This window comes from Pantoea sp. SGAir0183 (genome assembly GCF_043545505.1).
Map to the genome: position 1 here is coordinate 4,016,104 of NZ_CP028053.1, position 115,343 is coordinate 4,131,446.

General features: G+C 55.4%; 97 protein-coding genes and 1 pseudogene (2 of these 98 only partly in view). 45 read left to right on the forward strand and 53 right to left on the reverse strand.

Annotated elements, in window-relative coordinates:
• The 4 genes from dnaB-PI to C1N59_RS18775 all read right to left on the reverse strand — a co-directional run.
• Window positions 1-294, reverse strand: partial view of an SPI-7-type island replicative DNA helicase gene (gene dnaB-PI, locus C1N59_RS18760; RefSeq protein WP_394550068.1) — the 5' portion only. The gene continues 1,071 nt to the left of window position 1, outside the view; the window shows 294 of its 1,365 coding nt (coding positions 1-294); the start codon lies at window positions 292-294; its stop codon lies beyond the left edge, outside the window.
• Window positions 287-1,174: a ParA family protein gene (locus C1N59_RS18765; RefSeq protein ID WP_394550069.1), complete on the reverse strand. Its 888-nt coding sequence runs from the start codon at window positions 1,172-1,174 to the stop codon at window positions 287-289. Before C1N59_RS18765 ends, dnaB-PI begins: the two co-directional genes overlap by 8 nt.
• A 293-nt stretch (window positions 1,175-1,467) precedes the next feature.
• Entirely contained in the window at window positions 1,468-2,460 is a 993-nt protein-coding gene (locus C1N59_RS18770; protein WP_367143453.1) for an OmpA family protein, read from the reverse strand.
• A 525-nt stretch (window positions 2,461-2,985) separates the two neighbouring features.
• A complete protein-coding gene (locus C1N59_RS18775; RefSeq protein WP_054634609.1) occupies window positions 2,986-3,405 on the reverse strand; it encodes a putative periplasmic lipoprotein in 420 nt (139 codons plus the stop codon).
• A gap of 808 nt (window positions 3,406-4,213) precedes the next feature.
• Here C1N59_RS18775 and C1N59_RS18780 point away from each other — a divergent pair.
• Entirely contained in the window at window positions 4,214-4,921 is a 708-nt protein-coding gene (locus C1N59_RS18780) for a DJ-1/PfpI family protein (RefSeq protein WP_054634610.1), read from the forward strand.
• Window positions 4,922-5,758: 837 nt separating this feature from the next.
• Here the strand turns inward: C1N59_RS18780 and C1N59_RS18785 are convergent.
• The 5 genes from C1N59_RS18785 to C1N59_RS18805 form a co-directional block, all read right to left on the reverse strand.
• A complete protein-coding gene (locus C1N59_RS18785) occupies window positions 5,759-6,694 on the reverse strand; it encodes a glycosyltransferase (protein ID WP_394550070.1) in 936 nt (311 codons plus the stop codon).
• Between the two features lie 431 nt (window positions 6,695-7,125).
• Window positions 7,126-8,430 (reverse strand): oligosaccharide flippase family protein, encoded by a 1,305-nt coding sequence (locus C1N59_RS18790; protein WP_039338998.1) that lies wholly within the window; start codon window positions 8,428-8,430, stop codon window positions 7,126-7,128.
• Window positions 8,427-9,425, reverse strand: coding sequence for a glycosyltransferase family 2 protein (locus C1N59_RS18795; protein ID WP_054634613.1), 999 nt, complete (start codon window positions 9,423-9,425; stop codon window positions 8,427-8,429). The genes C1N59_RS18790 and C1N59_RS18795 overlap by 4 nt, the downstream gene beginning before the upstream one ends.
• Window positions 9,426-10,198: 773 nt before the next feature.
• The gene (gene feoB / locus C1N59_RS18800) at window positions 10,199-12,532 is read right to left on the reverse strand and encodes a Fe(2+) transporter permease subunit FeoB (RefSeq protein ID WP_394550071.1); all 2,334 of its coding nucleotides are present in this window, start codon (window positions 12,530-12,532) and stop codon (window positions 10,199-10,201) included.
• Complete coding sequence (locus C1N59_RS18805) at window positions 12,532-12,756, reverse strand: FeoA domain-containing protein (RefSeq protein ID WP_162286133.1); 225 nt, start codon at window positions 12,754-12,756, stop codon at window positions 12,532-12,534. Before C1N59_RS18805 ends, feoB begins: the two co-directional genes overlap by 1 nt.
• A gap of 606 nt (window positions 12,757-13,362) precedes the next feature.
• On the opposite strand from C1N59_RS18805, the gene C1N59_RS18810 reads away from it, so the two are divergent.
• Window positions 13,363-15,024, forward strand: a complete 1,662-nt coding sequence (locus tag C1N59_RS18810; protein WP_033739125.1) for a methyl-accepting chemotaxis protein — start codon at window positions 13,363-13,365, stop codon at window positions 15,022-15,024.
• A gap of 43 nt (window positions 15,025-15,067) precedes the next feature.
• Here C1N59_RS18810 and C1N59_RS18815 read toward each other — a convergent pair whose 3' ends face one another.
• Genes C1N59_RS18815 through C1N59_RS18825 form a run of 3 tightly spaced genes read right to left on the reverse strand, consistent with a single transcriptional unit; the run spans window position 15,068 to window position 16,838 of the window.
• Complete coding sequence (locus tag C1N59_RS18815; protein WP_394550072.1) at window positions 15,068-15,394, reverse strand: YciI family protein; 327 nt, start codon at window positions 15,392-15,394, stop codon at window positions 15,068-15,070.
• A 16-nt stretch (window positions 15,395-15,410) separates the two neighbouring features.
• Window positions 15,411-16,037 carry an FMN-dependent NADH-azoreductase gene (locus C1N59_RS18820; protein ID WP_033739123.1) on the reverse strand — a complete coding sequence of 209 codons (627 nt, stop codon included), beginning with the start codon at window positions 16,035-16,037 and terminating at the stop codon, window positions 15,411-15,413.
• A gap of 24 nt (window positions 16,038-16,061) precedes the next feature.
• A complete protein-coding gene (locus tag C1N59_RS18825) occupies window positions 16,062-16,838 on the reverse strand; it encodes an alpha/beta fold hydrolase (RefSeq protein ID WP_394550920.1) in 777 nt (258 codons plus the stop codon).
• Window positions 16,839-16,954: 116 nt separating this feature from the next.
• Here C1N59_RS18825 and C1N59_RS18830 point away from each other — a divergent pair, with 116 nt between their 5' ends.
• Complete coding sequence (locus C1N59_RS18830) at window positions 16,955-17,959, forward strand: GlxA family transcriptional regulator (RefSeq protein WP_394550073.1); 1,005 nt, start codon at window positions 16,955-16,957, stop codon at window positions 17,957-17,959.
• Here the strand turns inward: C1N59_RS18830 and C1N59_RS18835 are convergent, their stop codons facing one another.
• Window positions 17,960-19,066, reverse strand: coding sequence for an endo-1,4-beta-xylanase (locus C1N59_RS18835; RefSeq protein WP_394550074.1), 1,107 nt, complete (start codon window positions 19,064-19,066; stop codon window positions 17,960-17,962). It lies immediately after the preceding gene.
• Between the two features lie 347 nt (window positions 19,067-19,413).
• Here C1N59_RS18835 and C1N59_RS18840 point away from each other — a divergent pair, with 347 nt between their 5' ends.
• The 5 genes from C1N59_RS18840 to C1N59_RS18860 all read left to right on the forward strand — a co-directional run bounded on the left by C1N59_RS18840 (window position 19,414) and on the right by C1N59_RS18860 (window position 23,660).
• Window positions 19,414-20,376 (forward strand): aldo/keto reductase, encoded by a 963-nt coding sequence (locus C1N59_RS18840; RefSeq protein WP_324020612.1) that lies wholly within the window; start codon window positions 19,414-19,416, stop codon window positions 20,374-20,376.
• A 211-nt stretch (window positions 20,377-20,587) separates the two neighbouring features.
• Entirely contained in the window at window positions 20,588-21,922 is a 1,335-nt protein-coding gene (locus C1N59_RS18845) for a carbohydrate porin (RefSeq protein WP_394550075.1), read from the forward strand.
• A 175-nt stretch (window positions 21,923-22,097) separates the two neighbouring features.
• Entirely contained in the window at window positions 22,098-22,409 is a 312-nt protein-coding gene (locus C1N59_RS18850; protein ID WP_394550076.1) for a cupin domain-containing protein, read from the forward strand.
• A gap of 87 nt (window positions 22,410-22,496) precedes the next feature.
• The gene (locus tag C1N59_RS18855; RefSeq protein ID WP_033739110.1) at window positions 22,497-23,075 is read left to right on the forward strand and encodes a P-loop NTPase family protein; all 579 of its coding nucleotides are present in this window, start codon (window positions 22,497-22,499) and stop codon (window positions 23,073-23,075) included.
• 60 nt (window positions 23,076-23,135) lie between these two features.
• Window positions 23,136-23,660, forward strand: a complete 525-nt coding sequence (locus C1N59_RS18860) for a GNAT family N-acetyltransferase (protein WP_033739108.1) — start codon at window positions 23,136-23,138, stop codon at window positions 23,658-23,660.
• 36 nt (window positions 23,661-23,696) lie between these two features.
• Here the strand turns inward: C1N59_RS18860 and C1N59_RS18865 are convergent, their stop codons facing one another.
• Window positions 23,697-24,509 carry an IclR family transcriptional regulator gene (locus C1N59_RS18865; RefSeq protein WP_006121620.1) on the reverse strand — a complete coding sequence of 271 codons (813 nt, stop codon included), beginning with the start codon at window positions 24,507-24,509 and terminating at the stop codon, window positions 23,697-23,699.
• 319 nt (window positions 24,510-24,828) lie between these two features.
• On the opposite strand from C1N59_RS18865, the gene C1N59_RS18870 reads away from it, so the two are divergent.
• The 13 genes from C1N59_RS18870 (at window position 24,829) to C1N59_RS18930 (ending at window position 38,026) form a co-directional block, all read left to right on the forward strand.
• Window positions 24,829-26,355 carry a sugar ABC transporter ATP-binding protein gene (locus C1N59_RS18870; protein WP_006121621.1) on the forward strand — a complete coding sequence of 509 codons (1,527 nt, stop codon included), beginning with the start codon at window positions 24,829-24,831 and terminating at the stop codon, window positions 26,353-26,355.
• Window positions 26,356-26,377: 22 nt separating this feature from the next.
• A complete protein-coding gene (locus C1N59_RS18875) occupies window positions 26,378-27,478 on the forward strand; it encodes an ABC transporter permease (RefSeq protein WP_394550077.1) in 1,101 nt (366 codons plus the stop codon).
• Window positions 27,475-28,575 (forward strand): ABC transporter substrate-binding protein, encoded by a 1,101-nt coding sequence (locus C1N59_RS18880; protein WP_058702365.1) that lies wholly within the window; start codon window positions 27,475-27,477, stop codon window positions 28,573-28,575. The genes C1N59_RS18875 and C1N59_RS18880 overlap by 4 nt, the downstream gene beginning before the upstream one ends.
• A gap of 14 nt (window positions 28,576-28,589) precedes the next feature.
• Complete coding sequence (locus C1N59_RS18885) at window positions 28,590-29,420, forward strand: SMP-30/gluconolactonase/LRE family protein (protein WP_006121624.1); 831 nt, start codon at window positions 28,590-28,592, stop codon at window positions 29,418-29,420.
• 246 nt (window positions 29,421-29,666) lie between these two features.
• Window positions 29,667-30,680, forward strand: a complete 1,014-nt coding sequence (yiaK, locus tag C1N59_RS18890; protein WP_033739101.1) for a 3-dehydro-L-gulonate 2-dehydrogenase — start codon at window positions 29,667-29,669, stop codon at window positions 30,678-30,680.
• Window positions 30,677-31,144, forward strand: a complete 468-nt coding sequence (locus C1N59_RS18895; RefSeq protein WP_054634626.1) for a YhcH/YjgK/YiaL family protein — start codon at window positions 30,677-30,679, stop codon at window positions 31,142-31,144. Before yiaK ends, C1N59_RS18895 begins: the two co-directional genes overlap by 4 nt.
• A 14-nt stretch (window positions 31,145-31,158) precedes the next feature.
• Complete coding sequence (locus tag C1N59_RS18900; protein WP_006121627.1) at window positions 31,159-32,454, forward strand: MFS transporter; 1,296 nt, start codon at window positions 31,159-31,161, stop codon at window positions 32,452-32,454.
• The gene (locus tag C1N59_RS18905) at window positions 32,451-33,932 is read left to right on the forward strand and encodes an FGGY-family carbohydrate kinase (protein WP_058702362.1); all 1,482 of its coding nucleotides are present in this window, start codon (window positions 32,451-32,453) and stop codon (window positions 33,930-33,932) included. Before C1N59_RS18900 ends, C1N59_RS18905 begins: the two co-directional genes overlap by 4 nt.
• Window positions 33,929-34,585: a 3-keto-L-gulonate-6-phosphate decarboxylase UlaD gene (gene ulaD / locus C1N59_RS18910; protein WP_394550078.1), complete on the forward strand. Its 657-nt coding sequence runs from the start codon at window positions 33,929-33,931 to the stop codon at window positions 34,583-34,585. The genes C1N59_RS18905 and ulaD overlap by 4 nt, the downstream gene beginning before the upstream one ends.
• Window positions 34,582-35,442 (forward strand): L-ribulose-5-phosphate 3-epimerase, encoded by an 861-nt coding sequence (locus C1N59_RS18915; protein ID WP_058702360.1) that lies wholly within the window; start codon window positions 34,582-34,584, stop codon window positions 35,440-35,442. The genes ulaD and C1N59_RS18915 overlap by 4 nt, the downstream gene beginning before the upstream one ends.
• Entirely contained in the window at window positions 35,439-36,137 is a 699-nt protein-coding gene (gene araD, locus C1N59_RS18920; protein ID WP_058702359.1) for an L-ribulose-5-phosphate 4-epimerase, read from the forward strand. The genes C1N59_RS18915 and araD overlap by 4 nt, the downstream gene beginning before the upstream one ends.
• A gap of 34 nt (window positions 36,138-36,171) precedes the next feature.
• Window positions 36,172-36,690 (forward strand): YagU family protein, encoded by a 519-nt coding sequence (locus C1N59_RS18925; protein WP_033739091.1) that lies wholly within the window; start codon window positions 36,172-36,174, stop codon window positions 36,688-36,690.
• A 262-nt stretch (window positions 36,691-36,952) separates the two neighbouring features.
• On the forward strand, window positions 36,953-38,026 hold the full coding sequence (locus C1N59_RS18930) for an acyltransferase family protein (RefSeq protein ID WP_033739089.1): 1,074 nt from the start codon (window positions 36,953-36,955) through the stop codon (window positions 38,024-38,026).
• Window positions 38,027-38,143: 117 nt separating this feature from the next.
• Here C1N59_RS18930 and iutA read toward each other — a convergent pair whose 3' ends face one another.
• The 5 genes from iutA to iucA are packed head-to-tail and all read right to left on the reverse strand — an operon-like array spanning window position 38,144 to window position 46,110.
• The gene (gene iutA / locus C1N59_RS18935) at window positions 38,144-40,339 is read right to left on the reverse strand and encodes a ferric aerobactin receptor IutA (protein ID WP_039339017.1); all 2,196 of its coding nucleotides are present in this window, start codon (window positions 40,337-40,339) and stop codon (window positions 38,144-38,146) included.
• 27 nt (window positions 40,340-40,366) lie between these two features.
• Complete coding sequence (iucD, locus tag C1N59_RS18940; protein ID WP_058702358.1) at window positions 40,367-41,701, reverse strand: NADPH-dependent L-lysine N(6)-monooxygenase; 1,335 nt, start codon at window positions 41,699-41,701, stop codon at window positions 40,367-40,369.
• Window positions 41,702-41,704: 3 nt separating this feature from the next.
• Window positions 41,705-43,438 carry an aerobactin synthase IucC gene (iucC, locus tag C1N59_RS18945; RefSeq protein ID WP_394550079.1) on the reverse strand — a complete coding sequence of 578 codons (1,734 nt, stop codon included), beginning with the start codon at window positions 43,436-43,438 and terminating at the stop codon, window positions 41,705-41,707.
• Complete coding sequence (gene iucB / locus C1N59_RS18950) at window positions 43,438-44,385, reverse strand: GNAT family N-acetyltransferase (RefSeq protein WP_205952503.1); 948 nt, start codon at window positions 44,383-44,385, stop codon at window positions 43,438-43,440. Before iucB ends, iucC begins: the two co-directional genes overlap by 1 nt.
• Window positions 44,386-46,110, reverse strand: coding sequence for an aerobactin synthase IucA (gene iucA / locus C1N59_RS18955; RefSeq protein ID WP_394550080.1), 1,725 nt, complete (start codon window positions 46,108-46,110; stop codon window positions 44,386-44,388).
• A gap of 132 nt (window positions 46,111-46,242) precedes the next feature.
• On the opposite strand from iucA, the gene C1N59_RS18960 reads away from it, so the two are divergent.
• Genes C1N59_RS18960 through C1N59_RS18970 form a run of 3 tightly spaced genes read left to right on the forward strand, consistent with a single transcriptional unit; the run spans window position 46,243 to window position 48,823 of the window.
• Window positions 46,243-47,448, forward strand: coding sequence for an MFS transporter (locus tag C1N59_RS18960; RefSeq protein WP_110268063.1), 1,206 nt, complete (start codon window positions 46,243-46,245; stop codon window positions 47,446-47,448).
• A gap of 15 nt (window positions 47,449-47,463) precedes the next feature.
• Window positions 47,464-48,354, forward strand: a complete 891-nt coding sequence (locus C1N59_RS18965; RefSeq protein ID WP_033739076.1) for a siderophore-interacting protein — start codon at window positions 47,464-47,466, stop codon at window positions 48,352-48,354.
• Between the two features lie 37 nt (window positions 48,355-48,391).
• Window positions 48,392-48,823, forward strand: a complete 432-nt coding sequence (locus C1N59_RS18970) for a GFA family protein (protein ID WP_039339024.1) — start codon at window positions 48,392-48,394, stop codon at window positions 48,821-48,823.
• Window positions 48,824-48,895: 72 nt separating this feature from the next.
• Here the strand turns inward: C1N59_RS18970 and C1N59_RS18975 are convergent, their stop codons facing one another.
• Window positions 48,896-49,774 carry a LysR family transcriptional regulator gene (locus C1N59_RS18975; RefSeq protein ID WP_394550922.1) on the reverse strand — a complete coding sequence of 293 codons (879 nt, stop codon included), beginning with the start codon at window positions 49,772-49,774 and terminating at the stop codon, window positions 48,896-48,898.
• Window positions 49,775-49,872: 98 nt separating this feature from the next.
• Between C1N59_RS18975 and C1N59_RS18980 the strand changes: the two genes are divergently transcribed.
• The 3 genes from C1N59_RS18980 to C1N59_RS18990 all read left to right on the forward strand — a co-directional run bounded on the left by C1N59_RS18980 (window position 49,873) and on the right by C1N59_RS18990 (window position 51,752).
• Window positions 49,873-50,379: a phenolic acid decarboxylase gene (locus C1N59_RS18980; RefSeq protein ID WP_033739073.1), complete on the forward strand. Its 507-nt coding sequence runs from the start codon at window positions 49,873-49,875 to the stop codon at window positions 50,377-50,379.
• 503 nt (window positions 50,380-50,882) lie between these two features.
• The gene (locus tag C1N59_RS18985; protein WP_033739072.1) at window positions 50,883-51,308 is read left to right on the forward strand and encodes a YeeE/YedE family protein; all 426 of its coding nucleotides are present in this window, start codon (window positions 50,883-50,885) and stop codon (window positions 51,306-51,308) included.
• A 15-nt stretch (window positions 51,309-51,323) separates the two neighbouring features.
• On the forward strand, window positions 51,324-51,752 hold the full coding sequence (locus C1N59_RS18990) for a DUF6691 family protein (RefSeq protein ID WP_394550081.1): 429 nt from the start codon (window positions 51,324-51,326) through the stop codon (window positions 51,750-51,752).
• 170 nt (window positions 51,753-51,922) lie between these two features.
• On the opposite strand, the gene C1N59_RS18995 is transcribed toward C1N59_RS18990, so the two are convergent.
• The 7 genes from C1N59_RS18995 to C1N59_RS19025 form a co-directional block, all read right to left on the reverse strand.
• Entirely contained in the window at window positions 51,923-52,939 is a 1,017-nt protein-coding gene (locus tag C1N59_RS18995) for a substrate-binding domain-containing protein (RefSeq protein WP_394550082.1), read from the reverse strand.
• A gap of 29 nt (window positions 52,940-52,968) precedes the next feature.
• Window positions 52,969-54,378: a sucrose-6-phosphate hydrolase gene (locus tag C1N59_RS19000; protein ID WP_185200091.1), complete on the reverse strand. Its 1,410-nt coding sequence runs from the start codon at window positions 54,376-54,378 to the stop codon at window positions 52,969-52,971.
• A complete protein-coding gene (locus C1N59_RS19005; protein ID WP_058707840.1) occupies window positions 54,378-55,748 on the reverse strand; it encodes a sucrose-specific PTS transporter subunit IIBC in 1,371 nt (456 codons plus the stop codon). Before C1N59_RS19005 ends, C1N59_RS19000 begins: the two co-directional genes overlap by 1 nt.
• Before the next feature lie 66 nt (window positions 55,749-55,814).
• A complete protein-coding gene (locus C1N59_RS19010; protein ID WP_394550083.1) occupies window positions 55,815-57,353 on the reverse strand; it encodes a carbohydrate porin in 1,539 nt (512 codons plus the stop codon).
• 238 nt (window positions 57,354-57,591) lie between these two features.
• Window positions 57,592-58,836, reverse strand: a complete 1,245-nt coding sequence (locus C1N59_RS19015; RefSeq protein ID WP_394550084.1) for an MFS transporter — start codon at window positions 58,834-58,836, stop codon at window positions 57,592-57,594.
• Between the two features lie 50 nt (window positions 58,837-58,886).
• Window positions 58,887-61,973 (reverse strand): beta-galactosidase, encoded by a 3,087-nt coding sequence (locus C1N59_RS19020; RefSeq protein WP_394550085.1) that lies wholly within the window; start codon window positions 61,971-61,973, stop codon window positions 58,887-58,889.
• Window positions 61,974-62,373: 400 nt separating this feature from the next.
• Window positions 62,374-63,291 (reverse strand): aminoimidazole riboside kinase, encoded by a 918-nt coding sequence (locus tag C1N59_RS19025; protein ID WP_033739058.1) that lies wholly within the window; start codon window positions 63,289-63,291, stop codon window positions 62,374-62,376.
• Between the two features lie 227 nt (window positions 63,292-63,518).
• On the opposite strand from C1N59_RS19025, the gene yghU reads away from it, so the two are divergent.
• Both yghU and C1N59_RS19035 read left to right on the forward strand, forming a co-directional pair.
• Entirely contained in the window at window positions 63,519-64,382 is an 864-nt protein-coding gene (yghU, locus tag C1N59_RS19030) for a glutathione-dependent disulfide-bond oxidoreductase (protein WP_394550086.1), read from the forward strand.
• 11 nt (window positions 64,383-64,393) lie between these two features.
• On the forward strand, window positions 64,394-64,687 hold the full coding sequence (locus tag C1N59_RS19035) for a DUF1330 domain-containing protein (protein WP_006121667.1): 294 nt from the start codon (window positions 64,394-64,396) through the stop codon (window positions 64,685-64,687).
• 136 nt (window positions 64,688-64,823) lie between these two features.
• Here C1N59_RS19035 and C1N59_RS19040 read toward each other — a convergent pair whose 3' ends face one another.
• Window positions 64,824-66,260: a methyl-accepting chemotaxis protein gene (locus C1N59_RS19040; protein ID WP_058707838.1), complete on the reverse strand. Its 1,437-nt coding sequence runs from the start codon at window positions 66,258-66,260 to the stop codon at window positions 64,824-64,826.
• A gap of 156 nt (window positions 66,261-66,416) precedes the next feature.
• The gene (locus C1N59_RS19045) at window positions 66,417-67,349 is read right to left on the reverse strand and encodes a LysR family transcriptional regulator (RefSeq protein WP_058707837.1); all 933 of its coding nucleotides are present in this window, start codon (window positions 67,347-67,349) and stop codon (window positions 66,417-66,419) included.
• Window positions 67,350-67,485: 136 nt separating this feature from the next.
• Between C1N59_RS19045 and C1N59_RS19050 the strand changes: the two genes are divergently transcribed.
• Window positions 67,486-68,556, forward strand: a complete 1,071-nt coding sequence (locus C1N59_RS19050) for a tartrate dehydrogenase (protein ID WP_394550087.1) — start codon at window positions 67,486-67,488, stop codon at window positions 68,554-68,556.
• A gap of 1 nt (window position 68,557) precedes the next feature.
• On the opposite strand, the gene C1N59_RS19055 is transcribed toward C1N59_RS19050, so the two are convergent.
• From C1N59_RS19055 to C1N59_RS19075, 5 genes are all read right to left on the reverse strand, one after another.
• Window positions 68,558-69,889, reverse strand: a complete 1,332-nt coding sequence (locus tag C1N59_RS19055; RefSeq protein WP_394550088.1) for a glycoside hydrolase family 28 protein — start codon at window positions 69,887-69,889, stop codon at window positions 68,558-68,560.
• Between the two features lie 36 nt (window positions 69,890-69,925).
• Window positions 69,926-70,741, reverse strand: coding sequence for a carbohydrate ABC transporter permease (locus tag C1N59_RS19060; RefSeq protein ID WP_054634647.1), 816 nt, complete (start codon window positions 70,739-70,741; stop codon window positions 69,926-69,928).
• Window positions 70,741-71,613, reverse strand: coding sequence for a carbohydrate ABC transporter permease (locus C1N59_RS19065; RefSeq protein ID WP_054688400.1), 873 nt, complete (start codon window positions 71,611-71,613; stop codon window positions 70,741-70,743). Before C1N59_RS19065 ends, C1N59_RS19060 begins: the two co-directional genes overlap by 1 nt.
• A gap of 63 nt (window positions 71,614-71,676) precedes the next feature.
• Complete coding sequence (locus C1N59_RS19070) at window positions 71,677-73,008, reverse strand: ABC transporter substrate-binding protein (RefSeq protein WP_394550924.1); 1,332 nt, start codon at window positions 73,006-73,008, stop codon at window positions 71,677-71,679.
• A gap of 96 nt (window positions 73,009-73,104) precedes the next feature.
• The gene (locus C1N59_RS19075) at window positions 73,105-73,332 is read right to left on the reverse strand and encodes a hypothetical protein (protein ID WP_394550089.1); all 228 of its coding nucleotides are present in this window, start codon (window positions 73,330-73,332) and stop codon (window positions 73,105-73,107) included.
• A 202-nt stretch (window positions 73,333-73,534) separates the two neighbouring features.
• Between C1N59_RS19075 and C1N59_RS19080 the strand changes: the two genes are divergently transcribed.
• Window positions 73,535-74,134, forward strand: a complete 600-nt coding sequence (locus tag C1N59_RS19080) for a GNAT family N-acetyltransferase (protein WP_394550090.1) — start codon at window positions 73,535-73,537, stop codon at window positions 74,132-74,134.
• A gap of 13 nt (window positions 74,135-74,147) precedes the next feature.
• Window positions 74,148-75,239 (forward strand): ABC transporter ATP-binding protein, encoded by a 1,092-nt coding sequence (locus C1N59_RS19085; RefSeq protein WP_033739035.1) that lies wholly within the window; start codon window positions 74,148-74,150, stop codon window positions 75,237-75,239.
• Window positions 75,240-75,328: 89 nt separating this feature from the next.
• Here C1N59_RS19085 and C1N59_RS19090 read toward each other — a convergent pair whose 3' ends face one another.
• Together C1N59_RS19090 and C1N59_RS19095 are read right to left on the reverse strand one after the other, a co-directional pair.
• Window positions 75,329-76,447 (reverse strand): ROK family transcriptional regulator, encoded by a 1,119-nt coding sequence (locus C1N59_RS19090; protein WP_033739033.1) that lies wholly within the window; start codon window positions 76,445-76,447, stop codon window positions 75,329-75,331.
• Window positions 76,444-77,319, reverse strand: coding sequence for a BadF/BadG/BcrA/BcrD ATPase family protein (locus C1N59_RS19095; protein ID WP_394550091.1), 876 nt, complete (start codon window positions 77,317-77,319; stop codon window positions 76,444-76,446). Before C1N59_RS19095 ends, C1N59_RS19090 begins: the two co-directional genes overlap by 4 nt.
• Before the next feature lie 273 nt (window positions 77,320-77,592).
• Between C1N59_RS19095 and C1N59_RS19100 the strand changes: the two genes are divergently transcribed.
• From C1N59_RS19100 to C1N59_RS19110, 3 genes are all read left to right on the forward strand, one after another.
• Entirely contained in the window at window positions 77,593-78,753 is a 1,161-nt protein-coding gene (locus C1N59_RS19100) for a Gfo/Idh/MocA family protein (RefSeq protein WP_006121682.1), read from the forward strand.
• An 824-nt stretch (window positions 78,754-79,577) separates the two neighbouring features.
• Window positions 79,578-80,183, forward strand: coding sequence for a hypothetical protein (locus C1N59_RS19105; RefSeq protein ID WP_033739027.1), 606 nt, complete (start codon window positions 79,578-79,580; stop codon window positions 80,181-80,183).
• Window positions 80,184-80,449: 266 nt separating this feature from the next.
• Window positions 80,450-82,840 (forward strand): glucose/quinate/shikimate family membrane-bound PQQ-dependent dehydrogenase, encoded by a 2,391-nt coding sequence (locus C1N59_RS19110; RefSeq protein WP_394550092.1) that lies wholly within the window; start codon window positions 80,450-80,452, stop codon window positions 82,838-82,840.
• Between the two features lie 41 nt (window positions 82,841-82,881).
• Here the strand turns inward: C1N59_RS19110 and C1N59_RS19115 are convergent, their stop codons facing one another.
• From C1N59_RS19115 to C1N59_RS19125, 3 genes are all read right to left on the reverse strand, one after another.
• The gene (locus C1N59_RS19115; RefSeq protein WP_394550093.1) at window positions 82,882-84,102 is read right to left on the reverse strand and encodes an MFS transporter; all 1,221 of its coding nucleotides are present in this window, start codon (window positions 84,100-84,102) and stop codon (window positions 82,882-82,884) included.
• Between the two features lie 109 nt (window positions 84,103-84,211).
• A complete protein-coding gene (locus C1N59_RS19120) occupies window positions 84,212-85,108 on the reverse strand; it encodes a LysR family transcriptional regulator (RefSeq protein ID WP_054634654.1) in 897 nt (298 codons plus the stop codon).
• A 189-nt stretch (window positions 85,109-85,297) separates the two neighbouring features.
• Entirely contained in the window at window positions 85,298-85,666 is a 369-nt protein-coding gene (locus tag C1N59_RS19125; RefSeq protein ID WP_006121688.1) for a helix-turn-helix domain-containing protein, read from the reverse strand.
• A 233-nt stretch (window positions 85,667-85,899) separates the two neighbouring features.
• Here C1N59_RS19125 and C1N59_RS19130 point away from each other — a divergent pair, with 233 nt between their 5' ends.
• The 3 genes from C1N59_RS19130 (at window position 85,900) to C1N59_RS19140 (ending at window position 89,046) form a co-directional block, all read left to right on the forward strand.
• The gene (locus C1N59_RS19130) at window positions 85,900-86,559 is read left to right on the forward strand and encodes a response regulator (RefSeq protein WP_033739018.1); all 660 of its coding nucleotides are present in this window, start codon (window positions 85,900-85,902) and stop codon (window positions 86,557-86,559) included.
• Window positions 86,556-87,905, forward strand: coding sequence for a sensor histidine kinase (locus tag C1N59_RS19135; protein ID WP_054688410.1), 1,350 nt, complete (start codon window positions 86,556-86,558; stop codon window positions 87,903-87,905). Before C1N59_RS19130 ends, C1N59_RS19135 begins: the two co-directional genes overlap by 4 nt.
• Window positions 87,906-88,179: 274 nt before the next feature.
• Window positions 88,180-89,046, forward strand: coding sequence for a nucleoside-specific channel-forming protein Tsx (locus C1N59_RS19140; protein ID WP_006121691.1), 867 nt, complete (start codon window positions 88,180-88,182; stop codon window positions 89,044-89,046).
• A gap of 104 nt (window positions 89,047-89,150) precedes the next feature.
• Here C1N59_RS19140 and yjdN read toward each other — a convergent pair whose 3' ends face one another.
• Window positions 89,151-89,588, reverse strand: a complete 438-nt coding sequence (gene yjdN / locus C1N59_RS19145) for a VOC family metalloprotein YjdN (RefSeq protein WP_039339045.1) — start codon at window positions 89,586-89,588, stop codon at window positions 89,151-89,153.
• 572 nt (window positions 89,589-90,160) lie between these two features.
• On the opposite strand from yjdN, the gene C1N59_RS19150 reads away from it, so the two are divergent.
• A complete protein-coding gene (locus C1N59_RS19150; RefSeq protein WP_033739011.1) occupies window positions 90,161-91,705 on the forward strand; it encodes a methyl-accepting chemotaxis protein in 1,545 nt (514 codons plus the stop codon).
• A gap of 307 nt (window positions 91,706-92,012) precedes the next feature.
• The gene (locus C1N59_RS19155; protein WP_394550094.1) at window positions 92,013-93,425 is read left to right on the forward strand and encodes an MFS transporter; all 1,413 of its coding nucleotides are present in this window, start codon (window positions 92,013-92,015) and stop codon (window positions 93,423-93,425) included.
• Window positions 93,426-93,467: 42 nt separating this feature from the next.
• Here the strand turns inward: C1N59_RS19155 and C1N59_RS19160 are convergent, their stop codons facing one another.
• Genes C1N59_RS19160 through C1N59_RS19170 form a run of 3 tightly spaced genes read right to left on the reverse strand, consistent with a single transcriptional unit; the run spans window position 93,468 to window position 97,308 of the window.
• The gene (locus C1N59_RS19160) at window positions 93,468-94,778 is read right to left on the reverse strand and encodes a c-type cytochrome (protein ID WP_058702402.1); all 1,311 of its coding nucleotides are present in this window, start codon (window positions 94,776-94,778) and stop codon (window positions 93,468-93,470) included.
• Window positions 94,779-94,789: 11 nt separating this feature from the next.
• On the reverse strand, window positions 94,790-96,574 hold the full coding sequence (locus tag C1N59_RS19165) for a GMC family oxidoreductase (RefSeq protein WP_006121596.1): 1,785 nt from the start codon (window positions 96,572-96,574) through the stop codon (window positions 94,790-94,792).
• 2 nt (window positions 96,575-96,576) lie between these two features.
• Window positions 96,577-97,308: a gluconate 2-dehydrogenase subunit 3 family protein gene (locus C1N59_RS19170; RefSeq protein ID WP_054634656.1), complete on the reverse strand. Its 732-nt coding sequence runs from the start codon at window positions 97,306-97,308 to the stop codon at window positions 96,577-96,579.
• Between the two features lie 275 nt (window positions 97,309-97,583).
• On the opposite strand from C1N59_RS19170, the gene sbmA reads away from it, so the two are divergent.
• Complete coding sequence (gene sbmA, locus C1N59_RS19175) at window positions 97,584-98,831, forward strand: peptide antibiotic transporter SbmA (protein WP_033739005.1); 1,248 nt, start codon at window positions 97,584-97,586, stop codon at window positions 98,829-98,831.
• A 368-nt stretch (window positions 98,832-99,199) separates the two neighbouring features.
• Here the strand turns inward: sbmA and C1N59_RS19180 are convergent, their stop codons facing one another.
• The 5 genes and pseudogenes from C1N59_RS19180 to gltP form a co-directional block, all read right to left on the reverse strand.
• A complete protein-coding gene (locus C1N59_RS19180; RefSeq protein ID WP_006121592.1) occupies window positions 99,200-99,409 on the reverse strand; it encodes a YdgH/BhsA/McbA family protein in 210 nt (69 codons plus the stop codon).
• Between the two features lie 476 nt (window positions 99,410-99,885).
• Entirely contained in the window at window positions 99,886-101,430 is a 1,545-nt protein-coding gene (locus C1N59_RS19185; protein ID WP_054688415.1) for a methyl-accepting chemotaxis protein, read from the reverse strand.
• A 324-nt stretch (window positions 101,431-101,754) separates the two neighbouring features.
• A pseudogene (murP, locus tag C1N59_RS19190) lies at window positions 101,755-103,178 on the reverse strand (PTS N-acetylmuramic acid transporter subunit IIBC).
• Complete coding sequence (gene murQ, locus C1N59_RS19195) at window positions 103,178-104,089, reverse strand: N-acetylmuramic acid 6-phosphate etherase (RefSeq protein ID WP_282498367.1); 912 nt, start codon at window positions 104,087-104,089, stop codon at window positions 103,178-103,180. The pseudogene murP and the gene murQ overlap by 1 nt, the downstream one beginning before the upstream one ends.
• A 160-nt stretch (window positions 104,090-104,249) precedes the next feature.
• Window positions 104,250-105,551: a glutamate/aspartate:proton symporter GltP gene (gltP, locus tag C1N59_RS19200; RefSeq protein WP_006121589.1), complete on the reverse strand. Its 1,302-nt coding sequence runs from the start codon at window positions 105,549-105,551 to the stop codon at window positions 104,250-104,252.
• 583 nt (window positions 105,552-106,134) lie between these two features.
• Here gltP and acs point away from each other — a divergent pair.
• The 3 genes from acs to C1N59_RS19215 all read left to right on the forward strand — a co-directional run bounded on the left by acs (window position 106,135) and on the right by C1N59_RS19215 (window position 110,205).
• On the forward strand, window positions 106,135-108,090 hold the full coding sequence (gene acs / locus C1N59_RS19205; RefSeq protein WP_394550095.1) for an acetate--CoA ligase: 1,956 nt from the start codon (window positions 106,135-106,137) through the stop codon (window positions 108,088-108,090).
• A 133-nt stretch (window positions 108,091-108,223) separates the two neighbouring features.
• Entirely contained in the window at window positions 108,224-108,553 is a 330-nt protein-coding gene (locus C1N59_RS19210; RefSeq protein WP_006121586.1) for a DUF485 domain-containing protein, read from the forward strand.
• A complete protein-coding gene (locus C1N59_RS19215; protein WP_394550096.1) occupies window positions 108,550-110,205 on the forward strand; it encodes a cation acetate symporter in 1,656 nt (551 codons plus the stop codon). The genes C1N59_RS19210 and C1N59_RS19215 overlap by 4 nt, the downstream gene beginning before the upstream one ends.
• Window positions 110,206-110,272: 67 nt before the next feature.
• On the opposite strand, the gene C1N59_RS19220 is transcribed toward C1N59_RS19215, so the two are convergent.
• The 3 genes from C1N59_RS19220 to C1N59_RS19230 all read right to left on the reverse strand — a co-directional run bounded on the left by C1N59_RS19220 (window position 110,273) and on the right by C1N59_RS19230 (window position 112,096).
• Complete coding sequence (locus C1N59_RS19220; protein WP_006121584.1) at window positions 110,273-110,818, reverse strand: YfaZ family outer membrane protein; 546 nt, start codon at window positions 110,816-110,818, stop codon at window positions 110,273-110,275.
• Window positions 110,819-110,982: 164 nt separating this feature from the next.
• Window positions 110,983-111,678, reverse strand: a complete 696-nt coding sequence (locus C1N59_RS19225; protein WP_033738999.1) for an LrgB family protein — start codon at window positions 111,676-111,678, stop codon at window positions 110,983-110,985.
• Window positions 111,671-112,096: a CidA/LrgA family protein gene (locus C1N59_RS19230; protein WP_058707826.1), complete on the reverse strand. Its 426-nt coding sequence runs from the start codon at window positions 112,094-112,096 to the stop codon at window positions 111,671-111,673. Before C1N59_RS19230 ends, C1N59_RS19225 begins: the two co-directional genes overlap by 8 nt.
• Window positions 112,097-112,197: 101 nt before the next feature.
• Here C1N59_RS19230 and C1N59_RS19235 point away from each other — a divergent pair, with 101 nt between their 5' ends.
• Window positions 112,198-113,100 carry a LysR family transcriptional regulator gene (locus C1N59_RS19235; protein WP_039339057.1) on the forward strand — a complete coding sequence of 301 codons (903 nt, stop codon included), beginning with the start codon at window positions 112,198-112,200 and terminating at the stop codon, window positions 113,098-113,100.
• Between the two features lie 58 nt (window positions 113,101-113,158).
• On the opposite strand, the gene C1N59_RS19240 is transcribed toward C1N59_RS19235, so the two are convergent.
• Together C1N59_RS19240 and C1N59_RS19245 are read right to left on the reverse strand one after the other, a co-directional pair.
• Window positions 113,159-114,811 carry a Na+/H+ antiporter gene (locus C1N59_RS19240; RefSeq protein ID WP_394550097.1) on the reverse strand — a complete coding sequence of 551 codons (1,653 nt, stop codon included), beginning with the start codon at window positions 114,809-114,811 and terminating at the stop codon, window positions 113,159-113,161.
• A gap of 144 nt (window positions 114,812-114,955) precedes the next feature.
• Window positions 114,956-115,343, reverse strand: the final stretch of a protein-coding gene (locus tag C1N59_RS19245; protein WP_033738992.1) for an NCS2 family permease. It continues 962 nt past the right edge of the window; the window shows 388 of its 1,350 coding nt (coding positions 963-1,350); its start codon lies off the right edge, out of view — the gene reads right to left on this strand; it ends in the stop codon at window positions 114,956-114,958.

Sequence of the window (115,343 nt, forward strand, 5' to 3'; positions counted from 1 at the left end):
TGTGTTTTTGGCTAGCTCAGCCAGATAGGCAAAACCGCCAAGTTGCTCAAGCAGGTTCTTGCCCCGGCTTTCAATGCTCTCGGTAAGCGTTAGCAGGTCAATCGGACTGCCTGCCGCCACAAGATGCGACATGGCATTGAATATTTCCCGGTGAGCCTTATGAAAGAAATCATCAGGCCCAAGACGCATGACAACCTCATCCCAGCAGTCGTTGTCCAGCATCAGGCCGCCAATGACGCTCTGTTCCGCGTCCAGTGCATAGAGGCCCGGAATATTTCGGCGGTTATCAGACATGACACCCTCCGCTGACAGCAAAGGAGTCAAAACGCTCTTTGAACTCGGGGAACAGTTCACTCGCAAGCTTGTGCATAGAGTCAAATGCTGAATCGCTGACGCGGGACGTTTTGCTCTCAAGCCGGTGAACAGGGAGTCCGCTGGCATGGCCCTGCTCATAGACGGTGAGATCGTAAATACGCGTCTGCAGCATGGATATAGCTATTTCATCAGCATGAGCGCTGTACTCTCTGCTGTTAATGATGGCTTCGGCCTGCTCAAAGGTTGTTTTTGCAAGAGCTGTATATTTCATGCAGTTAACTAGCATGCGCACAGCCGGCAGTCTGATCCCGAATGCAGAGTAGGAACGCAGGTCCTCCATCAGCGCGACCGTTCCGCGTAGAAACTCCCTAACATCTGGCAGCACAGGCTTGACCATGCCAATCAATTCACCCGTCGAAGCCAGTATAATAAGCTCCAGCATTACGGATTTGGCACCCTGTGAATCAATCAGGATCACGTCATAGCTTTTAAACAAAGGAGCTGAGAGCGCATTGCGCAGACGTACACGACCATCGGGCACATTAAGCATGTGGGTCGGGAGAAGATTACGAGGATCGTTCGATGCAATGAGATGAAGGTTATCGATGGCGGTGCGGGAGATGATGTTATCAGCCACTGACAGGTCTGCATTCTGCATAAGCAGTTCATACAATCCGCAGGGGGCTTCATAAGTCAAAGGAAATATACTGCTGGCCGTTGGCTGGGCGTGATCGCCATCAATGATGAGAACCTTCAGGCCGGCATCAGCCAGAAATCCACCAAGATTAGCGGTTTGAGTTGATTTACCCTCTCCACCTTTGGTAGAAACAACGGGTATGACTTTAGTTTTTGAATGCATTTAATCACCTGATAACTATGCGTTATTCAAGTGCAAGCAAATGCGTACTTCACTGCGTTTCAGAAACACGGGGATTGAAAATCCCCGTGTCCCTGGTTCGATTCCGGGTTCGGGCACCACAAATTTGAAACCCTCGCTTCGGCGGGGGTTTTTGCGTTTAAGGGTTTCAGTAAGCATCCAACCAGATGCACATCACACGGCAGCGATGAGGCAACGAGGTGATGTTGCGACCAGTTGCACGTTGTCACTTATACTGCCGTAGGGGCGTTTCAAATACAGTAAAAGGTTTGGATTTAAGGTTGTTTAACCAGTTCAACTCGTCGATTCTGAGCCCTGCCCTGCTCATTCGCATTATCGGCCACCGGATCGGCTGCTCCAAAACCCGCGAACGATAACCTGCCCGCGTCAATGCCCTTCTCGGTCAAGGCCTTAACCACAGCGTTGGCACGCCCTTCAGACAGGGTTTGATTATGGGCTGGGTTACCGGTGTTATCCGTGTATCCCCTCACCTTTAGTTTCAAAGCCGGGTCGGTATGGAGTAGCGCAACTACCTGCTCAATCTGAGGCTGAGAATCAGGCAAAATTGTCGTTTTATCAGTAGCGAAATTAACATGTAACGCCACTTTCCCCACCTTCTTAATCTGTTCTGCCATCTCGTTCGCAGGCAATACGCGCGCGGTAATATCAAGAGGTTTCGTTTCGGCAATCAATAAACCGCCCCCAAACTCGTAGGTGCAAAGGTGAATCCAGATATTTCTGTCTGCCCGGTGAATAACGAACACCGTCACATCATTATTCCAGATATCCCCCAGGCCACTGTTGTACTTGGTCGTGAAATCACGTGGCCATGCTTCAATCTTTTTTAATGCTTCGGGTGGGATTCTTCCGTTAAAAACACTCTCCCCCCCTAACGACGTCACTACAGATTCAATATTACGACTCAACTCCAGCTGTGAAAATGTTTTGTTCTGAACGGCACTAATATGGGCCGACCAAACCTTGCCTTCCACAGGTTCAAGATGATCGCCAGTCCAGAACGGGATTTGATCGAATTCGGTGATATCAGGTTGGGTAGACGTTTCATAACCCGCAGGAAGGGCTATATAGGGAAATGCCCCTGGTGGCGCGGAAGAGACAGGCATCGCTGAAGGGTCAAACGTCTTGCTGGCTGTCTGTTTAATGCTTGAGGAATTTACGCTATCCTCCGCCATGGCTCGCGAAATACTTACATTAGTCGCGAATGCCAGAAGCATTAAAATGAAGGAAATGATCGCTGTTTTCCACACAGAAATACCCCTTTATCAAAATTAATATGTCTTACGCAGAATCTATAGCATTATTCTGAATGATGGGATGTCTTGACAGCGCTTTACCTCTCATCTTGAGAAAGTTTTTAACACGACACATGATTAAGACTTATCAATACGATAAAAAATGACTCATCACAATAAATTGATACCGTGTTATCGCATGCATAGCCTGTTACTCAGTGAGTGTTACCCATGAACGTTACCGTCATCTCTGGCAAAACTTACCCACCATCAAATTGAAAAAACGTGACGAGTGTAGTTGTGATAAAAGAATGAAAGGGCACAACCATTCAGAGTTCAAACCAGTTCAGAGCATTCTTTATAAATTATTGTGGATGACACGCCGAACTGTGTTCTTTCTAAAAAGCCTGACCTGACAACGTCAACCCCTTGAAATAAATAACGATAGTTCAAAGTTAGAAATTAAAAATGCGCCATACCTTTCACTATAAAATAATCAGGAGTGACTGTTTGCTTCCCCACTCCTGATTGTAGAGAAAATCACATAAACCAACTACTTACTGTTTTATTTTTATTAAACCTGATGAACAAATGTGATGCACGGTAATTCGTATCACCGCTCATTTTTCCAGATGCTTTTGCCATTGAATCTGACGCACTACTGGCGCTTGATGCCATTCCCAATGCGCTCGAAATAGCACTTGCACCCGGCACATAACCCATAACGCTGGATGCCGTATCCAAATTACCACTCTTATCATAAATCCATTCGTAATCACCGTCGGAACTTACGTTCTGGTCGTCTGGCGTTCCGTATAACGCCTGAACCTCGGCCTGCGTGGTTTTATCAGGAATAATATGTGAGGTCACGTAGCTCCTACTAAATTTATCTTCGCCTCCCACAGAACTACATCCGGCAAGCAACAACATCATTGTTACAGCAATCAAAATAGTTTTCATCCTGCATCTCCATGACGTTCATTTAAACCCAGAGATAGTTATTAACATGGAGTCAAAATTAAGTAAACAATATTAGTTTACATAAATCTTACATTAACTTAACACTCAAACCACTCATGTCGGACAGTAAAAAGCAAAAAATCAACAATAAGAACTATAAAAAAAATCCAATCCAGACTTTAAATCCGGAAAAAACAGAAAAACCGAAACTTTATTTTACATAAGAAATGAGGAACTCATGGTGACATGTTTTGACGCTGAAAATCCTGCGCATCGCTACAGAGTCGTCGAGGACGCTGACGATCGTTAAAGGTAACGCCAGTTAAAACTCAGTGACACCACACTTTCACTATGGATAAATTTATATTAGGCTTTAATCCGAAGAAATTTAACCACGTGCAGTAAAAAAATGAATATGAGCCGAGTCAATAAAATGCATCGGTGAAGAAAATAGCGTTCTTACACTAGTATTTTATTATCATAATTGCTATGTTCTTGTGGCATAACGCTATGTTCAAAAAAGACTTTTCATCAATTTTATCATCAGTATTTACTGAGTAAGTGAAAATCGATGATTGATTAGCGGGCTTGACTGAGGTGTTTCAGTTTATAAGCAATAAATAACCACTTTAAGGTAGGAATTTTACCTATCAGCGTTCTGTTAGTAGGCACGCCAGTAATCTGCTTTGCGTTGACAGCTTAATGTGGCGTTTGACGCTTTCTGAATGGCAGCGTATTGAGTCTTCATTAAGAACGTTGTCATTCAAAAAGCATCAATTGAAGATTTTTAGCCTTCAGGAACCCTCTCATGAATGACATCGCATCCATTAACATCGGCCTTCTGCTCTTCCCCGCGCTGACACAACTTGATCTCACCGGTCCTTATGAGGTGTTTGTCCGTGCGCCTCATGCGCGGGTACATCTGATCTGGAAAAATTTACAGCCCGTGATATCAGACCGTGGCATGGCGATCTTACCTACCACTACCTTTGCAACGACGCCGCCGCTGGACATCATTTGTGTGCCCGGCGGCCCCGGGCAAATCGAACTGATGGCGGATGAGGATGTGCTTACGTTTGTCCGACGCCAGAGTGAGCAGGCCAGACTGATCACCTCGGTCTGCACGGGGTCGTTGGTGCTGGGTGCTGCCGGGCTGTTACAAGGCTATCAGGCGACGACGCACTGGGCATCCTTGGATCAACTGGTGCTTCTGGGTGCCGAGCCTGTAAACCAGCGTGTTGTGCGCGATCGAAATCGTATCACCGGCGCAGGTGTCACCTCTGGTATCGACTTCGCGCTTACTGTTGTCGCCGAGCTTTACGGCCCTGAGATTGCTCAAAATATTCAGTTGCATATGGAGTACGATCCCGCGCCGCCCTTTACCAGTGGCTCGCCGCGGACCGCGCCGGCTGAGCAGTTGCAAAAAGCGCAGGACCAGATAGCTCCCTTTATTGAAAAAAGACGCCTGGCGACGCAAAAAGCGGCGGCCAGGCTGGGTGATAACCGATTGGCGTAAGCGATGACTTTCAACTGTGCGACAACAAACGCTGTCACTGCCGCAACCAGAAAGCCACCTGTCACCTGATCCGCATGTCGTTGATTTCCCCTCTGCTCTCCGCTTCGTGACGCACGGGCATCGGTAAGAATGAAAAGGACATTCCCATGTTACTTAAACCCAGAGAAGCCCGTCAGAATAACATCGTGCTGCTCAGCACGTTGGAGGCGCGTCTCTACGTCGAGCATTTCGAATCCCTCTGGCAATCCAGAACTGAACTAAATGCGTTTCTTCATGAGGAGCATGCAAAGACACCTGGGCGTGATCTTCAGGATGCTGGCGTTATCTGCTACGTGGCAGAAACGGAGCGGCCGACGAGACGGATAAGCGTTATGGACAGCAGATATTTTCCGAGGTCGTCAGCACGGCTCGGGCGCGTGGTCATAACTTCCTCTCAGACGTGCTGAGAAGTCACACCCGGGCCTGCCAGTTCTGTGACGCGTCGAAAATAGTGCACATTAAAGGAAGCGCTTTCACAACAGCGACTCAGCAGGTTGCGCCGGCTATTCCGGGCCTGAAGGTCAATGCATAACGCCATCTCCAGCCTCGCCTTGCGTTTGCGCGCGGTCATCTTCGTTATGACGTTCACGATCAGGCTGCGGAATGAATGCAATGCCTGCCCTGCATCGGGGACCGGCGCGACAGTGAAAACGCGGCCCCTTTTCAGCATTGCGACATTTGACCCAACGTGGAATAGCAAAATACTGGCGCGATGACAGAGCCCCCTACGGAAATTCACCTCGCCAAAACATGCGCCATTTCCGTCGAGGGCCCGACACTGAATGACAACGCCGGAAGTTAAAAAAACCGTAATCTGAACAGCATATACAACACCAGATAAGCCACTCTGGCATTCACATTCATGACGTGGTACTTCACTTTCTCGCTTCTGTTTAATAATGCCAGTACGTTTGCCGGATAGCGTTTCTCTTTGATGCGTTTGATACTTTTCCGGATTTCATTAATGTTAAGCGTGGTGTAATACATGGCGGTAACGATTTGCATATCGAGGGTGAGCTTACGTTTGGTGACACCGGTAGAGAAAAGCGACAAATCCTCGTTTTTATATTTAACAAATAACCTTTCATACAGATCAGTCAGGTAACGCTTACGATCCAGCAATTCTTCATACGGGACGCGTCTTTTCGACAGCGAGTTTTCCACATCATCATAGTGATAAGATGCACTGTCAAAAATAAACAGGTTATCGACATAGTAAAGACAGTTGAGATTAAACAGCAGGTCTTCACTCATCGATATCCCTTTAGTGAAGCGGAGCTGGTGATCCTCAAGCAACTTTCTTCTGTAGCACTTGTTATGGAGATAGCCAATGTTATCACTTAACTCAAGCTCATCCAGCACAGCAGGAATAGACTGATGGCCGAAATGGCCATAGGTGGAAAGGCTACCCACGCGCGAGTACCTGAGGTTCCCCACCAGTAAATCAACAGGTTGTGAAACGCTCGGAGAAAGGTGCTGATGAAACATAGCCAGAAAGTCATCATCCACCCAGTCATCGGCATCAACAAAAATAACGTATTCTCCCGTAGCCACTTCCAGGCCTGCATTTCGCGCTGCGCTGACGCCGGCATTACTCTGCGAGATAACATTAAAATTTTTATAGTGTTTAAATTCATCAAGAACAGAGGCGCAGTTATCTTTGCTGCCATCATTCACCAGGATAACTTCATAATCTTTGCATGTCTGAAGGAGAAGACTTTGCAGGGTACGCATAATCGTCTTTTCAGCATTATAAACAGGTATTATTATACTGAATAAATATTTATCATTCATTTCAAAACCTCGTAACCAGCCCTAATGCCTGCCGCCCTTAAAAAGGCGAAAAGATCATGAAAATAAAAGCCTTTCCTTTTCCTGATAACCGAAAAGAAAATAAGCATCTAATTATTTATTAACCCACTCTGAGATTATAAAAGCGCGAAATTAAACTGACCGTAAACGGGCATTATTCGGATCATGAAGATACGCTTTCATTTTTATTAAGCGATAATTAAAAAAAACGAACAGGCAGGGTACATCCTCCCGCCACATGGCAGGATATTAACGTTACTCACGCGCAGATAAAAAACGCGTTATATTAAAGATACCGTTCAAGACGTTTTATTTAAACGTCTTACAATGCATATCTTTAAGAAATATCTGCATCACCGCCCAGAAAAGAGCGAGCGATTAATAAGAAACCACAGTTTTCCGGGTTGAATGAATATTTTGTGAATCTTCATCATCGGCTGCCCACGGAAAAAATAGTTTAACAGCGTAAAGGCCATAAACTCAGTAATCACCACACTTATGGCGCCGCCAGTAATGCCGAAGGCTGGCACCAGTGTCACCGTCGTGATCAGACATACCGCCAGCACACAGAACGTTTTTTTGATCAGGTAGCGATAGCCATTGTATTTAATAATGAAGCGATCCATGACGCTGCTTAGTACACCAAACATGGCGCCGATGCTTAATAACACCATCGGAGCAATCGCTTCGGTGTAAGCTGCGCCGTAGAAATGCCGGATAAACCAGGGGCCGATCAGGGCAATACCGCCGATAACGGCCCCCGACACGGCAATGACCATTAGCTGTAGCTTCTGCGCGCGGACAATCGCCACATCAGGATCACGTTCGGCAAACAACGCGGGATAAAACGAGGCAAGTAAAGCGTTGGGTAAAAAGACCCAGGCCACCGACAGCGTCATCGCGACAGAAAAGATGCCCGCCTCTTTTAACCCTAAGAACCATGAAACGCTGAGCTGGTTAAGGCGGGTATAAATCGTAATCGCAATCACCGACAGCACCAGGGATCGTCCGGCCTGCAAAATATACCCGCTGTAACGTCGGATATGAGTGAGTCGGGGAAGCGGCGGCTTCTCATGCGTACGTCGTTGGTGCCAGCTAAACACGCAGAGTTTGATCAGAAAAGGAATGAAGGTAGCCAGCACAATGGGAATGGCCAGCAATTCCGGTTTGAGCTGGAACCAGGAAATCCCATAACGGATAGCCAGACTGATCAGGAGACCGGTAAGGTTAGCCATCACGTTCAGCTTCGCATTCAACACCGCTTCATTGTAGATATTAACCAGATCGATAGCCGAGAACAGACAAGCCAGTGCCGCCGCGCAGATAAAGACAAACGCTTGCGAGTTCATCTCTTCCCGCATCACCACAATGCCAATGGTAGAGAGCACACAGTAAAGGCTAAACACCAAAATGACAGCCGGCACCATAAGGCGGATGCCAGAACGGTGATTCTGGGCAATGCGCTTGAGCAGGATGACGTCGCAGCCCATCATCGCCACAGACTGGATAAACTGAAATATCAGCATGGAAATGGCGATCACACCAAACGTGACAGGCCCGACGTACTTAGCGACGAAGGACGTTACAAACATCAGGCCAAATACCGCAACCAGCTTCTCAATGATCATCCATAACGAGTTTTGCAGCTTTTGTTTCACGAACGCGCCCTCAACAGAGTCTGTACGGCATGACGCAGCCCGGACACCAGGCGTGGAGACAGGTAGAAAAGCGTAAAATAAAGGCTCCAGGCATCTGGGAGCATGCCCGCGGCAATATAGGCACGATAGTTTTGCCGGTAAAGTTCAATATACTGCCTGACGAATGCCGCGCTGAACGTCCCACTATACAGGGCTTTATAGATGTGCGAGGCCGTAACCTTCAGAAATAAGAAGTAGTAATAGCGTTCCTGCGGCCGTAGCAAGACGCGTTTAATCCCTGTAAAAGCCCGGACGTAAGTGAAGTGTTTTTCTTTGAGCGCCGAGCGCGTTGCCGAATCGTGTGACTCAACATAGTGGTAGACGACCCGAGGGCTGAACACGACCTGTCCCTGCGGGGCACCGGACAGGTAGCTGATCACAAACAGCAGATCTTCAAAGTTGAAGATATCTTCCCGAAAGCGTAACTGCTGCTGTTGCACGATCGTCCGGCGGAAAAACTTGTCACAGATACCGTGTTTCGGCGTGTGGTAGAGCAGTTCACCGATCGCCTTATCAGCGCGCAGACTGCGCAGTGCGGTCTCTTCAGGCTCCCCGGACAGCGGCTCGCCGTCATGAGAAAAGGTGCGGGATTCGCCTACGGCCAGAATGACGTCTTCATTCATCAGCCCCAGCCAGGTATCCAGCACACCTGAAGGCAGAAAGTCGTCGGCATCGATGAAAGAGAGGAATGTGCCACGCGCAGCATCCAGACCGCAGTTACGTGCCGATGAAACGCCGCCATTGGGCTTATCTATAATCTCTACGCCAGGATAATTCTGGTATTTTCTCATTAGCTCAAGTGAATTATCACTTGAACCATCATTGACTAAAATAAGCTGGCAATGCTCAGCATGAGGTTGCTGAAGAATACTCTCGACGCAACGTTCAATAAACATCGCGCCGTTATAAACAGGCACGATAAATGACACTAAAGGGGCGTGTTGATCATTAAACATATAACCTCTGGTGTGACATATTTATTAAAGTGTAGCGCAGGGAATGTGTCGGTTAGTTCCAGCTATTTTTATTCGTAAAAATTTTTCGCTACTCTAAATCAGTCATCTGTATGCACATCGCCAATTTTTGTATCAAAATATGTATAGCATGAAACCAGAAAATAAAAGACAGCATAAACATGAAGATGACATCAAAACTAAGAGTATTCTGTAATTTAAAATGGCGTTACTGAACCCTGCGGAAATACAGAGATCCTGTCTGTGATACTCTACTCAGGCGCGGACCGTTTCCGCAATAAGCCACCTTCGCAATGTAAAGCGTAAAGAGAACATTCAGACAATAGCCAGTGAAGTGAAAAATGGAAGACACTTTTCCCGGCAAAAATTAATAAGAACTTCCTTATAAAAATCGACATATTTCAGATGACACATTAATAAAAAACAACGCGTGTCCAGCAAAAATAAATAAATATACCAGAAGAAACAGAAGTGTTTAATTAACGTTTAACTTTTTGGGGCATATAAAAAATCTCAGCGCCTGAAAATATGCGTGGACTGGCACACCCCGGGGCTGCATGGACTGGCTTTCTGCGGTGAGATTGATTCCGCCCGGGTCGCGGAGAGAATCGCTAAATATGCTTCCGGCATTGCCTCTTCGTTCAACGGCGACCGAGGAAGCCGTGCGATCAGACTGCTAACCTTATCGTCATTGCTTTCCGGCGGCTCCGTCTGCCCACGGTTATCATGGGCAGCCGCACGCATCCCCGTCGTCCTCAGTCGCTGGCGTGCCGGTGCTCAGCACATCCTGCACAGCCGCCACATCCTGTCTTACGCGATGAGGTGAGCGGTGCGGAAACCGGCTTCGTGCGCACACGTCCACCTGCGTGGCGCAGCAGGCTAATGACCAGACCGTTAAGCACGACCACACTCATCAGGCACAGCGCGCTAAACCCCGGATGCAGGCGAAAACTGACACTCTGATAAAACAGCGTAGCAACGGAGTACGCAACGTTCAGGCCCCAGAAAAAGGAAAACAGCATCCAGTTTTTCCCGGCTTCCCGGGTTATTGCGCCCATCACCGATACGCAGGGAACGTAGAGCAACACAAACAGCAAATAGCTGTACGCTGCGAAGCCGTTGCCGAATTTCGCACTCATCACGCCCATTTGCGTCGCATTGATTGTACTGTCACCTTTACTCGCTTCAATAGGGTTGGCCAGCGCACGCAGGCTGAATGCGCTCTTCAGGCTGTCACCGGTTTCTTTCAGCGCGTCACCTAACTCACCCGACAGCGAAAAGTCCTGCGGGCGAAACGCGCCGCTTTGAACATCTTCGCCGACATAAAGACTGTTCAGCGTACCGACCACGACTTCTTTCGCCATGATGCCTGTCACCAGCCCGACCGTGGCCTGCCAGTTGTCTGATGTCACGCCGACAGGTCGCAGGGCTGGCGTGACGACTTTACTCACAGTAGCCAGCGCAGAATCATTGATATGGTCTACGGTTGCCCCACTAAACGAAAAGTTGCTGAGTAATCCGATCACCATGCTGACCACAATAATGACGCGACCTGCGCGCACGATAAACATCTTTAAACGTTGCCAGGTCTGGATCAGCAGGCTTTTCACATGGGGGCGATGGTAGACCGGCAGCTCCATAAGAAAAGGTGACGCTTCGCCGCGCAGCAGCGTATTTTTCAGGATAAGCCCAGTGACGATGGCCACGATAATGCCCAGCACGTACAGAGAGAAAACCAGGCTGGCGCGCCAGGCGCCAAAAAAGGTGGCGGCGAAAACCGCAAAAATCGCCAGCCGCGCACCGCAGGACATAAAGGGCGCAATTAGCACGGTAAGTAAGCGCTCACGGGGTGTATCCAGCGTACGCGTGCCCATTACTGAAGGCACGTTGCAGCCAAACCCGACGATAAGCGGTACAAAGGATTTTCCCGGCAAGCCCAGCGACTGCATCAGGCGATCAATTACAAACGCTGCACGCGCCATATACCCCGAGTCTTCAAGAAAAGACAGAAACAGGTACATCAGGCCGATCTGGGGCAGAATCGGCAACACCGTGTTAATCCCGGCCCCTATGCCCTGCGCAAGGAAGACCGTTACCCAGTCGGGAAAGTGGCAGGTATAGCCCAGCCACTGCGCGCCATGAATAAACAGCGCCACCGATCCGCTGTCGAACAAAGGCTGGAAGGCTGCACCGATGTTAATTGACAGCACAAACATCAGATACATCACGCCCAGAAAAACCGGTATTCCCAGGAACCGGTTCAGCACAAGGCTGTCCAGCCACTCAGTCAGCGCAGCGGGTGCGGCTTTATTGAGGTTACAGACCGCGGCGCAGAGCGCGTTGATAGCCTGATAACGACAGTTCACCACATGCATTGCCGGATCGCCGCCCGCCGCCTGCCTGATCGCCGGCAGTTGGGGGACGACTGTGGGACAGATGCGCTGACTGTTAATGTCACCCGCCAGCAGCTGTAGCGCCAGCCAGCGCTGCTTTTGCCTGGCGATGTCCGCAGGCATCATCGTTTGCAGGCGCGCGATGGCCGTCTCAATTTCACGAGAATAAACCAGAGGTTGTGGCGGTCTTTCTCCCTGCCAGTCGTCAATGGCGCGTTTAAGCGAGGCGATGCCTTCGCCACGTGTTGACGTCAGCGCCACGACCGGGCACCCCAGCCGGGCTGACAGCGCTGCCCTGTCGATGATGATATTCTGGCTGAGCGCGATATCCTGCATGTTTAACGCCACGATACAGGGCATGCCCAGCTCCAGTAGCTGAAAAGTCAGGAAAAGATGACTCTCCAGGTTTGAGCTGTCTACCACATTAATCACCAGGTCGGCGTGATTCTCAAACAGATACCCACAGGCGATACTTTCATCGATGGCGCTGTCCGCCGAAAGCGTTGTAAGCGAGCGCGTGCCTGGCAGATCAACCAGCCGTACATCCGTTTCAGCCGTAAAGAACTGCCCTTCCTTGCGTTCTACCGTCACGCCCGCCCAGTTCCCTACGCGCTGGCGGGCCCCGGTAAGCTGATTAAATAACGTGGTTTTACCGGTATTCGGGTTGCCGATCAGACCCAGGGTTAATGTTCTCATCAGCGGACTTCTTCCAGCAGAACCGAAGCCAGATCGCGTTGCCGCACCGCCAGACTGAGGCGACGCGTACGGATATGAACGGGATCGCCCAGTGGTGCAGTACGGATAATGTCAATCAGCGTGCCGGGCAGCACGCCCATGGTTAGTAATTTTTGCCGCCAGGCGGGATCAACAGAAGGCTGGTAGCCTCTGACACGATAGGTGGTGTGTGTTTTGATTTTCACAGATATATCCCAACCGTTAACAACTAAGGCAGGAATTATACAAATGATAACTATTCTTGTTTCTTGATCTGGATGGGGATGATGCACAGGATAGCGACAAAATACGCTGATATGCTATTTCACCCTGACGGCCCGCTCGGGTTAATGGCCATCCGGAAAGAAGCATTGCGGAAGATTGTCAGAAACGTCCCTCAGCGGCAAACAGGCTGAGCGGCCTCAGCAGTGGGAAAATAACAGATGGTGTTGCCATACCTATTTTCAGCCCCCTGTCTGTGAAGCACGGCTTATACAGCGAAGACGGACACAACGTCAGATTGCGGTCACGTATGAGGGCAGCGAAAAATATTAACGCGCAAATGTCTCACCCAGGCCTTCATCTTATTATTGCGCGAAAAAACGTAACTCCCGGTACATTTCTGCATAAACGGCCCCTTGATCACCCCGTTTTTGTGACTATGCCAACCCCTTAAAAAAACACGCTTTTCCTGAAAGCGTCATTTTATTTTTAAACTAATCGTCATAGATCACATTATTTATGGCGTCACTATTAAGGTAATCCGTTAAATACCGATATACCTGTATCCACGTTTATCAGGTATCGCCGCCATGTTTAAAAACCTTAAAATTACAACGGGCATTATTGCCGTATTGTTTTTGTTCAGTGCGCTGTTAATGCTTACCGGGTCGCTTTTTTATTCGTCTGTCAGCCAGGCGGGACGCAACTTTTCTCACACTGAACAACTGACGCTACAACAACAGCAACTGAGCGATAGTGTGCAGACGCTGATAAAGACGCGTGTCACCGTCAGCCGGGTGGCTATTCGTTTTCTGAAAAACCAGAAGGATCCGGCATCTCTGGCCTCGATTGCCACACTGCTGGACACAGCGAAACAATCTGCTGAAAAAGCCGATGAGTATTTTTCAGCCTACAAAGCCGCCCCGCCCTTACCCGGACAGCATGCGGAACTGACCCAAAACGTGCAGACGGCTTACAGCAAAATGCACGATACCATGCTCGCGTCGGTCGAGTTCCTGCGAAATAACAACTATCAGGCTTACGGCAATCTTGATGCACAGGAAGCGCAGGATCAGCTGGATAAGGCTTATCAGGCCTGGCGGAGCGCTAACTATCAGCTGATGAAGGAAATCGCCGCAGAAAACGATCACAACTACACCAATATGCTGTGGACCTTGCTGATTATCGCAGTTATTGCTCTGGTGACCGTTGCCAGCGTATGGGCTGGCCTGCGGACACTGCTGCTGAAACCTCTGACTCTGGCAACCGACTACATGCGCGCGATCTCTGCCGGGGATCTGACGCGTGAGATCGCCAGCGACAGTCACAATGAAACCGGACGGCTCCTCAGCCAACTGGAAGAGATGCGCAGCGCGCTGGTGGTGACGATTCGTTCTGTCGATGATGCAACGCAGTCCATTTTCACCGGCGCAGCAGAAGTATCGGCCGGCAGCATCGACCTCTCTGCCCGCACCGAGCAACAGGCGGCCGCACTGGAAGAGACGGCAGCCAGCATGGAGCAACTGACCTCGACAGTAAAACTGAACGCGGAAAATGCACAGCAGGCCACCGCGATGGCGAACGATGCCGCGGTGATGGCGTCGCAGGGCGGCCAGATTGTGGCGAAGGTGATTTCCAATATTGAGCAGATCAGTGAAAGTTCCAAACAGATTGCCAGCATCATCGGCATTATCGACAGCATTGCGTTCCAGACGAATATCCTGGCGCTTAACGCTGCGGTCGAAGCCGCGCGCGCAGGCGAACAGGGGCGCGGTTTTGCTGTAGTCGCCGGTGAGGTGCGTTCACTGGCGGGACGCAGTGCAAGCGCGGCGCAGGAGATCCGCACGCTGATTGAACAATCGACGCAGCGTGTCAACAGCGGTTCGACTCATGCCTCCGAAGCGGGTGATGTCATGGGAAGCATTGTGCATTCCGTTAACAGCGTGACCCAGTTGATGGCTGAGATTGCCTCGGCCTCGGCCGAGCAGACACGCGGTATTGAACAGGTGACGAAAGCGGTATCGGAAATGGACGGCGTCACGCAACAAAACGCGGCGCTGGTAGAGGAATCGGCCAGTGCGGCAGCCTCACTGGAAGATCAGGCTACGCAGTTACGTCAGTCGGTCTCCGTGTTTAACACGGGCAGAAAGCCGACCACAGGTCTGGCGACGTCCCGCAGCACAGCTTTGAAAAAACCCGTTATGACGCCTGTGTCTACCGCACCGTCAGCGGATAACTGGCAGTCATTCTGATCGACCTGCCGCGGAGCGATGCCCTGCTCCGCGGCAAACGGCTTCAGGCGTGGTGGGCCATATCAACGACCTTCGTTTCACTGCCCCAGTCGGCGTCAAATACAGAAGAAACCAGGGCTGGATAAACGCCCGTAACAGCTACATCAACCAGTCCCAACGCCACAAAGGGATCCTCGGTCAACCTGTCGCGAACAGCCTGCTCATCAGAGGCGAGAAACAGCACAACGCCGCCCTGCTGATTTTCCAGCGGTCCGGCCAAAACCACCTCGCCCGTCTTGATGTGCTCCACCAGCCAGCTTTTATGACCCGCGCTGTGTTTTTCACGTTCGGCGGCGGCACCACGATAACTCAGCGTAACAATGTAAAGCATAAGGTTCTCCTGTGGATTACAACGCAAGTGACTGGATGAGCGTGCTGGCGGCATTAAACGCGTTGCCGATTTCACGCTGTTGAATGGCTTCCCCTTTTGAAGCCCCTTCTGCACGGATAACATGAATATGCTCAACGCCTAAAAACCGAAAAAAAGCGGCCAGATACCGTTCCTGAAAATCCCACTCTTCAAGGGAACCGCCGTGGTAAAAGCCGCCCCGCGCCGAGGCCACGATCACGGTTCGCCCACCTGACAATCCCACCGGGCCTTGTGCCGTATAACTGAATGTTTTGCCTGCCTGCGCGATCCGGTCCAGCCAGGATTTTAGTTGGGCAGGCACCGAAAAGTTGTACATCGGCGCACCGATGACTATCACATCACTGGCAAGAAACTCCGCCACCAGCAGGTCAGATAAGCGATGCTGTTCTGCTATGTACTCACTGACGTTGTCGTCGTTTCCCGCCCTGAAACCTGCCGCGATGGCCGCGTTAAGAGGACGGATTTCCTCGGCCACGACATCACGGTAAGTCGCCTGAGCAGCGGGGTACTTTGCCAACAGTTTTCTGACGATGTCCGCGGTAAGCTGCCGGGTAACCGACGGCGTCTGGAAAATACTGGCGTCAATATGAAGTAATCTGTTCATGGGATTCCCCTGAGAGTGATGGTGCTATGACGATGGAAGGGTTCTGGCCGCGCGATCGATAAACGCAGCCACCTGTTCAGGATGTGAAACCAGCGATAAATGACCAGATGCGAGACGCTGAACGCGTGCGCCAATATGCGCAGCAATGTCAGACTGGACACGGGGCGGCAGCGCCCGGTCTTGCGTGGTCAACAAATACCAGGTGGGTTTGATTTTCCATGCGGCTCGCATCACCTTGTCAGTGAAAGCGCTCGCCGCAACAGGTTGTTGTACCGCAGCCAGTTCGCGCACCCGCGCATCAGGCACGTCGCCGGCCAGCATTTCACCAAACTGTTGGGCATTATCCAGCCAGATCATCCCGTGTTTATCCGGCCTCATTTCCGTCATCGGGGCATGAAGTCGTTGCAACAGCCCGGCAGCAGATTCATTACTGTCGGGCACCAGCGCAGAGAGAAAAACCATGCCCCTTACGCGCGAATCGTTGCCAGCATCAGCCACCACCACACCGCCCCAGGAATGCCCAACCAGCAGCACCGGGCCTTGCTGACGCGCAATGACCGCCTCCGTCGCCTTTACGTCATCCTGCAATGAGGTCAATGGATTCTGAACGGCGGTGACGTGATAACCTTTGTGCTGAAGGCGTGAAATCACCGCCCGCCAGCCTGAGCCGTCAGTAAACGCCCCGTGGACTAAGACGATGTTTTTCACCGTCGCCTGCGCAGCGAGCGGCACATTCAATAACGTCAGCCCCAGCAGCACCGCATGCTTTAATCTTTTCGCCTTACTGCTCTTTCGCCGCATCTCGCCTGTTCCTGTGGTCGTTTTCATGCTGACCATGGTAGATCGGGCGAAAAGAGCGTGTAAGATGGCGAATAAGACAACTAACAGGCAAAACTCGCCATAAGGAGTGACTGGCTATGCGCATAGCGATTGTGGCGCTGGAAGGCAGCCTGCCTTCTGCCGTCAACGGCTTTTGTGACACCTTATGGATTGCGCGCCAGGTGATTGCGTCTCGCCCCGATATTGCGGCGCAACCGACCCGCGCGCCGCTGGAGGTCCAAATCGTAAGTGCTGATGGCCAGCCCGTGCGCGATGCGCAGGGACGATGGCTACATGTCGATGCTGATTTCAGCCAGGCAGAGGCGTCAGATATCGTCCTGGTCGGGGGAATGGCCTTGGGCCGCGATCGGTTTCCGCACCATCCGGAGGCGGTCATACAGGCGGGGAACTGGATAAAAAAAATGTACCATCAGGGTGCCATCGTCGGTGCCGCCTGCGCGGGCTGTCTGGTGCTGGGCGAAGCGGGGCTGCTCAGTCGTCGGCGTTGTACCACCACCTGGTGGCTGTTTCCAACCCTGCGGGAGCGCTATCCGGATGCGCGTCCGGTATGGGGAAAAACGCTCGAACAACAGGAAAATATCATTACTACGGGTGGCCCACTCTCGTGGAGCGCGCTCACGTTGCATTTGCTGCACAGGATACTGGGAGCGGACGTGTCCAGACAGGTTGCTGATATGGCCGTTGCCGATGCCCAGCCCGTGTCGCAACGTTTGTATGCGCCGCCCGGGTTTATTAACACTCAGCACCCGTTGCTGATGCGGGCGGAAGAGATTATTCGCTATCAACAGCCAGGCATCACGGCAGAACGGCTGGCCTCTGCGTTACATACCAGCGAACGTACGTTGCACCGTAAAATGAAAATGCTGACCGGCGAAAGTCCTAAGGCGTTTATTACCCGGGTCCGCATTGAAGGTGCCTGTCTTCTCCTGGAGAACCCCACCGTAAGCATCCGTAAGGTGGCCGCCGATTGTGGCTATTCTGACGAAAGCAGCTTTCGCAAAGCGTTTAATCAGGTGATGGCGATGACACCCGCGCGTTATCGACAGTGGATTGCCGCCAGAGCGGCGCCCGCAACACGTTAATCAGCGTAGCGCATGCAGCGCTGCCCAACTGGCGTCTTTGATTTGGCCGTCTTTAGCAAACAGCAACGGTCCGGTGGCCAGCCCATCGCTTGCCTTCGGCGTCGCCGCCGTCCGGTGGGGCGTGTCCCAGACACCCCACGTGAGCACTGCGTCGACACCGGCTTCCAGCACAAGCGAAAGATAGCGCTTATAGGTGCTGGCGACCGCCATGGCGCGGCGCGCCATCGGCAGGCGGCTGTCATCAACATCCAGTTCGGTGATATACACGGCCAGGCCCAGCGCTTTCACTTCACGAATAAATGTCGCCAGTCCCGGACCAGACGCGTACTCCGGACCGGCCTTGAGATGAGACTGAATGCCCAGCGCACCAATGGGGATCTGTCTGTCCTGCAAATTGCGCAGCAGCGCCAGCACAGCGTCGCGTTTTCGTTGCGCGTTGTCATGGTCGCTTTCCAGCCCGTAATCGTTATAGCAAATGACGGCGTGAGGATCGGTCTGATGCAGCGCGTCACAGGCGATATCCAGATAACGCGTTCCCAGACGTTGATACCAGAAACTGTTGCGCCATCCGCCAGGCAAACCGTCAGACAGGTTGATAATCTCGTTCGCCACGTCCCAGCTCTGTATCTGTCCCCGATAGCGCCCCGCGACGGTATGAATATGGTCTCTCAACACTTTTTCCAGCAGCGTGGCATCGCGAATCGCCAGCAGCCAGTCCGGCACCGCGCGGTGCCAGCAAAAGGTATGCCCGCGTAGCAGCAGGCCCTGCGCTCTGGCAAAGGCGGCAAGCGTATCCGGGCCAGAAAAATCGTAGCGATTCTGCTCAGGCTGAACGACCACCCACTTCAGCGCGTTTTCCGGAACAATAATATTGGCCTGGCTGGCCACAAACTGCCGGTAATGCGCATCGGACCGCAAACGCTCGGGCCGGACCGCGAACCCAAACAGAAGATGACGCTGCGCGGCTATGCGCTTTAAGGGGGGGAAAGCCGGTTCGGCCGCGAAGGCCGGTATCGGCAATGCGGAACCCAGCAACAGCGCCGCGCTGCGTTTTAAGAACCGACGTCGCGGCGTGGATGTGAAGCCAGACAGATTATGAGGTTTCATCAGTGCCACGTCTCCTGTGACGTTTTGCCCGATCATCGTGAAGGTCGCATCACACCAGCCCGGTATTCTTATAACCCCAAGCCCTAAGGCCCGTCAGCAACGATTTTGTCCACGTCGGTAAAGCCAGATTTCTGAATGTAAAATCCCTCGCTTTACGGTATCGGGTTTTCTGGCATTCGCGGGGCTGTGTGCCTGCATGTTTCAGGACGGGCGCTGCCGTGCCAGCGGTAAAAGTGACCTTTGCTACCTTGTTATGCCGCACAGGCTGACAAACCGAATGAAAGGCTGTCGAATTACCTTTGCTAAGCTGATAAGTACACCTGATACGTTTAATAAAGGAGAATGCTATGACGCAGCCTAAAACCCGCCCCCTCGGCAACAGCGGCCTCTCTGTGCCGCTTCTGACCTTTGGCGGCAATGTCTTTGGCTGGACGGTAGACGAGAAAACCTCGTTTTCTCTGCTCGACGCGCTGGTGGAAAAAGGCCTGTTCTTTATCGATACCGCCGATGTCTATTCACGCTGGGCGCCCGGCAATCAGGGGGGCGAATCCGAAACCATCATCGGCAAATGGCTGAAGAAAAGCGGTAAACGCGACAGGATAGTGCTGGCGACCAAAGTCGGCATCGAAATGTCACCGGAGAAGCAGGGACTGAAACCCGGCTATATTCGCCAGGCCGTCGAGGACTCGCTGCGCCGTCTGCAAACCGACGTGATCGACCTCTATCAGGCGCATCGCGATGATGAAACCACGCCACTGACCGACACGTTAACCGCCTTTGACGCTCTGATCAAAGCCGGCAAAGTCCGGGCTATTGGGGCCTCCAACTACAGCGCCGCGCGACTGCAGGAGGCGCTGGACATCAGCAAACAGCATGGGCTGGCGCGTTACGAAACCCTGCAACCGCTCTACAACCTTTACGACCGTGAAGAATATGAAAGCGAGCTGGAGCAGGTAGCGCGAGAGAATCAGCTTGGCGTGATCAACTACTACGCGCTGGCCAGCGGCTTTCTCAGCGGCAAATATAAAAAACCGCAGGATGCCAGCAAGAGCGCGCGCGGTCAGGGTATTGTAGATAAGTACCTGAATGAACGCGGTAAACGCATTGTTGAAGCGCTGGAAGACGTGGCGGCGTCACATGATGCGTCAGCCACGCAGGTGGCGCTGGCCTGGCTCATCGCGCGCCCGAGTATTACCTCCCCTATCGTCAGCGCGACCTCCTTGTCGCAGCTTGATGAACTGGTCAAAGCCACTGAGTTGACGCTGAGCAAGCAAGAAATTGAAGAGCTGTCCCAGGCCAGCAAGCCATAAAACCTCCGGGGATGCCGCGGCATCCCTTTTACTTTGCCTCGCAATAAATGCCTTTTTAGCTATAAAAATATTCATTCAGCGATAACTGTCACAATTGCGTTAATTCCTTACCACTTTGCAGTTACATACGCACAGATTTGCAAAAATTGACATTTAGTCAGCATTATTCTCTGCCCTGTCTTTTCCTGTCATTTCATAAAGAATAACGCTGATGAATACAAAAAAAGCAGTGCAGTTTATGCCTCGCCTGGCCGCTGGCAGCCTGATGTTTGCGATGCTGAGCGCCTCCGCGCTGGCCGCCGATGCCTTTAGCTATGACTCACCTTACCTGTTTGGCGACTGGGGCGGTAACCGAACGCAGTTAGAAAACGACGGCATTAAGTTAGATGTTAATTACACCATGGAAAGTGCCGCCAATCTGGGTGGCGGAGCTGACAGCCATACCTCGATGCGCTACAGCGACCAGTGGGCGTTTGGTGCCAATTTCGATCTGCAAAAACTCCTCGACTGGCAGGATACGCAGTTCCAGGTCACCATTACCGATCGCAATGGCCGCAACATCTCCGATCAGGTGGCCGATCGCCGCACCGGGATGCTCTCTTCTACCCAGGAGGTGTACGGTCGTGGCCAGACGTGGCGCCTGACGCAGTTCTGGTTAAGCAAAGGCCTGTTCGATAACACGGTCAATCTGAAAGCCGGACGCGTTACCGTCGGCGAAGATTTCGATAACTTCGACAGCAAGTTCCAGAACCTGGCGTTTGGCAGCGGCCAGGCCGGTAACTGGCGCGGCGATCGCTGGTTTAACTGGCCGGTTTCGCAGTGGGGCGGCAGGCTAAAAGTCAACGTTACGCCAGAGGTGTTCTTCCAGGTCGGTTTCTACAATCAAAACCGTGCGAATTACGACCGTGGCGATGGTTTCCGGCTGGATACCAGCAACTCAGAGGGGAATCTGGTGCCGGTCGAGTTAGGCTGGAAACCGACGTTAGGCCCCGACAAGTTGCTGGGTAACTATCGTATCGGCTATTACTACTCGTCCGCAAATGGCGACAACTATGGCAGCTGGCGTGACGGCGCTTACCAGCGCAAAAATCATGCTTACGGCGGCTATGTCCTGTTGCAGCAGCAGTTGACGGCGCAGGGCGGCGATGCCAGCCGGGGTCTGGGCGTGACGGTTCAGGCGGTGATGAACGACCATAAAACCTCGAAAACGGATAACTATCAGTCCGTCAGCTTCACCTGGAAAGGACCGTTCGATGCCCGTCCGCAGGATGAGATTGGCATCGGCGCGGCGCGTATTCACGTCAACAGCGCCTACACGCGTTCGCTGCGTGAACAGAACGACGCCAGCGGGCAGACCGATTTTAACAGCCCGACCTATCTGCCTGTTCAGGACGGTTCGGAGTACAACTATGAAATCTATTACAACGCGCAGCTGACCAAATGGCTGCAACTGCGTCCTAACCTGCAATACGTTGTTGCGCCGGGTGCCGTTAGCGACGTGAAAGATGCCTTTGTCGGCGGAATCAGCGCTAACGTGAATTTCTGATCCGCCCTTCAGACCTGCCCGCAGGGCAGGTCTGCTTTCCCGCCTGCCCTGACGCTTTCATCCCGTACCTGCTCTGTTGATTCGCCTCAGTTTTCCGCAATTTTTTGCAAGCCCTGCCCCACTTCACGCGGTATAACCTCATCCATGTCTTACCACTGCGCATAACGGAAAAACCATGCAAACCTATATCAGCAAAGCGTTCTCAGCCGACCGGGCCTGGGGTGCACTCGACATCGCTAACTTTGATGGCACAACCGTACGGCTTCACTGGACGGATCAACCCTACAAGTGGCACATCAATGACGGTCAGGAAGTTTTTGCGGTGATGGATGGCTGTGTAGAGATGCACTACAAGGAAAACGGAGACATCAGGACAGTGCGCTTGCAGACAGGGGATATTTTTTATGCCAGCGTGGGCACGGAACATGTTGCCCATCCACAGGGCGAAGCGCGCGTACTGGTGATCGAGAAAGCGGGATCGGTCTGACCCCGGCCAGCCCTGAGGCACGATGGCTGGCGCACATTTTCCGCGTATACTGAGGCGCAAACACAGCCTTGACGGAGGTTTCGCCTGATGACACCGTTGCCGCCGCTTGCACATCTGGGTCCGCGCATTTGTATCATGGGCCCCTCAAACAGCGGTAAATCTACCCTGGCCGTGGCGATTGCGGAAAAGCAGTCGCTGCCCGTTATTCATCTCGATCAGCTTTATCACCAGCCTAATACCGACTGGCAGCCCAGAGAGCACGCCGTGTTTTTACAGCTTCACCGCGAGGCAATCAGTGCAGAACGCTGGGTTATCGAAGGCAATTATACGCGCTGCCTGCCCGAAAGACTGGCGCGCGCAACAGGCTATATCCTGCTGGATCTCGCGATGCCTGTCAGTTTACTGCGTTATATCCGGCGCTGCTGTGCCACCACGCCGCGTGCCGGGGCGCTGCAAGGCAGCACCGATCACATCAATCTCGCCATGCTCAGGCATATCACCTGGGTGACGCCGGGCAATCGCCGTCGCTATCACCTCCTGTATCAGGGACTTAGCCTGCCCAGGTGCCGTCTGGTAGGTGCAAAAGCGATAAACCGCGCCTGGCAGGAGTGGTGCCTGACGCCCCGTCCTGCGACAGGGATCTTACCCGGCAAAACAGGCCGGTAGCCTTTCCTGCCTGTCTTTTGTATTGTCATGATCCTTACTGGCTCACTCCGGAATCGCAGAATGCACATCACGCTCGCGCAGGATGACCACATTCCCGCCCTGCAACAGATTTATGCTCACCATGTTATGCATGGCACGGGCAGTTTTGAACTGGATCCGCCTGATGAAGCCGAACTCGCCAGCCGGTTAGAAAAAATCCGTGCCGCCGGACTGCCCTGGTTTGTGGCCATCGAAGACGGCCAGGTTTGCGGTTACTGTTATCTGGGCTTTTATCGTCCGCGCCCGGCTTATCGTTTTACCCTGGAAGATTCCCTTTATATCCATCCGGCTTTTCAGGGGAAAGGTGTGGGTAAACGCCTGCTGGCGCACGCGATTGACTGGGCTGAAAGCAGGGGCTTTCGCCAGATGGTCGGGAATGTGGGCGACAGCGCCAACGTGGCCTCCATCGCTCTGCACCGATCGGCGGGCTTCACCGTGGCCGGTACGCTAACCTCCGTAGGCTACAAACACGGGCGCTGGCTGGACACGGTATTGATGCAGCGGACACTTGGCGCGGGCGACAGTATCCCGCCTGAAAACGGATAGCGCAGGATGCGTGCCAGGCGGGCCGCTGCCCAGGGCTCAGGCGGAAGCGCCCAGCTCGTGTGAGATCGCCTGGGCGGTCGCTACCACCTTCGCCATCAGGTTTTTTGCCCCAATCTGTTGCAGCTTGGCCGTCGGCAGCGAGACCGACACCGCATAGGGAACGCGCTGCTGAATATCAAATACCGGCGCGGCGATACAGGTCACGCCCAGCTCGTTCTCTTCGCGATCCATCGCGGTGCGCTGCTGCAGAATATCTCTCAGTTCCTGCTGCATCTCAGGCAAGGTAGTGATGGTGTTTTTTGTCAGTTGCTCAATGCTGTCCTGATGGCTTTGCCAGTAGTGCAGCAGGTACTCTTCACTGCCCCAGGCCAGAAAAATTTTGCCCATCGCCGAGCAATAGAGCGGCATATGCTGCCCGATGTAGGCGCGTGTGCGCATCATGCCGGTGGTGGGTTCCAGTTTATTGATCAATACAACATGATCGTCTTCACGGCTGGAAAAGTTAACCGTTTCGCCCACGTCCAGGTTGAGCTTTTCCAGATGCGGTCCGGCTACGTGGATGATATTGAGCGATGACAGCGCTTTCTGACCGACCGAAATAAATTTGGTCGTCAGGCGATAACTGCCAGGCGACGGGGCCTGGGTGACATAGCCACTGCTGTGCAGCCCCTGTAACAGGCGATGGACGGTGCTTTTATTCATGCCGGACAGCTCAGCGAGATGTGCCAGCGGGCAGCCGTTCGGGAAATTGCTCAGTAACTCAATTAACTGAAGGCCACGAAACAGACTCTGTGTTCCCAACGGCTTATCGTTTTTATTTTCCTTCGCTTTATCCACTTTACCCACCATCCGCCGATCCTCTCCGTTTCTGACTTCCTGAGCGCACTATCGCATGATGTTAACTCATGGCATAACAACTGGGAATCTTTCGCTTTTTTAGTGTGGCCTGGCGATCGCATTCCGCCTGGCAGGAATTGCGCTGTTCATCACAATTTCAAAACAATATTTTAACCCTATGTTTCTACTGAGGAAATAGTCGCCTCGCTTCTTTGCTTTTCCGCATTTTCAGGGATAGTATTTTTTGGAATAGTATTTCACATGTTGAAATCAGCAAGAGCGCGTCACCACGCTTGCTGCCACTACTCACCAGGCGTCACGGGAGGCTGGAATGCAAACTAACCCGGATAAACCGGTCCTGACACTAAGCCATATCACCAAACGTTTCGGGGGGAACCCTGCCGTCAATGACGTAAGCCTGGATGTCTTTCCGGGCGAAGTGGTCGCGCTGTTAGGTGAAAACGGTGCGGGTAAATCGACTCTGATTAAGGTACTGGCCGGCGTTTATACCAGCGACGAAGGCCAGATAACCTTTAATGGCAACCCCATCCCCTCAGCGGCCGCGCTAAAAACCGCCACCAGCCAGCCTGTCGCCTTTATTCATCAGGATCTGGGGCTGATCGAGTGGATGACGGTGGCGGAAAATATGGCGCTGATCATGGGCTTCAACCGTCGCCTGGGCCTGATTAACTGGCGGGCCGTGCGTGAACGGGCACGTTTAGCGCTGGAAGACGTCGGTATTCAGCTCGATCCCGATGCCCGCGTATTTGAACTGTCACGCACGGAAAAATCGCTGCTGGCCATTGCCCGCGCGGTAGCCGTCAACGCGCAAGTACTGGTACTGGACGAACCGACCGCCTCGTTACCCGCCAATGACGTACGGCATCTGTTTAGCGTGATAGAACGCCTGAAAAGTCGCAACGTCGGCATGATTTACGTGACTCACCGTCTGGATGAGGTGATTGAAATTGCCGATCGCATTTGTGTGATGCGGGACGGTAAACGCGTCGCAGAGGGCAACACGGCAGACTACAGGTTGCACGATCTGGTTGAAATGATTGTCGGCGAAGCGCTGGAAAGCAATCAGCGCCTTGTGCTGCCTGAGGGGCGTCCGCCCGTGCTGTCACTGAATCAGCTCTGCATCGATGAAGTGGGCCCGGTCTCGTTCAGTCTGCAACCCGGCGAAATGCTGGCGCTGGCCGGCCTGCGTGGTGCCGGTCAGGAAGAGATTGGCCGGATGCTGTTTGGCCTGAAACAGGCTACCCAGGGCCAGGTCATTTTTCGCGACAAGCCCTGCCATTCCCGATCGCCTCGCGAGGCTATGGCGGCAGGCATCTCGTTTGTGGCAGGCGATCGCACCGGTGAAAGTCTGGTTATGTCGATGAGCGTGCGTGAAAACCTGTTTCTCAACCCCTGCGCGAGCGGGCACCGGGTGATGTCCCATTATGGTCGCCGCGCGGAGGTAGGTGCCAGCTGGTGGAAAGTGCAGCTTTTCGACGTGCGCCCTAAAAACGTGGATCTGGATATCAGCGCCCTGTCCGGTGGCAACCAGCAAAAAGTGGTGATGGCCCGCTGGATGCACCTCAATGCCCCGTTGCTGATTCTTGAAGATCCCACTGCGGGCGTCGACGTGGGCGCGCGCGAAGAAATTTATCACCTGCTCAACAAAGCGCTGGCAGACGGCGTGGCAGTGCTGGTGATCTCGAATGACCTGGAGGAAATCGCGCATATCTGTAACCGCGCGCTGGTGTTTAACCGGGGCCAGGTAGTGGGTGAACTGAAAAACGAACAGGTCACTTTTGCTAATTTACTGGAGCTGGCCTCAGCCAGCTCTGCTGCCCCCTTCGCTACCGTCTGAAAAGGCAGTCAGGAGAAACGCTATGTCTAAAACCTCGGTGAAATCTACTGCACTTGAACAACGGGTCAGCCTTGCTCAGCATGGTTTTGCGCCATGGTCGATGCAGATCGTCACCCGCTACGGATTACTGTTGTTATGTGTGCTGCTGGCGTTACTGTTTTCGGTACTGTCCCCAACTTTCGCATCCCTGCTCACCGTGCAGGCCATTCTGTCCAGTAAGGCCAAAATCGCCCTGCTGGCGCTGGCCGCCACCTTGCCGATGATTGTGGGCAAAATCGACCTGAACGTCGGTTTCGGGATCGTGCTGTGGCACATCCTGGCCATTACGCTTCAGGTGGAATACGGTTTTTCCTGGCAGATGGCGGTGCTGACAGTGCTGGTCTTGTCGGCGCTGTATGGCCTGCTGAACGGCATTCTGGTGGCGCTGGCGGATATCGACAGCTTCGTCGCCACGCTCGGTTCCGGCACGGTGCTGTATGCCATTGCGTTGTGGCACTCCGGCGGTCGCCAAATTGTTGGTGACTTACCGGATGCCTTTAGTGCGCTGCACAGTACCGAAGTATTTGGCATTCCGATTGGTGCCTTCTATGTGCTGGGCCTGGCGCTGGTATTGTGGCTGATCACTGAGCACACGCCACTGGGAAGGTGCATGTATGCCGTGGGCGGTAACCCCGTCGCCGCGCGCCTCAACGGTATTGCCGTGAATAAATACGTGATCGGCGCGTTTATCGCCTCCAGTGTGATCACCGGCTTCAGCGGGGTGCTGATTGCGGCGGAACAGGGCGTCGGCCAGGCCAGCGTCGGGATGGATTACCTGCTGCCTGCGCTGGTCGGGGCTTTTCTGGGCAGTACCACCATTCGTCCGGGGCGGGTAAACGTCTGGGGCACCGTGGTCGGCATCGCTATCCTGGCTATCGGGATTGCCGGTATTCAGCAGTTTGGCGGCGCGTTCTGGGTGGAACCGCTGTTTAACGGTGCCACGTTGCTGCTGTCGATTACGCTGGCCGGCTACGCTCAGCGCCGCCGTATGTTGAATCAAAAAGCCGTCGTGCGTAGTCAGAGCACGCCGGCGACCACACCTGACTCACAGCAAAAAACCATCACACCAGGGAACTCATTATGAAAAATCCGGTATTTGGTCTTTCTCTCATCGCCATGCTGGTCGCCACCTTACCAGCCCATGCAGACAGCTATCTCGATCAGGCGACAGCGGCCGTGGCCAAAGCGACGGCCAGCGCCACGACCTGGGACGGTCCGACGACCGGGCCAAAGCTACAGCCTAAAAAGAAACTGATCTTTATCGCCTCGGATATGAAAAACGGCGGTGTGCAGGGCGTTCAGCAAGGCCTGAGCGAAGCGGCGAAAGTGGCTGGCTGGACGCTGGATACGCTGGACGGCGCAGGCTCTGTCAAAGATCAACTGGCGGCGCTGAATCAGGCGATTGCCCAGCGCCCTGACGGTATCGTTATCGGCGGCTGGAACCCAAACGTCGCCAAAATGCCGCTGAAAAAAGCCCTGCAGCAAAAAATCGTGCTGATGGCCTGGCACGCAGAGCCTCAGCCGGGCCCGATTAAGCAGTACGGGATCACCGATAACATTACGTCCGATTCTAATGAGGTTGCCCGTCTGGCGGCGCAGTACGCCATTGTGAAGTCAGGCGGCAAAGCGCAGGTGATTATCTTCACCGACTCGCTGTACAAAATCGCGCTGGATAAAGCCAATGCGATGAAGCAGGAAATTGAGAAGTGCAGCGAGTGTAAAGTCATCGACTTTATTGACACGCCGCTGGCCGATACCTCTAACCGTATGCCGTCGCTGACCTTTAGCCTGTTACAGAAGTACGGCGACCACTGGCAGTACTCGCTGGCGATTAATGACCTGTATTTTGACTTTATGGCACCCGCGCTGAAAACCGCAGGGAAAGGCGGCAAAAACGCACCGTATAACATCTCGGCAGGCGACGGCTCGGTGTCGGCCTTCCAGCGCATTCGCAATGGTGAAAGCCAGGTCGCGACCGTCGCTGAACCGCTAAAACTGCATGGCTGGCAACTGCTGGATGAGTTCAACCGCGCCTTCGCCGGACAGCCCCCGTCAGGCTATGTCACGCCTGCGCACCTGATTACACCGGAAAATATCAGCCGGGATGGCGGACCGCAGAACCACTACGATCCGGAAAACGGCTATCAGGACCATTACAAAGCCATCTGGGGCGTGAAGTAACGGAGGCCAGCATCATGCAGGTAGAAAAACTGTGCTCCCCTGCTACCTGGGCCGAAGGCCCAGTCTGGTTACCGGCGCTTGATGGGGTGGTATTTAGCGATGTCAAAGGCAACCGTATGTACTGCTGGCAGCGCAATGGCGAGCTGAGTATCTGGCGTCATCATTCTCACTATGCCAATGGCAATGCCCGCGACCATCAGGGACGCGTGGTCAGTTGCGAACACGGTCGCCGGGCTATCAGCCGGACAGAAACAGACGGTACGGTGAACGTGCTGGTGGATAAAGTCGAGGGCAAGCGGTTTAACTCGCCTAACGATCTGGCGATCCGCTCCGACGGCACCATCTGGTTTACCGATCCGCCTTACGGGATCGTCAGCGATCATGAGGGTTACCTGGCTCCCAGCCAGGTGATCGGCTGCTATCTCTACTGTTTTGATCCGGAAAGTGGGCAGCTCAGCATTGCCGCCAGCGATCTGCAGCGGCCAAACGGGCTGGCGTTCTCGCCTGATGAAAGCGTGCTGTACGTGGCGGACATGTCGGTGGTGGATTTCCCGACGCTCGGCCGCCATGAGTTGCGCACCTATAAAGTGGACGGTCGCACGTTGTCTGCAGGGCAATTTTTTGCCGATGTCTCACCCGGTTTCCCGGACGGATTTTGTGTGGATGCCAACGGCGATATTTACTGTAGCTGCGCTGACGGCGTGATTATTTTCGACAGCAGCGGAAACCGTAAAGGCAAAATCCCGATTCCTGAAACGGTATCCAACTGCACCTTTGGCGGACCGAATAATGATGAACTTTATATCACAGCCAACACTTCACTCTACCGGGTAACGCTACGCTAACGCCCCTGCACAGGCAGGGCGAAAAGCAGAGCAAATCAGGTCAGCTGTTTCTCAGCTGACCGGCCTGACTGTGGCCGGAATCGGGCAAAAAAGCCCAAGATCACAGAAGTCAGAATTAATTATATCCTGTTGATTTAAATGAAATAAATTTTGAGTCATTTCTTTGACTCGCTGCATTTTTCCCCATAGCATTTAGTTGAAATGACATTCCACATTATGAAATAAGACGCGGGGAGTATCAGTCAGATGAGAATCAGCTATCAGCAGTTGTATCAGGAGTTTCTTCGCGTACTCCTCAGCCGCAACGTGCCGCAGGCCAAAGCTGAGGCCTGCGCGCGCATGTTTACTGAAACCAGTCTTAACGGCGTCTATTCCCATGGCGTTAACCGCTTCCCGCGTTTTATTCAGCAACTGGATGCCGGCCACATTATTCCCGATGCGGATGCGCAAAAAGTCCTGTCGCTGGGTGCGATTGAGCAGTGGGATGCGCAACGCGCCATTGGCAATATCACCGCCCATAGCATGATGGAGCGCGCGATGGCGCTGGCCACGGAACACGGCATTGGGCTGGTGGCCTTACGCAATGCCAATCACTGGATGCGCGGTGGCAGCTATGGCTGGCAGGCGGCGGAAAAGGGCTTTGTCGGCATCTGCTGGACCAACTCCATTGCCGTAATGCCGCCCTGGGGCGCAAAAAGCTGCGCGATCGGCACCAATCCGCTGATTATCGCGGTACCGGGCGAGCCGGTTACGATGGTGGATATGTCCATGTCGATGTTCTCCTACGGCATGCTGGAAGTGAATCGCCTGGCGGGGAAAAGCCTGCCGGTCGATGGCGGCTTTGATGATGAGGGCAACTACACCCGCGATCCGGCCACGCTGGAAAAAAACCGCCGCATTTTACCAATGGGTTACTGGAAAGGCTCAGCGCTGTCTGTGGTGCTGGATATGCTGGCCACCCTGCTCTCTAACGGCGCCTCCGTGACTGAAGTCACTCACGACAACGGCGATGAATTTGGCATTTCTCAGGTGTTTATCGCCATCGACGTTGATCGGCTCATTCCGGGCGAAACCCGCCAGCAAAAACTCGATCGTATTCGCGCATCCATCACCGGTGCGGAACCGGCTGACAGCACACAGGCGATTCGCCTGCCGGGTGACAAATTCCCGCCACTGCGTGAAGAAAACGAACGCCTGGGTATTCCGGTTGATGAGCGCGTCTGGGCGCGCATTCAGGCGCTACAGGAGAAGGCATCATGATTACCGGACACCTTGCCAATACCGATCCCCGTCACTATCCCGCCGCGATTGCTCATGCTCTGGCCTACCTCGCCGGTCATGATCTGGCAAACATGGCCGCCGGCCGTTATCAGGACGAAGAAACCGGCTGGGTCGTACAGGTGTTAGATCTGCACACGGTTCCCGCCGCAGAGAATTACCCGGAGGCGCACCGCTATCACATCGACGTGCAGTATCTGGTGGCAGGCGAAGAAGTGATCGGCGTCGCCACACAACCACTGGATCTGGCGGTGCATCAGCCTTACGACAGCGAACGCGACATCGTTTTTTATCAACATGCCCCCGATGAAACCCTGGTACGGATGCTGCCCGGCACGTTCGCCGTATTTTTTCCTCAGGATATTCATCGTCCTAACTGCGCGGTCAGTCAGCCCGGTCCGATCCGCAAAGTCGTGGTGAAGATCCCCACGCGCGATCTGGTGTAAGGCAGGGAGGCACGATGAGCATCACCACAAGCGCTGTCAATCATGAAAAGGTCCCTGCACTGCGCTGGCTGCGGATCATTCCGCCGATTCTGATTACCTGCATCATTTCGTATATGGATCGGGTCAACATCGCCTTTGCGATGCCGGGCGGCATGGATGCTGAACTGGGCATCAGCGCCTCGATGGCCGGACTGGCAGGCGGCATTTTCTTCATTGGCTACCTGTTCCTGCAGGTGCCCGGCGGCAGGCTGGCCGTTTACGGCAATGGTAAACGCTTTATTGGCTGGTCGCTGCTGGCCTGGGCGGTGATTTCCATACTGACCGGCATGGCCACCAGTCAGTATCAGCTGCTGGCGCTGCGCTTTGCGCTGGGGATCGCCGAAGGCGGCATGTTACCGGTGGTGCTGACGATGATCGGCAACTGGTTCCCGGATGCGGAGCGCGGTCGTGCAAATGCCATCGTGATCATGTTTGTGCCGATCGCCGGGATCATCACGGCTCCGCTCTCAGGCTGGATCATTACCGGCTGGGACTGGCGCATGCTGTTCTACGTGGAAGGCGCGTTATCTCTGGTCGTGATGGCCCTGTGGCATTTCACGATCAGTAACCGCCCGCAGGAAGCGAGATGGATTTCGCCAGCCGAAAAACACTATCTCATCACCACGCTGCATAACGAACAGCTGATGATCAAAGGGCAGAACGTGCGCAACGCCTCGCTGATGCGCGTGATGCGCGAACCGGTTATGTGGCGGCTGATTCTGGTCAATTTCTTCTATCAGACCGGCATTTACGGCTACACGCTCTGGCTGCCCACCATCCTGAAAGGACTGACGCACGGTAATGTGGAGCAGGTGGGCTTTCTGGCCATTCTGCCCTACGTCGGGGCAATCGTCGGCATGTTTCTGTTTTCTGTTTTGTCGGACGCGACCGGACGGCGCAGGCTGTTCGTGGCGCTGCCGCTGGCCGGCTTTGCGCTGTGCATGGCGCTGTCGGTGTTACTGAAAGCGCATATCTGGTGGTCCTACGCGGCGCTGGTGGGCTGTGGCGTCTTTATCCAGTCTGCGGCGGGCGTGTTCTGGAGTATTCCGCCGCGCCTGTTTAATGCCGAGGTGGCTGGCGGCGCGCGCGGCCTGATCAACGCGCTGGGCAACCTGGGCGGCTTCTGCGGTCCCTACATGGTGGGCATTCTGATGGCGTTTTACAGCCGGGATGCCGGGGTTTACAGCCTTGCCATTTCACTGGCGATTGCCGCCCTGCTGGCGATGACGTTGCCCGCACGCTGCGATTCCCCTCAACAGGAGGCATTATGAAACGCTGGCTGGGACTGGACTGTGGCGGCACCTTTATTAAAGCCGGGCTGTACGATATACAGGGCCGCGAGCTGGCCGTCGCCCGGCAAAACCTGCCGGTTGTTGTACCGGAACCGGGTTATGCCGAACGCGATATGACGCTGCTGTGGCAACAGGCGGCAGCCGTCATCCGTGAGGTGCTGACCACCAGCGGCGAGGATGCGGCGTCGGTCGCCGGTATGGGCATTTCCGCACAGGGTAAGGGGCTGTTTCTGCTGGACAAACAGCACCGCCCGCTGGGCAACGGCATCCTCTCCTCCGACCGCCGCGCCCTGAGCCTTGTGCAACAGTGGCAACGGGAAGGCTTGCCGCAGAAACTCTATCCGCTGACCCGGCAAACGCTGTGGACCGGCCACCCGGTGTCGCTGCTGCGCTGGATCAAGCTGCATCAGCCACAGCGCTATGCGGCGATTGGCAGCGTCATGATGGCCCATGACTATCTGCGTTTCTGTCTGACCGGCGAGCGGGCATGCGAAGAAACCAATATCTCTGAGTCCAATCTGTATGACATGCAGGCAGCCGACTGGTCGCCTGCACTGGCAGAGATGTCAGGTATCCCGGAGATAATATCGGCACTGCCGCCGATTATCGGCCCGACGCAGATTGCGGGCTATGTCACCGCCGGGGCCGCTGCCGAATGCGGTCTGCTGCCCGGTACGCCCGTCGTGGGCGGCCTGTTCGATGTGATGTCAACAGCGCTGTGCGCGGGCCTGAATGATGCGACGCGCCTGAACGCGGTGATGGGAACCTGGTCAGTGACCAGCGGCATTACCAACCGCATCAGCGATGAAGCAGACTATCCCTACGTTTATGGTCGTTATGCCATTGAGGGTCAGTACCTTATCCATGAGGCCAGCCCGACGTCGGCGGCCAATCTGGAATGGTTTTGTGACCAGTGGGGCATTAAGGACTACAGCCAGCTTAATGCGTGGGTAGCAGCGCTGGCCCCCGCCAGCAGCAGAGTGCTGTTTCTGCCTTTCCTGTATGGCACCAATGCCGGCGCCGATCTGCACGGCAGCTTTTTTGGCCTGCAGGCAGGTCACACGCGCGCCCATCTGGTTCAGGCCATCTACGAAGGCGTGGTGTTCTCACATCTGACGCACCTCAACCGTATTCTGCAACGTTTTCCTCAGGTTACCGCCCTGCGTCTGAGCGGTGGGCCCACGCGCTCTGCGCCCTGGATGCAGATGTTCGCCGATGCCAGCGGCCTGACGGTTGAGGTTCCACAGATCAGTGAGAGCGGCTGTCTGGGCGCGGCGCTGGTGGCATTAACCGGTACCGGGGCTTATGCCTCACTCCAGGCGGCCCAGCAGGCCCTGGCCCCTGACATCGTGTGCTGGCAACCGGACAGCACGTGCTATGACCGCTACCAGCAAAAGTATCAGCGTTATCAACATCTGATTCGCGTCCTGCGCGACGCCCAGGGAGACCTGCCATGAGCCTGCCCTTACTCCAGCTGGCGCTGGATCACACCACGCTGGATGCCGCGCTCACTACCGCCCGGCAACTGCATCCGCATGTCGACATTATCGAAGCCGGTACGCTTTTGTGCCTGAGCTGCGGTGTTGAAGCCGTACGTCATCTGCGCCAGCAGCACCCGGAAAAAACGCTGGTCGCGGATTACAAAGTGGCGGATGCCGGCGGCGCCCTGGCGGAGATGGCTTTTGCGGCAGGGGCTAACTGGATGACGGTGATCTGTGCCGCGCCGCTGGCAACCTTTGCCAGCGCGCTGGCGGTGGCGCAGCAGTACCAGGGGGATATTCAGATCGAACTGTTTGGCAACTGGACGCTGGATGATGCCCGGCAGTGGCGAAAGCTGGGTCTGACCCAGGCTATTTATCACCGTGGACGGGACGCTCAGGCCCGCGGGCAACAGTGGAATCAGCACGATCTGGATACCATGAAAGCCTTATCAGACCTGGGTTTTGCCCTGTCCGTCACGGGCGGTATCACCCCAGATGACCTTTCTCAGTTTCGCGATATCGATGTGAAGGCGTTTATTGCCGGCCGCGCCCTGAGCGATGGCGAGAACGGCATTGCATGCGCCACCGCATTTCACCAGGCCATTGGCCGCCATTGGGGGACAGTATGAAACGCCTGCACCCGTTAGGGATTTACGAAAAAGCCCTGCCTGCGAATCTCACCTGGCCAGAACGTCTCGCGCTGGCCAAAGCCTGCGGGTTTGATTTTGTGGAAATGTCGGTCGATGAAACCGATGAACGGCTGGACCGGCTGAACTGGAGCAAAGAGCAGCGCCTGTCGCTGGTCAACGCGACCATCGAAACCGGCGTCACCATTCCTTCCCTGTGCCTGTCCGGCCATCGCCGCTTTCCCTTTGGCAGCCACGATCCGGCGATCCGCCAGCGCGCAGACGATCTGATCGATCAGGCCATCCAGCTGGCGAAAGATGTGGGGATCCGCACGATTCAGCTGGCGGGCTATGACGTCTACTACGAACCGCATGATGCAGGCACAGTCGCGCGGTTTGCCGAGGGCTTGTCACGCGCAGTGCAGCGCGCAGCAGCGGCGCAGGTGATGCTGGCGGTGGAGATCATGGATACCGAATTCATGAACGCCATCAGCAAGTGGAAAGCCTGGGAACAGCAGCAGGCTTCTCCGTGGTTTTCCGTTTATCCGGATGTAGGCAATCTCAGCGCCTGGGGCAATGACGTGACTGCCGAACTGACGCTGGGCATTGATCGCATCGCCGCCATTCATTTGAAAGATACCCAACCGGTCACCGCCCATTCGCCGGGGCAGTTCCGCGATGTGCCCTTTGGTGAAGGCTGCGTGGATTTCGTTGGCGTGTTTCGCACGCTCAAAACGCTGAATTATCGCGGATCGTTCCTGATTGAGATGTGGACCGAGAAAGCCGAGGAGCCGGTTGCCGAGATCGTACAGGCACGGCGCTGGATTGAACAGAAAATGCAGGAAGGAGGCTTACTATGAGCATTGCCATGATGAAAGAGCAGGTGCTGGCGGCAAACCTGGCGCTGCCGCGCCACCATCTGGTGACGTTTACCTGGGGCAACGTCAGCGCCGTTGATCGTGCGCAAGGGCTGATGGCGATTAAGCCCTCCGGCGTGGAATACGACGGCATGACGGTGGACGATATTGTGGTACTGGAACTGGCAAGCGGCCGCGTGGTGGCGGGCACGAAAAAGCCTTCATCGGACACGGCCACCCATCTGGCACTCTATCGGGCCTTTGAGGACATCGGCGGCATTGTGCACACGCATTCGCGTCATGCCACCATCTGGGCGCAGGCGGGCCAGGATCTGCCAGCCTGGGGCACCACGCACGCTGACTACTTCTATGGAGCCATTCCCTGCACCCGACTGATGACGGAGGCCGAAATTATTCACGATTACGAGCACAATACCGGCGAAGTGATTATCGAAACCTTCCGCTCACGCGGCATCAGCCCGACGACCATTCCCGCCGTGCTGGTTAATGCTCACGGGCCGTTTGCCTGGGGGAAAGACGCAGATAATGCCGTGCATAACGCAGTCGTGCTGGAGGAAATCGCCTATATGGGGATTTTTTCCCGCCAGCTGACGCCTGATATCACCCGAATGCAGCAGCCGTTACTGGATAAACACTTTCTCAGAAAGCATGGAGCAAACGCCTATTACGGCCAGTAATTCTCTTCTTTTTACTCAGCGGGAGCGGTGAAAAATGAAAACAGGGTTTTATCTGACGTCCCCGGCCGATCGGCATTACGGTGCGGCGCTGTGGGCAGGGTTTTGGGGCGGTAACGTCGCCAGTTTTGTCAAATGGGGCACGGAGAATCCGTTTCCGCCCAGAACGCCGGACAGAGCAATTCCCCCCGCGGAGATGCTCCAGGATATGGGAATCAACGTCAGCAACCTGGTCTATCACTATTCCGGTCATGTGGTGAACTGGGGCGTGGCCGGTGTTCATCACCTGTTCTCGATTTTCTTCGCCCTGCTCTACTGCGCCCTGGCCGAGATTATCCCGATCATTACGCTGGGTCAGGGCGTGGCGTTCGCCCTGATCATTACCGTGGCCTTTCACGCCGTGATCCTGCCCATAAACGGCTGGGCACCGCCCTTATGGCACCTGCCGCTGGCGGAAATTGCCTCGGAAACGCTGGGACATATTCTGTGGATGTGGACGATAGAAATCTTCCGGCGCGCCCTGGGTGGACACGTATCGCCGCGCCGCGCTGCATGAGTCTGTTGCGCACGTAAGTTATCAATTTTGGTTAAGAACCCTCTGAAATGCTGATGGCGCACTTTTCTCCTTGTGCGCCTAACAGCCTCGATTGCCGCGCTTTATTCAGCAAAAATACGCTATCGTTTTGAAATGTATTTTTCTGCCCGATAAACGGCGGTTGACCATTGTTAAGTCATTTTTACAATACGGCCTACGCTTAACCGTATCGGCTCGCCCGCGCGACTGCCGCTAATGAGTCAACCGACAGGCTGTAACATTCATGAAAATCGTCTCAATCCAGTATCTGCGCGGCCTTGCTGCGTTACTTGTGGTACTGGCGCACAACTCATCGCTGTTAGAGGGTCACTGGACCCGACACATTCCAGGCGCGCTGGGCGTGGACGTGTTCTTTATTATCAGCGGCTTCATCATGACCTTCATTACCCATCAGTTTAACGAAGCCCCGACCTCATTCATGGTGAAACGCTTTTTCCGCATCTGGCCGGTCTTCTTTGTCGTCTGGCTGTTGTCTTTCGCGGTGGTGTATCACGATCGCTCTCTTCACGATATGTCCTGTGCGCTCTATTTCTGTCTGCAGGATTACAGCAGCGCCGGACCGACGTTTGGATTCAGCGCGTTAGGGCCGCCCTGGACGCTGTCTTACGAGATCCTGTTTTACGCCGTTTTCACCGTAGCGATGTGCATCAACTACCGCTATCGCAGCTACCTTTGTGCACTAATTTTCATCGTCTCCAGTGTGGGATTTCAGCTTTACTACAACGGCAGTTTTGACTTTTCCTCACAGGTTTCGCCGCATCTGACGGTGACGCACTGGTGGCAGGCGTGGATTAAGTTAATCAGTAACACTATCTGTATGGAGTTCATCCTGGGGATGCTGCTGGCAGAATTGCTGGTGAAGCGTAAGCTACCGGAACTGGATAACAGAATGCGCCGACTGCTTCAGGCAGGGCTGGTGCTGGCGGTCATTACCGCCCTGATCACAGGACCTCAGCCCTTTGGCCTGCACGGCGGTTTCTGGCTGGCCGCCGCCATCATGATCATGACGGTGATGCTGAGCTACCGTGCCGACACCGGTCACAACCGTACGCTGATTTTCCTGGGGGATATCTCATATTCGCTGTATCTCATCCACTATCCGCTCATGGTACTGCTGATGAACAGCCTGGCAGATAAAGCCTGGACAGATAACCTTATGATTTTCGTACTGTCGGTCAGCGCCAGCGTGGCGCTGGCGTCGGTAATGTTTTTCTACATTGAAAAGCCCGCCATCAAAGCAGGTAAGCGCGTCGCCCGCTGGTTGTCTGCCCCGCTGACGCTGCATCGCAGTTCGTAATCCGGTAAACACAGTGGCCTGAACGGTCACTGTGTTTGTTGTACTCAAGACGCTGCCAGGAAAACGGGCACGCGGGTGTGAGGCTTGCCCGGCGCAACACCGGGCAAGAATACCGACTCAGAACAGCACGGAGTAGTTCAGACCAAACGTCCGTCCCCGGCCTTTGTACTGATACAGCGACGGTGAACCATAGGTCGGGCTGTAGTACAGCGGCGCGCGCTGGCCCCATACCGTGGTGTAATCACGATCCAGCAGGTTTTCCACGCTGAAGCTCAGCTTGCCGACAGGCAGTTCATAGCTGCCAATGAAATCAACAGTGGTGTAGCCGTTGATGTTGTAGCCCGCGTCGTCGCTGAGATTAAACGAGGTAGTGCTCTGCACCTTCAGGCTCCACGGATCCGGTGACCAGCCAACATAGGCGGTCGCTTTCGACGGGCTGGCGACTTTCACGTCATATTTTCGCCAGCTGCCATCCACTTTGGACTCGGTTTTGAGCACGTTGAAGTTCGCTCCGGTGCTCCAGTCGGTGTCCGGGATAAAGTAATCCACGGCACCTTCCACCCCGTAAATGCGGCGCTTATCGTCAACCACGCTGATCGTCAGGTCCTGATTCTGCTGCACATTCTTGTCTGACAGGGAGTAATAGGCGCTGAGTTGCGTACGCAGATTATCGCCGGTATAGCGCCAGCCCAGTTCCCATGAATCGACTTTGATGCCCTGCAACTTGCTGGCATCCACATTAACGCTGTTGGTCAGCGGGAGATTGCCGTTAACCGCCCGGCCATAGGTGCCGCGCCCGTAATATTTGCCTGGATCGGGCAGCTCAACGCCCTGCGAGAAGTTAAACCAGGCCTGCTGCCGCGCCGTGATATGCATCAGGATACCGGCGTTATACAGGAAGTTATCGTAATCGGTAGAGCCGCCTGGAATCGCATCGGCCGAGCGCGCGGTACCGTTGGCAATCGCCTGCTGCTGAGCGTAACCGACGAAATCATCCACCTTGTTTTCGGTGTACTGATAGCGCACACCGCCACTCAGCGTAAACGTCTCATTGATGTCGTAGCTGGACTGCAGGAAGGTCGCCAGATTAGTAATGTCATAACCCGGATAACGGCCCGTGGTGTAGATGCTCTGGTTGTTCAGCCCGCCCGAGGCGGCCGACTGTCCCAGATCAAAGAACATCTGGTTGGAACTGAAACGCTCATGATCGGCGTCTACGCCGTAGGTCAGCTGCAGCCCATCGACCGGCTTACTGGTGATCGCCAGCTTACCGCCGTACTGATCGGTGTTCTGCTCTGAGGAGGACAAACTGGTGACGCGTCCGCCGGACACCGTGGGGAACGGATAAAACGCCAGTGACTCGTCCCGGTAGTAAACCTGCCCCACCAGCTCCTGACCAAGAAAATCAGTATTGGAGTACTGCAGGCTGACCAGATGGCGTTCGGTGCCGGGAAGGCGGTCGGAGTTCAGCCCTTTGCGGGTGTACGCGGTGCCTCCGCCCGTTACTGCGGAGAAGTTACGCCCAAGATAGAGGCCATAATCGTCATCGCCCTGACTTTTGTAGTACTGCGTGACCAGCTGCAGTTGCTGGTGGTCATCAATCTCCAGCGTGCCGGTGCCCATAATATCCAGACGATCGGAATACTGCAGGCCCGTCTGGGTATTGTCCATCAGCAGTGAATCGCCCTTGCCATCATACCAGCCGCCAAACTTTTGGTAGGCAACAGACAGGCGTCCGGAGGCACGATCGGTGCCGCCGGAGAGGGCAGCCGCCACGCGTTCATCATGGTCTTTGCTACTGTTGAATCCGGTTTTGGTGCCGGTTTCAAACTCGAACTGGGTCCCTGGCTGGCCTTTTTTGGTCACGATATTGATCAGGCCACCGGTACTGCCGCCGCCGTATAGCGAGGTGGAACCGGAGATCACTTCAATATGATCGATATTAAACGGATCGATGGAATCCAGCTGACGGCTGTCGGTACGCGAGGAGTTAAGACGTACGCCATCCACCAGCACCACAATTGCGCGGCCACGCATGTTCATACCGTAGTTGGTGCGGCCCTGGCTACTGACGTCCAGGCCCGGTACCAGCTGTGCCAGTGCATCTTTAAACTCTTTTCCGCCCTGGACCTGTTGCTCCAGTTCGGCCCCTTCAATCACCCAGGTGGTCTGTGCCATTTCCGCCACGGTGCGGTGCGTACGGCTGGCGGAGACAACCATTTCATTCTCACTGGTTTGCTGTGCCACCGCCGGTGCCATCATGGCTAATAACAGCGGATTAAGCAGCCAGATATTTTTGTTTTTAGTCTTCATCGTCGTTCCTGCATGCGAGGTTAAGGTTTACCCCAAGGACTCGGTATAGTTTTGAGTGGATGCAGCACCTTGCTGCGGTTTTTCCCGGCTCGCGCTGCGCCACTGAATCAGGGCAGGCGGCGTGCTGAGATCGAATAAATCACGCCCCAGCGCGCGATTCAGAATACGGGCGGAACGCCAGGCCATCAGGCTGAGTTGCGGTTCAGCGATGCCGTGCGTTTGCATACTGGCGTTGACCGCAAAGATGTTAGTGTCCCTGGGTCCGTTCCACTCCAGCGTGAAATCTTCGCGCACGCTGAACGTGCACTCGTCTTTCATGGTCAGGCGGCTCATCAGCGGTGACAGTAGCTCGGGCAATGCCGGGCGATAACCGGTGGCAAAAATCACCACATCGCACTCAATCAGGTCATAACCCTGATCGAGCTGATGCTGTAACTGCACCTGCCAGCATTGCTGATGGCGGGTCAGTTCCACCACCGAGCGGCTGGGAAGCAGATGCGCATTGCGCGGCTGCCCCAGCACCTCAAAGCGATGATACAGCTCGCGATAAATCGTCAGCAGCGACGCTGCCGTAATGCCATCCGAAGTCATCTTTTGCTCATCCAGCATGGTCTGGCGCGCCTTCTCACTCAGGCCGACAAAGCTGGATACGTACTCAGGGGTGAAATATTCATTGGCAAAGGCCGCTTCATCCAGCGCGTTAAAGTTATTGCGGCGCGACACCCAACTGACATTCGCCGGTTCACCCCACTCTCCCCGGAAGGCGTTCAGGAACAGATCGGCACCGCTCTGCCCTCCGCCGATTACGGCAACGCGTTTGCCGCGCAGATCGGGCTTGCGCAGGCTCATCTCACTGGCGTGGAAACAGGTCGCACTGATGCGGTTGACGCACGGCGGCAGATAGGGTTGTTTACCAATACCAAGACAAATATTGCGTGCGTAGCGCTCACCGTCATGGCTGTGAATCACGAAACGCTGTTTCGTGTCGTCAAACTCGATGCGCTCCACCGTGTGATTAAAGTGCAGGTTATCCATGCCCTCGGCGGCCCAGCGCAGATAGTCAGAAAACTCATCCCGCGATACGGTTCGCAGCTCTGCCGTCATAAAGCGGTAGAATTTCTTACGCTTCACAAGGTAGTTCACAAAGCTGAACGGGCTGGTGGGCGCAACTGCCGAGACCAGATCTTTTAAGAACGAGGTCTGCATATGGCAGTCCGGCACCAGCATGCCGGGATGCCAGGCAAAATCCGGCCGACTGTCTAAAAACGCACTGGTAAAACCCTCGGCTTCGTGTGCCAGCGCCGCGATACTCAGGTTGAACGGGCCAATACCGATGCCAATAAAATCAACAGTGTTTGTCATGATTCAGTCCTTGGTGACCAGCCACAGCGGGTTTTGCAGATTTTCCAGGTAAGTGGGCAACATACGGCTCCCGCCATCCTGATCGGGCCAGGTGAGCTTTACCGGGTTCAGCACGACGCGAATGATTTGTGGCTTGAAGAGGGAGAAAAGCGCAAAGCGCGCCGACAGCTGCGGGTGCGCCTGCATGTAATCGCTCAACACTGCGGCAAGCAGTTGGTAAAAGCGCCGCTCGGGTACGCCAAGGCGCGCCATCAACGGCGAAATAAAACGCAGAACCGTGACAAAATGTCCGGTTTGCAGGTCATGAATCAAATAGTCCGCGCTCAGGCGGGCCGTGACGTCACGGACCGCCTGAGGCAGAGAGGCCATCTCGGGAAAATCGTCCTTCACCAGCCGCATGTCGCCCTGAAAATCCTTCAGCAGGACGCGCTGCGGAATACTGTCTTTCATCGCCAGAGTAATATTTTGTCCGTGCGCGATCAGCGCCACGCCGTAACGGCACAGCAGGTGATACAGCGGCACGACGACCACGCGAAACATCTGACTGAGCCAGGCCTCGGCGCTCAGGCCCGAGCGGGCAATGTAGGCACCGATAAGCGGCTGTCCCTGCTCATCGCACTCCATCAACGTCGCCATCAGAATCGGCGTTTCGTCCTGATGCAGCCAGCGCGCAGGATTTTCGCGCCAGATCACGCCCAGCATTTCCTGGTAGCGATAGGGGGCTTCGGCCAGCGCGGCGTAACCTTGATGAGCGACATAGCCTGCGGCGGGTTCGCCCAAAATCACCGCCCCGCTTTGCTGCAACGTTGCATCAGTGGCGAAGACATTTTGTAACCAGCGCGAGGCCAGCGGGCCCGCCGCGATGTATTTGCCAGGAATGCCGCGATAGCAGGAGGTGTTGTAGATCGTCAGCGGCAGTTTGATATCCAGTCCGCCCTGACGGCTGGCATTGGTCAGCGTGCGCAGTGACTGCTGTGCCAGCCACCGATCGCCAAACTCGCCCAGCGAGACCATTTTGCCAGTGGCCAGATCCGCGACAAAATCGAGTGCGATTTTTTGCTGCCATTGCCAGGGATGAACCGGTAACGGCAGCCAGCTGTCGTCCAGTCCCTGTGCCTGCCAGGCCTCGGTGAACCGGGCGTATTCGCCGTCATCCATCGCGGCATGCAGCAGTTGCTGGATGTCCAGCGTGCTGTCGCAGCGCCAGACCAGATGCTCACGCTGAACCGCCAGCCAGTGCAGGCGGAACGTGTTCAGGTATTCCGGGGCGTAGCGCGCCAGTGCCGCCAGTCCCCAGCCGCGTCGGCCTTTGTTGAAAACAAATTTGGGATGGCCGCTGAGCAGGCACTGCAGGCGGTCGGCATCCAGATCGATAAGCGCGTCCGCGCTCATTCCCTGACGCGCCTGCATAAGCTGAAGATCGCCGCGCAAGGTGGCGTAGAGATCCTGCATATGCTCCGCTACCGTGGCATCGCTCATCGACAGCACCGGCTGTAACTGGCAGAGCAGGGTCTGGGCCAGTACCGGCGTATCCGCACAGCGCAGGCTTTGCGCATCGATCCATAGCCAGCCCCAGATGCCGCGTTCGGCGGTAAAGTGCCACTCAGCGCCCGGCAGGCTGATGCAGTAACGGTTATCGCCCTGCGCCTGGGCCTGAAAGACCTGCTCGTACTCCAGCTCGGCCAGCATTTTCGCCACCAGCTGACGGTTCACGGTTTCCCATGCGTGCGGATTCATCACAGGCCCACCTCGCTGAAGAAGCGGGCACGCCGGGTCATCACCAGGCGAGAGCGCTTGTGAGGGAAGTCGAACTCTTTAACGGTGGCATAGCCCGCAGGTGCCAGATGACGGAACAGGCGCTGATTATCAGCGCGTGGCTCCAGCACCAGCCGCTGGGTGTGCGGGTTATCCAGGAACAGGTAGTGGCTGATACCGCGCAGCCAGCTCTGTACATAGTGCGGTCCGCGCCACTGCGATTCGCCCACCAGCAGGTGCAGGCCGCGGTCATACGGCTGCCAGCTGTAGTGGCGTCCGATACGGTCTTCGGCGGCCCAGTAGATTTCAAAGTAGCTGAAAGGCGCATCATCAAAACAGCCAATCAGCGGAAAGGCATAGCTGCTGGTGAGCTGGCGTTGCAGGTAGGCGGTCTGCACCGCCAGCGATCCGCTCTGCTCCCAAAAATAATCCACGCGCGGATCGTTCATCCAGCGGGTGAACATCTCGGCATCCCGCGCAGGATCGGCCACGCGGAAACTCAGCGTCCGGCGCACGCGCGGATCGTAACGGCGATAGACTTCGCCTTGAGGACGCGGCGGACGCTGGGGGAAGTAAATCTCACGTTCGGCATCAAAGACCATCTCGCCGGACGCCTGCTGACGCGGCGTGGACAGCCACAGCGGCAGTTGCCAGAAGGCCTCGCGGTGCACGATATCGCTTTTCAGCGCGGCAAACAGGGCCAGCGCCTGCGGCTCTTCCCGCCATTCGGCATAGGGCAACACAATGGCGGAAAGCGACGGAGCCGCGATAAACATCTGATCCAGCGCATCACGCAACCAGCCTTCGGCAAGCGGGCCGGTATAATGCAGGACCGCACTGTTGTCCTGTCCCCAGCCCAGATTCAGGGCCTTACCAGACTTCTCGCAGCGCAAACCGTGGCCGCTGTGAACAATCGTTGCCTGAGACATTTAGCGCTCCTGGGACAGAAGAGGATTGGTGAAGTTGAAGTAGATTACCGACGGATCGGCGATGGTGTTTTCGTTGTGATCGTGCAGGTAACAGAAGAAGTTGCCTTTCACATTCCAGTGCGGACTTTCCAGCACGTAATCGAGACAGTCCGTGTGCGTGACCTCGCAACGCAGCGCAGACAGCGCATCACGTACGCGCGCCATCAGGTGCGTTTCGCTGTCCATGCCCGCCGCGCCCAGTGCCGCCGTGACCGCGAACGTGGAATTCACTAACAGGTAATAGGGGAAATAGCGCAGCAGCTGTTCGCGGCTAAAGACGTTTTCTGCCTGCGCTTCGCTAATCTCATCCAGCCAGCCTGCGGCGTGCGGCATAAAGGCGCTGCCCTGGCAATCGCGATAGATCAGGCCAACCGGCAGGTCTTGTGCCATTTCCACCAGGATATTTTGCTGATGCGCTAACAGCACCAGTCCGTAATCGGCTTCGGCCGTAAACAGCGGTTTCAGCACCTGCTGGCAGTACGCGTCCACCCAGGCATGGGCGGCCTGTTGTTCGCTGATACGCAGGCGCTGGCTCAGGCGCTTAACCGCCGCCGTCAGCAGTGCGTCGCCGCCGTCCGGCGCGGACTGCGTCAGGGAGACCAGCACGTTGGTCTGACTCTGCGGCTGGTCGACAATCAGGTTTTCACGCAGTGCGAACAGGCTCTCTTCCCTGATCGTGCCCTGCATATCACGCAGCCCGGCCCAGCCGTCTTCCTGCATCACACGAAACGTCGGGAAACGCGCCTGCATCGCCTGCCAGCGCGCGGTCTGCGCCAGCCGCGCCAGCCGCATGCCGCGTTTGACTTCTTTCACCGATAAAGTGCGGACGGAGTTAGTGAGTCGCACGCTCAGCGAGAACTTGATCATGTCACGACTGGTCGCGCAATAGAGCGAGCGTGATGACGTGGTGGGCAGCCAGGATGTTCCCGCCTCACCCAGATCCTGTAGCCGTCCTTGCTCCATCAGTTGCTGACACCAGCTCTGCTGCAGCAAATAGTCGGCCTGCCAGGGATGCAGCGGGAATAACCACCGCTGGTCCGTCAACGCATGCAGCAGTTGCGGTGCATTCTCAGCCGCAAAACGCGTCAGGCGCTGCTGTAAGTTCAGTTTCAGGCTGTCGCCCGCCAGGTAATCTTTATCCACCGCGAACCAGCGCAGCGGAAAATGCGGGGCAAAATCGGGCAGGTAGCGTCTGGCCTGCTGCGGCGTGAAAGGTTCGTGCGATTTGGGGGCAGGATGGAAAGCGTGCCCGACCAGCAGCGCCTGTTCGGCCTCGGCAAAATTGAGTGCGTTTTCGCGCAGCCCGCACCAGTCATGACGGGACGCCGCCGCTTCGCGGGTGTGGGCATGACTTTGCATTACGCGCTGGTAAAACGCCTCGCAGCCTGCGACGGGCAGCGCGTGCTGGTGTTGTAACTTATCGACAATCAGCCTGGCGACGGTTTCAAACGCCACCGGTTGGCTGCCACACTGCGTCACCAGCCGGGCCGGAAAGACAAAACGGTGGTGCTGCGTCGGAGAAAAGTAAGCCACCTTAAAGTGTAAGGTCTGCTGTTCATCCAACGGGATCGTCAGTTCGGCGGGGTCACCCTGGCTCAACTGCCAGTCCCTGGTTTCACGGATCAGGGCGTTCAGGAAGCATTGTGCCGCCACGTCCCAGGCCCCGTCATGCGTCGATTGTATCATTATCAAACAATTTCCAGTCGTTATGATAATGCGAATTCTGCCGATAACAGTTCTCATTATCAACGACAATTGTTAGAATTGGCAGAATAAATTTTACAAATACATACAACAAAGATACGGGTTAGCAACATCGTGACATCTCCTGAACTGGCCATGACGCAAAAAAAAGCGTTAGCAAACTGGCCTTTAGCCATCAGCGCCGGGTTGCTGGGTGTGGGACAAAATGGCCTGCTGGTCGCGATTCCGGTGCTGGTTGCTCAGACCAGCCTGAGCCTGTCGGTGTGGGCAGGACTGTTAACGCTCGGCTCCATGTTGTTTTTGCCCGCGTCGCCGTGGTGGGGAAAGCAGATTGCCCGTCAGGGAAGTAAACCAGTGGTCCTGTGGTCGCTGGCCGGTTACGGCACCAGCTTTTTGCTGCTCGGTCTGGGCTGTGCGCTGCTGTCTGTGCAGGCCGTCAGCGCACCGATTGGATTAGGCATATTAATTATTGCCCGGGTTTTTTATGGTTTGATGGTATCGGCCATGGTGCCCGCCTGTCAGGTATGGGCGCTGCACCGGGCGGGCGAAGAGAAGCGCATGACGGCGCTGGCGACCATCAGCTCCGGCCTGAGCTGTGGCCGACTTTTTGGCCCCCTCTGCGCGGCCGGAATGCTGGTGATTCATCCGCTGGCCCCGCTGGCGCTGTTGGTGGTGGCGCCGCTACTGGCGCTGGCCCTGTTGCTGCCGTTACAACGTTCGGCCCCGCAGCCAGCGGTGACGCGTAAAAACGCCCGCCTGCGCCCTCATTGCCTGCCCTACCTGCTATGCGCCCTGCTGCTGGCGGCCACCGTCAGCCTGATGCAACTGGGGCTGTCTCCGGCGCTGGCCCGACAATTTGCCGGGCAGACGGCGGCGATAAGCCATCAGGTTGCCTGGCTGCTGAGCGTTGCCGCCATCGCGTCACTGGGTGCGCAGTTTCTGGTGTTGCGTCCGCAGTTACTGACGCCGCTTTCACTGTTAATCAGCGCCGGGATCCTGATGGCGCTGGGCCTGGGCATGATGCTGACCACGCCGCTCTGGCTGTTTTATGTCGGCTGTGCCGTGATGTCGTTCGGTGCAGCGCTCGGCACACCCGCCTATCAGTTGCTGCTCAACGACACGCTGGCAGACGGCGCCGGAGCAGGCTGGATCGCCACCAGCCATACGCTGGGCTATGGCTTGTGTGCCCTTCTGGTGCCAGTGATCACGCACTCGCACGGCGAAGCCGCGCTGATTGCCGCCGCACTCACTGCCGCCATGCTCTTTATTGCCCTGTCGGGGCTGATCTGGCGTTCAAGATCAGCCTTATCGGCTCATTAACCACAAGGAACGACGATGGCTGACGTCCCTGCTTACCGCCTTTTTGAGGTCAAACTGGCCCGCAAACATCACCTTTCACCTTCGATGCTGAGCCTGGTGTTTAACGGGCCCGACGTGGCACAGATGAAATCGGATGCGCCCGACCAGCGGATTAAGATTTTGCTGCCTGCCGAAGATGGCAGCCTGCCCGACCTGCCCAATAACGATGAGTGGTACCAGACGATTCTGTCGCTGCCCAAAGCGCAGCGGCCGCTGCTGCGCACCTATACGCTGCGCCACCTGGATGTCCAACGTGAGGAGCTGACCATTGAGTTTGTCAGCCACGGTACAGAAGGTCCGGCCTCGGCCTGGGCCATCAACGCGAAACCGGGCGACAGCCTGGTGATCGTTGCGCCGAATGCGGCGTTTGAGGCCGACAGCGGTGGCTATGAATGGACGCCGCCAGACGGCCTGCGCAATGCGCTGCTGATTGCCGATGAAACCGCCTTGCCTGCCGCGAAAGGCATTCTGGAATTGCTGGCCCGCCAGCCCCATCCGCCCCGGGTTCAGGCTTTTTTTGAGGTGCCGGATGCTGAGGATTGCGTCGATTTACAGGCGTACGCGTTTGCCGACATTGTGTGGTTGCCCCGCAAACCTGCGTTTGCTTCACATGGTGAATGCCTGATCGCGGCAATTCAGTCCCAGGTCAGCGTACCCGATGGCGGCCAGCAGCAGGCCGTGCAGGAAGAGGAAGACGGTGAGTTACTGTGGGATCGTGCGCAGGCGCGCAACAATGAATTTTACGGCTGGGTGGCCGCCGAATCGACCGTCGTGAAACTGCTGCGTCGCCATCTGATTGGCGAGCGCGGCGTTGATCGCGAAGCGATTAACTTTATGGCGTACTGGGCCAAAAAGCGGGCACACTAAGCGTCTTCTTAAGCGCATTTTATTCAGGGAAGCCAGCATGATTTCAGGACGTTGTTTATGCGGAACGGTGGTATTCAGGCTGACACAAAAGCCCAGTCATTTTTACCGCTGCCACTGTTCGCTGTGTCGTCGCCAGACCGGCACGGGCCATAATCTGGCGACGATCGTTAATGCAGACCACTTTCGCTGGTTGGCCGGTGAAACCTTTATCGCCAGCTGGCGTCGCCCGCAGGGATACCGCAATGACTTCTGCAGGAACTGTGGATCCACCGTGCCGAACGACTTACGTGACCGGCCGCTGATCTGGCTGCCGATTGGCCTGCTGGATGACGATCTTGATCTGCATTGCGCCGGCGACTATTGCCTGGACGATGCCCTGTCGTGGAGCGGTCATCCGGTTGAAAACCGCCATCAGCAGGCTCCTGACTCGCTGGATGCCCTGCTTCACGCCCTGCACGTCACACCGTAAATCCAGTCCGCCGCGTAACTGGCTCACGAAAGCTGTGCCGTGGCGGATCGTCTGCCCGGCCCGTGGCGCCCGTTACGGTACGTCCGTTTGCGGTGCCGTTTTCAGCAGGTCAAGTAAGGTCGCGATGGGCGGATCCAGCATGATAATGTCTTTTTTAATCAGCAGATGCAGCGTGGTGGCGCGGCGCACCCCATGCCGAAGCGGCAATATCTTCAGAATGCCCTTTGCCAGTTCGTGACGGATGCGCTCCTGCGGAATCCAGCCATAGCCCACCTGATGCATTACCGCTTCTACCGCCGCGTCAATGGTTGAGAAAGACCAGTAATCGCCACTGCTGCTTTCATTCTGCACTGTAAAATGTTCGCGATCCGCAATGCGAATCAGCGGATACCGCGCCAGTTGTTCCTCATCCAGGTCTACGCCGCATTGATGCAAGGGGTGATCGCGGTGCGCCACAGCGACAAAATCCACGTTCATCAACCATTCGCCCCGCCCGGCCATATCCTGACGCTGGGTTACCACCATCACATCGGCCTCAGCATAATCGGTATCGGTTTCGAGCACTTCGGTGAGATTAATTTGCGTGTGTGGGTGGCGTTGCTGAAAGGTTTTCAGGACAGCGAACAGGCGGCGGCGCGGAAAGATGCTGTCCACCACCAGATCCAGTTTGGTTCTGACGCCGCTGCGTATGGCGCCCGCATACGCCTCCAGCGAATGAAACGCCTTAAGAAGCGGCCGCACCTGCGCCAGCAGCAATTCACCGGCGGGCGTAAGTACCGCTTTGCGCCCCTCAATGTGCAGTAAGGTGATGCCAATACGCTGTTGCAGCATGGCAAGATTGTAACTGACGGAGGACTGGCTGCGGTTGGTCAGGTTGGCGGCTTTTGCAAAGCTGCCTTCTTTCATAACCTTATCCAGCAGGCTCCATTGTTCCAGCGTGGTTTTATGCATCATTAATCCATTTTTTGAATGGTTTTCATCATAAATTAGCGTTTTTAATTCATAAAGTGAATGACTAAGCTGGGTTCACCAACAGAGGAGAACGAAAGATGAGCAGCTTCGACAAACACAATCTTGACGGTTTCACAGGTAAACATCTGGTTTATACCTACGACAACGGCTGGAATTATGAGCTGTACATTAAAAACGAAGACACCATTGATTATCGTATCCACAGCGGGATGGTGGGCAATCGTTGGGTCAAAGACCAACACGTTTATATCGTCAGAGTCGCGGAAAATAGCTATAAAGTGTCCTGGACCGAACCTACCGGCACCAGCGTCAGCCTGATTGCCAACATGAGCGACAAGCTGTTCCACGGCACCATTTTCTTCCCACGCTGGGTCATCAATAATCCTGAACGTACCGTCTGTTTCCAGAACGACCATCTGGACGAAATGGCGAAATACCGCGATGCGGGCCCAACCTACCCAATCGAAGTGATCGATGAGTTTGCCACGATTACCTTTGTACGGGATGCCGGAAAAAATAACGAAGACGTGATTGCCTGCGCGGCAAGCGAGCTGCCGGCGAATTTCCCTGAAAACTTAAAATAGTCACCAGGCAGGAAAGGGGCTAAGCCCCTTTTTGTTCACCAAGACGTACACAGCAATACGATTCCGCCAATGCAATCTGGCCCGGTTGATCTTTACTGGCGGTTATCCCTGACCGGTTCCTTTCCCTTATCACGCCTCTTTTATCCTGTCCGGACATCCACCTCTGTCCGTACCCTCTCCCCGTTCACCTGGCGCAAAACAGATCTGTGCACAGAACTTTTATGTGCCTCACACGAAGCCGATTGATAAAGACGGCAGATGCCGTCATCCTGCTTTAAAAGCCGGTAAGCACAGGACGTCAGCTGTGTGAAAATAGCCTGTGACAGTCGTCAGCAGAAGATATTGCCCGGCCACCGCAGCGCGACCACGTTATTTGCGCTGAGGCGCATGGGCGTTGCAGGTAAAGCGCAATCGCGGTCGTTCACCTGAGAGCGACGGTGAACGCTAGCTGGAACAGGGCGTGTTTAAAGCACGCATTGGCAGATCACATGGAGTCAACGGTAATGCATATCGATCTGGACCATTTTACGCCGATTCAGAGTCTGGCAGGTGGCCTGCTGATTGGCGCAGCGGCGGGTCTGTTAGTGCTATTTTGTGGCCGCATCGCCGGTATCAGCGGCATTCTGGGCGGCCTGCTGAAACGTCAGTCGGCTGACAAGCCGTGGCGGTTCGCGTTCATTGCGGGCCTGGTGTTGTCACCGCTGGTGTTTCAGTTATTCAGCGCGCTGCCCGCTATCGACATTGACGCCTCATGGGGACGCCTGGTGCTGGCCGGCTTACTGGTGGGCCTGGGCGCGCGCCTGGGCTCGGGCTGTACCAGCGGTCACGGCGTCTGTGGTTTATCGCGACTGTCGCCGCGCTCACTGGTGGCGACACTGGTCTTTATGTTAACCGCCATGCTGACCGTCGGCATGATGGGTCACGGGTAAACATCAGGAGGCACGATGGTCGTTTTATTTTCTCTGCTTAGTGGACTGTTGTTTGGCACGGGCTTGCTCGTCAGCGGCATGGCGAATCCGGCGAAGGTTTTGGGTTTTCTGGACATTACCCGCGCCTGGGATCCCTCTCTGGCGCTGGTGATGGGCGGCGCGGTTATCGCCGGGCTGGTAACGTTCTGGCTGGCTTCCCGACGCAAGCGGCCCGTCTTTGAGGAAACGTTTTATCTGCCTGACAACCGCACACTGGATAAACGGCTCATCAGCGGCGCGGCCCTGTTTGGCATCGGCTGGGGACTGGCGGGCATCTGCCCCGGCCCGGCGCTGGTCCTGCTCGGCGGCGGCGTGCTCAAAGGCATTGTCTTTGTCCTGGCGATGCTGGCAGGCATGCTGCTTTTTGAGTGGCTCGACAGCCGCACGTTATCGCGTGGTCAGTAATCCCAACTGGCCATCATGAAAACGTTCAGATGGCCACATGGCGAAGCACGGCCTGATGCCGTCCCCGTTTCGTGAGCCCTGTCCGTAATCTGGCCCTGATGCAGAAACGGAGTGGCAACAGCACGGGATCGGTTACCTGAACCACGCTTGTGGCCTGCCGCTGAACCGGATCACCCCGCCAGCGAGGAGCGGTAGCGCAGCCTGGCGGGCAAAACGATCTGCCGCTCCGCCAGGTCCTGCCCCTGAATCATTTGCGTGATGACCGAAAAGCACTCCTGCGCCAGGCGCGGCACATCCTGCTCTACGGTATCGATATGCAGTGACAGCGAGTCATATAAATAGTGATCGTCGAAACTGGCGATATGGATATCACTCTCCAGCAAATGGTGCTGGCTCATGTAGCGCAAAACCCCTTCCAGTAAGCCACAGGCGGCGATAAACACGGCTTTCGGCGGCCTGCCTAACCGCGCACAGAGCGCGGCAAACATCTCATAGCCGCTGCTGGGGTGGTAGTTGCCCTGGATGATCCATTCCGGTCGCGGCGTGACGCCCGCCCGCGCCAGGCCCTGCATAAAGCCAGCCAGCCGATCTTTCGTCGGTGACAGGCGCGGCTGCCCACCCAGAAAATAAACCTCATCAGGATGCGCGCGCGCCAGACGTTCTACCAGCTCGGCAGTTGGCGTTAGTGAATCCGTTATCACCAGCGGCAAACTGCTGTTATTTACGTGGCGGTCAAACAGCACGACCGGCAGTTGCTCGCTCAGCTTCAGGTAGTCGCTGTCGCTCTGCTGACTGGAGGCGACGATCAAACCATCCACCTGACGCGAGACCAGATTGTTGACCACCAGGGTTTCCTGACTGGCATTTTCATCGGTGCAGGAGATCAGCAGTTGCAGACCCGCTTCACGGCACAGGTTTTCCAGCGCGTGAGAAAACACGGCGAAACCATAGTTGGTGATTTCAGGCACCACCAGCCCCAACGTATGGCTGCGATTTTCACGCAGCAGACGCGCGTGGATGCTGGGCTGGTAGTGATGTTGCTGAGCAAGGGCCATGACGCGTTCACGCGTTTCCTGCGCCACGCGCAGTTCTTTACCGCGCCCGTTAAGCACCAGGCTGGCCGTGGCTTTTGACACCCCGGCCAGCGCAGCGATATCACTGATGGTAACGCGCTTTGTTTTTTTCACGACGGTGCTTCGGTTAAGGAAACAAGGGCTTATTCTACCATGCAGGATCGTAACGACCAGTAGCAGGCCGTGACTTCTGCGCTACCGCGCAGGCGTAACTCCGCCGGATGCGTGGGAAAGTAACGGCTACTCATCACGCCTTCTCCGTCATTGATAAAAATCTCTACGCTGGAGTGGTCACACAAAATATGCAGTTTGTGCGCCCGCCCGTTCCAGTGGCGGTAAAGCCATTCGCCGGTTTCCAGACTGCGGCGCGCCAGGCACAATGCATCCGCATGCCAGGTCAGCAGCAGTGAACCGGCGAAATCCAGCGTGATCCCGCCGCCTGATTCCAGCATCAGCTCAAGCCGTTGTGCAGCGAGTAACGGAGCCTGACTGGCGTTGCCGTGATAGCGCTGCGTCTCGCCGCGCAACGCCTGCAGTTCCGCCACCGGTTGCTGGTACAGTTTACCGTCGCGCGCGCTCAGTTCCCGGATACAGGTCATTTGATGAATCCAGCCGAATTTCACGGTAGGCTGATGCATCTCCTCCCCGTCCGGGACGCCCATCCAGCCCACCAGCAGCCGACGGCCATCCTCGGTCAGCGTGGTCTGCGGCGCATAGAATTCAAACCCCGCATCCAGCTCAGTGAACCCCCCGTGCGTATAGCGGGCGTTTTCATAATCCAGCGTGCCGCTGAGACAGGCGCAGGGATGGCTGTTCAGAAAGCGTTTCTCTTCCCGTTCAATGCCCTGAGGACAGCAGATCAAAAACGTCGATTCTCCCAGGGTGAACATGTCCGGGCATTCCCACATATAACCGGCTTCGCCCAGTCCACCCAAACCGCTACCGGCAATTTCGCCGAGGTTTTCCCAGTGGTGCAGATCGCTTCCGCGCAGTAGCAGGACTTTGCCCTTGAGCTGCTTGTCCTGCGCGCCCAGCACCATGTACCAGTGTGCGCCATGACGCCAGACTTTCGGATCACGAACATGGCCGGTGTAGCCCGCCGGCAGGGGAAGCACCGGCCCCAGCTTATCGAATCCCCCGTCAGGGTTCTGCACCGCCAGGCACTGCCAGGCGGTACGGGAGCCGTCGGCAAACTTAACGTTGCCGGTATAACACAGGGTTAAGGTGCCATTATCGTCTACCGCGCTGCCTGAATAGCAGCCGCTCCGGTCGTACTCTTCGTCTGGCAGCAAGGCGACAGGTTCATGCGACCAGTGCAGCAAATCCGCAGAGCGCCAGTGGCCCCAGCATTTATGCTTATGCTCACAGCCCAGGGCGTTCCACTGGTAGAACAGGTGATAGTGCCCGTCGAAATGGATAAACCCATTGGGATCGTTAAGCAGCCCGGTGACCGGTGCCAGGTGCCAGCCCGGATAGTGGCTGTCCTCGCGTGCTTTAGGCTGGCCTTTCATTACCGCCTTCAGCATGGCGGGCAGCAGAGTGTTGTTAGCCATCATTCAGAGTCCGTTTTGTATTTCAGCAGGAAGGCGATCACAAAGGCGACGCTAAAGGCGATAACCATACCAATAATATAATTCAGCAGCGAACTGGCCTGAACGATCGCCATACCGGGTAAGCCCGTCAGGCCCACCGCCGTCATATACACTTTCATCGACACCACCCAGGCACCGCCGATGGCTCCCCCGATCAGGCCGGCGATGAAGGGCTTCATGAAGCGCAGGTTAATACCAAAGATGGCCGCTTCGGTAATGCCCAGCAAGGCAGAAAACGCAGAGGGCAAAGTAATCGCCTTGATTTTGGCATCCTGCGTTTTGAACCACACGGCCAGACATGCGCCGCCCTGTGCCACGTTAGCCATCGCCCATATCGGCAACAGGAAATTGACGCCGATAGACGGGTTACCCAGCAAGCCAGCTTCAATCGCGTGGAAACTGTGATGCACACCAGTAATCACGATAACGGAATACAGCCCGCCAAACAGCAATCCGGCCAGCCAGCCTGCATGGGCAATCAGGGTGCTGAGCACAAAGGAGATACCATCCCCCAACGCGCGCCCGGCCGGGCCAATGATGAGCAGTGCCACAAAGCCAGAGATGATCACCGTCAGGAAGGGCGTCAGGATCAGATCGAGAGCATCCGGGATGATGCGGCGCAGCTGTTTTTCCAGCAGACTCATAAACCACACGGCCAGCAGGACCGGAAAGACCGTGCCCTGGTAGCCAATCATCGCCACTTCGATACCAAAGAAGTTCATGGTATGGAAACCGGCCGCCACGCCCCAGGCATTAGTCAGCGCAGGATGCGTCAGAATACCGCCCAGCGTAGCGCCTAAGAACGGGTTACCACCAAACTCACGGGCCGCCGTAAAGCCAATCAGAATCGGCAGAATGATAAACGCCGCCGAACTGCACATATCCAGCATGATATACAGGGCGTTTTCCGGGTTAACCCAGCCATAGGTTTTGACCATGCCCAGCAGGCCCATCAGCAGGCCGGAGGCAACGATCGCCGGAATAATCGGGACAAAAATATTCGACAGCAACCGGGCGATACGCTGGAAGGGATTGAGCTTACGGGCCGCAATGTCGGCCGCTTCCGATTTACTGGACTCGCTGATGCCCGCTTCCGCCACAAAAGCCGCATAGACTTTGTTGACCACGCCAGTCCCAAAAATGACCTGCAGCTGGCCCGCGTTGCGGAAACAGCCCTTCACACCGTCGATTTTACCAATCGCGGTGGTATCCGCTTTGGCATCCTCGACCAGCACCAGCCGGAGCCGGGTTGCGCAATGGGCTGCGCTGGCAATATTTTCTTTGCCTCCCAGCAGCGGCAGTAATGCGCGGGAGATTTGTACAAAATCCATAAAAAACCTCTGTGTTGTCGTGTAATGTTGTCAACCCGGTTGAAACGGCCCTACAGGGCCGCCCGGTCAGAACCAGGTTTCCATTTGTACGCCGAAGTTCCATTCACCGCCGGCTTCAAAGCCGCTGCTGCCAAACGCATCGCCGCGCGCATAGTTGTCCAGTCGGTGATCCCAGTCCATCCAGGTGGCAAAAAGGCGAATTTCTGGACGTTTCAGGAATTCCCCTACGTTGCTGGCTTTCAACGTAGGCGCAACGGTCAGTTTGTAGAAGTTACCACTCACTGCGCTACGCTGATTGAAGCCCTCCGGACGCAGATCCATATATTGATAGGTGGCTTCGTACTGCATTTCGAAATTCTCCGTCAGCCCCTGAATCAGGCGCATGTTGGCGGTCGCCCACTGATAGCTGTCGCCTTTGGCGTAACGATCTTTACTGCTCTGCGCCAGCACCGCCGGAGCGATATGCCAGCCGCCGCCCAGTGGGGTGATCCCGTAGCTGGCCAGACGCCAGGTATCCGCATCCGGCAGCAATGCGCCGTCGGACCCAATGGCTTTGACCTCTGCACCTAAGCCGTGACCATACAAGAGCGCGGTTTTCGCCGTTCCTTCACGCAGACCATAAAAGCTGTCGTTGTGCAGCCCCACCAGGGCATGCAGACCGGTATTCGCAGCATCGCCTTTCACTTTCAGGCCATTCACGTCCAGCCGATCGTCATTGTCTTTGGCGCGCATACCGCTGAGCATCAGCTGGAACGGGCCGTAATAGTTGTTGGCTGTCAGAATGTAGTTCTGTGCGGTGTTATCGTTGTTTTCGATATCACCAAAGGTGCGCCCGTAGAGCGACAGGTTGCTGTGAGCCTGATCGCTCCACTTCATGTCGTAAATACCGGCACCGGTCCCGGCGAGGAACACGACGTCGGAGTCGATCCAGTGAATATCGAAATTGTCACGGTCAAAGCGTTTCCCCGCCCAGACGGTGGTGTCTTTGAACGCGCCCGTAAAGGTGGGCAGTTGACCGAGTTCCACAAACGCCTGCCGCAGGTTGAGATCGCTACTGGCGGCCGTCCAGTCGTTATAGGTCCGCTGACCGTCGGCCAGCATGGCTTTAAAGCGGGTGGTCGCCCCGTTTTCCAGCGTTTGCTTATGTTCCAGATTCAGTTCGACATAGGTATCCGGTTCGTTGCCTAAGCGCCCGACATGCCCACCGGTTTCCCCTGCCGGCGTCACGGTCGGGCCGCCCTGCGTTTTGGCCGCCGAGCTGTTCATTAATAAGCCAGAACGCGCATAGCCGTGAAATTCAAAGCCCCCGTCATCACTCGCCTTCTGTTCCAGTTTCGCCGTGCGCTGTTCCACCTGGGTGGCAGTGGCCTGGGTTTGCTGTTGTGCGCTGGCAAGCTGCTGGGCCTGTTTTTCTGCTGAAGCGGCCTGTTTTTCTGCGGCGTTTGCGCGACGTTCGGCGGCGTCAGCACGCTGCTCAGCCGCCTGCAGGCGCTTTTCCAGCGCAGCCAGCCGGGCTTCGATACTGCTCATGCTCGGTTCCGCAGCCAGAGCCGGGCCTGCGCAGAGCAACAATCCAACGGTTGCAGCAAGTCTCTTTTTTCTCATCGTTTTGCCATTCCAGAAAGGTTCAAGTCGTGGTGTTGTCATTTTGCTAAACCGGTTTAGGTTTTGGATAATATTGATCGCCGGATTTCCAGGCAAAGCAATTTGCTAAACCGTTTTTATGATTGTGAGTCAGTTCGCAAAACGACACGATGTGGTGGGAAAGGAAGCGGCAAAAAGCGGGGGGCGCGGACAAAGCAATGGGCAGTCTCCTGCCCAGTGTTAAGGGGATAATTGTGCGTCAGACAGGCTGCCGACGTAACGCTGTCAGCGGCCCTGGCCCGCTGAGCGTGAAGACGGAAAGCAGCGTGAAGGCCAGTGCAATACAGCCCAGCACCAGATACGCGCCCTGGAAGCCAATGCTTTCGTACATATTGCCCGCCAGTACCGACATAAAAATCATCGCTAACTGCTTAAAGAAGCAGAAGCACACCAGATAAATCGTGGCGGAGAAGCGCACCTCAAACTGGCTGGTGATGTATTTAAAACAGCCGACGATCAGGAAAGGGATCTCAAACATATGTAATGTTTTCAGGATCACCACCTCTACCGCCGTGGTGGCAAAAGAGGAGCCCATAATGCGCACAGACATGATCATGCCCGCCAGCAACAAGGCATTTTTGCCGCCGATACGGTTAACGATGAGCGGCGCAAAAAACATGATGCAGGCGTTCAGCAATTCGCCCAGCGTGGTGACGTAACCAAAGACGCGCGTGCCCTGCTCACCCGACGTAAAGAACGAGGTAAAGAAGTTGGCGAACTGCTGATCAAATACATCGTACGTACAGGAAACGCCCACAACATATAACGACAAAAACCACAGTTTGGGTTGCTTAAACAGCTCCAGTGCCAGCTTCAGACTGAACGCGGACTGGTTCGCCCCCACGGCCTGCGCCACCGTGGCAGATGAGGAATTGCTGGTGCGTGAAAAGAACAGCAGCAGCGTCAGGATCACGGCACAGCCAGAGCCTAACCAGAAAACAAACTGGTTATTAATGGTGAACATGATGCCGACGATAGAGGCGCACAGTGCCCAGCCAACGCAGCCAAACATACGGGCCCGGCCAAATTCAAAATGGCTGCGGCGACTGACTTTGTCAATATAAGCTTCAATTGCAGGTGCCCCCGCATTGTAGATAAAGCCCAGATAAATACCGCCCACAACCGAACCCGCCAGAATATTCACCTGCAGGAGCGGGCCAAATACATAAATAAAGAAAGGGGCGAACATCACCAGCATGCCGGTGATCACCCATAACAGGTGTTTGCGCAGCCCGAGTTTGTCGGAAAGCAGCCCAAACAGCGGCTGGAACAGTAACGAAAACAACGAAATACTGGCGAAGATAATGCCGGTGTCCCCTTTGCTGATGTGATTAATATCATGCAGCCAGATGGGGAAGAACGGGAAATAGGCACCCATGATGAAAAAGTAAAAGAAGAAGAAAAGGCCAAACAACCAAAAGTTAGTATTTTTTAAATAGTACATAGCGGACTTCCTTATGCGAGAGTCAGGCAGGCCGGAGCCTGCCCGCTAAGTTACTTTTGTTGCCCCCAGGTAAACTGGTAGCCATAACGTCCGGCACTAAGCAGGAATTCAGGGGACACCGACGGACTCCAGGAGTCATCGCCGCCGACGCCCATATGGAAGCCATCAATGTTGAGCCAGGTGCCTGCTTCAGGCTGCAAAAGGTGGCGATGGCGGGTATCCATCAGCTGTTTCTGGCTGTAGCGGCTGATGTTGAACTGAAAATCACCGCGCCACTGATGGACACCGTACCGCAGTTCACGCGTGCCACAGCGCAGGCCGTTCTCGGTGGGGAAGACATACGGCGTGTACATGTCGTCCAGCGATAAATCCCAGCGATCAAAACAGGCCGCGGTCAGGCGATCCGGGTAGTTTTCATGGGGACCCAGACCTAACCAGTTCACCCGATCAGCCACCTCCGCTAGCTGGCAACACATCCCGATGCGGGCCGGATACGGCGTATCGCGGGCGACCTCGACATTGACCGTCACCTGCATCTCACCAAAGCCATCGATACGGTATGTTTTGCGGCTGACAAACAGGGTCTTGCCCTGGAACTGCCAGGCATGCGCGGTGGTAATCAGTACGGCATCGGTGAGCGTTTCCGCGCTACACTGCAGGGTGATAACGTCCGCCTGGTAATGCCCCGCCGCTTTCCAGCGCTCAACCCAGGCGTTGGGATCGATACGGGTGGCCTCGCTGACACCGATATCGTTATCCAGTGGCGCGCGGGTGAACTGGTCCGTCAGCGGCGACAGTAACTGTGCTTTTTCATCAATCCAGTACTGCGTCAGGACGCCCTGCTCCCGACTGAACGCCCAGCGCTGGTTATTCACCACCACGCTAAAGCGGTCTTCGCTGCGCTCAAGCACGGGGGCGCTGGCGGCCACAGACGCAGGCGCGATATCAAGAATCGTCTCCAGCGGCCACTGCTGCCAGGCACTGATGTGTCCGGCTTCGGACCAGGCGGTAGGTTGCGGCTGCTCTACGCGCACCGTTAACCACAGTTGCCCTGCGGATTCTGGCAGTGGCATGGCGGGCAGGGTGATGCGCTGACGGCCCTGCGGTGCGATGTCGAGCGTGACCTCACCTGTCGCCAGCAGATTCCCGTCCTGGGCCACGGACCAGTGCAGAATTTCATTGTCACTATGGCGGAACAGGTATTCGCTGGTGACCTCCAGCGTGCGCTCACTGCCGGGCAGCAGGCTGAACTGGAAGAACTGCTGTGCGTGGCGCGCTTCATACAGCGACGGATGCGGCGTCCGGTCGGCAAAAACCAGCCCGTTCATGCAGAACTGACGGTCGTTGGGCGTATCGCCAAAGTCACCGCCATAAGCGGACCAGGCTTCGCCGTTCTCATCGTACCGAATTAAAGACTGATCGACCCAGTCCCAGACAAAACCGCCCTGCAGGCGGGGATACTGACGGAAGGCCTGCCAGTACTTCGCATAGCCGCCCAGGCTGTTGCCCATCGCATGGGCGTATTCACACAGAATCAGCGGCCGCTGCTCGCCCGGCATCGACAGCCATTTCTTAATCGACCATTTTGGCACCGCCGGGAACGGCTGGTCCTGATCGACGCGCGCATACATCGGGCAAATGATGTCAGTGGCCGCCGTGTTGGCGCCGCCGCCTTCATACTGCACCGGACGGGACGGATCTTCGCTTTTCAGCCAGCGGTAGAGCGCATCATGGTTGGCACCATGGCCTGATTCATTGCCCAGAGACCAGATAATAATGCAGGGGTGATTGCGGTCACGCTGCACCATGCGCGTAACGCGCTGGCTCATCGCGGGCAGCCAGGCCGGATCGTCACTCAGGCGATTCATTGGCACCATGCCGTGGGTTTCGATATTGGCTTCATCCACCACATACAGCCCGTAATAATCACACAGGCTGTACCACAGAGGATGATTGGGATAATGGGAGCAGCGCACGGCGTTAAAGTTATTCTGCTTCATCAGCAGAATGTCCTGCACCATCGTGTCGCGATCCATCACCTGGCCGTGGACAGGATGGTGCTCATGACGGTTGGTGCCGCGGATAAGCAGTGGCTGGCCATTGAGTAACAACAGGCCGTTCTCAATACTGACGTGACGGAATCCCACATCGCAGGCTTCCGCTTCAATCAGCGTGCCGTCCACCCGGTGCAACTGCACCACCGCCCGATAGAGATGCGGCGTTTCCGCGCTCCAGAGCGCAGGATTGTTCACGCGGAGGGACAGCGTTGTCCGATCGTTCCAGGCGCCGCGCTCGTCAACGATCGCACTGCCCAGTGGCGATGTCGCGTCCCCCACCAATTCAGTGCCTGCAAAGAGCTGTATGCTCACCTGTAAGTCGTCATCCAGCGTGCCGGCGACGCGCACCTCGGCGTCCAGCCGGGCACGGCTGAAATCGTCATTGAAATGTGTGCGGATACGCAGATCGCGGATATGGGTGGCCGGTTTGTGCAGCAGGGTGACATCGCGGAAAATGCCGCTCATGCGCCACATGTCCTGATCTTCCAGGTAGCTGCCATCGCTCCAGCGTAACACCATGACGGCAAGACGGTTTTCACCCCTGACCAGGTACTCCGTCAGATCATATTCCGAGGGCAGACGACTGTCCTGACCATAGCCAACCCAGCGGCCGTTGCACCACACATTAAACGCTGAATTCACACCGTCGAATACCACTCGGGTTTGTCCTGACACCAGCCACTCGGCATCCACATTAAATGTGAGCGAATAACATCCTGTGGGGTTTTCAGCGGGAACGAAGGGGGGATTTACCGGGATGGGATAGGTGACATTGGTATAGATGGGAACATCATAACCCTGCATCTGCCATACCGACGGCACGGCTATCGGCGCGGCTTCGGCCAGATCCTGCGTCCGCCAGCTCTCCGGTACGGCCTCGGGCGCGGTGAAATAAGCAAATTGCCACTCGCCATTCAGACACTGGACGTGCGCTGACTGATGCTTCTCACGCGCTGCTTCTGCACTGCGCCAGCTGCAAAAAGGGGGATGGGCTTCCAGCCGGTTACGTTCGCTGATGCCAGGGTTTTCCCAGTCGCGCCGGGCCAGTACGGCAGCCAGTGAATCTCTCTCCAGGGCCATGTTACTCTCCTGCGTAAAATTGTTATCCGCTCACATAAAAATGACATTACGAGCCAGGTCAGCGCTTGTAAAGCAGGGAAAGGCGAATGAGTGAACTGCCTCACAGCAAAGCGCATTCGGGCATAACGTAGCGTCGGGGGCCTGGCGAAGCAGGACAAAGCGGGCGCGGTCAGGCAACGTCGAAGCCGTCACAGGTCAGTGAAATCAGCCGGGAAACTGATAAGGCCAGCGCAACGCGGTGAAATGATACGGCAGGAGAAGGGGGGCAGGTTCGGGTGCGTAATCCGTCGTGGTCGCCAGGGTGACGGAACGCGCGCATCTGGGCGTTCCGCCAACGGTCACCTGCCCCGTATGGGTTCTGCTGCCCGCCGGGCGGGCCTGCGCGCGGCGACAGTGGGCATTAGCCCGCAATCTGATGACGATAGGGCAGCGCCGTCATCGCGCCTTTGGCGGTCGTCGCCAGTGCGCCACATTGCTGAGCGCTGGTTAAGCATGCCGCCAGCTCCGTTTCATTGGTGGGCAGGCCTTTTTCTGCCAGTCCCCACAATAACCCCGCGACAAAAGCGTCACCGGCACCGGTGGTGTCCACGCTCACCACGGGCAACGTGGGATAGTGATAATGCTGACCCTGGTGCCAGACTTTTACGCCGGCTTTGCCCTGGGTGACCATCAGCAGACTGATCGCATAGCGTTCTGCCAGCATCTGCAGGCTGTCACCGCCCTGCGTCTCTTCGGTCAGAAAGGCCAGCTCTTCCTCCGACAGCTTGACCACATCTGCCCGTTGCAGCGCGCGGTTCACACAGTCACGTAACTGCGCGTCATCGCGCCACAGGTCGTGACGAATGTTGGGATCAAAGCTGACATATCCCCCGGCTTCGCTTATCCGCTGCATCGCCGTAAAGGTCGTGGAACGGGACGGTTCGGCGGCCAGCGCAATGGAACAGCAGTGAAGCCACTCGCCCGGCTGAAACGGCGGCAGATCGCCTTGTTCAAGAAACAGGTCTGCGCTGGGCCGGACCATGAAGGTAAAAGAGCGTTCGCCCTCATGGTCGAGCGCGACCACGACCGTTGACGTGCGATGCGCGCTGTCCAGCGTCATATACGCCGTCTCAACCTGCTCACTGGCCAGCGTTTGCTGCATAAAATGGCCAAAGGGATCGTCCCCGACCCGGCCGATAAATCCGCTCTTGCCCTGCAAGCGGGCAATGCCGACGGCCACATTGGCGGGCGCGCCGCCTGCACACTGAATTAAATGCCCCGGTCCGTCCGGAAGCAGGTCCACCACGGCGTCACCCAGACACCAGACTCGCGCTGTCATCGTTATCTCCTGCTCAGCTATAGCTAAATTTTACTAAACCGTTTTAGCATAGCAATGCTCAGCCGTCATCAATGTGATTTAGGCAGAGAAAACAGACACAGGGCTGACGGTCAATTGCCTTAAGCATTGTAGTAAAGCGATACAAAGTCACCGCCACCAGGGTTAAACCGGCGTGCTGGCAACTGCTACACTCGTGACACTCCAAACACAAAAAGGCGAACCTCATCATGTCTGAACAACACTATCAGCCCGCTAAAGTCTGGAAGTGGGACCCGGAAGCCAAAGGTAACGGCGCCAAAACAAATCGCCCAACCGCAGGCCCAACGCATGAAAAAGCCCTGCCGGTCGGTAAACATCCTTTGCAGCTTTACTCCCTTGGTACGCCAAACGGCCAGAAAGTCACCATTCTGCTGGAGGAGCTGCTGGCGCTGAACGTAAATGATGCGGAGTACGATGCCTGGCTGATTAACATTGGCGAAGGCGACCAGTTCACCAGCGGCTTTGTTGATATCAACCCGAATTCCAAAATCCCGGCCCTGAGTGACCACTCTGCCACGCCGCCGATTCGGGTGTTTGAATCCGGTAATATCCTGCTCTATCTGGCAGAGAAATACGGTTATTTTCTGCCAAAAGACATTGCGAAGCGCACCGAGACGCTGAACTGGCTGTTCTGGCTGCAAGGCTCTGCCCCTTATCTGGGCGGCGGTTTTGGTCACTTCTATCACTACGCGCCAGAGAAAATTGAGTACGCCATTAACCGCTTCTCACTGGAAGCCAAACGTCAGTTTGACGTTCTGGATCGTCAGCTGGCCAATAACCGCTATCTGGCCGGTGATGACTACACCATTGCTGATATCGCCACCTGGCCGTGGTACGGCAGCATGGTGCTGTACAACCAGTACAACGCGGCCGAATTCCTGGATCTTCAGTCCTATAAAAATGTGGTGCGCTGGGCCAAAGAGATCGCCCTACGTCCGGCTGTGATGCGTGGTCGCAAAGTTAACCGCGTGATGGGCGATCCCGCCGACCAGCTGCGTGAACGCCATGATGCATCGGACTTTGATACCCAAACCCAAGACAAGCAGGCCTGAGGAGAAAGACAGTGAGTGCATATGTCGTATTTATTCGTGATAACACCCTGAATCAGGATGAAATGGCTGCCTACGCGGAAAAAGCGGGCAAAGCACGGGGTGACCATCCCATCAAACCGCTGGCGTTCTATGGCGAACTGGAAACGCTGGAAGGGCCTGAAGCCGAAGGCGTTGTGATTATTGAGTTCCCGACGACTGAGGCGGCGCATGCCTGGTATGACAGTCCGGAATATCAGGCGGCGAAACAGCATCGCCTGAAAGGCGCCAACTACCGTGTACTGTTAGTGAAAGGCGTGGACAGCTAACGGCCAGGGGCCGCTGTCGTCCTGCGGATCACGACGTCATCCTGACGGACCCGCAGGCCGGCGGCTGCCCACTTAGCCAGCCAACGTAACCCCTGCCCTTGTGAACCTCATCCCGGGATGGTTCCCCTGTCTTTGATCAGCTAAAACGAAACAGCGAAATCGCCTGCTGCAACGCACCTGCCTGCTGCCGTTGCTGCTGCGCAACCTGAAGCGTTTCGGTCACATGTTTGACGTTATGCTGCACGCTGTGATCGATACTGCTAATACTTTGCTGAATCTGCGCAATGCTCTGATTCTGCTGGACGCTCATCTCAGAGAGTTCACTCACCAGCTGTGACAGGCTGTCGATACTCACGTGAATGGCCTGCATGGTTTGCGCGGCCTGGTCAACCTGAACGGTGCCCTGACCGGCGCTGGAGCTGGAGGCATCCATCAGTTGCCGGATTTCCCGTGCCGCATTCTCACAGCGTAACGCCAGGGTACGCACCTCACTGGCAACGACTGCGAATCCGCGTCCTTCCTGACCGGCTCGTGCGGCTTCCACCGAGGCGTTCAGCGACAGGATGTTGGTCTGGAAGGCAATGCCGTCAATCAGTTCCAGAATGGTTTTTACCCGCCCCGACTCGACATTAATCTGGGCCATTGAGTGCATGGCCTGCTGAATATTCTCCTGGCCTTTACTGGCGACCTGGCGGGTTTCCCGGGCCAGATCGCAGGCCGTTTGCGCTTTGTCCCGCGCAAGACTCGCCGCCACGCTGATTTGTGACATTGCACTGGTCGCAACATCCAGCGCCTGCGCCTGCTCGTCAGTGCGCTGTGACAGCGCGGCATTACGAGACAGCATGCTGTCTGATTCCTGCAGCAGTTCCGCAACGCCGTGGCTGACCTGATTTAACGTACCGCGCATCGTCCCCAGCGTCTGACTAAAGGTGCGGGCAAAGGGCGTTTCGCTCTGCTGACTGTCCGCAAACAGCGTCAGGCAACCAGGCTCGCGGTTAATGCGGGCAGCCAGTTGCGCCACTTCGCTGGAGGCGCGCAAATCCGCAGCCATCTGCCGGGCAATAAGCACCAGCATCGCGGTTTGCGCCACCACAAACAGTGAATGAAACAGCACCATCTCCAGACCAGGATGGTGAAAGACCACGATGCCAAACCGATCGTGCTCCTGCAGATAGTTGAATACCAGGTGATGCACCGCGCCCGTCGCGGCTGCCATCAGAAGCGGTCGGCTGTCGCGGTAAACCAGCAAGACCGACAGTAAAACAAACACCGAAAAGTGAAATTCGGTTTCGCCCCGGCCCAACTGAATCAGCAGCCCCGCAAACCCAATCAGCGTGAAGGCCAGCCAGAGTCGGGAAAACAGCGTTCCGTTTGCCAGCCATCCCACCAGCGTGGCGACCAGCGCCAGCGCGGTACCCACGGTTATGGCCAGCCACGTTGACTGATACAGACTGCCGACGATAGCGGAAATCATTACCAGGGCCCAGCACAGCATAACAATCAGCCTGTCGGCCTGCTTCGCAATACGCTGAGGGGAAACCCCCTCCCCGACGCGGGTTAAATCTGTATTCATAGGTACGCATCCACCAGAGGTTGCACCGCGCCTCAGACCTGAGGCGTGCCCAGAGTTGGTCGGCGCAACGGGCGCAGACACATAAGATTGGTATCGACGCGTACCGTAAATACTTTATGGCGGGTAATGCATAACTGAGGGCGATTTTTCAAAACCTCACAGATTCGTTAACGATGCATCCATCTGCAAATTTTCCTGCAGAAAAGTCACAAACGCCGAGATGCGTGCTGGCGGCTGCCGCTGCGCCTGCCAGACGGCAAAAATATCGCCATCGGGCGCATGCCAGGCAGGCAGAACATGCAGCAATTCCCCCGCCGCAATGCTGTGTTTTGCGTCCCACCATGAGCGCAGCAAAATACCATGCCCATCCAGCGCCATGCGCATCGCCACTTCCCCGTCGTTGGTCACCAGATTACCGCGCACCTTCTGGCTCAGGCTCTCAGCGCCGCTGACTAAGCGCCACAGAGCGAAGTCGCTGTCATGTTGCCTGAGTAAAATGCAGTTATGCTGCGCCAGCGCACGGATACTGTCTGGCAGGCCGTGCTTCGCCGCATAGCCTGGCGAGCAGCACAGCACGCGCGGATTCTGGACCAGCTTACGGGCGATCAGCCGCGAATCCGGCGGCTCGCCTACGCGAATATCAATATCCACATGCGCATCAAGAAAATTCAGCGGCTGGCTGCTGAGCTGCAGGGAGAGGGCCAGATGAGGGTGGAGGTCGGCAAAAGCTGACACGCAGGGTGCAATATGGCGACGGCCAAAGCCGAAGGAGGCGTTGATGTTCAGCGTGCCGCGTAACTGCGTCGTTTCACCACTGACCGCCTCTTCCAGTGCCGCCAGTTGCTCCAGCAGCGGACGTGCACCGTCCAGATAGCGCCGCCCTTCCGGCGTCAGCTCCAGCCTGCGCGTGGTGCGGCGCAGTAACTGTACGCCCAGCCGCTGCTCCAGCTGGCTTAATCGTTTGCTGACGGCCGCCAGCGATAATCCCAGCTCGCGCGCCGCCGCCGTTAAGCTGTCCAGAGAAGCGACGCGCAGAAAGAACACTAAGTCATCACTGGATGTGCGTGATTCTCTACTTTGATTCAACATGGGATTAACTTCCAGGCTAATTGTTTACTTCAGGTGGAGAGTTATACTGCACCGATGCCCGATCATTAATCAAGCTGCATATCGACAGCCTTCACCCACTGACGGGCCCCTACAACATCAACCTCAGAGGTACCTTGTGAAAGAGAAAATTCATCGTATCGCCGTGATTCCCGGCGACGGCATTGGTAAGGAAGTAATGCCAGAAGGTATTCGCGTGATGAATGCCGCAGCAGAAAAATTTAATATTCCGCTGCAGTGGACGTGGTTCGATTATGCCAGCGCAGAATACTGGCAACAGCATGGCAAAATGCTGCCTGATGACTGGTTTGCTGAGCTGAAAACCTTTGATGCGATCTATTTTGGCGCGGTCGGCTGGCCCGATATCGTGCCGGATCACGTTTCTCTGTGGGGGTCGTTACTGCAGTTCCGTCGTGAGTTCGATCAGTACGTTAACCTGCGTCCGGTCCGCCTGATGCCCGGCGTGAAAGCGCCGTTAGCCAACCGGCATCCCGGTGATATCGACTTTTACGTCGTGCGCGAAAACACGGAAGGTGAGTACTCCAGCGTCGGCGGCACGATGTTCCCCGGCACAGAACGAGAAGTGGTCATTCAGGAAACCGTGATGACCCGGGTGGGCGTTGACCGCATCCTGAAGTTTGCCTTTGACCTGGCGCAGCGTCGGCCTAAAAAACACCTGACCTCTGCCACCAAATCAAACGGCATCGCCATCACCATGCCTTACTGGGACAACCGCGTTCAGGCAATGCAGGCGCATTATCCTGACGTTAAGGTCGACAAGTATCATATTGATATTCTGACCGCGAATTTTGTTCTGCATCCCGACTGGTTTGATGTCGTGGTGGCCAGCAATCTGTTCGGCGATATTTTGTCAGATCTGGGCCCTGCCTGTACCGGCACCATCGGCATCGCGCCGTCCGCCAATATTAACCCGGAAGGCAACTTCCCCAGCCTGTTTGAACCAGTACACGGTTCCGCGCCCGATATCGCCGGTAAAAACATCGCGAACCCGATTGGTCAGATTTGGTGTGGTGCGATGATGCTGGAGCATCTGGGCTACAAGGCGGCAGGAGATGCCGTGCTGGATGCCATCGAACGCACGCTGGCCGCAGGCGAGCACTTAACCCGCGACCTGGGCGGCAGCGCCAATACACAGCAACTGGGCGACGCTATCGCAGCGGCGCTGTAAGTTACTCTGCCAGCAGCACCACGCTGTCCGGATGCCAGCCTGGCGGCAGTGGCTCAGGCCGCTGAATCGCCAGGTGGTGCAGGTGCAAATGTTCAACGCCGCGCGCGAACAGGCCCGGCAGCCCGCCCGGATAGCGCTCCACGCCGTACGCCTCGCCCGTGGCCACATCGACCCGGTACGCGTTGTCCAGCCCCATCCCGGTCGGTGAGTCCGGATTACAGGGCGGGCGAACATCGAACTGACCCTGTACGCCCTGCGCGACTGTCTGACGCAGTTGTAGCTGGCTGATGACGATGTCGCGGATCCAACCCGGCTGCGCCGCATGCAGGTTGATCGCTCCTTCTGCCACACCGCTGAGATGGCTGAACTGAACCTGTTCAACGATCCCCGGTAGCACCTGCGGATCGCGCGTGCGCACAGAAATAAACAGGGGATCGGCTTTGCCCCAGTGGCAGGCGGCAACATGGTGACAGTGAAAGGTGATGTGACTGAACAGGACGCGCCGTATCGCACCGCCGTCCCGCGAGACGATGCCAATGCCGCGGTTGGAATCAAATATGCTGCAGCCGGTCACGGTAATATCTTCGACGTCATCCCAGGTTTCCGTGCCGATTTTAATCGCGCAGCTGTCGCTGCGCAGCAGGCAGTTGCTGATCGCGATGCGCCGGGCCGGACGGCGCAGACTGCCAGGCTTAAAGGTTGTTTTAATGCAAATCGCATCGTCAGCGGCGCTGAAGTAGCTGTTGCTAATCAACACGGCCTCGCAGCTGTCGATATCCAGCGCGTCCGTGTTGGGCAGCGTCATGGCGTTATCAATGGTCAGATGGTCAATGTGTACATGGCGGCAGCTGACAAGGTGCACCGTCCACATTGGGGCCTGAAACAGGGTAAAGTCCTTGAGCGTTACCTGCTCGCAGTCCTCAAAGACGATCATGCGCGGTCTGTCTGCCCTGGGCATGCGATAGCCCTGTTCGTCGGCCTCTGCCGCAAACCAGGCTTCGGCGTCGCCTTCTATACGGCCTTTGCCACTGATCGTCAGATTGCGCTGCCCCAACGCATACAGCAGGACGTTATGCGATTTCTCAGCACTGCTCAGCGTCTTCCATTGCTGATAATCTGCCAGGTGCCGGCTGGCAATCAGCACCGCCCCGGCGGCCAGATGCAGCTCAAAATTGGAAGGCAGATTCAGGCTGCCACTGCGATAACGCCCCGGTGGCAACGTCAGCCGACCGCCGCCCGCTGCAGCAATCTGATCGATCGCGCGTTGCAGTGCCTGCGTGTCCGGCGTTTCACCGTCCGCTGCCGGATGAAAATCAGCAAGAGAAAGATCCATTTTTCGGCCTCCGTCGTGAAGTGTGACCTGGTGGGGTTATTTCACCGCGCCTTCGGTCACGCCACTGATGAATTTGCGCTGGAAGAACAGGAACACCAGAATGAGCGGCATAATGACGATCATCGCCCCTGCCATCAGTACCGGGATATCGATGGTGTTTTTATTCTGAAAAAACATCATGCCAATCGGCAGGGTACGCAGTTCGTCTTTATTCACCAGAATTAACGGGATAAGAAATTCGTTCCACGTCCAGATAAATAGCAGCAAGGCCAGCGTGGAGATCGTCGGCCAGATAGCCGGGACTAAAATGCCCCACAGGATTTTGACGCGCGACGCACCATCCATTACGGCCGCTTCAACCAGCTCTTTCGGAACCTGCTGGAAGGCGCTGGCAATCATCAGCGTCGTAAAGGGCAACGAGAGCGCAATCTGCGGCAGGATCAGGGCCAGAGTGGTATTGGTTAATCCCATCCAGTGCAGTTCGTGATACAGCGGAATGATAAAGGCTTCACTTGGTAATACCATGCCCAGCGCCAGCATCGCCGCCACCAGCTTTTTACCGGGGATTTTCAGCATGGCAAAGCCAAATCCGGCCAGAATACCCAGCAAAATGCTGCACAGCACCACCGGGATCACGACCAGCACGGAGTTCATAAAGTAAACGTTAAAATGCCCCTGTTGCCAGGCGGTCACGTAATTTTTGATATTCAGGGACGCGGGCAGCGTAAACACGCCCTGAAACAGCTCCATCTGAGTCTTAAATGAGGTCATAAACGCCATCAGAAACGGCATGATGGTCAGCAACGCCACGACCCAGATGAGCGCACGAGAAATAACCGGAGTGCTTTTCATCAGTAACGCTCCTTCAGGGCCAGATGAATCAGGTAGTTAATCCCTAGCACAATCACCATGCTGAATACGGCAACCGATGAGGCATAGCCGAAGTAGTGCAGATCAAAACCCTGCTTATACATAAAGATATTGGTGACCATCGTGGAAGTGCCCGGTCCGCCCTGGGTCATCACATAAACCAGATCAAAGGCTTTTAAGCTGGCAATCACCGTCAGGAGCAGCGCGATACGCAACTCCGGGCGCAGACCCGGCAGCGTGATGCGTATAAACTTACGCCGCCGCGACGAGCCATCCAGATCGGCCGCTTCCAGCAGGGACGGGTCCATACGCTGCAGGCCCGCCATAAACAGCACCAGACAGAAGCCAAAGAAGTACCAGGTGGCCACCATGCCCACGGCAGGCAGTGCCCAGGTAAAATCCCCCAGCCACGACATTGCCAGCTGCGGTAAACCGACAGCTCGCAGGAACTGATCGATCGGGCCAAATGCCGGGTTATAAAGCCAGCGCCAGACCACGCCCAGCACCGCCATCGGCATGATATAGGGCAGGAAGAACAGAATCCGCAGCACGCTGCGCTCGGTATTGTTGCGGGTTTCATACAAAAAGCTGCACAGCAGGAGTCCGACGCTGATCGGCAGCAGCGTATAAAACAGCATCAGGATGGCGTTGTTGCCCAGCGCAATCCAGAACACCGGATCGCTGAACATGCGCAGGTAGTTAGCGACGCCGGCGAAAACCGGCATGGATATGCCATCCCATTCGGTAAAACTGATTCCCAGTGACGCCAGCAGCGGCAATAACAGAAACAGTCCATAAACCAGCACGGCTGGAAGAAGATAGAGAAAATTGCGCCAACTGCTTTGATTCAACATAACCGTACTCGTCGTAGTGAGATCGACATTCAGGCCCGGCAGATATGCTGCCGGGCACCCGGCTTAGTGTTTCAGGGTTTTTATATAACGCTGATAGTTGTTATCGAAGTTAGTGACCATCTGATTCGCCGTGAGTCGTCCCGCCAGCAGCAGCTGTACGTTTTGATTGAGTTCGGCGTTCATCGTCGGGGTGGCCCAGTCCACATAGTGACCCAGTCCGTCATAGGCATTGAGCGTCAGCCAGACCTGATAGGCCTCGCCTAAGAGCGGATTGTCGGCCGGGATTTTTGCGTCTTTACTGGTGCTGGCGGGCAGGAAGCCCACACTCAGCCAGCGGTTTGCCATGCTGTCTGACACCATATAGTTGATAAATTTGGCTGAGGCATCCTGCTGCGCTTTGGTTTTTGCCATGCTGGTCATCGAGAAGGCCAGGTCAGTCCCGCCGACCATCAACGGCTGCTTCACACCCTCACCCGCCGGCATCGCGGCAAAGTGAATATCTTTATTGTCTTTAAACTGGCCCAGATACCAGGTGCCGCTGACCAGAAAAGCCGCCTGACCGTTCTGGAACAGCGTGGCGGCATCATCGTGGCCAATGCCCTGATAGCCAGGGAACAGGTAACCTTTATCGGCCCAGCCTTTCATCATCGTGGCGGCCTTAATCAGCTTTTCATCTTTGAACGTGCCGCCCACGTCATAAATCAGGTCATCCAGCGCTTTACGATCGTGACTTTCAATCTGCGCTTCCCACAAGGTGCTGAGCAGTTGCTGACCCATATTGCCGTCCAGCAGACCTAACATCATTGGCGGCGTGCCCTGCTGCTTCAGTTTTGCCATGGCGGCTTCCAGCTCGCTCAGGGTTTTCGGCACCGCAATACCGGCTTTATCCAGTAGCGCTTTGTTGTAATACAGGCCGACCATTTCACCGAGGCTGGCAACACCGTACAGCTTACCGCTGCCAAACTGACCACTGTCAGACCAGCGGTTACGCTTCAGAATGGAGTCCGGGAAGCGTTTGGTCCAGCCGTACTCGGCCGCATAGCTGTCCAGCGGCAGCAGCAGTTTGTCTTTTACCAGCGATCCCATATCGCCGCCGCCCTGGTTCACCTGTGCGATCTGCGGCCCTTCGCCTGCGGTTAACGCCAGCTTCAGGGGAATTCGGGTATCTTCGAAAGAGTGCACGGAGCGATTAATGACGATGCCGGGGTTTTGTTGAGTGAATTCTTTAATGCCTTCATCGACTGCCGCCGTTTGCTGAGGATACGTATAGATATCCCACTCATTCAGCGTGACTTTGCTGTCGGCATGCGCAACGCTGCCCATCAGCAAGCCCGCCGCCAGGAGGCCACGAACCGACGTGCGAAAACGGAACGAACGAACTGAGGAATCAGACATCATGCTCACTTTCTCCAATAGAGGACGGGCATCCTTTCTTCACACGGTCTGCACTCCCGCAGACTGAAGCCGCATAACTCACCTTCTCATCCATAGTTACTTTAATAAAAAAATAAAGTCAAACACCGGGCTGGCGGAATTGCCAGGTTGTGAGCCTGCGCAAAAAATCAACCTGGCAGCCCGCTTATCCGAATAAGCGCGGGGTGATAAAAAGAAATGCAGCGTAATATTCATGCTGATCTTTTCCGCAGCAGCACAATAATCCACCGCCAAAATGACGTAATAACCTGCTGATAAAAAATATGAAAATCCTATGACGCTCACATTTTTAACTTTTAATTTAAACGGGTAATCCGCGCAGGCCTTGCGGTAGCACGCCACAAGGGCGCACGGAGACTGGTCTGGTCAGGCAGAGCGCGGACATAACGGGAAGCCCACTGACAGCACGGTAATTATTCCATCTTGAAAACTAAGTCAGCTTTCATTAACGTGAGATTGTTCAATGACTGACCTGTGAGAAATGACGATGGTGAATCAAGGTGTCATTCGTCCGGCGACCGCGTCGGATTATCCCGCGCTCTACCGTATTTGTCTGGAAACGGCCAATGCTGGAAAAGATGCCAGTCACTGCTATTCCGACCCTGAGTATCCCGGGCAGCGCTTTGCCGTGCCCTATGCACGCTTTGCCCCGGATTTTGCCTTTGTGCTGGAGGTTGACGGTGAGGTGATGGGATATGTCGTTGCCACACCGGATACCGTCGCCTTTGAAGCGCAGCTTGCACGCGACTGGTGGCCCCGGCTGCAGGAGAAATACCGCGATCGCACACCTGTCGCCCCTTACGACAGCAAAATCCTTGACAGTATCCGTCAGCCTGAGCCTGCCGCACAGGCGCTGGTGACGCAGTGGCCTGCCCATCTGCATATCAATCTTCTGCCGCCCGTTCAGGCGGGCGGCTGGGGACGCAGGATGATCGAACATGAACTGGCAGCCCTGCGCAACGCGGATGTGCGCGGTGTCCATCTGGGCGTCAGCCTGCAAAATGAGCAGGTTTGCGCGTTTTATCAACGCCTGGGATTCAGCCATATCCTGCGCAGCAACGCCATCTATATGGGCCAGTTACTTTGATCAGGGGAAGCTTATGACCAGCCTGCGCTTACAGAACGTTAAGAAGTCCTATGACAACATCGGGGTGATTCACGGGGTCGATCTCACCATAAACAGCGGCGAGTTTGTTGTGTTTGTCGGGCCTTCCGGCTGTGGCAAATCCACCCTGCTACGCATGATCGCCGGACTGGAAGAGATTACGGACGGAAAGCTGCTCATCGACGACAAAGACATGACCCGCCAGCCTGCCACCGAACGCGGCATTGCCATGGTCTTTCAGTCTTACGCGCTCTATCCCAATATGACCGTGCGCGGCAATCTGGCGTATCCTTTAGAGGTCATGAAGAAATCAAAAGCGGAGATTGCCCAGGCCATTGAACAGACCGCCGCGCGCTTACACCTGACAGAACTGTTAGACCGCCTGCCGCGCGCACTGTCCGGTGGTCAGCGCCAGCGCGTCGCCATTGGCCGGGCCATCATTCGTCATCCCCGCATTTTCCTGTTTGATGAGCCGCTGTCCAACCTGGATGCCGAACTGCGTCTGCAGATGCGCATTGAAATCGCCCGTCTGCATGCCTCACTGGGCAATACCATGATCTATGTTACTCACGATCAGTCTGAGGCAATGACGCTGGCCGATCGCATCGTCGTGCTGCGTAAAGGCAAGATTGAGCAGGTGGGCGCGCCGCTGAGCCTGTACAGCGATCCCGACAACCTGTTTGTGGCCGGATTTATTGGCTCACCGAAGATGAATTTCCTGCGGGCTGAGATTACGGCGACGCGTCAGGGCGAAGTGCAGTTAACCGTCCCTGATCTGGCCATCACGCAGCTGGTACTGAAGATTGAGGCACCCTGCCATGAAGGTCAGCGCGTAACGCTGGGCATTCGCCCTGAACATATTCAGCCCGCTGCCGCCACACCATCTGCACAGCAATTTAGCGGAACGCTGTCCTTTGCCGAAATGCTGGGCCATACCAGCTACCTTTATCTGGATGTGGGCATTGAACAGATGCTGGTGGTAGAAGAACGTGAGGCTCAGCCACGTGAGTTGGGGACGGCGGTCAGGCTGGGACTGTCAACCGATCACTGCCTGCTGTTTGATGAGCAGGGGCAGCGTCTGCGCTAAACCGAATGGCGCCCCGGCGCCGTCAGATGACTTTTCCAGCTTCACCAGTGCAGGCCGCATCATCATACCAGCGGCCTGCGCGCCCCTCGTCAGGTCACCGGTTCTTCGTCTGCCTGTGCAGCCAGCAGGTCGAGCAGCATGTTCACGGCGAAACCCGCCGCGCCCAGGGCCCACATCCGGTTGGATTCGGTGAGAAACTGCAGCGGTGTCATATGAGGCGTAAGCTTCAGACGATAGGCCTGAAAGCTTTGGGTGATATGGTCTAAAAGAATACGCGAGGCCATATGCGGCTCCATAGCCAGATAAACGATATCCGGATCGTAGGCGACCGACAGGTTTGCCAGTGAAATTCCCAGCTCACGACCGGCCTCTTCCAGCGCCGCCAGCACATCGGCCGTCGGACGCTGATCAAGCGCCTGCAGCGTTAACGGACCGCCCTCCTCATCCTGCGCCACACGTTGCAGAATGGCGCGGGACGAGGCCACATCCTCCAGCAGGCGCATCGAGCCATCACCGACCAGGCCATTGCCAATTTCGCCCGCTTTGCCGTGCCGTCCACGGTACAGTCGCCGGTTGAGAATGATGCCCGCACCGATGCCTTTGCCGTACGTGGCGATAACGGCAGACTGTGCATGACCCAGTTGCCCAAAGACCATCGTTGCCATCGCCATCGCGTTGGCATCGTTTTCGATAAAGACCGGCAGAGAAAAGCGCGTTTCCAGTAGCTGCGCAATAGGGACATTTTCCCAGTCGAGAACTTTAGACCGAATGCAGTAGCCGTTTTCGGCATCGACTAAACCGGACAGGGCCAGGCCAATCGCACCGACGTGTTTTTCTTCAACACCGCGTAAAAACCTGGCCAGTGCGTCGCCTAACTGACGCGGCGTGATCGCGCCCGCAGGCATCTGCTGTTCCCCCAGCAAATTGCCGCTGAGATCCGTCATGACGATCAGGTTACGTTCGGCATTCAGCTGGATTCCGATGACGCTGGCGCGATCGGGATTCAGCCCCAGCAGCGTTTTAGGCCGCCCCATTGAGACCCGCCGCAGGCCAAGCTCCTGCACAATGCCCTGGGCGAGCAGGCGGTTGGTCGCCTGAGACACGGTCGACATACTGAGTCCACTGCGAACCTTCAGGTCAGACTGACTGATGGGCGCATGTTCCACAATCAGTCGCAGAATGCGCGCGGTGACGTTGGGAGCGATCATAAAGTCCTCAGATTTGATCGTGCCATCATTAATGCGCCGTCCAGCGCATCGTATTGCGCAGCGACCAGGCGAGCCTGCACATCGCTTGCCAGCCAGGGCAAAATCGGGGTTGCCAGCCCGCCCATTAACGCAACCTGCCCCTGACTGATGGCGGAAAGACGATTCACCATCAAACCAATATCGTGAGCGGTTTGCCGCAGCAAGACGGTCGCATGAGAATCGTCTGCATGTGCCGCGGCGAAAACCTCGGGCACCACGCGCGCCCAGTCGGCCGGCATGGCATCGCGCGTCCACAGCAGCATGGATTCCGGGCTGTGATCAAAAAGCGCCATCAGGCTGTGCGTCAATGCGGTACGTTCAACAATGGCTTCATGCGCCAGCAGCGCCAGTCGCAGTGCCCGTCGACCAAGCTCAGCGCCCGATCCCTGGTCGGAAAGCGCAAATCCCCAGCCGCCCAGCAGCGTAAAGCGTTCGCCATCCCATGCCGCGCCCTGGCTCCCGGTGCCGGTAATAAAGACCGCGCCCGGTGCCGCCGCATGCGCACCGGCGCAGGCGATTTCCACATCACTGACGACCTGCAGGGCCGCGCAGTCGGGCTGCCATTGTGCCAGACGTGCCTGAACGGAGGCCACATTGGCCCCCGCTAAACCGGCTACCAGCGACGTGTGAGACAGCGCCTCGGGGGCCAGACCGGCCTGAGACAGCACCGCCGCGATTAACTGTTCAACGCTGTTCAGTGCGGCATCGAACTGGGACCAGACGTTAGCGGGACCGCCCACAGCCTGGGCCAGGAGCGTGCCCTCGCTGTCGGTTAACCGTGCGCGACACTGGGTGCCGCCGCCATCAATACCAAGGAGATAGTGTGATTGCACGCGCTTCCTCCCGCCTTAACTCATCTCGATTCTGTAATCTGCGAACGATAGGTGAAAAAAACTTAAATCGCAATAACAAATAAATATAGGGAAAAAACAATAACTATTTTTTATTTAAAATCAGTTAAATAACAAAAAATACGTACGCAAATCACACAACCCGTTATTGACATTACTTTTTCCATCGTAATAAGTTGGTGGTCAGCATCTCAACCATAACGTCCGGTCAGCGGCGTGATTACCGTTGTCAGAACTCAGGATCAGGGGTTTCCCATGAAAGTAGGCATTATTGGTCTCGGCTTTCGTCTTTCTCACGTGGTTAAAGAGTTTCACAAAGCCGATCCCGCATTTTCGCTGGTAGGCTATTGCGATCCCGCACCTGCCGGGCTGCCGAATCTGCACAGTTTTGGTATCGATCCCGGCAAGGCGTTTGACTCCATTGACGCGCTGCTGCAGCACGGCGGCTTTGATTTGTTGCTGGTGGGCTCGCCAAACTTTATGCATCTTGAGCATGTCACGCAGGCGCTGGCAGCAGGTTATACCGTATTTACGGAAAAGCCTGTCGTGATCAATGAAGAACAGACGATGGCGATGGCAAGACTGGTGCGCCAGTACGGTGAAGACCGAATCCTGGTTGGGCTGGTGCTGCGTTATTCACCGCTGTACCACGATCTGTTGGCCGCACGGGACGATCGTCGACTGGGTGAAATTACCTCAATTGAAGCCACTGAGCATATCAAGCCTTACCATGGCGCGTTCTTTCAGCGCGACTGGCGCAGGCTGGAAAAATATGCCGGCCCCTATATTCTGGAAAAATGCTGTCACGACATCGATCTCTATCAGGGATTAATGCAGGAACGTCCTGTGCGGGTTGCCAGCTTTGGTGGACGCAAATCCTTTACACCGCAACATGCGCCGCAGGGCGCAGTGAATGCGCAGTCTGAGATTTACCATACTAAACCGAGTGGCTGGGCGAGTACCGACGCGGTCTTTGACAGCGATGCGGACATCGTCGATTACCAGACGGCCCTGATTGAATATGCCAGTGGCGCGACGCTCGCCTTTCACGCCAACCTGAATGTCCCGGACGAGTTCCGTCGCTTCTGCGTGATCGGGACTGACGGCATGGCCGAGGGCGATTTTGTCCGTAACTATTTCCGCGTGCACAACGCACGTACCGGCGAAAAAGAGGTTGAAACCATCTATAACGGTAATGCCTACGATGGCCACTACGGGGCCGATGCCTTGATGGCTGAAGAGATCGTGAAACATATTAAGCAGGGCACGCCGCTTAAAGTTTCTGTGATCGATGCACTGGAAGCGGGCCTGACAGCCATTAAGATTGACGAAGCGCGCAAAACCCGCAGCGTCATCGATCTGACCGAAAGCTGGAAAAATTTTGACGCCAACCTGGGAAAAACGGGAACGCCTTAGTTCCCTCCTGATCTTTTCTCCCCCGAGAGCATCAGGTTGATCGCTAGCATCACTGACTGGTACCTCACTCAAACCGGCCCTCTGGGCCGGTTTTTTTTAGGGCAAAGGGAAACGTACCGTTTCTTACCAGCCTGCCCGCCGATACGAAAGGTTGCTGACAGCCTGTGCGTGAACGACGCTCCGCACCTGCGACGCCTTTATCAGGTTCACGCTGAGGCGCGCCAGTGTGGCTGCCTGCTTACAGGAGCCACATTCAGAGTGGCTCCTGTCAGGCCATTCGGCGCTGCACGCGCCTTGCGGCGTCAGGGACCAGTCAGCCACAGCCCGGTTTCTTCGGGCGTTGAGGACAATGCCTGTACCCGCCCTGTCCGGCGTGCCATACCGTTTCGTACGCCCCTCAATTCGTCCCGCTATTTAGCAATCTGGTCGCGTTTTCTGTCACGATTATCACAATCATAATTACGTGCGAACGATAAAAAAAAACCGATAACTCTGCTGCTAACTTTAGCCAGGAGAAAATAAAGCCATAACAGAAGCGGTAAGTCAGGCAAAAACACGACAGTTTATTCTGTGAATCTTAACTGCGGACTTTCCCGATTTCGTAAAGTTATCGCGTGTTGCTAAATTAACATGCGTGCAGTAATCACGTCTGGAAAAACCATTCAACGTTATAATTAGATGTCATATAAAGTTAAATGAATGCCTAATAAGAAGAGTGAGATAATGTGTTTGCCAACAGAATAGCGTATATTCATTGCCGTACTTCACTTTGTTAATGAAAAAATATAACGCACAGCAAACATAAAAAACGTTTCGAAGAGATAATGAAAAATAGCTTATATAACCCTTATATTACTGAGCCTATTCATCACGTCACGAGCCAGGTGGCCGGTATTTGCTATCATCTTCCCAATGCGGACTTTGCACGTCCTGAGAAAATGATACTTAATGACGACAACATTATTTCATTACACAATCACCTTGCAACTGAAGCAGCATTAATGATTATTCCGCTGTGCGATCGCCAGTTAAAGGAATGGATGAATCAGCCTGCGCGTTATTTACCTTTGCAGGATTCACGGGTGCGTATTGGTATTAATTATCACAGTCTTTTGCTTTACCGGGAAAGATTACTGGAATTAATTAACACCTATGCTTTCTGGCTTTTTGATTTCGCACCGCCTGGCGCAGAGTGGCATTTAGTCGAATCTTTTCCCTTTTCCGCAATTGTCCTGAGTGAAACCTTCTTTAATGACAACTATCGGAAATTTAGTTTTCCTTTCTTAATTGAATCGTTAAGGGAAAAAGGCGCCGAGATATTCGTCCGCGGTTATGATCCAACGTTAAGCGCAGAACAACTCGCAGCCGTGAACATCAGCGGCTGGCAATTACAGCGTTTATCGGGCGATCTCATTCCTTTTACGCTTTAACCTTTCCTGCGTTCGATTAGTAATGGATCATATCGAGATGAACCATTAACCCCTTCTAAAGTGTTGCCTTAGGTGCGTTGTTAAGAGTTTTAAGCCAAAAAAATCAAAACTCATACCAATTTTGCTATAACATTTAACACATCTGGATCATCGAGCTTAACGGAAGAGCCTAATTAAGAATGCCTTTAACTTTTGTACTTTATGACTGAAAACAATCTATCTGATTGTTTTCTTGTGTTTTATGGCAACGAAACGAGGTCAACATTATGGGGAAAAACTCCTCATCCTTTAGCGTGGTCCGTTTTTTAACGGTGCTGTTCGCCGTGCTAACGGGTGCGTTCATGTTAATTGGTGGTATCTGGTTAGCCACGATTGGTGGTTCCTGGTACTACATCATTGGTGGTGCAGCTATGCTGCTTACCGCTTTTCTGCTCTGGCGTCGAAACAGTGCTGCGCTGCTGGTCTATGCATTACTGCTGCTGGCGACCCTGGCATGGGGCGTTTGGGAAGTCGGTACTGACTTCTGGGCGCTGGCACCTCGCACCGATGTCCTGGTCATTTTTGGCGTCTGGCTGGTGTTGCCTTTTGTTTACCGGGTCTTTTATCGTCCAGGCAAAGGCCCATTGAGTGCGATGGCGGTTGCCCTGGTGGCCAGTGCAGTCGTATTAGCCTATGCCGTCTTTAACGATCCGCAGGTTGTTAACGGCGCCGTGCCTGCCACAGCAGATACGGCGACGCAGGCTCAGCCGTTGAGCAATGTTGCCGATGCTGACTGGCCAGCTTATGCGCGCGATCAGCAAGGTACACGCTATTCACCGCTGAAGCAGATCAATCACGATAACGTGAAAGAGCTGCAGGTTGCCTGGCAGTTCCAGACCGGCGATATGAAAAAGCCGAGCGATCCCGGTGAAATCACCGATGAAGTGACGCCGATTAAAATCCGCGACACGCTGTATCTCTGCTCACCTCACCAGATTTTGTTCGCCCTGGATGCGGCAACGGGTAAGCAGAAATGGAAATTTGATCCCGGTTTGAAAACTGACCCAACCTTCCAGCATGTTACCTGCCGTGGTGTGTCCTACCACGAGTTCCCGGCAGCTAAAGATGCCGCGAATACGCAGCCTGCGCTGTGCTCGCGTCGTATCTACCTGCCTGTGAACGATGGTCGCCTGTTTGCACTGGATGCGGAAACCGGTGAACGTTGCCCGGCCTTTGGTAATAACGGTGAGCTGGATCTTCAGCACAAACAGCCGGTCACTACGCCTGGCATGTATGAGCCGACCTCTCCGCCAGTGATTACCGACACCACCATCGTGATGGCGGGTGCGGTGACCGATAACTTCTCAACCCGTGAGCCATCCGGCGTTATCCGTGGTTTTGACGTTAATACCGGCAAACTGCTGTGGGTATTTGATCCGGGTGCGAAAGATCCCAACGCGATTCCGGCGGATGAACACACGTTCACCATGAACTCGCCGAACTCCTGGGCACCTGCGGTCTACGATCCGAAACTGGATATCGTTTATCTGCCTATGGGCGTGACAACGCCTGATATCTGGGGCGGTAACCGCACCCCAGAGCAGGAGCGTTATGCGAGCAGCATCCTGGCCCTGAATGCCACCACCGGTAAGCTGGTGTGGTCTTATCAGACCGTGCATCACGATCTGTGGGACATGGATCTGCCGTCGCAGCCGACGCTGGCCGATATTACCGATAAAGACGGTAACACCGTGCCGGTGATTTATGCGCCAGCGAAAACCGGGAACATTTTCGTCCTGGACCGCCGTACCGGTAAAACCGTTGTACCGGCCCCCGAAACCCCGGTTCCGCAGGGTGCCGCAAAAGGCGACCACGTCTCTCCGACTCAGCCTTACTCTGAACTGACCTTCCGTCCAAAACAGAATCTGACGGACAAGGACATGTGGGGCGCCACGATGTACGACCAACTGGTGTGCCGCGTGATCTTCAAACGCCTGCGCTATGAAGGTCCGTTCACCCCGCCTTCTGAGCAAGGTACGCTGGTGTTCCCGGGTAACCTGGGCATGTTTGAGTGGGGCGGGATTTCGGTCGATCCGCATCGTCAGATTGCGATTGCCAACCCAATGGCACTGCCGTTTGTGTCCAAGCTGATTCCGCGCGGACCGGGTAACCCGGAAGAGCCACCAGCCGGCGCAACAGGCGGTTCCGGTACCGAAACCGGTATTCAGCCGCAGTACGGCGTGCCGTATGGCGTGGAACTGAATCCGTTCCTGTCACCGTTTGGTCTGCCCTGTAAACAGCCTGCATGGGGTTATGTATCGGCGGTTGACCTGAAAACCAATAAGGTCGTCTGGAAGCAACGTATTGGTACCGTTCGTGACAGTGCGCCAGTGCCGCTGCCATTCAAAATGGGTATGCCAATGCTGGGTGGCCCGGTCGCCACAGCCGGTAAAGTGTTCTTTATTGGCGCAACGGCCGATAACTACCTGCGTGCTTACAGCACCGATACCGGTGAGCTGCTGTGGCAGGCGCGTCTGCCAGCAGGCGGTCAGGCGACACCAATGACTTATGAAGTTAACGGTAAGCAGTACGTCGTGATTGCTGCCGGTGGCCATGGTTCATTTGGTACCAAACTGGGCGATTATGTCATTGCCTATGCACTGCCGGACCAGAAATAACCTGAACCTGTAAAAACAAGGCGGACTCCGGTCCGCCTTTTTTATGCCGACCTTCCGCCCTTTCTGCCCTGCCGCCAGTTTAGCCAGGCGCACACGCCCACCACGAGGCTGGTCGCCAGAAAGACGGGCCGCATGCCCCATGCGCCGCCAATAAACCCGCCGAACACCGGCCCCGTTACCTGTCCGATATACTGCGCCGAGGTGGAATAGCCCAGCATCCGCCCCACCTGCGTGGCCGGAACAGTGTGACGAATAATGGCGGTAATACAGGGCAATAATCCGCCCAGCGCCAGCCCCATCAAAAAGCGCAGAGGCAGAAGTTGCCAGGCGTCGGTAATAAACGCCTGCGGAATGAGTAACAGCGCACAGCTCAGCAATCCGCCACTCAGTACGCGCCAGTGGCCGATACGGTCGGCCAGCCTGCCGGCATAAGGCGCGGAAAGAATGCTGCCCAGCGCGGCTGCCGCCATGACCACACCCGACATCAGCGTTATGGCATGCTGCTCATGTAAAAACTGGCCGATATACAGGGTAATGATCGGCTCAATCGACATGTTGGCAAAAATCAGCAGCATGCCTGAGAGCCACATCAGCCTGACGTTAACAAGCTTGTGCGGCGACGGGTCGTCAACCGGCTGAGACAGCTCCTGGTCGGTTTTTCGCACCGGCGGCCGCGCTTTCAGTAAAAAGGTCGTCGCCAGAAAGGCCACAAAGATGATCGCCCCCATCAGCCAGAAGGTCGCTCTAATCCCTATCAGCGGCGGCAGGACGCCACCCAGCAGCGGACCAACAATGTTACCGGCCATCATGCCGGATGCCAGCACACCCAGAGCCCATCCGGTGTGCGCTTTGGGCGTTTGTGCCGCAATCAAAATGGTCGAACCGGAGGCATAACCGCCCAGTAATCCCGCCAGTAAACGCAGCGCCACCAGTTGCCAGGCCGCCGTCGCCATGCCCGTCAGCGCCATGGCTACTGCCATACCCAGACTGGCGCGGATGAGCATCAGCTTACGTCCGTAGCGATCGGCCAGTCTCCCCCACAGCGGCGCGGTTAAGGCCGCACTGAAGAAGGTGGCACCATAGGCGATGCCCGACCAGCGCGCAATTGCAGCGGGTGCGTTGACGCCAAGCTGCTGTACATACAACGGCAAAAACGGCAGCAGAAGCGTCATCGCTACCAGTGTGGTAAAGGAGCCGAATACGCAAACCCACAAGTTGCGTTGCCAGTGTTCAGAGTCAGGTGCTTCCGACGCGGTTGCCATGCGATATCCCCCTTATGTTCAGGGATTCAGGCTACCAATGGTCACGAGACAACAACAGTGAGGGCGGGATATTTGTCTGCTGGCATAGTTTGTTGCTGTATTGCAACAATCAGCGACCACTGAGCTGGCTGATAAGCACATCACAGAGCAGATTGACCGCGGAAACCGCCAGACTGTCCTGATGCACCAGCAGGTAACTCTGCAAGCGATCCATCTGCCACTCTGACAGCACCTGCACAATCGTGCCCTGCGCCAGGGCTTCCTGCACCATGTACGAAGGCAAATAGGCAATACCCGTGCCTGCCAGCGCGGCATTCAGCAAAGCCATGCTGTTGTTAGCGCGAAAGCGGCTGCGGACATCCACCGCCAGGCGCTGTTTATCACGGCGAAAAGGCAGCGCAGCCGTATGTGCCGGACCGTGGAACATCAATAAATCATGGCGCGGTAACAGGCGAGGATGCGAGATAGCAGGATGCTGCGCCAGATAAGCCGGGGCGGCATACAGCCCCCAGTGGATATCGTTCAGTACCCGGAAATTGCCCTGACGTGGCGCATGAGCGCGGATGATAACCGCGACATCCACGCCTTCGCCCATCGTCTCGTCGTTGTTATCCGTCAGGCTGAGGTCGACGTTGATGTGCAGATGACCGCGCAGAAAGCGATTGAGGATGGGAACGATGCACTGACAGCCGAAGGTAACGGGAGCCTGCAGGCGCACATGTCCAACGGGATGTTGATGCGTCTCCTGAACAAACGCCTCTGCCCGCTGCATTTCATCCAGCATGCGCACGCAGTAGGGATAGTAAGCCTGGCCTAATTCGGTCAGGGTCATCCTGCGGGTGGTGCGCTGCAGTAAACGGATCCCCAACCGTTGTTCCAGTCCGGCGATCTCCCGACTGATGTGGGATTTTGACACGCCGAGTACGCGCGCGGCTTCTGTGAAGCTTTTTAGTTCAACCACGCGTGCAAACACCATCATGGCGATGAGGTTATCGCTGTTATTCATGGGCTTCCTGCGGACATCGCGGCACGCTGCCGCCGGGTGCAACATGGCAGGCGCGCCATGTATCAGGCGTTAAGCATAAAGGAACGTCAGGAAAGCTGACAACATCACGGCGGAAAGGAGGCAGAACATCGCACGGGCGATGTATGGACATTGCCACAAGCGATCAGGATGGCAATGTCCATACAGAGACTAACTGGCCATGGCGAGAGGAAACAACAAGCGATCCGGTTCAACACGGCGCTGGCGTCGTAACTGGCCGGGCGTCATCATAAAATAGTTTTTAAAGGTGCGCGTGTAGGCCTGTTGCGTATCAAAGCCGTAGTTCATCGCCACCTGCAGGATCGCTTCATTGCTGTTGAGCAGCGTCAGGGCCGATTCGGTCAGGCGGCGCTGGCGGATGTACTCGGCAAGTGAGAAACCGGTGTGCTGGCGAAACAAACGCTGTAAGTGCCAACGGGAATAGCCCGCCCGGCGGGCGACTTCGTCCAGATGCAGATCGTGTCCTAAATTGCTTTCTATCCATTCCAGCAAACTACGAATAAACTCGCGCTGATTCATGGTGTTCTCCTGGTTAAAGCAGATGTGCAGGAACACACTTTAGCGCGCTAAATTTATCCCTTAATTAGCGGAAAATTAGCGCAGAATTAGCAAAGCGCTCCATGCCTGCACCGACGCCAGGTTTTGTCGCCTTCCCGGCCGGAGCGGTAAGAGTGCTGAGGCTGGTAACAGCAATAATTCTGCGCTAATAATCCAGCGCTACACTGGGGTCATTTTTCTGGGGGACGTCATCCATGCGCGTGTTGCTGGTTGAAGATGATGAAATGATCGGTGCCAATTTACAGCAGGCGCTGGAAGCCGCGGGCTGGTCTGTCGACTGGGTACGCGATGGCGTGTATGCGCACAATGCCTGGAGCGAAGGCGGTTACAGTTGCGTGCTGCTTGACCTCGGTCTGCCTCGCGACGACGGGTTGCAGGTGCTCAGACGCGCACGTGGGCGCGGTGATGCCACACCGGTATTAATTCTGACCGCACGCGACACAGTCGCTCAGCGGGTACAGGGCCTGGATTACGGGGCAGATGACTATTTGCTCAAACCCTTTGATCTGCAGGAAGTCATGGCCCGTATGCGCGCGATCACCCGACGCCACCATGGTTCTGCCGATTCGGTGCTGGGCAGCGGCGATGTTCAACTGGATATGTTGACCCGCGAAGTCCTGTACAAAGGGCAGCGTGAACAGCTCACCGCCCGGGAATATGCCCTGCTTTATGCTCTGCTCGAGCGGCCCGGTGCCATTCTGTCACGTGAACAGCTGGAAAACCGTATCTACGGCTGGGGCGAAGAAGTCAGCAGCAATGCCGTGGACGTTCTTATCCACGGGATGCGGCGCAAGCTGGATAATGATGTGATTCGCAACGTGCGTGGGCTGGGCTGGCGAGTACCGGCAATATGAAAATCTTTATGCGTTCATTACGAAATAAATTACTCAGTACCCTGCTGTTGATTCATTTACTGATGATTGGCGGTGTCGCCTGGTATTTTTTTAACTGCTACGGCGAAATGGTTGGCGTCATTAAGGACGAACAGCTCGCCAAGCTGGCCGATGCGTGGTCCGTTAACCGTGAAATCCCCCCGTTGATGCCGGTGATTGCGCCTGCGCATAAGATCAAAAGTGCCTTTGTCATTCAACTGTGGGATGCGCAGGGCCGGTTACGATCCAGCTCATGGCCAGAGCTGCATGCGCCCTTACAGCCGGAAAATGGCTACAAAGACGTGCAGATCGGTGACTGCCGCGACTGTGAATGGCGCATTTACACCCGTTCCGGTCAGCCAGGCAGTGAGATTAAAACCATTCAGGTCATGCTGAACCTGAGCTACATGAAAGAGATGATGGTGCGACGGGCGCTGTCGGCGATTATTCCGCTGATTTTGATGATGCCGCTGTCGCTGCTGGTCATCTGGCTGGTCGTGCGCAAGATCACCCGGGATTTGCGCGTTGCCTCGCGAGAAATCGCCGCCCAGGATGCGCACCATCCCCACAGCGTATCGCCGGAACGGCTGCCCGACGAAATTCAGCCCCTGGTTGAGGCCTACAACTCCTTACTGGATAAACTGCGTGCCGCCTGGTCTTCACAACGTCAGTTTATGGAAGATGCCGCTCATGAACTGCGGACGCCAGTCACCGCCGTCACGCTGCAACTGGAAAATCTGCGTCAGCACATTCAACCCGGCGAGGCCAGCCGTCAGTTCGCTCAACTGGAATCAGGTGTGACCCGCACGCGCCATCTGGTCACTCAACTGCTGAATATGTCGCGCTGGGAAGATCAGTCAGTCGTCGCGCACCTCGAAAATATCGATCTGGAAGATGTGCTGAAAGAGAGTATTGAACAGCTCATGGTTGTGGCGGATAAACGCGGTATCGACATTGGCTTTAGCGGCACCACGCACTATCGACTGCAGGCCGGGCGTTCCGAACTTCGCAGCCTGTTTGATAATCTGATTGGCAACGCGATGTTACATACGCCTGAAGGCAGCATGGTCGATGTGCTGCTGCATCGTGTGGCGGGACAAACCGTTGTCGACATCGTTGATAACGGTCCGGGTGTACCGGAATCCTTTCTTGAACGCGCATTCGATCGCTTTGCCCGTTCACCCGACGTTAAAGCGCAGGGCAGCGGTTTAGGTCTGTCTATCGTGCGCAGCATCGCCCAGAAACACCATATCGACGTTGCCCTTGCCAACTGTCGGGACGCACAAGGCCTGCGCTGCGGTTTTCAGGTGCGCGTTACCTTTCCCTGATTCCTGCCGATCGATTCGGAACCCGACAACGTAAACGGTTGCCTGGTTCCGTTCGCCACAACCCTATATTGTGACAATCATCACAATTATGATGAATTGTTATGCAACACATTTTGACAAATGTGATCAAAAGCTATTTTCTATCTCTCTGTTACAGGCACGCTACGCTAACTAAAACAGGCGGCCTGAGTACATTACTGCCCAACCTTTGGGATTGATTTCCAAACAGCACGCAAACGATTGTCTTGCGTATGAAAACCAGTGGTCAAATATAATGAAATTTAAAACGTTAGTTGCAGGTGCCCTGCTGGCAGGCTCCCTGAACGGTGCAGTGCAGGCTGCAGAAAACGATCCCCAGTACCTTTCCGACTGGTGGCATCAGAGCGTCAACGTGGTGGGCAGTTACCACACCCGCTTCGGGCCCCAGTTCAATAACGATGTCTATCTTGAATACGAAGCGTTCGCCAAAAAAGACTGGTTTGATTTTTACGGCTACGTTGACCTGCCAAACTTCTTTGGCGTAGGTAACAACAACGCCAACGGTATTTTCGACCACGGTTCACCGCTGTTCATGGAAATCGAACCGCGTTTCTCTATTGATAAACTGACCGGCACCAGCCTGGCTTTCGGTCCGTTTAAAGAGTGGTATTTTGCCAACAACTATATCTACGATATGGGCCGTAACAGCGCAAACCGCCAGAACACCTGGTACATGGGCCTGGGCACCGACATCGATACGCACAGCGATATCGGTCTGTCACTGAACGTCTATGCCAAGTACCAGTGGGAAAACTACGGTGCTGCAAACGAAGACAGCTGGGACGGCTATCGCTTTAAGGTGAAGTATTTCGTGCCAATCACCACACTGTGGGGTGGTAACCTGGGCTATGTAGGCTTTACCAACTTCGACTGGGGCTCAGACTTGCGTGATAAGACCGGGCCGATCCGTACCAGTAATTCCATCGCCTCCAGTCATATCCTGTCACTGGGCTACGAGCACTGGCACTTCTCTGCTGTGGCGCGTTACTTCCATAACGGCGGTCAGTGGGGAGACGGTCAGGAGTTAGGTTTTGGCAGCAGCGCGTCTGAAATTAAATCAACGGGCTGGGGTTACTATCTGGTGGCTGGCTATAACTTCTGATCAGTTTGTTGCAAGACAGGCACGGTAATTGACGGCGGCCTTCCCCCTGGGAAGGCCGCTGTTGTATGCGCCATCCAACGCCGTTGAACGGCATCACCGACAAATTACTCGTCTGATTTAACAACGTTAATGCGCCACGGAATATTGAATTTATCAATAAACATGGCGAAGCCATCAGACCAGAAAGTTTTTTGCCACGGTGTGGTGACTTTCCCGCCTGCCGACAGCTTTTCAAACCAGGCTTTACCCTGTTCTGCATCCGTGGTCGCCAGACTGACGGCATAGCCTGCGTGCTCTGACGCCGGTGGCTGGTCAGGATTGCCGTCACTCATCATCAGTTCGCCCTGCCCGATACGCAGATGCGCATGCATAATTTTTTCAGGTGGCAACGGGGGTGCAGACTGGTCGCCAATCTGTTCACCCTGCTCCGGCATATCACCAAACGTCATTTTTTGCAGCAGCTGTCCACCTGTTGCCTGCAAATAGAATTCCATCGCCTCTTCACAGCGACCATAGAGAAACAAATAAGGACATACTTGCATTATTACCTCGATACAGGTGAGTAGAAACTTCCTTATAAAGAAGTAATAAGTGTAGACGACAGCGCAGAGAAGAGGATTCATAACGGCGCAAAGAATCTCCTTTCAGAGGATTTACCCAATCGCCTGAGACGTCGCCCCCGTTTTTTTTCAATTAAATCAATGCCTGGTACGCTAATAATGTTTTACGTGTTAATAACCATATTATCTCACAGGCAATAGTCACTTTTATTTACTACTGCAAGGATTATAATTAACCCTTAAATTACAATGCCTTAAAATAAATAATAAATGAACTGTTCAGACAAATGCTGACAACCGCACTTTCCTGCTTTGCACTTCCTCGTTGACTCAACCTATTACTGGACCTGAAAACCATGCCACCGGCGTTAAAGCATGAAATAACCGAAGCGGCAAGCGAAATGTCAACCTGATAATAGTGAATCAGTTGGTTCATTATTTCGCTTATGTTTTATGCACTTAATTCTGTGCTTATTTCGGTGCGTTCCAGCTAAATATTTAGCCCCAGGATGCCGATATATCTTGTCCATAATCCCCCAGTTCAGGACTGTGTTATGTCGTTAAAAAAATCATCACTGTTGGTGTTGTCTTTTCTGTTAATTCTTTTTCTTATCAGTATTTCCGTCAGCATCTGGTTACTGGCCCGCAGCAACGCGTCACTTAATGCCGTGAATAAAGAAATTCGTGTGGTGCTGTCGGTGATTGACCCCATCAACCACAGTCGTACCTTACGCGTCCGTCTGATGGAGTACATGAAAGAGACGGAGAATGGTGGCCCGCAGGGCGCCGCTTCACTGGACAGCGTAAAAAGCGTTGCCGCTAAAGCCGATGCCGCTTTCCAGGCTTATCTGAACGCGCCACGTATTCCGGGAGAAGAAGCGGAAGCAGAACGCTATCGTCAGGCTTACCTGGCCTACCGCGATCAGGGCATTCAGCCTTTAATCGCAGCGGCCGAGGCCGGGGACCAGCAGCGCTTTAAAAACCAGATCGCAAACGTCGTGCGCCTGGATCGCCAGTATGAAATTGTCCTGGACAAGGTGCTGGCACAACATGAAGCCTTTGCGAAGAAGCTCAATACGGATGCCCAGAGCAACTTTTCCTCTGGGATCCTGTTGTTAGTCGTATTTGGTGTGCTGTTTCTTGCCATTATCGTGGCCATACTGGTCTTTGTCAGACGCTATATTTTATCGCCGCTTGATCACGCCAAAGCCCACTGCAGCCAGATTGCCGCAGGAATTCTGGACAAACCGGTGCCGGTCAATACCGGTTCAAAGAGCGAGATTCAGCAGTTAATGACCTCTATGGAAAGCATGCGTACCGCGCTGACCGGCATTATTACCCGCGTCCGCCAGGCAACCCAGGCGGTCTCTTTCGCCTCGCAGGAAATTGCCAGCGGCAACGTTGACCTGGCCTCGCGCACGGAACAGCAGGCCGCAGCCCTGACCGAAACGGCCGCCAGTATGGAGCAGCTGGGCGCGACCGTGAAACAAAATACGGACAATGTCTTTGAAGCCTGCCGTCTGGCCAGCGAAGCCGTGAAGAATGCGGAGAGCGGCGAACACGTGTCCCAGCAGGTCATCGTTTCCATGTCAAAAATTAACGAGAGTTCGAAAAAAATCGAAGACATCACCAACGTCATTAACGGCATAGCGTTCCAGACCAATATTCTGGCGTTGAACGCGGCCGTTGAAGCCGCGCGAGCCGGTGAGCAAGGTCGCGGATTTGCCGTGGTAGCGGGCGAAGTACGCAATCTCGCCCAGCGCAGTGCGGTGGCGGCAAAAGAAATTGAAGGACTGATTGCAGAATCGGTGGCGACAATCCGGGTCGGCTCCGATCAGGTCAGCCAGACCGGTGAAGCGATGAATGCGATTATTGCCTCGGTCGGCCGGGTCAACGTTCTGATGGATCACATTTCGACGGCCTCCAATGAGCAGCATCATGGTATCAGCCAGATTGAAAAGGCGGTGACCGAAATGGACAGCGTGACCCAGCAAAACGCCGCACTGGTGCAGGAATCGGCCGCCGCGGCCGCGTCGCTGGAGGAGCAGGCGCAGTACCTGACACATTCCGTGTCGGCGTTCCGTCTGGCTGACGCCTAATCGCCTGCCCACCCCGGAAAAAAAGCGGGGCGGGCAGGGAAGTCTGTCAGGTGATATCTCCACCTGACAGGCTGTTATCGCATCTGACTTGACCTTATTTCTCTCTGCACCGCGTCAGAACGCTGACCGCCCATCCGATCCAGCCATAACTGGACTCTGCCCTGTTAAAAATTCACCACTATTCCTATCGGCAAGAATCAGAGAATTGATTATTCTGCTGCTTCCTGCTCGCGAACGGGCACCTGTTTCAAAGCGATTATTGCCTGTAGTGAGAATGGCCATCATCCTTACATGAGGTTTACTCTAAATGACACCAGCCTTGACTTCAGGGATGGCACCGACGTCTGCCTCGTCGACTGCCCATACCAGCTTAGCCGGGCGCATTGACGCGCTGCCCTCTTCTGGCGGTTTGTGGCGATTCATCTCGCTACTGGCGTTAGGCGGCTTTTTTGAACTCTACGATCTGTTTGAAACCGGCTATATCAGCACAGGGTTACTGGCCGCCGGCATTTTCCATGCGGGCAGCGCCGGTATTCTGGGCATTACCGATCAGGCCGCATTTGCGTCGGCGACCTTTCTGGGCTTATTTGTGGGGGCCAGTTTGCTTACGCCTTTTGCCGATCGGTTTGGCCGTCGGCTGACCTTTATCTGTGCGTTAGCCTGGTACGGATTTTTCTCGTTACTGATGGCGTTTCAGCACAGCGCAGAGATGGTGATTCTGTGTCGCTTTTTGGTCGGTATTGGGTTGGGCGTGGAGCTGGTAACCATCGACACCTACCTGAGCGAATGGGTGCCCACGCATCTGCGTAACCGGGCGTTTGCCTTCTCCTTTTTTATTCAGTTTTTATCGGTGCCAACAGTGGCGCTCATGTCATGGTGGCTGATGCCGCAACATATTCTGGGCCTGGAGGGCTGGCGTTGGGTGGTCATCGCGGGCGCTGTCTGCTCGCTGATTATCTGGCTGGTGCGTAAAAACCTGCCGGAATCCGCCCGCTGGCTGGCCCAGCAGGGACGGCATGAAGACGCCCATGCCGTGATGTCGGCCATGGAAAAACGCTGCGGCATCGTGCCCGGCCAACACCTGACGCACTCACAGCCTGCGGCAGCCTCTGACACGAAAAGCCGCTTCCGCGACATCTGGGCTCCGCGCTACCGTAACCGCACCCTGATGCTGGTGATAATGAACTTCTTCCAGGCGATTGGCTTCTACGGCTTTGGTAACTGGCTGCCTGCGCTGCTGTCCGGGCAGGGTACGTCCATTACCCATAGCCTGCTGTATGCCTTTTTTATCACGCTGGCCTATCCCATCGGCTCGTTGATTTGTGGCAGCTTTACCAGCCGGCTTGAGAATAAATGGCAAATCGTCCTTTCTTCGCTGATGACAGTGGTGTTTGGAACGCTGTTTGCCCTGCAGACTCAGCCGGTGTTGCTGGTGATATGTGGATTTTTGATCACCTTCTCTAATGCCTGGCTGACCTGCAGTTATCATGCTTACCAGACCGAGATTTTCCCGACCGCTATCCGCGCCCGAGCAGTAGGTTTTTGCTACTCCTTTAGTCGGTTATCGACCGCCTTTAGCAGTCTTCTGATCGGCGTGATTTTGCAGCACACCGGTACGCATGGCGTCATCGCCTTTATTGTATTGAGCATGCTGATGGTGATGCTGTCGGTGGGCGTTTTTGGTCCTAAGACGCGCGGTGTGACGCTGGAAAATATTTGATCGTGCAGCCTTCCCCGGTGGGGGAAGGCTGCAACGTACGTGTTACTTGCCTTCTAACACCTTGATATCTGAGCTGCCCTGACGATCTTTCACATCCTTGCGCAGGTCAGCCACCTGCTTCGCGGTGACCGTTCCCGGTACGTTATTGCCCCAGCTGTGACGGATGAAGTTCACCACGTCCGCGACCTGTTGATCGTTCAGACGCCAGCCAAAGGCAGGCATGGTAATCGTTGACGGCGCGCCCTTCACCCCACGCAGCTCGCCTCCGACCAGCACAATGTGAATCAGCGAGGTCGGATCGTCCGCCATCACCACCGGGTTGCCGCGCAGCGCGGGATAAAAGCGTGTATAACCGCTGCCGTCCGTTTTATGGCAGGCCGCACAGCTGTCGACATAGGCCGCAGCGCCTGTCTGGCTGTCATCGCCTTTCCATAAGGCCTTCGCGGTCGCGTCATCCACGCTAAAAGCCACCTGATGCGGATCTTTCGCACCCAGCGACTTCAGGTAACGGGCAATCGCCGTGATGTCGTCATCCGTCAGGTGCTGCAGGCTGTGATCAACCACATCCACCATGCCGCCAAAGGCTGAGGTGTGATCGTTACGGCCATAGCGCAGGAACTGGCGCAGGTCATCCTCACTCCAGCGGCCCAGGCCGTCACGGTTGTCCCCGCGCAGGTTGCTGGCGGTCCAGCCATCAATCGGCGCACTGCTGCCCGCCAGATAATCGTTACTGTCGGCGTTGGTTAACGCTTTCTCCTGCATGGTCACGCTACGCGGCGTATGGCAGGCACCGCAGTGACCCAGCCCTTCTACCAGATAACGGCCTCGCGCCAGCGTCGGATCCTCCTGCGCGGCAGGCTGGAACGCTTTTACATCCGGTGCGAACAGGTTGCGCCAGATCGCCAGCGGCCAGCGCATCGACAGAGGCCAGGGGATATCGCTCGCTTTGTTGGCCTGACTGACAGGGGCGACGCCATGCATGAAGTAGGCATACAGCGCCTTCATGTCCTCATCGCTGACCACCGCATAAGAGGGATAAGGCATGGCGGGATAGAGCGTATCGCCATTTTTCGCAATACCGTGCCGCACGGCTTTCTGAAAGTCATCGTAGCTGTAATCACCAATCCCGGTCGATTTATCCGGCGTGATGTTCGTTGAGTAGATCGTGCCAATCGGCGTGGCCATCGGCAAGCCACCTGCGAAGGGCTTGCCGCCTTCACTGCTGTGGCAGGCGACACAGTCGCCCGCGCGGGCCAGATACTCGCCGCGTTTTATCAGATCGCTAGTGCTCTCATCGGCCAGGGCAACAAAGGAAATACCGCCCAGAATCAGGGCTAAAATGCCGTTTTTCATCGCCATCATCCTTATGCCTGCACCAGAGGGCCTGGGTTTTTCAGATACTGCTCGCGAATCGCTTTCGCTGACCAGTAAGTCAATGCCGCCACCATGCCGGTGGGGTTATAGCCGAGTCCCTGAGGAAACGCCGATGCGCCAGGCACAAAGACGTTAGGCACATCCCAGCTTTGCAGATAGCGGTTAACCGCGCTGGTTTTAGGATCCTCACCCATAATCGCCCCGCCGCTGATGTGGGTGGTCTGGTAGACGGTGGTGTCGAAATGTGTGCCGGGTTTTTTAGCCCCGCCAATGATCATTTTCGGGTTCATGGCTTCGGCGATTTTATGCATTTTCCCCACCATAAACTGCGCCATCTTGATGTCATTTTCCTGCCAGTCAAACGTCATACGCAGCAGTGGCTGACCGTAGGCGTCTTTATAATTCGGGTCCAGATCCAGATAGTTCACGCGGTAAGACTGGTGCGCACCATGGGCATCCATAGAAAGGTGATGCGTGTACGTATCGGCAACGGCGGCCTTCCACTGGCTACCCCAGTTAGGTGTTCCCGGCGGGGTGGGCAGACCCGAGATGGGTTTGGTGCCCGCCTGATTGACCCAGAATGGCGATCCACCGACAAAACCGTGCGGCCCGTGGTCAAAGTTATCGGCGTTGAAATCATCCACGCCGACACCGGCACCGCCTGCGCCAATAAACGGGTTGGTGGTGGTGTTTTTATCGAACAGCGCTTTCAGCGTCGACAGGTTCTGGTAGGCAAAGTTGCGTCCGACCGTGCCTTCGTTAGTGATCGGGTTGTAAGGCTGGCCAATGCCGGACAGCAGCATTAAGTGGACATTGTGGAACTGGAAGGCTGACAGGATGACCAGATCTGCCGGTTGCACATGTTCACGCCCCTGCGCGTCTACATAGGTGACGCCGGTAGCGCGTTTCTTATCGTCCGTGAGGTTGACGCGCAGCACATAAGCATTATTGCGCAGCTCAAACTTTGGCTCCTGACGCAGCGCAGGCAGGATATTCACATTGGGTGAGGCCTTGGAATACATATAGCAGGCGTAACCGCTGCAGTAGCCGCAGAAGTTGCACGGTCCCATCTGCGCGCCATAGGTGTTGGTATAAGGACCTGAGGTATTCGCCGAGGGCAGATCGTAAGGATGATAGCCTACTGACTCGGCGGCCTGGGCAAACAGCTGTGCTGACCAGGTGCGCTTTTGCGCGGGCAACGGAAAGTTGTCAGAGCGATCGGGCGCAAACGGGTTACCGCCTTTGTCTTTGCCGACAACCTTACCCTGAATACTCCAGGCACTACCGGAGGTGCCAAACACTTTTTCTGCTTTATCAAAAAATGGCTCCAGCTCCTGATAGTCCACGCCGAAATCCTGAATGGTCATCCCTTCAGGAATAAACTTTTTACCGTAGCGCGCCTCATAGTGGCTGCGAAGTTTTAGCTCAACCGGATCGACCCGAAAATGTACACCTGACCAGTGCAGTCCTGCGCCACCGGTGCCGGTGCCCGGCAGGAAAGCTGCTAACTGGCGATACGGCACGGCAGTCTGTGACGCATCATGACGGATAGTGACGGTGCTTTTGGACAGATCCTGGAACAGCTTTTTTCGGATGTTATAGGTCAGTTCATCAATCGACTGTGGATAGGATCCATCGGGATAGGTATCACGATGCGGACCGCGTTCCAGTGCCAGCACATTCAGACCGGCCTCGGTCAGCTCTTTGGCCATAATGGCCCCTGCCCAGCCAAAGCCGACAATCACGGCATCCACTTTCTTTAATTCATTTGCCATGCTCAGCTTCTCTCTCCACGAATCGACACTGACGGGAACGGATACCGTTCACCGCGCTCTACCCAGTCCATAAAATCGGCGCGGGCGCCAGGGAAGTTGATGAGCTTCCAGCCCACCATGCCCTGATTGCCACCGTGGATCGGATCGCTAAAGAAGCCTTCACGGGTGTTTTGCAGGAGGTAAGAGAAAAACACGTTGGCGGGGAGCTGGCTGAAATGGGCCTTGCCGCTCTCCATCGCCTGAAGCGCCGCATCCTGCTGTTCAGCGCTCAGTTGGGCAAAGACCTTACCGTACTGCTGCCGGCTATACTGGTCGGCATCGGCCAGGCCGAGACGGTAAATCTGCTGCGGTACCAGCGGCAACTGATAGCCCATTTCTTTGGGGAGATCCGGGTTAAAGGGGCCCTGCATATACCAGTTGGCCCCGGTGGCATAAGGCGTATTCATCTGGCGATCGATAAACTCCGGCACGCCCGCTTCCAGCGCGCCCGGACCGCGTTCATCGGCGGGGATCAGCCGCGCCACGGCAGCGTTGATAAACGCAAATTCCTCGGCAGTAAACCAACTGGGTTGATAGTCTCGGGCGACCTGGCTTTCGGCAGGCGTTGCGGCCTGTGCCTGAGCGGGTGCAGAAAAGGCACCCAATGCGCTGCTGCCTACCGCCACTGCGGGCGCCAGGGTGATGGTCTTCAGCAAAAAATCCCTGCGTGAATGACCCTTTTTCTGGTCTGACATGACATTGCCTCATCACCGCATCAACTGCGGTACGAAAAAGAGAAGTGAATGCGCGTTGTAGTGGTTTTTATTTGCGGATTTCGGGTACAACAAGCTGTTACCGGTAACAGTGGCGCTAAGTGTAACACCATTACCGACAAATACTTAGTTTAAGGAAACAAAAAAGCACAATTTCATTAACATATAAGTTGTCAATGTCATGTTCAGAAACAACAGGCTACAGACAGATGGCCGTTAAGACGTTATAAAAGCGATTACACAACAGCGGAGTACCTATGTTTAAGTCTTTCTTTCCACGACCTGGGCCGTTTTTCAGTTCGGCGGCCATCTGGAGTTTACTGGCGATTTTTGCCTGGTTTGGCTTTGCCAGCGATTTACCGGCCCATTTCTGGCCTGCGTTTCAGGCCGCCATCAGGCAGCCCCTGCCCACGACGGTGATGCGCTTTATTGCGCCGGGTGAGTTATGGTTCTATGGCTATTACTGGCTGATGGTTGCCCTGTTCGCTCTTGCGTGGCGCATCATTGATAACCATCCCTGGCAGCGCTGGTCGGTCTGGGGCTCCGCGCTGATTATTTTTGTGACCTGGTTTGGCGTCCAGGTTGGCGTGGCCGTCAATGCCTGGTATGGCCCGTTCTACGATTTAATTCAAAAAGCGCTGACGAAAGCCGGTTCGGTACAGATTGCCGAATTTTATGCTCAGGTTATCGCCTTCCTGGGTATCGCGTTGATTGCGGTGGTCATTGGCGTGATGAATGCTTTTTTCATCAGCCACTGGGTATTCCGCTGGCGCACTGCGATGAATAATTACTATATGCATCACTGGCAGCGCCTGCGCCACGTTGAAGGCGCGGCACAGCGTGTGCAGGAAGATACCATGCGCTTTGCTACCACGCTGGAAGGCTGGGGCGTGAGTTTCATTCAGGCCATTATGACCCTGGTGGCGTTTTTACCCGTTCTGGTGGCGCTTTCACATCATGTAAAAAGTATCCCGATTCTGGGCAGCATCCCCTATGCGCTGGTGATCGCGGCGGTGTTGTGGTCACTCTTTGGTACGGCGCTGCTGGCGCTGGTGGGCATTAAGCTTCCCGGCCTGGAGTTCCGTAACCAGCGCGTCGAAGCGGCTTACCGTAAAGAGCTGGTTTACGGCGAAGATCACGCCGATCGCGCCACGCCGCCGACCGTAAAAGTGCTGTTCCACAATGTGCGGATTAACTATTTCCGTCTCTATTTTCACTATCTTTACTTCAATATCAGCCGCATCCTTTATCTGCAGGTGGATAACGTGTTCGGGCTGTTCCTGTTGTTCCCGTCTATTGTGGCCGGTGCCATTACGCTGGGCCTGCTGAACCAGATCACCAACGTGTTTGACCAGGTTCGGGGATCGTTCCAGTACCTCATTACCTCGTGGTCCACCCTGGTCGAGTTAATGTCGATCTATAAACGTCTGCGCAGTTTTGAACAGATTCTGGACGATGTGCCGCACGATGAAATGATGCACGACGCTTCAGAAGAGGTGTCATAACCTTTCTGGTCGCCTGGGGTAGTTGCCGCAGGCGACCAGCGGTCGATTCCGCATTGTCTCCCCCACTTTCCTTTTCCTTCTCCTGCCATTCATTGCGCATGATGCCGCGGTGTTGTCCGTTCAGGACGACATCCGCGCCCGGGTTATCGCCGGTACGCGCAGCATTGAGGGATGATGGCGCGCATACAAGGGGCTTTTCTGGCAAAGGCTGAACGGTTAAGCGAACGATCTGTTGGTCAAAGAGACAGGCCGGATGGGGCAGAATGATGCAGGAAAGCGGAGTAGAGGCGGTAAAGTGACAGGTTCTGTTGCGCTAAAAACGGAGCCAGGACGCCATCAGGCGTCCTGTCAGCACAGACGTTCAAGGCTTATTTATACAGCTCAGCCGTCATGTGCACACCGTTGTTGGTGTTCGCTTCGGTGATCTTATAGGAAGCACCAGCATCCTGCGCCTGAGCAGCAATTTTCGCTTCTGCGCTGTCCAGTGTTGAGCCGGTCGCCGTCACAGTTTGTGCAAAAGCCGCAGCAGGCAGAATAGTCAGGGCGATTAAAGCAGCAAAAGTTTTGATAGTTTTCATGGTCAATTCCTCGGTCTTTTTCGTTTAGATAAGGCTACATGCCTTGTGTGAAAGCATAATAGGAGGAATATCGCACAAGAAAAAGCAGAGGGTTTTGCTCATATCATTCAATAAAACTGAAAATGAAAAGCACGTTTAGCGCTGTTTAAACACGAAAGGTTAAATGACTACACCTTGCATAGCAGGCAGTATTAATGACTACCTGTGCGCCTGACGACTTTCGCCCAGCGCTATGCTGTTATGTCACAAGACGGCAAAGACAGGCGTTACGCCGTGATGCTCTGAGACGAGTCAGGCCGTGATGGGATGTTGGCTGAGGGTACGCAATTGGGCAGCAGAAGAGACGACTAGGACGGGAAAGCCTCTTAGCGATCATGCCGTACCAGACGGCATGATCACGGTTCGCACCCTGCGCGCGCGAAGAGCGTGATCACGCCGAATGGCACAACACCATCCGGTGGCAGGCCGGTCAAAACTTAGCGGAACACGCTGATCGCTTCCACCAGACGGTTAGCCTGATGGGTCATACGGCCCGACGCTTCTGCGCTTTCCTGAACGCGGGCGGCGTTTTGATGGGTAATATCGTCCAGATCTTCTACCGCCGTGCTGACTTCACTGAGCGCGGTCGCCTGTTCCGCCGTGGCCGCGCTGATTTGGGCAACGAGCGAAGTGACGTTCTGCACCTGCTGCACAATATCCTGCATGGTATGTCCCGCAGCACCGGCGTGCTCGTTGCCTGAACTGACCCGGCTGGCGCTGGTTTCCACCAGTGCTTTAATCTCGCTGGCGGCTTTTGCGCTGCGCTGTGCAAGGCTGCGTACTTCGCCAGCCACAACGGCGAAGCCTTTACCCTGCTCACCTGCGCGTGCCGCCTCAACGGCGGCGTTCAGCGCCAGAATATTGGTCTGGAACGCGATGCTGTCGATTACGCTGGTGATGCTGGCAATGCGTTCTGAGCTGTCGGCGATATCCGCCATCATGCTCATCATCTCTTTCATCACCTCGCCACCTTTGCTTGCCGCATCGCTGGTATTGACGGAGAGCGAACTCACCTCCTGGGCCGTTTGCGTATTACTCTTCACGGTGGCGGTCATTTCGTTCATAGTCGCGGCCGTTTGCTGCACGTTCGCTGCGGCCTGTTCGGTCCGGCGGCTCAGTTCATTGTTACTGCGGGCAATGGCGTCACTGGCGCTCAGCACGTTAATCGCCTGGCCACTCACATCGTCCACCAGCCAGCGGAACATCAGCCCTAGCTGTCCAATGGCGCGCAACGTCAGCCCCACCTCGTCAATGCGGTCCATCTGCTCCACCTGGTGACTGGCCCCGGTGGCCACGCGCAGTGCCTGTTTGCACATGCGCTCAACAGGACGGGAAATTTGCTGCTCCAGCCACAGGCTGGCAAGCAGCAACAGAACGGCCATGCCGCCCGCAAATCCGCTCAACGCCAGCGGTGCCATTCCCAGCGCCCAGACGCCTGCGACGGACAGCGGCAGTAAAGCCAGCAGCGCCGTACGGATGCGCCAGCGCAGTGGCAGCGTTTTTAAGATCGAGCCGAGGCGGCGCCAGCCGCTGCGGACAATTAATCCTTTGTGAAAACGGCGGCCTTGCGCGCGACCTTCACGAAAATCACGGTAGAGCGCTTCACTGGCTTTCACGTCCTGTGCGGATGGCTTCGTCCGCACCGACATATAACCCTGCACCTGACCATTACGCACCACCGGAATCGCGTTCGCCCGCACCCAGTAGTGATCCCCGTTTTTGCGGCGGTTTTTCACCAGCGCTGTCCAGGGTTCGCCCTGTTTTAACGTCGCCCACATATCGGCAAAAGCTTCGGGTGGCATATCCGGGTGACGCACCATATTGTGCGGCTGCCCTTTGACCTCATCAGATGAAAAGCCACTGGCTTCAACGAATGCATCATTGGCATAGGTGATATAGCTGTTGAGATCGGTCGTTGTCATCAGTGTGGCATGATCGTCATACACATATTCACGCTGAGAAACAGGTTGGTTGTTGCGCATAGGAGTCCTTGATAGTACCAGTCAGACTTGCACCAGAAGCATGGATGAAAGCACGTGAAAGGTAAGCTTTACCTTTTTTTATGTTTTCGGCAGTGGCGCATTTACACTTTAGTGCTACGCGTTAATTTATTGCATTAAAAAAGCCGCTCAGTAGCGGCTTCGTTTACTCACGGGTATTTTTAACCCATTACATTTTAACGATTTACTTTAACGCAACTGATTAGCGCGCAGCACCATCCCACCCGCGCCCGGCGCGTGACATCCGCAGTGAGACTAACGTCTTACCGTACCGCTTGACGGGTTAATAGCGCATTCCTTATGGATTCAGCTTAAATCGACATCCCGTAAGCCAAACCACCACGTCAGTACAAAGCCACTGACCCAGGCCACGATCAAACCGCCCAGGTACACGGCCATGCCAGCAAAAATGCCCTGATGCGAGGTCATTAACGGAAGCGTGACCAGACCCGAAGGACCAAACACCGTATTCATGCCGACCGGCAGCCCCAGCCAGGCCACCAGACCGATAAAAAATCCGCCCACTGCCCCGCCGCCGCAGGCCGTAATAAAGGGTCTGAGCCGCGGTAGCGTGACGCCATAAATCAGCGGTTCACCCACGCCCAGCAAGCCGGGCACGATGGCGCCTTTTATCTGGGTGCGCAACAACGCGCCTTTTTCCGCTTTACACCAGAGCGCCAGTGCGGCCCCCACCTGACCGGCACCGGCCATAGCCAGAACAGGGAACAGTGAATTAAATCCCTGGGTTTCCATCAGCGCAAAATAGACCGGAGTAAACCCCTGATGAATGCCAAACATCACGGCGATCAAAAACAGCCCAGCCAGCAGGGCGCAGCCGAAGGGGTTGTTATTGAGGTGGATAAACAACCACGACATTCCCTTAAACAGCTCGCCGCCGAGCGGCATGATGAGCAGATAAGTCAGCGCGCCCGTGATTAATAAGGTTAACAGGGCGGTAAGAATCATATCCAGGTTATCCGGGATGACCTTGCGCAACTGCCTTTCCAGCCAGCCACCAAACATCGCGGCCAGCAGCACACCGATAATGTTGCCACGCGGATCGATAGCCAGACCAAAAAAGCTGTCCATGCCGCTGTAATAGCCGACCTTCGCATCGGGCACATAGCCCAGAAGAAACAGCGAGGCGATAATGGCCCCGTTTACGCCGGTGCCACCAAAGGCTTTTTGCGCGTTATAGCCAATCAGGATGCTGAGAAAGGTGAATAACCCTTTACTGAACACTTTCATATAGGCCACGGTCTGCAGTAAGCCTGCAGGATGTGCGCCCGGCATGCTGAGGTGCAGGCTTTGCTCAATCAGCGTGGCGAATCCCAGCAGTAAACCTGCGGCGATAAAGCCGGGGATGAGCGGTGTGAAAAGGGTGGCGAAACGTGCCAGAAACTGATGCACTGCGCGGGTCTGTCTGGCCTTTATCTGCTGTTTTTGTTGCGCAGCCACCTGTTGCAGATTCGGTGCCCCTGTGAAAGCAGCAAATGCATCCGTTCCGCCGCCGTTTGCGCCTTGCCGGGACCGAGCACGATCTGCAGTTGATCGTCACCCTTGATGACACCCAGCACGCCAGGCAAACCTTTCAGCCGGGCGATGTCAGCCTGATTCTGCTTCAGCGTCAGGCGTAAACGGGTCATACAATGGCCGCAAACGGCAATATTGTCTGCGCCGCCTGCTGCCTGCACGATAGCGTGCAGAAGTGCATCGGTCACGTCCGCCATCAGCGTGCTCCCGCAGCCTGTAGCGCCCGACGAATAAAGCCCTGATGTTGGGTCAGCAACGTTTTTGCCTCATCAGCACTCAGTTCCGCCAGCACCATGAGAATGGCGGTTTTGCAGTGCCCGCCGCAGGCCGCCAGGGCGGCACTGGCGCAGGCTTCGTCACAATCAGTAGCCTGCATCACAATATTGACCTGGCGCTGTACCAGCTTCTGGTTCGTGGCTTCAACGTCCACCATCAGATTGCCGAAGACTTTGCCTGTACGAATCATCGCGCCGGTCGTCAGCATATTCAGGACCAGCTTCTGTGCGGTCCCCGCCTTCATGCGTGATGACCCCGTCACCACTTCAGGCCCGACCACGGGCGTCAGGGCAATATCGGCGACGTCAGCCATTTTGCTGTGCGGATTACAGGTCAGCGCAACCGTCATCGCCCCACATTGCCGGGCGTAATCGAGCGCGCCCAGAACATAAGGCGTGCGTCCACTGGCAGCGATGCCCACCAGCACGTCCTGCTGGCTGAAGTGGATGTCTTTCAGATCCTGCGCGCCTTGCGCCACATTATCTTCAGCGTTTTCCACCGCCTGCAAAATGGCCTGATGGCCCCCGGCAATCAGGCCAGTCACCTGCTCACGCGGTGTGCCAAAAGTTGGTGGGCATTCACTTGCATCCAGGATCCCCAGGCGGCCGGAGGTGCCCGCGCCCACGTATATCAGTCGCCCACCGGCCTGAAAGGCGGCGCAGATAATATCCACAGCGCGGGCGATAGCCGGCACAATAGCCTCAACGGCCAGCGCGACTTTTTTATCTTCATCATTAATGACGCGAAGCATCGCTTCCGTGCTCATTTCGTCAATATTCAGGCTGGCCGGATTGCGCCCTTCCGTGACCATCTGACTGAGATCAATTTTCACGCTTGTTCTCCACAGGAATAATTTATTCTGGATATTTTTAACACAGCGAATGAAAAATTCATCCTTTCCAGCTGTTTTATTGTGGCGCCGTGAGCGGTGCAGCCAGACAGAATAAAAAAAAGGCCCAACCATCGTTGAGCCTTTGATTTGCTAATCCGCATTAAGGCGCGGTTTGCGTCCGTAACTGCAATTCATACGCTTTCGCCTGCTCTGCATCGAACTGGTTTTCCCAGCGGGCAATCACCAGCACCGCCAGGGCGTTACCCACGACATTCAGCGCGGTACGGGCCATATCCATGATGCGGTCAACGCCAGCAATAAACGCCAGTCCTTCCAGCGGAATACCGACGCTGCCAAGCGTCGCCAGCAGGACGACAAACGAAACGCCTGGCACGCCTGCAATCCCTTTAGAGGTCACCATCAGCGTCAGCACCAGGATGATTTCATCAGTCAGTGACAGGTCGATACCGTACAGTTGCGCGATGAAAATCGCGGCGATACTTTGGTATAACGTTGAACCATCCAGGTTAAACGAGTAGCCGGTGGGCACGACGAAGCTGGTGATGGCTTTTGGTGCACCGTAAGCTTCCATCTTCTCCATGATGCGTGGCAGCACGGTTTCAGAACTGGAGGTCGAGTAGGACAGGATCAGCTCGTCTTTTAAAATGCGCATCAGCGTAGTAATGCGCAGTTTGCAGAAGCGTGCTACCGCCCCCAGCACCACAAACGCAAAGAACAGGATAGCGACATAGACCAGCAACACCAGCTTCGCGAGTGGCCACAGCGAGGCAAAACCAAAGTTAGCAATCGTCACGGCGATCAAAGCAAACACGCCCACTGGCGCGTAGCGCATGATCATATGCGTCACTTTAAACATGGTTTCAGACACGCCGCGGAACAGGTTGACCAGCGGATCGCGCTGTTCGGAGGGCAGGGCCGACAGCCCCAGACCAAACAGGACCGAGAAGAAAATAATCGGCAGCATTTCACCCTTCGCCATCGCGGCAAAGATGTTCTGCGGGATCAAAGAAAGGATGGTCGCAACCAGACTGTGCGTCCCTTCCTGTACCTGCGCCGTCGTGGCTTCATATTTAGAGATGTCCACCGTTGCCAGCGTAGACATATCAATGCCAGTGCCGGGCTTAAACACATTTGCCAGGGTAATCCCGACCACAATGGCAACGGTGGTAATCACTTCAAAGTACACAATGGTTTTGAGACCAATACGACCCAGCTTTTTCGCATCACCAACACCGGCTATACCGACAATCAGGGATGAAATCACGATAGGCACGACAATCATCTTTATCAGGTGAATAAAGATATCGCCCGCCGGGCTGAGAATATTATTGACTAACCATTCACGATCATCTGGCTGATTATGCAATACGGCACCCACGATGATGCCGAGCACCAGTGCTATCAGAATCTGCCACGCAAGGCTGATTTTAAAACCTTTCATAACGCGTAATTTCCTCAGTCAAAACCCGTTTCTCTCTACTGCGAAGGTGCAGAAGACAATACACACAGGGAAGTGAGCAAAAAGCCCGGTAAAGTAGAGGGTGTTTTAGACAGCGTCCCGCATTGCGATGCGATGATTTCTAAACCCATTTCAGACGCGGTCTGAGTTGATACCTGATTATCAGGGGCGAGATAAGTACCATTTTCGCTGCAGTAAATGCAACCCTTGGTGGCTTCGATTAAAACTTAACCATCTCTTAAGCATAAAATGCTGATACGGTTATTTATTCCTAACCTGCTGTTATGAAAAGTAAACTTTCGATAAGTTTTCGCATAGCTATTCAGATTGTGGGCAAACACTACGCGGTTCGTTCGCTGCTTTTTTAAACAGCGCAAGACACAAAATGTTGCAATCTAAATCCCTATCCTTTGCATGGCGTTAGCGCGTTTTTCATTCTTTTGCGACGTTTTTATGTCAACAAGGTTAACGCGTGATCTATGGCGCAAAAAAGAAACAAATCTTGTTGCTCTGCTTCACTTAACTATTGATTGACATATGATTAACATCTTCAAGGAGAATCGCCATGAGCCAAAATCATAACTATCCTGTTCCAGAAAATATCGCAGCAACCGCGCTGATTACGGCCGAACAGTATCAGGCGATGTACCAGCAGTCTGTTACCGATCCAGAAACCTTCTGGGGGGAACAAGGTAAAATCCTCGACTGGATAAAACCTTACAGCAAAGTCAAAAACACCTCATTTGCGCCAGGCAATATTTCAATTCGTTGGTATGAAGACGGCACGCTCAATCTGGCCGCCAACTGCCTGGATCGCCATCTGGCTACCCGGAGCGATCATCCCGCCATTATCTGGGAAGGCGACGATGCCAGTGAAAGCAAAATCCTGACCTTCCGTCAGCTGCATGCTGATGTGTGCCGCTTTGCCAATGTGCTGGAACTGCTTGGCGTTAAAAAAGGCGACGTCGTGGCGATTTATATGCCCATGGTGCCCGAGGCCGCCGTCGCGATGCTGGCCTGTGCTCGCATCGGGGCGGTGCACTCCGTCATTTTCGGCGGCTTCTCACCGGAAGCCGTCGCGGGCCGGGTGATCGACTCCAGCGCATCATTGATTGTGACAGCCGACGAAGGCGTACGTGCGGGCCGCACGATTCCACTGAAGAAAAATGTGGATGATGCATTAAAAAATCCCAATGTGAACAGCGTGAAAAACGTGGTGGTCTTTCAACGTACCGGCAAAGATGTCGGCTGGGTTGAAGGACGCGATCGGCACTGGCATGAGCTGATGCAGAACGCCAGCACCAACCACTCTGCCGCCGAAATGCAGGCCGAAGATCCACTGTTTATTCTCTACACCTCCGGTTCAACCGGTAAGCCTAAAGGCGTACTGCATACCACGGGTGGCTATCTGGTTTACGCCGCCACGACCTTTAAATTTGTCTTTGATTATCATCAGGATGACGTTTACTGGTGTACGGCGGACGTGGGCTGGGTCACCGGCCACAGCTATCTGCTCTATGGTCCCCTGGCCTGTGGGGCCACGACGCTGATGTTTGAAGGCGTGCCAAACTGGCCGACGCCAGCGCGCATGGGCCAGGTGATTGATAAGCATAAGGTGACCCTGTTGTATACCGCGCCTACCGCTATCCGCGCGCTGATGGCGGAAGGGGATAAAGCGATTGAGGGCACCGACCGTAGCAGCCTGCGTATCATGGGTTCAGTGGGCGAGCCCATTAACCCGGAAGCCTGGGAGTGGTATCACAAAAAAATCGGCAACAGCCGGTGTCCGATTGTCGATACCTGGTGGCAGACAGAGACCGGCGGTTTCATGATTACGCCGTTGCCGGGTGCCACCGTGCTGAAACCCGGCTCGGCGACCACACCGTTCTTCGGCGTCCAGCCTGCCCTGGTGGATAACGAAGGCAATCCTCAGGACGGCGCCTGTGAAGGTAATCTGGTGATCACGGATTCCTGGCCAGGTCAGGCGCGTACGCTGTTTGGCGATCATGAACGTTTCGAGCAGACCTACTTTTCGACCTTTAAAAATGCCTATTTCAGCGGCGATGGCGCGCGACGTGATGAGGACGGCTACTACTGGATTACTGGCCGTGTGGATGACGTACTGAACGTGTCTGGGCACCGCCTGGGCACCGCCGAGATCGAATCCGCGCTGGTGTCGCATCCGAAAATTGCCGAAGCGGCCGTGGTAGGTATTCCGCACAGCATTAAGGGCCAGGCTATTTATGCCTATATCACCCTGAATCACGGGGAAGAGCCCTCACCGGAGCTTTATACCGAGGTCCGTAACTGGGTGCGTAAAGAGATTGGCCCGATTGCCACGCCTGATGTACTGCACTGGACGGATTCGCTGCCAAAAACCCGTTCCGGCAAAATCATGCGCCGTATTCTGCGCAAGATTGCCGCAGGCGATACCAGTAATTTAGGCGATACCTCCACGCTGGCCGATCCTGGCGTCGTTGAGAAACTGCTTGAAGAGAAACAATCCATCACCCTGCCGTAATACCACGCCGGCGGAAAGCATCAGGCTTTCCGCCACCGCTTCCCTACGTAGTGTGTTTCTGTAGTCACAAAAAATATAACGCATTCACGCCGTTGCGTGAGGTCCACGCCTGCAAGCTTCTGGAGATAATGTGATGAACGATGCCCTGCCCGAACAGGAAAGAATCTACCAACAAATTGAAAAAAATCCGCGCTTTCAGGAGTTGGTCCATAAGCGCCAGTCCTTTGCCCTGCTGCTGTCGCTAATCATGCTGGTGCTCTATGTCGGCTTTATTCTGCTGATTGCGTTTGCTCCCGGCTGGTTAGGTACGCCGCTGCATGCCGGTACCAACGTGACGCGCGGTATTCCGATTGGCGTGGGCCTGATCGTTATCTCCTTTTTACTGACCGGCGTGTATGTCTGGCGCGCCAATGGCGAGTTTGATCGCCTGACAAAGGCTATCCTCCGCGAGGTAAAACCATGATGCGTCTTATGCTGTGGATGCTGGCCGCCCTCCTGCCCTTTTCCGCCCTGGCCACCGATGCGATTACCGGGGCGGTACAGAAGCAGGCCGTTAATTATCAGGCCATTGTGATGTTTGTCATTTTTGTCGGTGCGACGCTGAGTATTACTTACTGGGCGTCAAAGCGAACCCGCTCGCGTAGCGATTATTATACGGCGGGCGGCAATATTACCGGCTTCCAGAATGGGCTGGCGATGGCCGGTGACTTTATGTCTGCCGCCTCCTTTCTGGGGATTTCTGCGCTGGTTTATACCTCGGGTTATGACGGCTTAATCTATTCGCTCGGTTTTCTGGTCGGCTGGCCGATGATCCTGTTCCTGATTGCTGAACGTCTGCGTAACCTGGGCCGGTATACCTTTGCCGATGTTGCCTCTTACCGCCTCAAACAAAAGCCCATTCGCACCCTGTCCGCCTGCGGCTCACTGGTGGTGGTTGCGCTTTACCTGATTGCGCAGATGGTCGGTGCCGGTAAGCTGATTCAGTTACTGTTTGGTCTGAACTATCATATCGCCGTCATTCTGGTGGGCATTTTGATGGTGCTGTACGTGCTGTTTGGCGGGATGCTGGCGACGACCTGGGTCCAGATCATCAAAGCCGTTCTGCTGCTGTTCGGTGCCTCATTTATGGCGATTATGGTGATGAAAAGTACCGGCTTCAGCTTTAATACGTTGTTCACTGAGGCGATGGCAGTGCATCCGAAAGGGGCGGCCATTATGCAGCCTGGCGGGCTGGTTAAAGACCCGATATCTGCCCTGTCGCTGGGGCTGGGGCTGATGTTTGGAACGGCGGGCTTACCGCATATCCTGATGCGTTTCTTTACCGTCGCCGATGCGAAAGAGGCGCGTAAAAGCGTTTTCTGGGCCACCGGCTTTATGGGTTACTTCTATTTCCTGACCTTTATCATCGGATTCGGTGCCATTTTACTGGTCGGAGCTAACCCGGCCTTTAAAGATGCTTCGGGTGCGCTGATCGGCGGCACCAACATGGCGGCAGTGCATCTGGCTAACGCCGTGGGCGGCAGTACCTTCCTGGGCTTTATTTCCGCCGTCGCTTTCGCCACGATTCTGGCGGTGGTGGCGGGCCTGACCCTGGCTGGCGCGTCGGCGGTGTCGCATGATTTGTACGCCAGCGTTTACCGTAAAGGCCAGGCCAGCGAGCGCGACGAACTGCGGGTATCGAAAATTACGGTGCTGGTGCTTGGCGCAGTAGCCATCGCGCTGGGCATTCTGTTTGAGAAGCAGAACATCGCGTTTATGGTGGGACTGGCCTTCTCGATCGCGGCCAGCTGTAACTTCCCGATTATCCTGCTGTCCATGTACTGGTCAAAGCTCACCACACGAGGTGCTATGGTGGGCGGCTGGCTGGGGCTGATCACGGCAGTGGTGCTGATGATCCTGGGCCCCACGGTCTGGGTACAGGTGCTGGGACATGCTTCCCCCATTTACCCTTATGAATATCCGGCGCTGTTCTCCATTGCCATCGCCTTTATTGGCACCTGGCTGTTTTCCATTACCGACCATTCACCGCAGGGCGCAGAAGAACGCTCCCGTTTCCGGGCACAGTTTATTCGTTCCCAGACGGGTTCAGGTATTGAGCAGGGTAAAGCACACTAATCTGTAGTGCCTGCAATAAAAAAAGGGCAGCCACCGCCAGGTCGCTGCCCTTTTTCTCAGACCGCTGTCAGAAACGCAGTGACGCGCCGACGTACGGACCGTCGACCAGTACGTTATCTTTACGGCCACCTTTGTTATTCAGCTCGATATACTGATAACCGACGCGCAGGTTAAGCAGAGAAACAGGCGTGAAGCTCACACCACCGCTTGCCTCCTGGTAGCTGTCCAGGTGGTCAGTCAGGCCTTCTGGTGCGTAATAGTACTGACCGAATAAGCCCCACATGCTATTGATGTTGTACTGCGCGCTGCCGCCCAGCGCCACCGCAAATCCGTCTTTCCCGTCTTCAGGATGGGTAAAAATCGCCTTTGCGGTTGGCGCCAGGCGCAAATCGCCAACATCAACGTTGTAACCCAGTCCTGCACCGTAGGTGCTTCCGTCATGATCGCTACGTAACCAGTTGCCATTCAGGAACAGGCCCGGTGACGTGGTGCCCAGTCCGAGATTGAGATTCGTACTGTGCTCGCCCACATCCACGCTGCCTTCGATAGCCTGCGCAGCGCCGCTCAGCAACATAACGCTCAGCGCGCTTCCTGTGACAAGTTGTTTAAACATGATTCTACTCCATGAGGGGTCCAATAATTCCGCCTCAAGGGTAGCAGTCTGAAACGAGGTGACAACTTTATTTGGAAAGCTTTACGTAAAAAGTGATGTCATTCATGACAATCATGTCTGTCAGCTGGCCAGTGACGGCGGGCACCGTTGTGCCGTCTGCCGCCTTACTGTGCCCACATAATGTGCCCGATTAACGGTGCCAGAATCACCGTAACCACGCCGGATAACATCATCACCAGGCTGGACACGACGCCTTCCTGTTGGCCCAGCTGGTAAGCCCGCGCGGTGCCCGCACCGTGGGAGGCGGCCCCAAATCCAGCCCCTTTCGCCACGCTTTGCTGGATAGCAATGCGTAAAAACAGGACGTCGCCGACCGCCATGCCAAATACGCCAGTAATGACCACAAACAGCGCCACCAGATCGGGCTGTGCGCCCATGGGTTTGGCGGCCGCCAGGGCAAAAGGCGTGGTAATGGAGCGCACCGCCAGGCTGCGTTGCAGGCTTTCGGGCAAACTCAGCAAACGCGCCAGCCACACCGAGCTGCACACCGATACCGTGGTGGCGGTCAGCACACCGGCGCTGAGCGATAACCAGTGGCGTTTTATCACGTCCATGTTTTCGTACACGGGCACTGCAAAGGCCAGCGTGGCGGGCCCCAACAGCCAAAGCAGCCAGTGACTTTCGGCAATGTAGTTTTGCCAGCTGATATGGGTGACCAGCAACAGCAGCACCAGAATCATGGGCGTCATGATCAACGGCATCAGCAGCAGCGTTGGCCAGCGTCGATACAGCCGTTTATTCACGTAGTAGATCACTAACGTGGCGGCCGCGCACAGGAGGCTGATCGGCAAATCAGGCATCGTTGTTCTTCTTACGCGCCGCGCGCGCCACTTCAAACCGATAAAGCCGGTCCACAACCAGCGCCGTTGCCGCCAGCACCAGCGTGGTACTGACCGCAATCACCAGAAAAATTCGCCAGCCGTCCACCTGCAGCAGGTCCGCGTAGTTGATGACCGCAACCACCGCCGGGATAAAAAACAGTAGCATCTCTGCCAGCAACCAGCTTGCCCCGGCCTTTACCCAGCGCAGGGGTAAAATACGCAGCGCGATAAGCAACAGCAGCAGGAGCATGCCTACCACGTTGGCTGGCAGCGGCAAGTGCAGCCAGTTCACCAACTGTTCGCTGGCGATAAACAGCGAGATGTAGAGCGCCAGTTGTACCGGCACGCTCAGCCGGTTTATGTGGCTGACGTTCAGGCGACCCAAGGCCAGTGCCATTTGTCTTTCCCCTCTGGAATGAATGCGTCCAGTATAGATTTGCTGCATGGGGTGAAAGAAATGAATTAAAATTATCCAAATCATGCCAAAAGGGAATAGTTATGGACGTTCGCGCCCTGCGTTACTTTACCGAGGTCGTCCGCCAACAAAGCTTTACCCGGGCTGCACAGGCGTTGTTCGTGACGCAGCCGACAATCAGCAAAATGGTGCGCCAGTTAGAAGAGGAACTGGGCTGTGCCTTACTTCTGCGTGATGGTCGCCGCCTGCATCTGACGGACAGCGGTCAGGCGGTCTACCAACGCGGTCTGGCGATTCTGCAAGAGTTTCATCAGCTTGAGGCAGAGATAGGCGATATTAACGATCTGAAAACCGGCCAGTTGCGCCTCGGTATTCCCCCAATGGTGGGCATGCAGATTGCCGGTTCCGTCTCCGCGTTTCGCCGCCGCTATCCGGGCGTGGAACTCAACATTGCTGAATTTGGCGGGCTGACGGTGCAGGAAGCCGTGCTGGCCGGAACACTGGATATCGCCCTGACGGCGCTCCCGGTCGATCCCGAACTGCCCCTCGCCACCTTATCCCTTATGCGCCATCCGCTCTGTGTGTTGCTGCCGCGTAAGGCGCCCTGGCTACGTCGCACCCGGCTTTCACTCTCTGAGCTGGCGGCGCATCCGCTGCTTATCTTTAACGAAGAATTTTCACTGAACCGGCAGTTGATGCAGGCGTTTCAGCGTCAGGGAATAACGCCCACGATTGCCGTCCGAAGCGGGCAGTGGGATTTTCTGGCCGCCATGGTTCAGGCAGAGATGGGCCTGGCCATTCTGCCGGAACCTATTTGTCAGCGTTTAGATAAGCAGTCGTTACTGTGGCTGCCGCTGGCGTCTGAACTTCAGTGGCATCTGGGGCTGATTTGGCGGGAAGGAAGTTATCTGTCGCGCAGTGCGCAGGCCTGGATCGCCTGTTGCCGGGCCCACTGGCCCGATGATGCACCCCGCCTGTCTGTCTGATGCCCCGCCTGCTCACCGCCGCACGGCGAAGCAGGCTGGGCCCGAAAGCGGCGGCGAGTTACGCCTCTTTCTCGATCAACAGCGCTTCCAGCAGATCCAGATCGTGCAGCAATTTTTGCATGGTCTCGTTCGAAATCGCCTTGGTGGCACGCAGGTGATAGACCTCCGCACGCTCGGCACGGAGCGCGGTCAGACGGAAGCGGCGCTCCAGATTTTCGGCAAACAGGGCATGTTCAAGGTCATTTTTGCCCTCGGCGCGACGGCGCAGATTCCCGGTCACGCGCAGGCTTACCTCTTTTAACAGCTCTGGATCGATGTTTTCATCGGTTTCTTTTTCGAGCCTGGCTTCCATTTTTTGCAGACTCTCAATCGCCGCCCCCGCCATTACCGCCTTCGCATGCTGTATTTCATGGCGATGCGCATTTTTATCCAGTGTTTCGACGCCGCGCAGCAGGACGGGCAGAATAATGACGCCGACCAGCAGGGAGAACAGAATCACCCCGGTCGCGATAAACACCAGTTCGTAACGGGCCGGGAAAGGATTGCCGTTGCTCAGAAACAGCGGGATCGACAGCACACCGGCCAGCGTAATCGCACCGCGCACGCCCGCAAAGGAGGCGATTAACAGTTCACGCAGTGAGTACGAGGAGAACACTAACGGCTTGTTTTTCAGCAACCGTTTACTGAAGCGCTGCATGATCCACAACCAGCCGAAGCGCACCACCATTAACGCCGCATAGACCAGCACGATATCGGCAAAAATCATCCAGATATCCACATTGGGATCCGCATTGGCTTCGGCGATGGATTTTTGCAGGATAGAGGGCAGTTGCAGGCCCAGCATCAGGAACACCATGCCGTTAAACACAAATTCCAGCATATGCCAGACGCTGTTGGCGCGCAGGCGCATCGTCAGCGGTGCCTGACGAATAATGCCAGAGCGCGTAATCGTCATCCCGGCCGCGACGGCGGCTAAGATCCCGGATACGCCGAGGTGCTCAGCAATCAGATAAGAGGCGAAAGGCAGCAGTAACAGCAGAACAATTTGTGTGGCTGCGTCATCACTGCCGCTCCAGCGGTTCAGCACACGTAGCGACTTCCCGTAAAACCAGCAGACCGCAACCCCAGCCACCAGGCCGCCCAGCGCCACCTTGAGGAACTCTACGCTGGCACCGCCCCAGCTAAATACCATGGTGCCCATCGCGACCGCGACGGCGAACTTCAGTGAAACCAGGCCAGAGGCATCGTTCATCAAGGCTTCGCCCTGCAGAATCGCCATGATTTTCTTAGGAATGCGGCCTTCACCGACGATACCAGAAAGGGCCACGGCATCGGTGGGTGAGAGCACGGCGGCCAGCGCAAACGCAGGGATAAGCGGAATGCCCGGCACGGTCCAGTAAATCAGGTAGCCGATACCGACGACGGTGATCAACACCAGTACCAGCGCCAGGCCAAGGATTTCCCGGCCATAGTGCAGAAACTCGCTGACCGGTGTTTTCCAGCCGTCGGCAAAGAGCAGCGGCGGAATAAACAGGACGAGGAATAATTCCGGGTCAAAATCCACATGCAGCCCAAACGTGGGCCAGGCCAGCAGCGCACCAACGGCAATTTGCACCAGCGGCAGCGGGATTTGAAAAGGCAAGATACGCGCGGCGACCCCAGAGAGCGACACCACCAGCGTCATGATCAAAATAGTAAAAAAGATTTCCATGCTTTCCTTAGGCGGGTTGTTATCTTTGAATCAACGTGAAGATAAAGTGTAAAACAAACTGGCAAGCGCGGAAAAAGCTACGTGTGCTTCGGTGAGGAAAAAGCGGAAAATTCCGGACGCACGGCTGCACGTCCGGTCAGACAGTCAGATCGCCCAGCCTCCGGCATAAAAAGCCACCAGCGCAACGGCAATCACGACCGTGCCAATATTTAACTTACGCCATTCACCGGCAAACAGTCGGCCAACTACCAGGGTGGCAAAACCGATCATGATGCCGGTAACAATATTACAGGTCAGGACAATAATGACTGCGGTGAGCAGGCCCGACATCGCATCGACAAAGTCGGCGAAGTCGATTTTAGCGACGTTGCTCAGCATCAGCAGGCCGACATACATCAGGGCGGGTGCCGTCGCATAGGTTGGTACCAGATAAGCCAGCGGAGACATAAACAGAATCACCAGAAACAGCAGACCCACGACGATTGCCGTCAGGCCGGTTTTACCGCCTGCCGCCGTACCGGCCGCCGATTCA

Coding starts and splice junctions, on each gene's coding strand:
- iucA (WP_394550080.1), bottom strand. CDS start 46,110: ATGATACAATCGACGCATGACGGGGCCTGGGACGTGGCGGCACAATGC.
- C1N59_RS19130 (WP_033739018.1), top strand. CDS start 85,900: ATGCGCGTGTTGCTGGTTGAAGATGATGAAATGATCGGTGCCAATTTA.
- C1N59_RS19000 (WP_185200091.1), bottom strand. CDS start 54,378: ATGGCTAACAACACTCTGCTGCCCGCCATGCTGAAGGCGGTAATGAAA.
- C1N59_RS18970 (WP_039339024.1), top strand. CDS start 48,392: ATGATTTCAGGACGTTGTTTATGCGGAACGGTGGTATTCAGGCTGACA.
- sbmA (WP_033739005.1), top strand. CDS start 97,584: ATGTTTAAGTCTTTCTTTCCACGACCTGGGCCGTTTTTCAGTTCGGCG.
- C1N59_RS19115 (WP_394550093.1), bottom strand. CDS start 84,102: ATGGCAACCGCGTCGGAAGCACCTGACTCTGAACACTGGCAACGCAAC.
- C1N59_RS19120 (WP_054634654.1), bottom strand. CDS start 85,108: ATGAATAACAGCGATAACCTCATCGCCATGATGGTGTTTGCACGCGTG.
- C1N59_RS18810 (WP_033739125.1), top strand. CDS start 13,363: ATGTTTAAAAACCTTAAAATTACAACGGGCATTATTGCCGTATTGTTT.
- C1N59_RS19080 (WP_394550090.1), top strand. CDS start 73,535: ATGGTGAATCAAGGTGTCATTCGTCCGGCGACCGCGTCGGATTATCCC.
- iucD (WP_058702358.1), bottom strand. CDS start 41,701: ATGACAAACACTGTTGATTTTATTGGCATCGGTATTGGCCCGTTCAAC.
- C1N59_RS19140 (WP_006121691.1), top strand. CDS start 88,180: ATGAAATTTAAAACGTTAGTTGCAGGTGCCCTGCTGGCAGGCTCCCTG.
- C1N59_RS18765 (WP_394550069.1), bottom strand. CDS start 1,174: ATGCATTCAAAAACTAAAGTCATACCCGTTGTTTCTACCAAAGGTGGA.
- C1N59_RS19240 (WP_394550097.1), bottom strand. CDS start 114,811: ATGGAAATCTTTTTTACTATTTTGATCATGACGCTGGTGGTGTCGCTC.
- C1N59_RS19110 (WP_394550092.1), top strand. CDS start 80,450: ATGGGGAAAAACTCCTCATCCTTTAGCGTGGTCCGTTTTTTAACGGTG.
- C1N59_RS18975 (WP_394550922.1), bottom strand. CDS start 49,774: ATGCATAAAACCACGCTGGAACAATGGAGCCTGCTGGATAAGGTTATG.
- C1N59_RS19135 (WP_054688410.1), top strand. CDS start 86,556: ATGAAAATCTTTATGCGTTCATTACGAAATAAATTACTCAGTACCCTG.
- C1N59_RS18820 (WP_033739123.1), bottom strand. CDS start 16,037: ATGAACAGATTACTTCATATTGACGCCAGTATTTTCCAGACGCCGTCG.
- C1N59_RS19160 (WP_058702402.1), bottom strand. CDS start 94,778: ATGAAAAACGGCATTTTAGCCCTGATTCTGGGCGGTATTTCCTTTGTT.
- C1N59_RS18925 (WP_033739091.1), top strand. CDS start 36,172: ATGAAAACAGGGTTTTATCTGACGTCCCCGGCCGATCGGCATTACGGT.
- C1N59_RS19020 (WP_394550085.1), bottom strand. CDS start 61,973: ATGGCCCTGGAGAGAGATTCACTGGCTGCCGTACTGGCCCGGCGCGAC.
- C1N59_RS18830 (WP_394550073.1), top strand. CDS start 16,955: ATGCGCATAGCGATTGTGGCGCTGGAAGGCAGCCTGCCTTCTGCCGTC.
- C1N59_RS19070 (WP_394550924.1), bottom strand. CDS start 73,008: ATGTCTGATTCCTCAGTTCGTTCGTTCCGTTTTCGCACGTCGGTTCGT.
- C1N59_RS18900 (WP_006121627.1), top strand. CDS start 31,159: ATGAGCATCACCACAAGCGCTGTCAATCATGAAAAGGTCCCTGCACTG.
- C1N59_RS19015 (WP_394550084.1), bottom strand. CDS start 58,836: ATGTACTATTTAAAAAATACTAACTTTTGGTTGTTTGGCCTTTTCTTC.
- C1N59_RS18985 (WP_033739072.1), top strand. CDS start 50,883: ATGCATATCGATCTGGACCATTTTACGCCGATTCAGAGTCTGGCAGGT.
- C1N59_RS18905 (WP_058702362.1), top strand. CDS start 32,451: ATGAAACGCTGGCTGGGACTGGACTGTGGCGGCACCTTTATTAAAGCC.
- C1N59_RS19055 (WP_394550088.1), bottom strand. CDS start 69,889: ATGGATCTTTCTCTTGCTGATTTTCATCCGGCAGCGGACGGTGAAACG.
- C1N59_RS19225 (WP_033738999.1), bottom strand. CDS start 111,678: ATGCCTGATTTGCCGATCAGCCTCCTGTGCGCGGCCGCCACGTTAGTG.
- C1N59_RS18835 (WP_394550074.1), bottom strand. CDS start 19,066: ATGAAACCTCATAATCTGTCTGGCTTCACATCCACGCCGCGACGTCGG.
- C1N59_RS19165 (WP_006121596.1), bottom strand. CDS start 96,574: ATGGCAAATGAATTAAAGAAAGTGGATGCCGTGATTGTCGGCTTTGGC.
- C1N59_RS19220 (WP_006121584.1), bottom strand. CDS start 110,818: ATGTTTAAACAACTTGTCACAGGAAGCGCGCTGAGCGTTATGTTGCTG.
- iucC (WP_394550079.1), bottom strand. CDS start 43,438: ATGAATCCGCACGCATGGGAAACCGTGAACCGTCAGCTGGTGGCGAAA.
- C1N59_RS19185 (WP_054688415.1), bottom strand. CDS start 101,430: ATGCGCAACAACCAACCTGTTTCTCAGCGTGAATATGTGTATGACGAT.
- C1N59_RS19230 (WP_058707826.1), bottom strand. CDS start 112,096: ATGGCACTGGCCTTGGGTCGCCTGAACGTCAGCCACATAAACCGGCTG.
- C1N59_RS18860 (WP_033739108.1), top strand. CDS start 23,136: ATGCACATCACGCTCGCGCAGGATGACCACATTCCCGCCCTGCAACAG.
- C1N59_RS19025 (WP_033739058.1), bottom strand. CDS start 63,291: ATGACAGCGCGAGTCTGGTGTCTGGGTGACGCCGTGGTGGACCTGCTT.
- C1N59_RS18825 (WP_394550920.1), bottom strand. CDS start 16,838: ATGCGGCGAAAGAGCAGTAAGGCGAAAAGATTAAAGCATGCGGTGCTG.
- C1N59_RS19040 (WP_058707838.1), bottom strand. CDS start 66,260: ATGAATACAGATTTAACCCGCGTCGGGGAGGGGGTTTCCCCTCAGCGT.
- iutA (WP_039339017.1), bottom strand. CDS start 40,339: ATGAAGACTAAAAACAAAAATATCTGGCTGCTTAATCCGCTGTTATTA.
- ulaD (WP_394550078.1), top strand. CDS start 33,929: ATGAGCCTGCCCTTACTCCAGCTGGCGCTGGATCACACCACGCTGGAT.
- C1N59_RS18815 (WP_394550072.1), bottom strand. CDS start 15,394: ATGCTTTACATTGTTACGCTGAGTTATCGTGGTGCCGCCGCCGAACGT.
- C1N59_RS19065 (WP_054688400.1), bottom strand. CDS start 71,613: ATGTTGAATCAAAGCAGTTGGCGCAATTTTCTCTATCTTCTTCCAGCC.
- C1N59_RS19215 (WP_394550096.1), top strand. CDS start 108,550: ATGATGCGTCTTATGCTGTGGATGCTGGCCGCCCTCCTGCCCTTTTCC.
- C1N59_RS19125 (WP_006121688.1), bottom strand. CDS start 85,666: ATGAATCAGCGCGAGTTTATTCGTAGTTTGCTGGAATGGATAGAAAGC.
- C1N59_RS18855 (WP_033739110.1), top strand. CDS start 22,497: ATGACACCGTTGCCGCCGCTTGCACATCTGGGTCCGCGCATTTGTATC.
- C1N59_RS18785 (WP_394550070.1), bottom strand. CDS start 6,694: ATGCGTACCCTGCAAAGTCTTCTCCTTCAGACATGCAAAGATTATGAA.
- acs (WP_394550095.1), top strand. CDS start 106,135: ATGAGCCAAAATCATAACTATCCTGTTCCAGAAAATATCGCAGCAACC.
- C1N59_RS19005 (WP_058707840.1), bottom strand. CDS start 55,748: ATGGATTTTGTACAAATCTCCCGCGCATTACTGCCGCTGCTGGGAGGC.
- C1N59_RS18865 (WP_006121620.1), bottom strand. CDS start 24,509: ATGGTGGGTAAAGTGGATAAAGCGAAGGAAAATAAAAACGATAAGCCG.
- yghU (WP_394550086.1), top strand. CDS start 63,519: ATGTCTGAACAACACTATCAGCCCGCTAAAGTCTGGAAGTGGGACCCG.
- C1N59_RS19105 (WP_033739027.1), top strand. CDS start 79,578: ATGAAAAATAGCTTATATAACCCTTATATTACTGAGCCTATTCATCAC.
- araD (WP_058702359.1), top strand. CDS start 35,439: ATGAGCATTGCCATGATGAAAGAGCAGGTGCTGGCGGCAAACCTGGCG.
- C1N59_RS19155 (WP_394550094.1), top strand. CDS start 92,013: ATGACACCAGCCTTGACTTCAGGGATGGCACCGACGTCTGCCTCGTCG.
- C1N59_RS19085 (WP_033739035.1), top strand. CDS start 74,148: ATGACCAGCCTGCGCTTACAGAACGTTAAGAAGTCCTATGACAACATC.
- C1N59_RS19060 (WP_054634647.1), bottom strand. CDS start 70,741: ATGAAAAGCACTCCGGTTATTTCTCGTGCGCTCATCTGGGTCGTGGCG.
- C1N59_RS18775 (WP_054634609.1), bottom strand. CDS start 3,405: ATGAAAACTATTTTGATTGCTGTAACAATGATGTTGTTGCTTGCCGGA.
- C1N59_RS18840 (WP_324020612.1), top strand. CDS start 19,414: ATGACGCAGCCTAAAACCCGCCCCCTCGGCAACAGCGGCCTCTCTGTG.
- C1N59_RS19090 (WP_033739033.1), bottom strand. CDS start 76,447: ATGATCGCTCCCAACGTCACCGCGCGCATTCTGCGACTGATTGTGGAA.
- C1N59_RS19180 (WP_006121592.1), bottom strand. CDS start 99,409: ATGAAAACTATCAAAACTTTTGCTGCTTTAATCGCCCTGACTATTCTG.
- C1N59_RS18990 (WP_394550081.1), top strand. CDS start 51,324: ATGGTCGTTTTATTTTCTCTGCTTAGTGGACTGTTGTTTGGCACGGGC.
- C1N59_RS19170 (WP_054634656.1), bottom strand. CDS start 97,308: ATGTCAGACCAGAAAAAGGGTCATTCACGCAGGGATTTTTTGCTGAAG.
- C1N59_RS18965 (WP_033739076.1), top strand. CDS start 47,464: ATGGCTGACGTCCCTGCTTACCGCCTTTTTGAGGTCAAACTGGCCCGC.
- C1N59_RS18980 (WP_033739073.1), top strand. CDS start 49,873: ATGAGCAGCTTCGACAAACACAATCTTGACGGTTTCACAGGTAAACAT.
- C1N59_RS18845 (WP_394550075.1), top strand. CDS start 20,588: ATGAATACAAAAAAAGCAGTGCAGTTTATGCCTCGCCTGGCCGCTGGC.
- iucB (WP_205952503.1), bottom strand. CDS start 44,385: ATGTCTCAGGCAACGATTGTTCACAGCGGCCACGGTTTGCGCTGCGAG.
- C1N59_RS18930 (WP_033739089.1), top strand. CDS start 36,953: ATGAAAATCGTCTCAATCCAGTATCTGCGCGGCCTTGCTGCGTTACTT.
- C1N59_RS19235 (WP_039339057.1), top strand. CDS start 112,198: ATGGACGTTCGCGCCCTGCGTTACTTTACCGAGGTCGTCCGCCAACAA.
- C1N59_RS19045 (WP_058707837.1), bottom strand. CDS start 67,349: ATGTTGAATCAAAGTAGAGAATCACGCACATCCAGTGATGACTTAGTG.
- gltP (WP_006121589.1), bottom strand. CDS start 105,551: ATGAAAGGTTTTAAAATCAGCCTTGCGTGGCAGATTCTGATAGCACTG.
- C1N59_RS19150 (WP_033739011.1), top strand. CDS start 90,161: ATGTCGTTAAAAAAATCATCACTGTTGGTGTTGTCTTTTCTGTTAATT.
- C1N59_RS18850 (WP_394550076.1), top strand. CDS start 22,098: ATGCAAACCTATATCAGCAAAGCGTTCTCAGCCGACCGGGCCTGGGGT.
- C1N59_RS18895 (WP_054634626.1), top strand. CDS start 30,677: ATGATTACCGGACACCTTGCCAATACCGATCCCCGTCACTATCCCGCC.
- C1N59_RS18875 (WP_394550077.1), top strand. CDS start 26,378: ATGTCTAAAACCTCGGTGAAATCTACTGCACTTGAACAACGGGTCAGC.
- yjdN (WP_039339045.1), bottom strand. CDS start 89,588: ATGCAAGTATGTCCTTATTTGTTTCTCTATGGTCGCTGTGAAGAGGCG.
- C1N59_RS18880 (WP_058702365.1), top strand. CDS start 27,475: ATGAAAAATCCGGTATTTGGTCTTTCTCTCATCGCCATGCTGGTCGCC.
- C1N59_RS19210 (WP_006121586.1), top strand. CDS start 108,224: ATGAACGATGCCCTGCCCGAACAGGAAAGAATCTACCAACAAATTGAA.
- C1N59_RS18885 (WP_006121624.1), top strand. CDS start 28,590: ATGCAGGTAGAAAAACTGTGCTCCCCTGCTACCTGGGCCGAAGGCCCA.
- yiaK (WP_033739101.1), top strand. CDS start 29,667: ATGAGAATCAGCTATCAGCAGTTGTATCAGGAGTTTCTTCGCGTACTC.
- C1N59_RS18780 (WP_054634610.1), top strand. CDS start 4,214: ATGAATGACATCGCATCCATTAACATCGGCCTTCTGCTCTTCCCCGCG.
- C1N59_RS19010 (WP_394550083.1), bottom strand. CDS start 57,353: ATGAGAAAAAAGAGACTTGCTGCAACCGTTGGATTGTTGCTCTGCGCA.
- C1N59_RS18870 (WP_006121621.1), top strand. CDS start 24,829: ATGCAAACTAACCCGGATAAACCGGTCCTGACACTAAGCCATATCACC.
- C1N59_RS19100 (WP_006121682.1), top strand. CDS start 77,593: ATGAAAGTAGGCATTATTGGTCTCGGCTTTCGTCTTTCTCACGTGGTT.
- C1N59_RS18915 (WP_058702360.1), top strand. CDS start 34,582: ATGAAACGCCTGCACCCGTTAGGGATTTACGAAAAAGCCCTGCCTGCG.
- C1N59_RS18795 (WP_054634613.1), bottom strand. CDS start 9,425: ATGTTTAATGATCAACACGCCCCTTTAGTGTCATTTATCGTGCCTGTT.
- feoB (WP_394550071.1), bottom strand. CDS start 12,532: ATGAGAACATTAACCCTGGGTCTGATCGGCAACCCGAATACCGGTAAA.